Source organism: Pseudomonas sp. P97.38 (assembly GCF_001269745.1).
Classification (GTDB): Bacteria; Pseudomonadota; Gammaproteobacteria; order Pseudomonadales; family Pseudomonadaceae; genus Aquipseudomonas; species Aquipseudomonas chlororaphis_E.
In genome coordinates, this window is the sequence record NZ_LHVJ01000015.1 from 1 (window position 1) to 115,343 (window position 115,343).

Below are 115,343 nucleotides of genomic sequence, written 5' to 3' on the forward strand. Positions count from 1 at the left end.
TGGACGAACTGGACATGGTCATCAACTTCGACATGCCTCGCAGCGGCGACGAATACGTGCACCGCATCGGCCGTACCGGCCGCGCCGGCAATGACGGCCTGGCGATCTCGCTGATCTGCCACGGCGACTGGAACCTGATGTCGAGCATCGAACGCTACCTCAAGCAGAGCTTCGAGCGCCGGACCATCAAGGAAGTCAAGGGCACCTACAGCGGGCCGAAAAAGGTCAAGGCGTCGGGCAAGGCCGTTGGCGTGAAGAAGAAAAAGGTCGACGGCAAGGGCGACAAGAAGAAAGCCGCCGCCAAGTCCCCGACCAAGCGCAAGACCGCCAACCGCCCGAAAGCCGACGCGCCTTCGCTGGTCAGCAAGGACGGCATGGCCCCGCTCAAGCGTCGCAAGCCAGAGGCACCGGCGGCGGAGTGAGGGGGCTGTAGCGTTGCAAAAAAAAAACCGGACCTTGAGTCCGGTTTTTTTTTATGCCTGGCACAGGAACCGTGGCGAGGGAGCTTGCTCCCGCTGGGCTGCGCAGCGGCCCCCATCAGGCTGCCTGTTCACTTGACTCAAGGGGGTGATCACCCGTTGGGATGTTTCGCACGGGAGCATTCGCCTGCCGGCTCAGCGGGAGCAAGCTCCCTCGCCACAAAGACCTGTGGCACTCCGGTTGGGGCAATCAACCCGCCTTCTGCTGCGCTTCTTTCAACTCTTGCAAACGCTTGTCGATCAACTGGCACTTGTCCGGCAAATCCTTGCTGGCGGTCTCCAGGTCCATGGCCTGCAGTTCATCGTTGATTTCCTTGGCCTTGGCCGGGTTCTGCTGGGTGAGCCTGGTCACTTCCTGGGCCAGTTGCTCGCGTTTGGCGGTGGCTTCCTCGGGCGTGCAGGCCCAGGCGGGCAGGGCGCAGGCGAGGGTGGTGGCCAGGGTGAGTTTCAGGAAGGTTTTCATGGGGCGGGCCTCGTATTCCTTGTTGGGCGGGTAAAGGGTTGAGGCCAAGTGGTAGGAGAAAGTTCAGTAGCCGAAAGCTGGCACGGTTCATCCGTCGTGGTCCTCGGAGCTATCGCGCCTTTCTGCGGGATGTTTCGTACCTTCTTTCCGGAAGCCGTCTGATTTCAGATCAGCGGTGCAGCCAGTAGCCTCAAAGCAAGAATATTTAATTGACGCCAAAATGATGGCTAACTAATATCGCGCCGCTATTTTGATATCACTTTTGCTCGAGGGATCGAACATGTCCTCACCCGCCCATTGGGCGAGGTTGTGCCTGGCTCTGCTGTGCCTTTCTCCCCTGACCGACGCCCGTGCCGCCCCGACACCCGGTGAAACCGACCTGATCCGTGAGCGCCAGAATCGCCTGCTCGAAGAGCAGCAGCGTCGCCTGGAGGAGCTCAAGGACTTGCCGGGCCAGGAAGCGAAGCCGGCCCAGCCGACGGCGCCGGTCGATGCCCGTTGTTTCCCCATCAAGACCATCGAACTCAAGGGCGCAGACAGTCTCTCCGCCAGTGAGCGCGAGCGTCTGCTCAAACCTTACATCGGCCAGTGCCTGGGGGTGACCCAGCTCAACGAGTTGCTCAAGGTCATCACCGACCGCTACATCGAAAAAGGCCTGGTCACCAGTCGTGCCTACCTGCCGCAGCAGGATCTGTCGGGCGGGCACTTGAGCGTGCTGGTGGTGGAAGGGCGGCTCGAAGGCCTTGAAGGCGCCGAGAACAGCCAACTGTCGGATCGTGAGCTGGCGATGGCGTTTCCCGGCAAGGCCGGCGACCTGGTCAACCTTCGAGAGATCGAACAGATGGTGGACCAGCTCAATCGCCTGCCGTCGAACCAGGCAAAAATGGAGCTGACCCCCGGCCAGAACGTTGGCGGCAGTGAAGTGCGCGTCACCAATGACCCGCGAAAGCCCTGGCGTGCCGGCCTGTCGCGCAGCAACGACGGCCAGCGCAGCACCGGTGAGCAACAGTGGGGCACTCGCTTTGAATGGGACAGCCCGCTGGGCCTGGCTGATCAACTGATGTTGCGCGGTGGTCACGACGCGATGACCGACCACCAGCACACCTCCAACAACGCCATGCTCTATTACAACCTGCCGTTTGGCTGGTGGAACGTCAGCTACACCTACAGCCAGAGCGAGTACCGCTCGCAGATCGCGGCGAACGGTTTCAACTTCAAGCAGACCGGCGACAGCCAGAACCACCAGTTGCGCGTTGAGCGAGTGATCCACCGCGATGCTCTGAGCAAGACCTCCCTGAACACTGGCCTGGCTTACCTGCGCAGCAATAACTTCATCGAAGACAGCAAGCTGGCGGTCAGCAGCAATCGCCTGAGCGAAGCACAGTTCGGCATCAACCATGGCCGGCGGGTCGGCAGCGCCTTCATCAACCTGGACCTGGGCATGCAGCAAGGCATTGGCGCGTTCGATGCCCAGGACAACAACAGCCCGGGCCCCGGCCAGGCCGATGCCCGCTACCGCAAGTACACCGCCACCGCCAGTTACCTGCTGCCCTTCAAGCTGTGGAACGAGTCGTTCAGTTTCAGCAGCCTGATGACCGGTCAGCGCAGCGAGGATGTGCTGTTCAGCCCGCAGCGCATAAGCCTGGGCGGGCAGTCGTCGATTCGCGGCTACAAGGATCAGTCGCTGTCCGGCGACAGCGGTGGCTACTGGCGCAACGACCTGCGTTGGAGCCGTCCGATCTCCCAGGCCTGGCTGCGCCCGGTCTTCGCCGAATACGGCGCCAGCCTTGGCTACGACCAGGGCGTGATCCGCGGTGACCGCTACAACGGCGATCAGCACGGGCGCATGTCGAGCAACTCGGCGGAGCTGTTTGCCCGCGGCGAGCACCTGACCGCCAGCGTCACCTTCGCCCATTCCCTGGAACGGCCGGATCCCCTGACCGAGCGCGAAGCGCCGATCTACTTCCGCCTGGACGTACTTCTTTAATTTTTGCTGCAAAGAGACTTGAACATGGACGCTCGCCAATACGCCTTCCTGGCCCGCCAACCTTCTGCTGCCCTGCAAACCCGCGAACGGTTCTGCGGCATGCCCAAGCGCGGCCTGGCGTTCCTGTTGGCCAACGTCATGTTCTGGCAACCGATGTGGGCCCAGGCCGACGGGATTGCCGTCAGTGCGGCGGGCACCGGCCTGGACCGGGCCGGCAATGGCGTGCCCATCGTCAACATCGCCCGGCCCAACGGCAACGGCCTGTCGCACAACCAGTTCACGGACTACAACGTCGGCAGCAACGGCGTGATCCTCAACAACGCCACCGCCCGCACCCAGGCCACGCAACTGGGCGGGATCATCCTCGGCAACCCGAACCTGAGCGGCACCGCGGCCACGACCATCCTCAACGAAGTCAACGGCGGCAACCCCAGCCAACTGCGCGGCTACACCGAAGTGGCGGGGCAGTCGGCCCGCGTCATCGTCGCCAACCCCTACGGCATCACCTGTAACGGCTGTGGGTTCATCAACAGCCCGCAAGTGACCTTGAGCACCGGTAAACCGGTGGTGGAAAACGGTCGGCTGGACCGCTACCAAGTGGACCAGGGCAGCGTCACCGTCGAAGGCGCCGGTCTCAACGCCACCAACGTCGACCGCTTCGAAATCATCACCCGCAGCGCCAGGATCAACGCCGAGATCCAGGCAAAAAACCTGACGATTGTTGCCGGTCGCAACGACGTCAACGCCGACACCCTCAACGCCACCGCCCGCGCCGACGACGGCAGCGCCAAGCCGCAACTGGCCATCGACTCCTCGGCCCTGGGCGGGATGTACGCCGGAGCCATCAAGCTGGTGGGCACCGAGGCCGGCGTCGGTGTGAAGCTGGACGGCAAACTGATCGCCAGCGGCGGCGACATCCAGCTCGATGCCAACGGCCAGTTGAGCCTGGCCGAGACCTCCGCCACGGGCGCGGTCAACGTCAAGGCGGCCAGCGCCACCGTGCAAGGCGCGGTCTATGCCGGCACCGCACTGAATGTGCAGACCCAAGGCAACCTGAGCAACCAGCAAACCCTCGCGGCGCGAGACAGCATCACCCTGAACGCGGGCGGGCAGTTGACCAACAGCGGCATTATCGAGGCCGGGGTCAATGCGGATAACACGCGTAATGCGGCGGGGGATGTGAGCCTGACGGCGCAGAGTCTGAGTAACGAGGGTAAGAGCGTTGTTGCCAGTCGTAATCTCACAGCCAACGTGACGCAGACGCTGAGTAACCAAGGCGGAACGCTGAGCGGTGGGCAGACCACCACGGTCAACGCCGCGACCCTGGACAACCAAAACCAAGGTCGGGTGCTGAGCAACAACACCCTGAATATCACCGCTAACACACTGCTCAACACCCAGGGCACGGTCAGCAGCAACGGCAATCTGACGGCCAATGTCGGGCAGTTGAATAACAACAACGGCGAATTCACCGGCCTGAGCGGCGTCACGTTGCGCGTTGCTTCGCTGGACAACGTCGCGGGTCTGGTCGCGGCGGGGCAAGGGTTGGATATCAATGCCAGCGGCCAGGTGAACAACCGCAGTGGTCGGCTCACTTCAAGCAAGAGCGTCCAGCTCGGTGCTGCATCGCTGGATAACACGGCGGGCCGTTTGCTCAGTGACGGCGCGCTCACCGCCAGCCTTTCGGCGCAACTGCTGAATCAGGCGGGATTGCTGTCGTCGGCAGGCCTGCTGACGCTCAATGCGGCGAGCCTGGACAACCGCCAGAATGGCGTTGTCACCACTACCCAGGCCGCCGGCCTCAATGTAGGCAAGGTGGATAACCGCGGCGGTGAGCTGTCGAGTCAGGGCGCCCTGACGCTGACCGGCACCGAGCTGGATAATGGCAACAGCGGCAAACTGATTGCCTACGGCGACCTGCGCCTGACCCTGGAACGCCTGAGCAACCAGAGCCAGGGCGTGATCTCCAGCCGAAGCGCCTTGGCAGTCAACGCCGGGCAACTGGACAACCGCCAGGGTTCGCTTTACGCCCGGCAAGGGATGAACCTGGACCTGAGCGGGCAACTGCTCAATGCCCAAGGCGGCATCAAAGGCGATACCACCGCCAACGTCAAAGCCGCCGGGATCACTAACGATGCGGGCCAACTGACCAGCGTCGGTGCGTTGAACATCGACAGCGCCGCGACCTTGAGCAACCTGGGCGGTAGCGTGATCAGCGGCGACACGCTGCTGTTGAAGGCCGGCCAGGTGAACAACGCCACCGGTCGCATTGCCAGCGCCAAGGCCCTGAATGCCAGCGTCACCGGGCTGGCGCAACAGAATGGCCAACTGGTCAGCAACACCAGTCTCTCTCTTGACCTTAACCATGGGCAGTTGAGCAACCAGGGCGGGCTGATCAGTACTCCCGGCGCGCTGCTGCTGAACAACCTCGCCGCTGTGGATAACCGTGGCGGTGAGATCTCCAGCGACAAGGCCTTCAGCCTGGACGCCAGTGCGTTGGACAACAGTGCTGGCAAGGTCGTCAGCAAGCAGGGCCTCAACCTGACTATTGCCCAGGCGTTGAACAACGCCCAAGGACGGATCTCGGCCAATGGCCTTGCCGTGCGCGCAGCCAGCCTGGACAACAGCAGCGGCACCTTGAGCAGCGACGCCGACCTGAGCGTGAACCTCGACGCCGCGCTGACTAACCTGGCGGGGGAAGTGTCCAGTGCCGGGCTGACCCGACTCAACGCAATGACCCTGAACAACCGCAACGGCCAGGTGCTGGGCGATAACGCCCTGGAGATCACCCTGGGTGGTGCGCTGGACAACCGTGAGGGCGTGCTCGGTTCGGGCAAGCGGGTGGACATCCAGGCCGCCAGCCTGAACAACAGCGGCGGCGGGCAGATAATCAGCGACGACAGCCTGCGCGCCCGCATCAGCGGCCTGCTGGACAACCAGAGCCAGGGCGAAGTGATTGCCAAAGGCGCACTGGACCTGCAAACCGGCAGCCTCGACAACCGTAGCGGACGCCTCACCGGCAAGGATCTGCTGACCTTGCGCAGCGATTCGCTCGACAACCGTGGCGGCAACGTCCGTGCTGACAAAGCGCTGCAACTGACAGTCGCGCAACTGGACAATCGCAACAACGGCGTCATCACCGGCAAGGCCCAGGTCACCGTCGAAAGCACGCGGCTGGACAACAGCGGTGGCCTACTGAGCAGCGTCGGCCCGCTGAACTTGAAGGCCGATGAAGTACAGAACGGTCTTGGCCGAATCTCCAGCCAAACCGACCTCACCGCCGTGATCGATACCTTGCAACAGCAGGGCGGTGCGCTGGTCGCCCAAGGCAACCTGAGCCTGACCGGCAGCGTTCTGGATAACCGCAACGGTGGCTTGGTCGGCACTACAAAAGCGCTGGATCTGCAGGTGGGGCAGATCGATAACCGCGCGGGCGAACTGTCCGCGGGGCTGGGCGTCAAGGTCGGCGCTCAACGGCTGGACAACAGCGACGGCGGCAAACTGATTGCCGGCAACGCTCTTGAATTGAAAGTCGCGCAACTGATCAACCAGACCAAGGGCCTGATCCACGCCCAAGGCGGCCTCACGCTCACCGGCGGCACCCTGGACAACAGCGCAGGCTCCCTCAGCAGCCTTGAGGCGTTGGTGATCACCCTCGACAACGCACTGCTCAATAACAAAGGCCTGATCAGCAGCGAAGATGCACTGACCGTCAACGCCGGCAGCCTCGACAACACTGCCGGCAGCCTGGGCAGCGCCGGTGCGTTGTCGCTTGTCAGTACGGGCGGTTTGATCAACCAGGGCGGCTCCATCAGCACCGATGCCGCGCTGACGCTCAACAGCGCCAGCCTGGACAATAGCCAGAAAGGCCTGGTCTCGGGCAGCGCCGCCACTGAAGTGCGCACTGGCGCTTTCAATAACAGCCAGGGCGGGCGCCTGACCTCGGGCAATACCCTCACGCTCACCGCCACTCAGGTGAACAACGCCGCTGGCCGTATCGCCAGCAGCCAGGCCCTGAGTGCATCGGTCACTGGCCTGGATCAACAGCAAGGCGAGTTGTTCAGCAACACCCGCGTCAGCCTGGACATGAACCAAGGCCAACTGAACAACCAGGGCGGCCTGATCAACGCCCCGGGTCTGTTGCTGCTCAGCAACCTCAAGGACGTCAACAACCAGGGCGGTGAAATTTCCAGCCGGCTGGCGTTCACCCTGGCGGCGCGCAACCTCGATAACAGCGGCGGCAAATTGCTCAGCAACCAAGGCCTGATGCTTCGAACAGTGCAGGCGCTGAACAACGCCAAAGGGATTATCTCGGCCGCGTCCGTGGACAGCCACAGCGCCAGCCTGGATAACCGTGATGGCCTGATCAGCAGCCTCGATCAACTCGATTTGACTGTCGATACGTTGCTCGACAACCAGCGCGGTTCGCTGATCGCCGACGGCGCGCTGGTATTGAACGCTGATCGCCTGGACAACCGCACCGCCAGCATCGCCGGCAAAGCCGGGCTCGACGTCACCGTCACCGCCCTGGACAACCGTCAAGGCACGCTGGTCAGCACCACGGACCTGACCTTGAAGGCATCCAGCCTGGACAACCGTCAGGCCGGTTTGATCGGCGCAACAAAAGCGCTGGATCTCAAGGTTGACGATCTCGACAACCGTGGCGGCGAGCTGAGCGGCAACACGGGTGTCACCCTGGTGAGCAAAAACCTCGACAACAGCGACAGCGGCCAGTTATTCGCCGGGCAGACGCTGAAGCTCACCGTGGACAAACTGATCAACCGCAACAAGGGCCTGCTCAGTGCCAAGACACAGTTGAACCTCGATGGCGCTTCGCTGGACAACAGCGGCGGCTATCTGATCAGCCAGCAAAACCAGCGCATCGAGCTCAGTGGCGACCTGATCAACACTCAAGGTCAACTCAGCAGCGAAGGTACCCTGGACGTCAGCGCCGCCAACCTGAGCAACACCGGCGGCAGCCTGTCCAGTGCGGCCAATCTCACGGTTAAAAGCCTGGGCCGCCTCGACAACCAGGGCGGCGAACTGGTGACCGACGGCGCGTTGCTCCTCACCAGCACGGCGCTGGACAACCGTCAGCAGGGCAGCATCAGCGGCAAAGGTGCGGTGAACGTCACCACCGGCGCGTTCGACAACAGCCAGAACGGACGCCTCAACAGCGGCAGCACCCTGAGCCTCAACGCGGCCCAGGTCACCAACCAGGACGGCGGCCGTATCGGCAGCCAAGGCGCGCTGACGGCTTCGGTGTCCGGCCTGGATCAACAGGGTGGCCAGCTGTTCAGCAACACCTCGCTGAGCCTGGACCTGAACAACGGCCAGCTCAACAACCAGAACGGCCTGATCAACGCCCCCGGCACGCTGCTGCTGAAAAACCTGCTCGGCGTGAACAACCAAGGCGGCGAAATTTCCAGCGCCCAAGCCTTCACCCTGGCGGCGCAAAGCCTCAACAACGACGGCGGCCGGTTGCTCAGCAACCAGGGCCTGACCCTGCGCATCGCCCAGGCGCTGAACAACGTCAAGGGCCTGATCGGCGCGACAACCGTCGATGCCCACGCCCAAAGCCTGAACAACAATGGCGGCACACTCACCAGTCGCAGCAACCTCGTTCTGGCGATCGATCAACAACTGGATAACCAGGCCCAAGGCCTCATCAGCGCCGCGCAATTGCTCACGCTCAACAGCGGCAATCTGAACAACCAGGGCGGCAGCGTGTTGGCCAGCGGTGCCTTGCTCCTCAACGCCATGGCGCTTAACAACAGCGCCAACGGCCTGATCAATGCCCAGGGTGATCTCACGCTGACTGCCAACGCGCTGGACTCCAGCGACGGTGGCGAAGTGTCGGCCAAGGGCGATATGCACCTGACCCTCGCGGCGTTGACCCAAGACGGTGGGCGTCTGTTGGGCGAACAAGCCATGGCGCTGAACCTGGGCGGCCATGACCTGAACAACCGCAATGGCCTGATCACCGCTAAAGGTCCGCTGACCCTCAACGGCCTGCGCAACCTGAACAACCAGAGCGGCGAAATTTCCAGTAGCCAGAGCTTCACGCTCAGCGGCCAGACACTCGATAACAGCGGCGGCAAACTGATCAGCAGCCAGAGCCTGAGCCTCGACGGCGATAGCTTGGTCAACCAGAGCGGCTTGATCTCTGGATGGCAAGACTTGCAGGTCAATGGCAGCAGCCTGGACAACCGCAACAACGGCACGCTCTCCAGCCGCAACGGAGACGTCGGCGTCACCCTCAGCGCAGCGCTGCTCAACGGCGCTGCCGGTGCGCTGGTCAGCCAGAAAAAACTCACGGTCAGCGCCGCCAGCCTGGATAACCGGGGCGGGATTCTTTCCAGCGGTGCCGACCAGACCCTGACCGTCACGGGCGGTTTGCTGAACAACGCCCAAGGCGGCCTGATCGACAGCGGCGCAACCCTGGTCATGAACGCCACGACGCTGGGCAACGCCAGCGGCACCCTCAATGCACAGAACGCCCTGAGCTTCACCGGCACCAGCCTGGACAACAGCGGTGGCAACCTGATCGGCAACGCCGCCGTCACCCTGGACTTGCTCGGAGTCCTGACCAACACCAACGGCAAGCTCGCCAGCGTCGGCCCCCTGCGGGTCGAGCGCGCCACGCAAATCAACAACCAGGGCGGCCAGATCGCCAGTCAAGGCCTGTTGACCTTGCTCACCGGTGGCCTGGACAACCGCAATCGCGGCACCGTCGCGGCCAATGATCAATTGATCCTCAACGCGACCGGCGCGGTACAGAACGACGCCGACGGTCTGATCTACAGCCAGAACAGCGGCGTGCAGATCGACGCAGCCAGCCTCACGAACGGTAAGGGTGTCGTGCAAAGCCAGGGCGCGCTGAAGCTCACCGTGGCCGGCGACATCGACAACCAGAGCGGCCGTCTCCAAGCCAAGGCCGGTGACGTGATGGTCGTCGGGCGCAATCTGGACAACCGCGGCGGCGTGCTCGCCAGCCTGCAAGGCCTGCTCACCACCCAACTGAGCGGCGTGCTGAAAAACGGCTACGACCTGAACAACAACCGCCAGGGCGGCATCACCCAGGCCCAGCGCCTGAACCTGATCGCCCTCGGCGGCCTCGACAACTACGGCGGGCGCATCTCCGCGCAAACCGGCGACGCCACCGTCACCACCCGCAACTTCGACAACCGCAACGGCGGCCTCTACGCCAAAGGCAAGGTCAACGTCACCGGCAACGATTTCGATAACAGCGGCGACAACGACGGCCAGATCGCCGGCAGCCAGATCGACCTGAACCTCACCGGCGCGCTGAACAACCGCCTGGGCATCATCGAGAGCGACAGCACCCTGGCAATCAAAGCGGCGAGCCTCGATAACCAGACCGGGCAGTTGCGGGCATTGGGCGGGAGCGGTACGACCAACTTCCAGATTGGTGGGCTGTTCGATAACCGTAACGGCACGCTGGAAACCGCCAACAACGGCCTGATCCTCAACGCCGCCAACTTCCAGAACCTGGGCGGCAGCTTGTTGCATGTTGGCAGCGGCGACTTTGACATCTCCACCGCCAACCTCACCAACGCCGGCGGCAGCCTCGTCACCCGCGGCGGCTTGACGCTGACCGCAGACAGCTGGACCAACAGCAGCGTGATCCAGGCCGGGCGACTGACCGTCAATGTGAACAACCTGACGCAGACCGGGACGGGGCAGTTGCTGGCTTCTACCCGTTTGGTGGGGAGTGGGGGAAATTGGAGCAATGATGGGCTGATTGCCAGTGATGGTTCGATCAACCTTACCTTGGGGGGGAGCTATGTTGGCAACGGGCGGATCTCGAGTCTCGGTGGGATTGACCTGACCGCGGCCCAACTGAGTCTGGGCGCGGCCTCCAGCATCGCCGGTGGTGGTGACTCGACAGTGACCATCGGCGGACAACTGAGCAACGCCGGGCGTCTCACCTCCAGTGCCAACCTGACCGTCCAGGCCGGAAACCTCATCAACGCCGGGACCCTGGGTTCGGCCCGCAACCTCGTGTTGAAAACCCCTTCGCTGCTTAATGACCGTGGGTTGGTATTCAGCGGTGCGGATATGACGCTGGGGGTGAGTAACTTCACCAACCAGAGCGGTGATCTTTACGGGTTGGGGAATGTGTTGATAGGGGGTTATGGCGCCGCCGCGCGAGCCGCCAGCGTAAACAACGTCTCCGGTTCGATGGAGAGCGGCGGCACATTCACGATCAACGCCGATGGGTTCCAGAACCGTACCGAGGGTGCGGTGGCGTCTGGTGGGCGCAAGCTGATTTCGGGGTTTATCGCCAATATATGTAATGACTGCAAAGGGGACTACTACACCTTCACACTGGCGGCCCGTGAGGTCTTCGAAAGTGTTGACAACGACACCAGTGCCTCGTCATTGCTGACGGCCGGCAAGGATTTCGTGTTCCAAGGCAGCAGCTTTCTCAACAGTAAAAGTACGGTGAGCGCCGGCGGCAATATCAACATCGTGGCCGACAACGTGCAGAACATCGGTGCGCAGAACGGAACCATCGAGCGCACCCGCATGTATCAAGTCGCAGGTATGAGCGACGGCGGTACTGGACGGTTTTTCGCCAACGTCCTGACTCCTTACAACCAGCGCAATAACCCTGATTTCCCGTATGTCTATTACCTTGATCTGGACGGGAATATTCACAAGGCCATCCCCAAATCGACTCGCTACAGGGAAGGGGGGCGAGACGGTGAATCGTTTTCCGTGGTGAGTCTTACAGATGCCGATACAGGGGGCACGGTCAAAACACGTGGAGACTACAACCTCGTACTGCCCGGGCTGGCCTACGGTTTCGAGAACACCACGCAATCCCAGTACGATCCGAACAACCTGCTTCAGATGCCAAACCTGGATCAGTACAACCTTCTAAGTGACATCGAAATCGCCAAAGACAGTTCCGGCACCGCCAGTACAGTCGGCAGCCGTAACGCCGTCATCCAGGCCGGCGGTAACGTCTCGATCACCGCCACCAAAGACCTGCAGAACAGTGTCATCCATGAGGACTACACCGCCAGCGGCGGTACCAACAAAGTCGCGAATACCCAGGCAAGCGGAACCGGCACCACCATCGTCAGGATCAACAATCAGCTGCCACCTGATCGCGCCCAGCAGCAGGTGAACCCACTGAGCCTTCCTGGCTTCGCCTTGCCAACCGGTCAAAACGGTCTGTTCCGCCTGAGCGGCCAGGGTGGTTCGGCTCAACAGGCCACCCAGGCCAACCCCGGCTCGCAAAACTGGAGCATGGGCAGCGCCTCGATCAGCACCAGCCAGCGCCAACAAGACCTGCCGGATACTCAAGCCCGTGCTGTCCAGGTAGGTACGATCGCGGCGGTGGGTGCCAGTGATCGGCAACTGGCCCTGATCGCTCGTCAAGCCAACGACAGCGACGTGAGCGCCAGTACGCTCAACGTCAGTGCGCCTGCACAAGACAGCCACTCGCTGCCGATGCCAAGTCGCAACAGCAGCAGCGCCGGGACTCAAGTGGCCGCGGTGAATGTCACAGGCACCAACCTGCTCCCAACGGCCCAGGTCGTCCCCCAGGTGGGCAATGTGGTTGATACGCCAGCCGCCAGCCAGACGGTCGCGCGCGTTCAAGGTATACCAGAGACCTCCTTCAAGCCTAACCCGCAAAAGTACCTGATCGAGACCAACCCGGTACTCACCGACCTCAAGTCGTTCATGAGCTCGGACTACCTGCTGCAAAACCTTGGCTACGACCCGGACCAAAGCGCCAAACGCCTGGGCGACGGCCTCTACGAACAGCGCTTGATCCAACAAGCGGTCGTCGCCCGTACCGGCCAGCGCTTCATCGACGGCCAGACCAGCGACGAAGGCCTGTTCAAATACCTGATGAACAACGCCATCGCCAGCAAGCAGGAGCTCGGCCTGTCGGTGGGCGTGACGCTGACTTCAGAGCAAGTTGCTGCGCTGACCCACGACATCGTCTGGCTCGAAGAGCACGAAGTGAATGGCGAAAAAGTCCTGGTGCCGGTGTTGTACCTGGCGCAGACCGAAGGCCGCCTCGGGCCTACCGGTGCGCTGATCGCCGGTAATGACGTGACGCTGATCGCCGGCCAAAACCTCGACAACGTCGGCACCCTGCGCGCTTCCAATAATCTTTCGGCGACCGCTGGCAAAGACCTCGTCAACAGTGGCTTGATCGAGGCCGGTAATCGCCTGGACGTGTTGGCGGTCAACAACATCGCCAACCAGGCCGGTGGGATCCTCGCCGGGCGTGACGTCAGCATCAAGGCGGTGATGGGGGACGTCGTCAACGAGCGTACCGTTACCACCGCAAACGACAGTCGGCGACAGGACTTCATGGACAGCGCCGCCCGTATCGAGGCTGCCAATGACCTGGACATGGGTGCCGGACGCGATTTCAAGAGCGTCGGTAGCGTCATGGTCAGTGGTCGTGACACCACGATCGATGCCGGTCGGGACGCGATCATTGCCTCAGCCCAACAGGAAAGTGCCAGCAACAACGGCGTTCGCAAAAGCGCGGTGACGCAATTCGGCTCCAGCGCCCAAGCAGGTCGCGACCTGACCGTGAACGCTGGTCGGGATTTCACTGCCATCGCCAGCCAACTCGGGGCCGAGCGCAACGTCGCATTGACCGCCGGGGAGAATATGACCATCTCCTCCGCAACTGACGAAACCCACTCTTATTCCAAAACGAAAAAAGTCACCACCCAGGAAGATCACGTCAAACAGATTGGCAGCGCCATCAGCGCTGGCGGTGACGTGACGATGGGGGCCGGAAAAGACATGGCCATCATCTCCAGCCGCATCAGTGCCGGGGATGAGGCTTACCTGGTGGCGGGCGAAAACCTCGACGTCTTGGCGGCGCAGGACAGTGACTACTCGCTGTACGACAAAAAGAAAAAGGGCAGTTGGGGGAAAAAGCAGACCAAGCATGACGAGGTGACCAAGGTCACGAACGTGGGGAGTGAAATCACCACCGGAGGCGATTTGACGTTGGTCAGTGGGGATGACCAGCGGTATCAGGCTGCGAAGTTGAACAGTGGGGCTGACCTGACTGTGCAGAGTGGAGGGGCGATTACTTTTGAGGGCGTGAAGGATCTAGTCCAGGAGACGCATACCAAAAGCAATGGCGATGCGTTCTGGACCTCATCGAAAGGAAAGGGCAACACCGACGAAACCCTGCGCCAGACCCAGATGGTGGCCGCCGGCAGCATCATGATCAAGGCGGTCGATGGCCTTCATATCGATGTCACGCAGGTCAATAAGGAAACGGTTAGCCAATCCATCGATGCGATGGTCAAGGCTGATCCGAAACTGGCTTGGTTGAAAGAGGCCGAAGCGCGGGGGGATGTGGATTGGCGGCAAGTGAAGGAGATTCATGAGTCGTTCAAGTACAGCAACTCCGGGTTGGGGCCTGCTTCGCAGTTGATCATCGCGATCATGATGTCCGTAGTCATGGGCCCGGCAGGTCTGGGCGTAGTAAGTGCAGGCGCTGGTGGGGCTATCGCCACCAGTCTGGCGACTACGGCGGTGACCAGCACTATCAACAACAAGGGCAATTTGGGGGCAGCGCTCAAAGAGACGTTTAGCGCAGACAGCCTGAAGGGTGCCGCCATTGCCGGGATCACTGCCGGAGTCCTCAACTATGCGGACGAAAATTGGTTTGCTGCCGCATCGCAAGGTTCGAAATCCGCAAACCTGCTGACCAGCAATAACTTCACCGACGTTGCTATACGGACTGGAGGCCGTGCTGTGCTGTCCAGCGGCATTTCTACTGCCATTGGTGGAGGCAGTTTTGGTGACAACCTTGGTGCGGCTTTGGCGGGAGAGGCTGGTAGTGTGGCGATGGCCACGGGGTTTAACTGGGTTGGTGATACCGTTAAGTTTCCAGATGGCGGCCTTCAGAAAATTGTTGCACACGCGATCATGGGAGGGCTGCTGGCTGAACTGACGGGGAGTGATTTCAAGACAGGTGCGGTCGCTGCTGGCTTGAATGAAGCGCTGATTCCCGGCCTGACCACACTTGCGAATGGAAACGAAGAACTGCAGGTGGCGCTGTCGCAACTGACGGGGTTGTTAGCAGCGGCTGCGGTCGGAGGCGATCTGGATACAGCCTCTAAGATCGCCCAGAACGCGACTACCTATAACTATCTGTTTCATGCGGAATTGGTTGAAAAAGAACAAAAGCTGAATGCCTGCACGTCACCAGCCGAGTGCCAGTCCATCCGGGACTACTACAACAACCTTGACGCTGCCCGGAACAAGGAATTTGGTCAGTTCTGTCGACAAAACCCAACGGGCTGCGGGACGATCACGCAGCAGTTGGTGGCTGAAATTCCTGTAAATGATAAATTGCTTGAGGAGGTCAGGGTCTCTGGCGGCAAAAGTAGTTTTGCGCATTCGATACAACTTTGGTTGGCTACACAGAGTAACCAGCAGGCCATCAATACCAGCATTGTTGAGAAGTCCCGGTCTGAAAATGGGGAGGTCGTGGGGCTGCTGACCGACGTTGCTTTGGGTGCGCTGTATCCAGATCTGTTCGCATCGACTGCTGGAGGGAAGGGTGGTACAACTGGAGTTAAGAGTGGGGTTGTAGAGGGTGGCGCAAATTCAGGGATAAAAAATATATATGACTCCATAAGAAAGGCCCCCCAGTACCCGGAAGGATTTAAGGAGCGAAATGGCGGGACAACGAAAAATGTAGTAAATAATATGGAAGTGCTAGATGAATTGCGAAAAGTTGAGCCTGGGAAGTGGGCGAAGATCTACAAGGACGGCTTTGCTTCAGATGGGTCTAAAGTCTCAGTTCATTATTTTCAGAGCGAAAGTGGGAAGGTTTTCAATGTGAAAACCAAGCCCGGATGGAGCAATAACTAAAATGAAAAAAATGTCTTTAGTGTTGGAGGTTTTTGAGGCTGAGGAGTCTGCTAGGTTTCTGTCCGCACTGTCGATAGGTCTGTTGACTTCTGTGCAAAATGGTGTGATGTCGCTGGATGAGGCTGAAAGACTGCTTTTCTCGCCAAGAAGTTCGAAGGTTTTGAGGGAAAAGGGAATTTCCCCAAAAATCACTGAGCTGCTGATGGATTGTTGTGAGTTGGAGGACGTTCTTAGTTTAATACCTTCAAAATTTGATAATAACCTGCAGATGGTGTTGGATAAGTTTACGGATTTTTTGAGGGAGTCAAAAGTTAGAGAAACCGATTTGAATTTTTTGGAAATCAAATGATTGGAGTTGTAAAAAAAGAGGGAAAAAGGGGACGGAAAAAGGGGACAGGGACAGATTTATTTTTCATTCCTCTGCTACGCTGAAAGCTTCCAAGGATACAGGAAGCGAATATGCCAAGAATGGGACGTATTGTTTTACCAAATTATCCGCATCACGTGGTACAGCGCGGCCATAACCGGCAGGTAGTGTTTGCGGCGGCGGAGGATTATCAGCGCTATCTATCTGATCTGCGTGAGCTGAAGGATGCGTTCGGAGTAAAGGTCTACGCCTATTGCCTGATGACGAATCATGTCCATTTGTTGCTAGCTCCAGGGGAGTCGACCGTTGGGCTGGGGCAGTTAATGAAGGCACTGGCTGCCCGTGCGACGCGCTATCGAAATCGATTGGAAGGGCGTTCAGGCACCCTGTGGGAAAGCCGTTACAAATCCAGCGTGGTCCAGTCGGATTCATATTTGCTCGCTTGTAGTCGTTACATTGAGTTGAATCCTGTACGTGCTCGTATGGTCGCTGATGTCGCAGACTATGTATGGTCGAGCTATCGAAGCCGGGTAAGTGATGGGCCTGGTAGGTGCTGGTTAGATGCTGATCCCTGCTTCTTGGCTTTGGGTGATACCCCGCTGGAGCGGCAGCTTCGGTATGGGGAGTTTGTGCGCCAAGCCATTCCGTCTGATCAGCTTCGATTGATCCGCGATGCCTTGCAGCGAGGCCAACTGACGGGAACAAGCCGTTTCGTAGATGAGGTGGAGCGAATTGTTGGTGTGAGGGTAGAGCAGCGAGGGCAGGGGCGGCCGAGGGCTGAGTTGGGAAAATAAATCTGTCCCCTTTGTGGGCGAAAGGCAGTTCTCCAGAGACAGTCCCTTACTTCAGGGTTGAGGGGGGCGGATCGGGAACACAATCCAGCCAGTACCGCATCAGTGCAAATGATGATGGAACCATCACCATCAATCCTGGTTGCATGGGCCAGCTTTGTGTAAGCGTAGGTGATGCTGATCATGCCATTTACTATTTGACGAACAGACGGCCTGATGGTTCTGTAGTGGTCTTCGACGTTGATGCGGCTCTTCACAAAGAAATCATGGACCGGGAAATCCCTCAGCGACCCATCGATGGTGTTCCGAGGGATTCTGATGCGCCGAAGAGAGTAGACAGAAACCAGCCCGGTTACTCCCTCGAGTTACCAAAAATGTGGGAGTCGCTACTCGAAAAGAACTCGAGCAACGCCCGGGTTTATACACAGGATGAATTTTTTAAGGAGTTCAAGCAATGACCGTAAGTCAATCGGTACTTGATGATCTTTGGCGGGGGGAGAAAAGTATTTGCTTTTTTGTGCATGCTGGAAAGTGTTATTGGGTTGTAGATGAGAAGTATAATTTTTCTCTTGATGCAGAGAAAGACTATCGCGCCTACCTTGATAGTGGCGAAATAACCCAGGAGCAATATGAGCAGTCTTGCAAAAGTTTCAGAGGTGGCATTCTGAAAATGACGGCGGAAAATTTTCCGCAGTATTTGGGTGATTCAAGTGGAAAAATTTTGTCTCCAAGTGATTTAAATGATTTTATAGGTGCGGATTTCGAGGTTTTTGAAAAAGTTGAGTATTATTTTTTAACCGGTGAAGGTTTGACCCAGGATCTGTTTAAACGCGCCAACATGATTCACTCTAGGTTTCCTAGGTTTTACATAAATTTTGACAGAAAAATTTTTATGCATATGGATGACGCGCGTGTTCATGAAGGTCTAGCTTATCCAGACTGGATTGCTGAATGTTTTGATTTTAGCTTTTTGATTCCTGCTAGCGAGCGGTATTGGGTGGTGGCGGGAAATGACTATTGGAAGCTTCGGTTTGTATGAGTGATAAATAAAAGATGAAAGATTTATTTTTCATTCCTCTGTTACGCTGAGAGCTTGCAAGGAGCCAATATTCCCGGAAATGAAAAGGGGACGAAATAAAAAGAATAAAAAGGGGACAGATTTATTTTCCGAAAAGGGGACCGGTATTAGGCGTTTGTACACCAAACTATCCTGATTGATCCGCGATGCGTTGCAGCGAGGTCAATTGACGGGTACAAGCCGTTTCGTAGACGAGGTCGGGCGGATTGTGGGTGCGCGCGTAGAGCGGCGAAGACAGGGGCGGCCGAGGACTGAGTCGGGAAAATAAATCTGTCCCTGAGGGATCCCCACAAATCTACTCCAGTGCCTGCGCCTCTTGATGTACCTCTGCGCGCAGCGCGTGCTCAAGCCTCTCCAAGGTGCTTCGAGAATTTGAACCGCGTCCGCTGCGCGAGTATTCCAAGCCCAGCCGCCACAGCGATAGCACTCGTCGGCGTTTAAGGCTGTTGCTTTGAAAACGGTGCTCATGACCCGCTTCGCGGGCCTGCAACCCTGTTAAACACATGATGTAATTAGCCAGAGCCGAGATCAGCAAAAGCACTTCGATTCGGCGTGGACAGCGACTCCGATGGCGAGTGATGCCTACGCCAAAATACTCACTTTTTACATCCCTGAAGCCTTCTTCTATCTGCATGCGCTGTTTGTAAATGGCCACGATTTTCGATGGGTTCCATTGATCTTCCGGCAGGTTGCTGGCCAACAACCAGGGCTCTCGTTCACGATTGGCCGATTGCCTACTGAGTTTGTTTTTGGCAATTGAGCCGGTGACACGCTGGTGTTTGCGACCCTTTGCCGAATGCCTAACGCAATACAGATGAATGATGTGCGGAGCGCTCTGGGTCATCTCGATCCGTCCCAGTGACTTCGGTGAGGACGATGCCAGAGCGTAGAGGCTTTTAACGGGTACCCAAGTGTCTGCGTCGTTTCGGTAGAGATCCCGATTACGCACACGTCCCACGTAATACCAGCCTTGCGCTTCGACGGCTTTGATCCATGGCCGGCGAAAACCTGCATCAGCCACAAGGATCGGAACGCAGTCTTTGGGGAGCATTTCGGCCAGCGTTTGTAGCAGTCGTTTTTGATATTTCGGACAACCCTCGCGCTCATGAACACTCTCGTAGATCGGGAACGAGCGTCCTGCCAAAGGGATGGCAGCGCGCAACAAAAAGAACTCTCCAGCCGCATCAATAGGTGACCAGTCAACCAGGATCAACGGATGCTTCAGCGAGCCCAGCAATGCTCGCAGCATGACCCAGTAGAACAACGGGCGCTCGGTTTGCAGATGCCGATTACCCAGCAACCGATCCACTCGCTTGATGGTGTGTTTGGGATAGGCTTTGCTCGGCAAGAATCGACCAAGCCCCGTCAGAGTGAGCCGACGTCCTCGGAGTAAAGCGCTGACACAACACATCAACGTTTTCAGACGATGAGAATGAACATCGGGAAGTGCTTGGGCGAGCGCGCTGTGTAAGAATCGGATGGCCTGCATGGGTCGGGATCTTGTTTTGTGTGGTGCAACACAAGCTGCCGATTCATGCAGGTCTCTTCAATATTCCAACTTCTTGATTTTGCGTAAGAGAATTCGGGGATCCTTCAGAATCTGTCCCCTTTTTTTCTTTTTTTCTTTTTTTCTTTTTTTCTTAGACGGTGTGCTGTATAGAAAGCCCTCTAATTTAACGCATATACCCGTGGATTTCTAGATATGAAAAGTATTGCTTACTACTCTGCGCTGCCTGACTCAATGACTAGTGGCGAGCTTTGTTCTGAATTTCTAGAATTATTGGGCGGTCTTGAGTCTGAAGGTGTAAGTAGTGATGATTTTTTAAAGTCATTATTAGAGTTGAGTGATAGGCAATGGCATACCTATAGTCTTTTAGAAGCTAGCCTCAAAGAACGAATTGAGCGATGCTTGATGTCATTGTGGGATGGTTACGATCTAGTTATGACTGAAGATGTGATTGGTATTATGGTGAGATTAGGTCTTGAGGGGATAAGTAACTTTCTGGCCTCGCGCTCACCAAAAGAGGTATCGTCGGAAGTTTTCAACGAGATTTCACGTGCCCTCTCTGAACTAGGCAGTTCAGTTTCAGATCCATTCAGTGGTATGCGTTAAAGGGTACAAAAACAACTGGCGGGGCGGTAGACCGTGCTACTACTGGGATTGAGGGGGAAAAAGGGGAAAAGGAGGGGAAAAGGAGAGAAAAAGGGGACAGATTTATTTTCCGAAAATGGGGGGCGGTATGAGGCATCTGCACGCCAAATTATTTTGGCTGATCAGATTCGATTGATCCGCGATGCGTTGCAGCGAGGCCAATTGACGGGTACAAGCCGTTTCGTAGACGAGGTCGAGCGGATTGTGGGTGCGCGCGTAGAGCGGCGAGGACAGGGGCGGCCGAGAACTGAGTCAGGAAAATAAATTTTTCCCCTTTTTTACTCCAAATTATTTTGGCTGATCAGATTCGATTTATCCGCGATGCGTTGCAGCGAGGTCAATTGACGGGTACAAGCCGTTTCGTAGACGAGGTCGAGCGGATTGTGGGTGCGCGCGTAGAGCGGCGAGCACGGGGGCGACCGAGGACTGAGTCGGGAAAATAAATCTGTCCCTTTTTTGATTGAGGTCCAGCGATGACAATCACTATGTTCATGGAAATTGAGGCGGGTGCCACGCTGGAAGTTATTCGGCATGTTGTGCAGAACATTGCCAATACTGTAACAGTGGAGAAAAACTCGTTAGAAGGCCATTTTTCTGATTCGAACAGTTTCTTTTATTTTGAATTGGTCGAACCGCCCAGTGCCGTGTCAGCTGAGGGGTGGGTCGTGGATTGGCTTGTTGGTGTCATGGGGGCATTTCATTGCCCCCTGCATAAACTGGAGCAGAGTTGGCGCGAGATCAGGCATGTGATGGAGGAACTATCGTTAAAGTCCTCGGTGCGCTTCGTTCTTTCCTTTCAGTACGATAGCGTCTATGCGTTCAATGAAGGGGAAGGTGTGGTGTATAAAAAAAGTATGGTTGTTTGATGGGTGTGGCTTCAAGTGTGTTTGAGGTTGGATCAGGTGAAGGTAGTAGCATTGCGCAGCCTTGAAGCACTTCTCACAGTTGGAAGTACAAGCTGATCCCGATCAACCCCACGTTCACGCCCTAGAAAGGTAAGGTTTACTTGGCGGAGTTTCAGTTTGTGGGGCAGGGCTGCGAATTGCATGTCTATGACACCACACAACCTCAGCAACGCATTCCTGTCGCGAAATTTCCTAGCCTCTAATTCAGTTGGCACATGCAAAATGGGCGACCACAGGTCGCCCATTTTTTCATTGCCTCGACGCTTGATCGCGCAACCGTCGCCCAATCACATCCATTACATCACACCCATCGCGCAACGATACTGTCAGCAGTTTGCAGAAGTCGGAAAGCACGATGGTGTCGGAGCTGATATCCGAACGAAAGGCGATGTTCTCCAACACCTGAGTCACGGTCCGAATACGGTAGTCGGCGGTTTCGAAAAGGACGTCGAGTGGAGCTTCGGTGTCGATGAGCAGGGTGGCGGGGACGCAGTCGATGCCAGTGATGGGCATGTATCGATTCATTTTGAAGATCTCTGTTTGATTGGCTGAAAGCCATCACTCAGTCGTCGCCAAACAATTGGGTGGTGGCTGTGCGCAGGTTGGCGAACCGGTTACAGAGAAAACCGGCAGATCCGAAGATCTCCCGCGCACAGCCGCCGTGGAATATAGCGGCTTTGCGGGTGCGTCGGTACCTGCAATGAGCTGGTAGCTTTCGCATTCTCTGTAGTCGGGTCGCCAAACCCGAATCGCCTTTTGGGGCGATGGGGGACTATAGGCCGACCCATCCCGAGCCACAAGACGCCACTTTCCGAGCTTTGTGTAGGACCTTTGGCCCTGCATCAGTCGGCTTTTGGGGCTGCCGCGGGTCAGGCAAAGCAAGCGACTGCTACGCAGTCGAGCGGGAGCAAGCTCCCTCGCCACGGAGCGATGTCGGCCTAAGGATTGGTTTTTAGCCGTATGAGCAGCCATGTGGCTTGGCGTCTTCATACTTCATCACGGTAGCGGAGCAAGTTCCCGTTTCCTTCACTACGACCTGCTGTAATTCTGTCCGTCTGTTTCGCAGGAGGTTTCCACGTCTGTGCAGGTTCTTTCGTACTTTTTTTCGGGATGCGTCTGATTTCAGAAGAACGGTTTTGGCAGTAGTCTTCGGTGAAGAGGCGCCATGCGTCGAACCATTGGCTTGATCAAAGCGATGATTGGCATGGTCGTGTACATCGAGCTGCGGGGCGATGTAATCCTCATCATCTCCTTCCGAAAAGCCATAAGCAGGAGGCCATACGGTATGTCGAAAACATCGAAAACTGACTGGGAGCGCCTGGCCAAGTTGAATGACCCGAACATCGATACCAGCGATATTCCTGAGCTGGGTGAGGACTTCTTCCGCCGCGCGGAGCTGCGTGTTCCAACAAAACAAGCGGTGACCATTCGCCTCGACTCCGATGTGCTGGAGTGGTTCAAGGGGCAGGGCGCTGGTTACCAGACGCGCATCAATCAACTTCTGCGTCAGTACATGCAAGCGCAGCAAAACCACCGGCAATAAAGGATCCAGCAATGAAACGGGCGAATCAGGTCGTCCGTTTTCATTATTGTTCTTCCTGCGGCCGCAATCGTTTCCAATCACATTCAAGTGGTGGTGTTGATTCAGGCATCGCGGGCGCCTGCTACGCAGTCGAGCGGGAGCGAGCTCCCTCGCCACAGGGGTCGCGCTCGACTTGTGCGGGTTGGCGCATCAGTCGTGGCAGCAGCTGTGTGGCTTGGCCTCGTCGTACTTATCGTGATGCCGTACCCAGTCCATGATTTCGTCCTCATTACGACCCTTCGGCGTGAGGTCAAGGTAGTGGTAGGTCCCGACCAGCATGTCCAAACCTCGGGCATAGGTGGAGTAGGTGTGAAAGATCTCGCCGGCTTGGTTGCGATAGAAGACGCTCAGGCCTGGGAGTTCGCCTTCGGCGGTGTCGGTTTTTTCGTAGTTGTAGGTGGCTTTGCCGGAGGCAACTTGTTCGGCTTCGAAGCTGACGCCGAAGTCGCCGTTGAAGTCGCAGCCATTGGATGACACCCAATCGAACTGCCAGCCCATGCGGCGCTTGAACGGCTGGAATTCGGCAAAGGATGCGCGGGAGACGGCGACCACTGCCACGTCGTGATGGGCGAGGTGTTGGTTGGCGCCGTCGATGTGGTCGGACAGGAAGGAGCAACCGTGGCAACCTTCTTTCCAGCCGGGGCCGAACATGAAGTGGTAGACGACCAGTTGGCTGCGGTCGCCGAACAGGTCGGCCAGGCTGAGTTCGCCGTGGGGGCCCTGGAAGCGATAGGGTTTGTCGATCTTGACCCAGGGCAGGGCGCGGCGTTCGGCGCTGAGTTTGTCCCGTTCGCGGGTAAAGGCTTTTTCGTGGGCCAGGTGTTCGCGGCGGGCAGCGAGCCATTCTTCCCGCGAGACGACTGGATGATTCTCGACGTTCATGATGATTTCTCCTGTAGTCAGGGTCGTTCAGCAGGTGCTTGTGTCAGTGGTCGTTTGGCCGCGTGTGAATTCGACAGACCGTTGGTCGGCAGATGAAATGGCCCGTCGGGAAGCCCAGCTGAACGGCGGCGCAGCGTCTCGGTCACACCCTTAGTGTCTTTATTTGCGAAACAGGACACTGGGAAGGCATCTCACTCTTTGGAGGATGGACCAGGATGACGACTTATAACTGGGACTTGATCGAACGGTTGCTGCACGAAGTGCAGAACGGCGCCGGCCACAGCTTTACCCCTCGGCCTTATGCGGAGCAGCACGCGGCGGCCAAGGCGGCGCAGGGCGAGGAGATCGAGAATCTCGATCATCTGAAAGCGGTTGCCGGGGAGTATGAAAAGCTGCTGCTGGAGCGTGGCTTCATTGAACCGCGGCCGGAGGAAGAAGGCGGTAATGGCGAGAACTTCGTGCTCACGCCCCGCGGTTCGCGCTTGCTGAGCCTGATTGACAGCAGCATTCCGGGCAATGATCACCCACGCCAGGTGCTGGATGAGCAGGACGATGCGCTGGATGAGTTCACGTTCGATGACTTGGCTTCGAAGGCGCAGATTGCTTGATGGGTGTGCGCCTTGTTTGTGGGAGCAGGCTTGCCCGCGAATGCGCCGTGTCAGCCAACATGATCGTTAGCTGGTAGATCGCATTCGCGGGCAAGCCCGCTCCCACATTGGATTTTTTTGTGGTTTCAAGAGCGTGCCGATTTCAGGCATTTCAGGTCGCTGAAGTCCTTCTTCACCCCGTCGATTTTCTTCAGCAAACGCTCGCGCTGGGGCGGGGTGCTGTCGGCCAGCAGGTCGATCAACAGGCTGCGGGCCTGGGCTTCGGTCTTGCTGAAGGCTTCGCGATAGGCCGGGGTCCAGAGGCTTTCGCGGTTGACCAGCAGTTGCTCGATGCGCTGCGGGAAATCGGGGCTGTGGCGTTGGGCCACGGCTTGGCTGAACTGGTTCTGCCAGTGGGCGCGGTTGGCGATCCACTGTTGGTTCTGGTCGCCGAGGGCAGTGGACCATGCCATCACACGTTGACGCTGAGCCTCGTTGATTGGGCCGAGCCAGTCGTTCAGGCGTTTCTCCATGCGTTTGCTGCGCGCCTGGATTTGCTCCTGCAATGACGGCTTGAGGTATTCCTCCTGGCGCTTGCGCTGGTCCTTGACGAAGGCGGCGTCCATGTCCGCCACTTGTTCGTCGCTAAGCCCCTGGAGCAACTGGATGGCCGACGGGGTGATTTCCCGGGCGGTTTCGGCGATGGCGGCCTTGGCTTCCTGAGTGCGCTGTTGCAGGGCGGCATCGGTCACCTGGTTGGTTTGCACCATGGTCTTGAGGCGGTCCAGCCAGTCGAGGTAGCCCGGTAGCTGCGTGGTGCAGTGCCAACTCAGGTGTTGCTTGAGGCGTTCGTTGAACCAGTCTTTTTGCTCGCCGTTGATTTCCAGGTAGTCATTGAGGGTCCACGGGATGATCAGGTCGAGGTTGCGGTAGGCCAGGCCTACCCGACTGCAGGCGGTGAGCGTCAATAGCACGGCGATGAACAGGGCGGTGCGTGTTAACCAGCGCGACATGAGCGAGTCCTTGCGAGGGCGTAGGTGCTTTGTTGGAGCATTGCAGACGCGCGGCAGTTCAGCCGATTAAAAGCGTAACGCCTAGGGTGTGTACGAAATAGTTTGAAACGCAGGTTAGGCAAGGCAAAAACCGGCTTGGAACGACCGGGGTCGCGCTCGACTTGACTGGTTGTCAATGAGCATTCCGAGCCGGTTTTTAACGCCGCATAACCAAGTTTCAAGCTATTTCTTACATAGCCTAGTAAAAAGGGTGGGCCATCTTGAGGGTCAGCAGGCTGTCGCACTGGCTGTTGTGCCCGGAATAGGCCGAGCAGCTGCTGCCGCTGAGGCTCGAGTCGCTGTAGATCAGGTCCAGGTCGAGGCCTTTCCAGGGGCGGGAAATTTTCAGCGACCAGTCACTGAAGCTGCTGACATAACCGTTGTCCACCGACACGGGCGTGTTGAGCTGGTGGGTGGTGTACTTGGCGCTGATGCCGATGCCGAAGGGCACGTTGCCGCCAAGGTCGGCAAACAGCGTGCTGTTCAGCTTATCCGGATCGTTGCTCAAGGCAGCACCGAAGCGGCTGCCGAGCACGGTCAGGCCGCCGAAGAATTCCTGGCTGTCGAGGGTATCGGCGGTGGGATAGCTGTAATGGATCAGGCCGACTTCATAGCCAAGCGTCTGGTCGAAGGGGTGTTTAAAGCCCATGTAGGAATCGACTTCAAGGTCCGACGTCAGACCGGCGCTCGGGGACCATTGGCCGGCGTACCAGCCGCTGTCGTGGCTCAGGTCCAGGCCGCCATGGAACGAGCCGGTGCTCGATTGGGTCACCAGGCCCTGGGCCATGCTGCGGGTCGGCGTGGTGCCAAGCTTGAGGTCGAAGTCGCCAAGCTCGCGCTGGAAGACCTGCCCATAGGCCAGGGAACATGTCATCAGGCTGGTCGTCAGCACAGCAACAGGAAAGCGCATGCTTCACTCCGGAATTAGCGAGGAGCAGGAACGGAAACTAAGCTGAAACGCTTGAGCTAGAGAGGTGCAAGGATACCGGCGAATACTCGGCAGCGATGGCCGTTCGTCGATTCGTGGGAAATGCAGGAGGCAGGGAAGGGATTTTCCAGTCCAAGCGCTTCGAAGCTCAAAGCGCTTTGGGACAAGGTGAGGCGCAGGTTACTTCTTGCCCAGGCTGATCTGCTTGGACGGGCCGAACGTCTGGCCGCTGACACCTTTGGCAATTTGCTGGATCTCGCCGCCGGACTTGAGGAACGCCGCGATCTGGTCGTTGATCGACTCGCTGGTTTCAACGGCTGGAGCTGGCTTTGCTTTGCTGTTGGATGCTTTTACGCGCATGACGGCCATTAACCTATAGATCATTAATTGGGCCAGGCATCGTACAGGAAATACTTGACAATAGCTTGGGAAATATCCCCCGCGAGGCCTACTGCCCAAGTGCAAATGGCACCCGGATAATCCAGCCATTGTTGCCCTAACCCTCTGTTTTTAAATAACAACGGTTCGGAAATATAACGCCGCGGGCTGGCGTTCGGCTCCGTCACTGGTCTGACGAATGGCCACTGTTCGCGCGAAAAGCCAGGAAAATCAACGGTTGCGCGGGGCTTCCCGGCAAAGCGCGTGACGGCCACGAACCGCGCCGCAAAACCGGGTAGAATGCCGCCCACGCAATGAGGGTATTGGAAATGGCTTTAATCGGGCGCTACAACAGTCTGCAAGTGGTTAAACACACTAACTTCGGTTTATATCTGGACGGCGGGCCGGACGGCGAAATTCTGCTGCCCAACCGTTATATCCCCAAGGGTATTCCCAGCGAAGATGAAGACTGGCTCAATGTTTTTATTTATTTGGACAGCGATGACAAACTGATCGCGACCACGGAAAAGCCCAAAGTCCAGGTCGGTGAGTTCGCCAGCCTGAAAGTGGTTGAAGTCAACAGCATTGGCGTGTTCCTCGACTGGGGCCTGCCCAAGGACTTGCTGCTGCCGTACTCCGAGGAAAAGCGCCAGTTGAGCGCTGGCGATTACTGCGTGGTGCACGTCTACCTCGACAAGCACACCCGCCGCATTACCGCCACCGCTCGCCTGGACCGTTACCTGGACAAGACACCGGCCAACTACACGCCGGGCCAGGAAGTGGATTTGCTGGTGGCCGAGGCCACCGACATGGGGTTCAAGGCGATCATCAACAACAAGCACTGGGGCTTGATCCACAAGAACGAAATCTTCAAGTTCATGCGTGCCGGCAAGCAGGAAAAAGGCTTCATCAAGGAAGTCCGTCCGGACGGCAAGATCAGCTTGAGCCTGCAGCCGGTGGGCCAGGAAGCCGCCACCAGCCTGAACGCCAAGATCCTCGCCAAGCTGCGCGAGAACAACGGCACCCTGGCGGTCAGCGACAAGAGCGATCCGGCGCTGATCAGCAGCCTGTTTGGCGTGAGCAAGGGCAACTTCAAGAAAGCCATTGGCGCGCTGTACAAGAATGGGCAGATTGTCATTCATGCTGATCGCATTGAATTGAGCTGAGCACCCATCGCGCTTGCTGCCCTGTGGCACAAAGCATGTGCCTCTGGGCAGCAATCTGTATCTCCTGTGGCGAGGGAGCTTGCTCCCGCTGGGTCGCGAAGCGGCCCCTCGACCATGCCCCTCGGTGTGTCAGTTTTGATTGAGCACACGTGTTTTAGGCCTGCTTCGCAGCCCAGCGGGAGCAAGCTGCCTCGCCACGAGATCTTCGCTGTATACAAAAAACTGCACCTTCAGCATGCACCCACGCCCTGTTCGTGGGCGTAGGCGCCTGCCTGGGCGGTTGCATCCTTCGCTGTACACCGCGTTTTGTCGCATATCTTCTCTCTATGGCACGCATTCTGCGTAGTGCTTCGTATACAAACCATGCCGGCTCCCGTGCGCAGTATGGTGAGCAGGTTGATGCGGGGGCACGGCGGTACTCAAAAGGAGCCCCGCAATGTCCAAGCAATTGCCCAACGGCTACAGCCCACGCCTCTACAACGAGGACCTGGGCCCGCTGCCGCAGAAATGGAATTGGTACAACATCTTCGCGTTCTGGATGAGCGACGTGCACAGCGTGGGTGGCTACGTCTTTGCCGCCAGCCTGTTCGCCTTGGGCCTGGCCAGTTGGCAGGTGTTGATTGCCTTGCTGGGCGGGATTTGCATCGTGCAGTTGATCGCCAACCTGGTCGCCAGGCCGAGCCAGCAGGCGGCGGTGCCGTACCCGGTGATCTGTCGGCTGGCGTTCGGGGTCTTCGGGGCGAACATTCCGGCGGTCATCCGTGGTTTGATTGCCGTGGCCTGGTATGGCATCCAGACCTACCTGGCTTCCAGCGCGTTGATCATCGTGGTGCTGCGGTTCTTTCCTTCAATGCAAGCCTACGCCGAGCCGCAGTTTGCCGGCCTGTCCTACCTGGGCTGGTTCGGTTTCCTCGGCCTTTGGTGCGTCCAGGCGTTGGTGTTCTGGACGGGGATGGACTCGATCCGCCGGTTCATCGACTGGGCCGGGCCAGTGGTCTATGCGGTGATGTTCCTGTTGGCCGGCTGGATCGTGTGGAAGGCCGGTTGGAGCAACATCAGCTTCACGCTGGCGGAAAAGTCCTTGTCGGGCTGGCAGGCGGTCGGCCAGGTGATCGTGGCGACGGCGCTGGTGGTGTCGTACTTTTCCGGTCCGACCCTCAATTTTGGCGATTTCAGCCGTTATTGCCGGAGCATGTCTGACGTGCGCCGAGGCAATTTCTGGGGGCTGCCGGTGAATTTCCTGGCGTTCTCCCTGGTCACGGTAGTGATTGTTTCCGGGACCCTGCCCGTGTTCGGCGAAATGCTCCACGACCCGATCGCCACCGTGGCGCGCATCGACAACGACGTGGCTGTGCTGCTGGGGGCCTTTGCCTTCGTCACCGCGACCATCGGCATCAACATCGTCGCCAACTTCGTGTCCCCCGCGTTTGACTTCGCCAACGTCGCGCCGAGCAAGATCAGTTGGCGCGCGGGCGGCATGATTGCCGCCGTGGCCTCGATTTTCATCACGCCGTGGAACCTGTTCAACAACCCGGAGGTGATCCATTATACCCTGGACGTGCTGGCGGCGTTCATTGGCCCGTTGTTCGGGATCCTGCTGGCGGACTACTACCTGATCAAGAAACAGCACATCGATGTGGATGCGCTGTTCAATGACGGGCCAAGCGGGCGTTATTACTACAGCGGCGGCATCAACTGGACGGCGGTCAAGGCCATGATTGCGGCGACGCTGGTGGGGGTGGCGATTACCTTTACGCCGGTGCTTCAACCGATGGCCAACTTTGCCTGGTTCACCGGTTGCCTGCTTGGGGGCGCGCTGTACTTCGCCCTGGCGCGGCGCGAGTCGATTCTGCAGCGCGGTCCCTCGCTCAACCCGGCCGGCCAGGCCTGATCAACGCAGGACGGTGCGAGGGCAGGGGCTCGCCGCAGCCTGGCTGACGGGTCGCAGCAACAGCCCGCCGGCCAGCACCAGGCCACTGCCGGCGATGATCAGCGCCGGCTGCAACCCACCACTGAAATGGCTGCTCAGTGCCGCGAGCAGTGGGCCGCTGAGCTGGCCCACGGCAAAGCAGGCGGTCAGCAACCCGGCGTTGCGCTGGGTGGCGTGGGGAGCCAGCTCCCGCGAGCGCAGCATCACCAGTTGCATACAGGCCAGGAACGGCGCGCCGCACAGGAGGACCCCCAGTGCCAGCCCCAAGCCGCTGCCCAGCAGGCAGGCGAACACCCCGGCGGCCTGCAGCCAGAGCGTGCCGATCAACCAGCGACCGGTGGTGTTCGGGTCCGGGCGACGCAGGCTGACCAGCAGCACGCCCAGCGCGGCGGCCAGGCCAAAGCTGGGCCAGAACAGGTCGGCCTGCCATTGCCCGTGGAATTGGGCCGAGGCCATTTGCGACAGGAACGTGGCCGGGATGATGTAGCCCACGCCGTAGAGGGCGTACACCACACCAAGGCGGGCAATGCCACGGCTGGGTGAATGGCGGGGCGGCGCTGCGACGGCGGCGGTTGCGGCGGGCTGCGGCAGGATCGGCAGGATCCCGAGCAACATCGCCAACGCCACGCCGGCGTAGACCAGCCACAGGGTGGCGGAGGCCTGGCCCAGCAGGTTCGAGCCCAGGGCGAGCAAGCCGGTCAGCGCAATTCCCAGGCCTGGGCCGGCAAACACCAGGGCGCCGAGACGAGGGCGTCCGGCGGCCGCGGCCAAGGGCTGGCTCAAGGTCGTGATCATCACCAGCACCCAGGCACTCGCCACGCCCGTGCCGAAACGCAGCGCCAGGTGCGGCCAGAAGCCCCAGGCCCAGAACGACGCCAGCGTCAGCAGCACGCACAGCCACAGGCCGCCGAGCAACCGGCGCCTCACCTGTTCCGCACGACGGGCGAACATCGCATCCAGCGCGCCGAGGAAGTAACCCAGGTAGTTGGCGGCGGCAATCAGACCGGCGGCGGTCAAGTCGACCTGGCCCTCGCCGATGAGATGAGGTAACTGGGGCGTCAGGGCAAAGCGACCAATGCCCATGGCCATCATCAAGGCGATGAAGCTGCCGATCAGGCGAGTGAGAGGTGACATGTCGTTCTCCAGCGTCGAGGCGAATGACCGTCAGGCTAGAACCGATTGACTTTCATTAAAAATGAATAATAGTGAGTAACTTGTTCTTTTTTGGAGAATGTCGTGGAGTTCAGCCAATTGCGGATTTTCCAGGCCGTGGCCGAGGAAGGATCCATCACCCGGGCAGCCGAACGCTTGCACCGGGTGCCGTCGAACCTCTCGACCCGGCTCAAGCAGCTGGAAGAACAGCTGGGGGTGGATCTTTTCTTGCGCGAGCGTCAGCGCTTGCAGTTGTCACCGGCGGGAAAAGTCCTGCTGGACTATGCGAGCAAGCTTTTTGCCCTGCACGACGAAGCCCACGCGGCGGTGCAGGGCGGGCAACCGGCCGGGGATTTTGTGTTGGGTACGATGTACAGCACCGCGGCGATTCACTTGCCGGACCTTCTGGCCGCTTATCACCGCACTTACCCGGCGGTGAACCTGCAGGTGCAGTCCGGGCCCAGTGGCGAACTGCTCGAAGGCTTGCTCACCGGGCGCCTCGACGCCGCGCTGGTGGATGGCCCGCTGGAACTGGCGGGGCTGGACGGCGTGCCGTTGTGCGACGAGCGGCTGGTGGTGATCACCGAGGCCGATCACCCGCCGGTGCGCAGTGCGCTGGATGTCCAGGGGCGCTCGGTGTTCACGTTTCGCCGGGGCTGTTCGTACCGCATGCGCCTGGAAGCCTGGTTCGCCCATGACCACGCGACCATGGGCCGGGCGATGGAGATCGAGTCTTACCAGGGGATGCTGGCGTGCGTAATCGCTGGCTCCGGGGTGGCGTTGTTGTCCGAGTCGATGCTAGCCAGCATGCCGGGCCGCGAGCGGGTGACGGTGCACCCGTTGGCCGAGCCGTTTGCCAGCGCCACGACCTGGCTGATGTGGCGCAAGGGCATGGTGGGCGCCAACCTGAATGCCTGGATTGAATTGCAACAACAGGCTTGGCCGCGCGTGCCTGCGGTGACGGCTCGATCGGCTTGAACTCCGGGCGTGGGATTTGGATCAATTCAGTAACAGATCATTGCAAACTGAGACGAGCATTGCGTAACACATCGGACTATTATCAGAGCGAAGGGGCCATAGCATTCTGCCGCTCGTATTACCCTGAGGGGGCTCCACGATGAAAGAGAAAATCCAGAACTGGCTTCACGACCTGGGTGTTGCGCTTGGCTTGATCGAACCGCCGATGCAGCCGGTCCCGATCCGTACCGATGACGAGCAACGCCGCCGCCAGCCGCGCCGCCGCTGATTAGCTGTCAGGTCGGTTTTTGTGGGAGCGAGCCTGCTCGCGAAGGCGTTGTATCAGCAGCATAAGTTGTGGCTGATACGCCGCCATCGCGAGCAGGCTCGCTCCCACAGTCGTTTACCGCCTATCAGACCATCTTCGCCACCACATTCGCTCGTGGCGACAACAGGCTTCCCACCACAAAACTCACCAGCGCCACGCTCAGGCTGTAGTAGATCGGCGTGTTGGCGTCCAGGCCGTCCTTGACCATGAAGAACAACGCTGTCAGGAAGCCCAGCGACATGCTGCTGATCGCGCCGGCGGTGGTGGCGCGTTTCCAGTAGATGGCGCCAATCAACGGGATCAGCATGCCGCCCACCAACAGGTTGTAGGCCAGGGTCAGGGCGCTGATGACGTCACTGACCACCAGGGCGATAACCAACACCAATGCCCCCATCAGCAGGGTGGCGATGCGGTTCTCGTGAACATCGCCGCTGCCGCCTTCACGGCCCTGGCGCAAACGTGGCAACAGGTCCTGCACCACCGTGGTGGACGCCGCGAGCAGGCCGGCTGCGGCGGTGGACATCAAGGCCGCCAGGGCAGCGGCGACCACCAGCCCGCGAATTCCATTGGGCAGGCTGGTTTGGACCACGCTGGCAAAGGCGTTGTTGACGTTGGCAAGGTCCGGCAGCAACACCTTGGCGGCCATGCCGATCAATGCCCCGGCCAGGCCGTAGAGCACGCAATACAGGCCGGCGGCGGTGCCGGCCACTTTCGCCACGCCTTCGCTGCGAGCGGTGAACACCCGCTGCCAGATGTCCTGGCCGATGAAAATCCCGAAGAAGTAGATCAGGAAGTAGGTAAGGATGGTGTCCCAGCCAATGGCGGTGAAATCGAAGTAACTGGCCGGCAGTTTCGCCACCAGCGCATCCCAACCGCCGGCGTCGACGATGGACATCGGCATCAGCAGGAACACCAGGCCGATGGTCATGATCAGAAACTGCACGATGTCGGTGAGGGTCAGCGACCACATGCCGCCGATGGTGGAGTACAGCACCACCACGCCACCGCCCACCAGGATCGAGACCCAGAAGGGCAGGCCGAACAGCACTTGCATCACCGTGCCGATGGCGATGGTCGAGGTGGCGCCGATCATCAACGCATACACCAGCATGATCAGCGCACTGGCGTGACGCGCGGCCGGGTTGTAGCGGCGCTCCAGCACCTGGGTCACGGTGTAGATCTTGAGTTTGAGCAGCGGCTTGGCCAGAAACAGGCTCAGGCCGACGATGCCCAGGCCGATGGCGCCGCACAGCCAGAAGCCGGAAATCCCATGGACATAGCCCAGGCGCACGGTGCCGATGGTGGACGCGCCGCCCAGGACCGTCGCGGCCATGGTGCCCAGGTAGAAGCCCGGGCCAAGGTTGCGTCCGGCGACCAGGTAGTCGTCGCGGGTCTTGGCGCGACGCATGCCATACCAGCCCAGGGCGATCATGCCCGTGGCGTAGAGAAGAACGACGATTAAGTCCAAAGCCATGGTGGCGAGTCTCCGATTGTCTTTTTTGTGTGAGGCGAGGCGAGGCTGCTATCCATGACACCCCAGCCTCTATGCGAACGCGCTTTCGTGGCGAGGGAGCTTGCTCCCGCTCGACTGCGCAGCAGTCGTCATCAAGGGGCCGCTGCGCGACCCAGCGGGAGCAAGCTCCCTCGCCACAGGGATTTCGTTGTCTCGGATCAGGCGGTTTGCCTGAGGGCTGATGGATCGATGGGCACCGAAGCGTCTTTGCTACGCGGATCCTGCGGCCCATACACCGCCGCCGGCTCGGCGAACAGCCCAAGCAACACCAGGTACACCACCGACGCCAGGCCCAGGGTCACCGGCAGGCTGATGTCGATGCCACCGGCCAGTTCACCCAACGGGCCGACGAACTGCCCCGGCAGGTTGACGAAGCACAGCCCGACCAGTGCGCTGGGGATCCACGCCCCCAGGCCGCGCCAGTTCCAGCCATGGTTGAACCAGTAGCGTCCGCCGGTTTCGCCCCGGGTGAACACTTGCAGGTCGTCCGGGCAGTAGAAACCGCGCCGCACCAGCAGGCCGATGATCATGATCACCATCCACGGGGTGGTGCAGGTGATGATCAGCACGGCGAAGGTCGACACGCTCTGCACCAGGTTCGCGGCGAAGCGCCCGATGAAGATGAAGGCAATCGACAGCACGCCGATCAGCAACGTCGCCTTGACCCGCGACAACAGCCGTGGGAACACGCTGGACATGTCCAGCCCGGTGCCATACAGCGACGTGGTGCCGGTGGACATGCCGCCAATCACCGCAATCAGGCACACCGGCAGGAAGAACCAGCTCGGCGACACCGCCAGCAGCCCGCCCACGTAGTTGTTCGCCGCGATGTAGTCCGGGGCCTTGATCGCCACGATGGTGGCGGTGGCGAGGCCGAACAGGAACGGGATCAGGGTGGCCAGTTGTGCGGCGATCACCGCCAGCATGATGCGTCGCTTGGAGGTGTGGCGCGGGATGTAGCGCGACCAGTCACCGAGGAACGCGCCGAAGGAAATCGGGTTGCTCATGGCCACCAGCGCCGCGCCGATGAACGCCGCCCAGAAGCCCGGTTGACCAAACCCGACAGTGCCGGCGAACTGGCTGTCGAAGCTCGGCGCGAACGCCACGATGCCCAGCAGGAACAGCAGGCTGGCGGCCCATACGGCCACGCGGTTGACCCACAGCATGAAGCGAAAGCCGTAGATGCACACCGTCAACACCAGCAGGGCGAACAGGCCGTAGGCCAGGCCCAGGCTCAGGTCGGTTTCCGGGACGCCGACCAGCCGCTTGGCGCCGCCGATCAATGCGTCCCCGGAGCTCCACACCGACAACGAGAAGAACGCGATGGCGGTCAGCAGCGACAGGAACGAACCGACGATCCGCCCATGCACGCCGAAGTGCGCACCGGAGGACACCGCGTTGTTGGTGCCATTGAGTGGGCCGAACAGGCCCATGGGGGCGAGGATGATCGAACCCACCAACACCCCCAGGGCGATCGCCCAGGCGCCGGCCTGGAACGACAGGCCGAACAGCACCGGGAAACTGCCCAGCACGGCGGTGGCGAAGGTGTTGGCGCCGCCGAAGATCAGGCGAAACAGATCGCCCGGGCCGGCGGTGCGTTCGTGGTCCGGGATCTGTTCGACCCCGTTGGTTTCGATTTGCGTAAGGCTGTTTTCATTATTGTTATGCATGATCTGCTCCGATCATCGAGACGCGTTCATCGAAGGTGGACGTCGTCTGTTTGGCTAAGGGGGTGGCAGCCCTTCCGGCATGGCGGACAAATGTTCATGGCAGGCCAGCCAAAGGCCCTGTTGTTCTTGTGTGCGTCCTTCCTGCTTGCGGAACAGGATGGTTTCGCGCTCCTGGCTAAAGTGTCGCTCCCCTTGCAAGCGCAGCTCGGTGGCCACGTCATGGATGAAAACCGCCACGTCACCTTGCAGGCTGACGAAGGCGTTGCTCGAGGTGCACGCCAGCACCTCGAAGCCATCCTCGGACCGCCAGCGATCCCACAACGCCTGGTAGGCATCGCGTGACAGCAACGGCTGTTCGAGGGTGTGGAACACGAAGCTCGCATCGGCGGTGAACGCGCCGAAGTAAGCCTCGCGGTCGTTGCGGGCGAAGGCCGCCACCAGTTCGGCGGCGGCCAGCAGGACTTGCTCGCGTTCGTTCATGGCGCGCCCCTCAGCGATGAGCCACGCCAGGCAGTACGCAGAGCATCTCGTACAGCAGGTTGGCGCCCAGCAGCGAGGTATTGCCGGTGGTGTCGTACGGCGGCGAGACTTCTACCAGATCGCAACCGACCAGGTCGAGGCCCTGGCAGCCGCGCACGATTTCGATCGCCTGGATGGTGGTCAGGCCGCCGATTTCCGGAGTGCCGGTACCTGGGGCCCAGGCCGGGTCGATGCCGTCGATGTCAAAGCTCAGATACACCGGGCCGCCCCCGACCTTCTCCCGGACTTCAGCCATCAGCGGCGCTAGGGAACGGTGCCAGCACTCTTCGGCCTGGACCACGCGAAAGCCCTGGCGGCGGCTCCAGTTGAAGTCATCGGCGGTATAGCCCTGGGCGCGCAGGCCGATCTGCACCACGCGATCGCAATCGAGCAGGCCCTCTTCCACGGCCCGGCGGAACGTGGTGCCGTGGGCGATCTTCTCGCCGAACATGTGGTCGTTCACGTCGGCGTGGGCGTCGATGTGCACCAGGCCGACCTTGCCGTGTTTCTTGTGGATGGCCCGCAGGATCGGCAGGGTGATGGTGTGGTCGCCGCCCAGGGTCAGGGGGATGACGTCGTGTTCGAGGATGGTGTGATACGACTCTTCGATGATCCGTACCGCGTCCAGCAGGTTGAAGGTATTGATCGCCACGTCGCCGATGTCGGCGACCGACAGCGAGTCGAAGGGCGCAGCGCCGGTGGCCATGTTGTAGGGGCGGATCATCACCGATTCGGCGCGGATCTCGCGGGGCCCGAAACGGGTGCCGGCGCGCAGGGAGGTGCCGATGTCCAGCGGCACGCCGACGAAGGCAGCGTCCAGGCCGGCGGCGGTGGGCACGTGGGGAAGGCGCATCATGGTGGCGATGCCGCCGAAGCGCGGCATTTCGTTGCCGCCCAGTGGCTGGTGAAGAATCTTGTCCACGGGTAGGGCCTCATCGTTGTTTTATTTATCAGGGGCCGATTCTGCGAAAAGCCGTGGCGCTGAAAAATCGCTGGGGGCAAATACTTAGTTCAGATTTTTCTAAACTAATGTGGGGTGGGGCGATAGACTCCGCGGCTGTGCGGTTTTCTCTGTCTACCCGCCCGGGTGAGTACCCCTGTGGCGAGGGAGCTTGCTCCCGCTGGGCTGCCCCGCAGCCCCAAGACAGCCGCCCTGTTTTTCCTGACACACCGAGGCGCCAGGGCTCAGGGCCGCTGCGCAGCCCAACGGGAGCAAGCTCCCTCGCCACGGTGCGGGCAGGGTTTCATGTTTTGCAATCTGGAGTTTCCAATGGCCAACGCACTACCCGACCTGAAACTGCTGCGTATTTTCGTCAGCGTTGTCCGGCACCAGGGGTTTGCCAACGCCCAGCATGAACTCAACCTTTCGACATCGGCCATCAGCACTTACATGAGCCAGCTCGAGTCGGCCCTGGGCCTGGTGCTGTGTCATCGCGGGCGGGGTGGGTTCAGCCTGACCAGCAAGGGCGAGTTGTTCCACCAGGAAACCCTGCGCCTGCTGGGTGAGCTCGAAGGGTTCGAACAGTATGCGGCGGCCCTCAAGGGGGAGCTGCGCGGCACGCTGAACCTGGGCGTGATCGACTCCACCGTCAGCGACAAGGCCTTGCCATTCGCCGAGGCCATCGGTGCCTACAGCCAGGAGCATCCGGCGGTGCACCTGCACCTGTCCGTCCTGAGCCCTTATGAACTGCAGCTCGGTGTGCAGGACAACCGCCTGGACCTGGCCATCGGCGCGTTTTCCACGCGCATGAGCGGGCTGGTCTACATGCCGCTGTACCGCGAGCAGCATTGGTTGTATTGCAGCAATCGTCACCCGTTGTTTCACGAGCGACGCATCCCCGAACCAGTCATCACCCAGCAGCGTATGGTCGGACGCGGGTATTGGAGCCAGGCCGAACTGGCCCGCCATGGTTTCAAGCACAGCGCGGCGACGGTGGAGAGCATGGAGGCGCAGTTGATCCTGGTGTTGTCCGGCGCCTATGTCGGTTACTTGCCCGAGCATTACGCCCAGGCCTGGGTCGACAAGGGCGATTTGCGGGTGCTGCTGCCGGCCACCTTTGGCTACCAGGCGCCGTTTTCGATGATCGTGCGCCGTGGCCGCAGCCGCGAACCTTTGATCCAGACCTTCCGCGACCTGCTCAAGGCGCAGCTCAACCAGGCCTGAGGTGCCGCCATGTCCCGAATCCATTGCCCGCGTTGCCACCGGCCACAAAGCCACTGCCTGTGCCCGCTGATTCCCAGCCTCGACAGCCGTACCCGGGTGTTGCTGCTGCAGCATCCCAGCGAAGTCAATCACGCCTTGAACACCGCCCGGCTGGCGGCCCTGGGGCTGAACAATGCCGAGCTGATCGTCGGCGAAGTGTTCGAGCAATTGCCGCAGTTGCTTCACCGGCCGGGGTATCAGGCACGCTTGCTGTTTCCCGGCGAGGCCGCGCAGCCATTGCAGGCTTATGCAGCGTCCGACGATCCACTGCTGTTGGTGGTGCCGGACGGCACCTGGCGCAAGGCGCGCAAGTTGCTGCACCTCAATCCATTGCTGGCGGCGCTGCCGAGGGTGACGCTGGTTGACGGCGGGGTGTCCCGTTACCGCTTGCGCAAGGCACCGGAGCCGGGCGCCTTGTCGACGGTGGAGGCGATAGTCCAGGCGTTGCAGGTGCTGGAGGCACCGACGAGTTTCGAGCCGTTGCTGAAGCCTTTCGAGGCGTTGATCGAAGGGCAGATTGCGGCGATGGGGGAGCAGACGTTTCGGCGCAACCATGCTGAAAAATAGTGCGTGTTCCTGCCGCCCCCTTCGCGGGCAAGCCCGCTCCCACACCGGATTGATGGTGCGCCTCAGAGCCTCTGTGGGAGCGGGCTTGCCCGCGAAGGGGCCCGAATGGCCACAGATAATCCCAGCCAGAGACTACCGCTCGCGCATCGCCTCGGTCCGCGCCTTCAGCACCGGTTTGAGCAAGTAGTCCAGCACGCTTTTCTCCCCGGTGATGATGTCCACGGTCGCCACCATCCCCGGGATGATCAGCAGCGGCTTCACGTCGCCTCCCAAGTGGTTTTTGTCGGTGCGGACCTGGATCAGGTAGAAGCTGTTGCCCTTGTCGTCGGTGATGGTGTCGGCGCCGATCAGTTCGAGGCGGGCGCTCAGCCCCCCGTAGATGGTGTAGTCGTAGGCGCTGAACTTGACCATGGCTTTCTGGCCCGGATGCAGGAACGCCACGTCCTGGGGACGGACCTTGGCTTCGATCAGCAGGTTGTCTTCCAGGGGCACGATTTCCACCATGTCGCTGCCCGGCTGCACTACGCCGCCGATGGTGTTGACCTTCAACTGCTTGATCACCCCGTGCACCGGCGACACCACGGTGGTGCGGGACACGCGGTCGTCGATGGCGATGCTCGAGGCGGTGATTTTCGACAGCTCGGTGCGTTTTTCGTTGAGGTCCTTGGCGGCGTCTGAACGGAAGGTCTGTTCCGATTCATCGATCTTGCTCTTGATCTCATTGATCGCCGATTCGGCCCGGGGAATGGCCAGGGTGGTGGCGTTGAGCGAGCCGCGGATTTCCACCGCGTTGCGTTTGAGCCGCAGGATCTCCACCGGCGACACGGCTCCGGTCTTCACCAAGGGCGCGGACATGTTCATTTCTTCTTGCAGCAAGGCCAGGGCAGAGCTGAACTGGCTTTGCTTGGAGCGAAACTCCGCCAGTTCCTGGGTCTTCTGCCGCAGTTGTTCGGTCAGGGTCCGCTGCTCGCTGGCCAGGCGCCGTTGCCGTTGTTCGTACAGCGCGCGTTCGTCCTCGGCCACTTGCGGGGCCTTGCTGGCCACCTCGGCCGACAGCGTGAAGGGGCGCCCCTCGGCCTCGGCAGAGAGCCGTTCGACCTGGGCGGTCAGGGCATAGCGGTCGGCTTCGCTCTCGCCCTTGTTCGACAGGAACCGCGTGTCATCCAGGCGCAGCAGGGTGTCGCCCTTGTTCACCATCTGGCCTTCGCGCACGAAAATTTCGGTGACGATGCCGCCTTCCAGGTTCTGGATCACCTGCACTTTGCTCGACGGAATCGCCTTGCCTTCGCCGGTGGTGACTTCCTGCAAGACCGCCAGCTTCGCCCAGACCAGCCCGGTGATGATCAACCCGGCGGCCAGCCACACGGTGACCCGCGATCGCCGAGGCGAATCCTGCAACGCCGCGCTGGCGGTTTCCGCCATGAACTCGCTTTCGGCGCTTTTGTTGAAACTGCCGAAGTAGCTTCGGGCAGTTGGATCGGGTGTTTGGGCAGACATGGGGATACCCGTTGGTTAAGTGAAATAAAGCCAAGTGAGGCTTTTGTGGCGAGGGAGCTTGCTCCCGCTGGGCTGCGAAGCGGCCCCCAAAAAAGTCAACTCGATCTGCCTGACGTTCCGCGGTGTCAGGGTCCGGGGCCGCTACGCAGCCCAGCGGGAGCAAGCTCCCTCGCCACGGCATCGACTAGACGGCGCCAGACCCCACCCGTCCCTTGCGCAGCGCTTCGATCACCGCGTCCTTCGGCCCGTCTGCCACGATCCGGCCGTTGTCCAGCACCACCAGGCGGTCCACCAGGCTCAGCATCGAGGTGCGGTGGGTGACCAGCAGTACGGTCTTGCCCTGCACGCGGGTATGAAGTTTTTGCCGCAAGAGGTCCTCGCTACTGTTGTCCATGGCACTGGTGGGTTCGTCCAGCAGCAGGATCGGCGGGTCGAGCAACAGGGCCCGGGCCATCAGCACGGCCTGGCGTTGCCCACCGGAGAGCAGTTGGCCACGCTCACCCACCGGGCGGTCGAAGCCTTGGGGATGCTGGCGGGCCAGTTCGGTGACGCCGGTCAGTTCCGCCACTTCCAGCATGCGCGCGTCGCTGACATAGCGGGCGCCCAGGGTGAGGTTGTCGCGCAAGCTGCCGGCCAGCAAAGGCAAGTCGTGGGCCACGTAGCCGACCTGTTGGCGCAGGTCGGCGACGTCCAGTTGCCGCAGGTCCAGGCCGTCGAGCAGCAGTTGGCCTTCCTGCGGCGCATAGAAACCCATCACCAGGCGCGCCAGGGTGCTTTTGCCCGAACCGCTGCGCCCGATGATCCCGACCCGTTCGCCGGGCTTGAGGCTGAAGCTGATGTCGGCCAAGGCCGGAGCGCTCTGGCCGTTGTAGTGGAACGTCACGCCGCTGATGTCCAGCGCACCCTGCAATTGGGTGCGCTCCAGCGGCCGCTGCCTGGCATCGCGCTCCTGGGGCAGGGCCATCAGGGCATCGGTGCTGCGCATGGTGAGCTGGGCTTGCTGGTAGCGGGTGATCAGCCCGGCGATCTGGCCCAGGGGTGCCAGCACCCGACTGCCGAGCATGTAGGTGGCCACCAGCGCGCCGACGCTGAGGTTGCCGGCGATGATGCTGTAGACCCCGGCCACGATGGTCGCCATGCCGGCCAGTTGTTGCAGGAACAGCGTGCCGTTGGTCGCCAGCGCCGAGAGGTTGCGCGCGTGGCTGTCCAGGCGGGTGAGGGCGCCGTGGGTGCTTTCCCATTGATGCTGACGCTCGCTTTCGGCGCTGCAGGCCTTGAGGGTTTCCAGGCCGCCCAGGGTTTCGATCAGCAAGGCCTGGCGTTGGGCGCCCAGGGCCAGGCTTTTTTGCACGGTGTCGCGCAGGCGCACCTGGATGATCATGGCGAAAACAATGGTGATCGGGAACGCGATGACCGGAATCACCACCAGCCAGCCGCCCAGCAAGCCGATCACCACCAGCATCAGCACGGCGAAGGGCAGGTCGATGAGGCTGGTGAGAGTCACGGCGGTGAGAAATTCCCGCAGGCCCTGGAAGTCATGGATGCTCTGGGCGAACCCGCCGATGGTCACCGGCTTGGCTTTCATGGCCATGCCGGTGATGCGTTCGAACAGGGTCGCGGAGAGGATCACGTCGGTTTTCTTGCCGGCGGTGTCCAACAGATGGGCGCGCACCACCCGCAGCACCAGCTCGAACCCGGTGCCGATCAACAACCCCACGGCCAGCACCCACAAGGTCGAAGTGGCCTGGTTGGGCACCACGCGGTCGTAGGTCTGCATGACGAACAGCGGCACCATCAACCCCAGCAGGTTGATCAGCAAGCTCGCCAGGATCGCGTCGCTGTACAGCCAGCGCGACAGTTTCAAGGTGTCGCGAAACCACGCTTCGACCCGCGGCACCAGGGGCGCGCGCAAGTCTTCGAGTTCATGCCGTGGCCGGGCGAACAAGGCCTGGCCACTGTAGTCGAGGGTCAGTTCCTCGCGGCTGACCCATTGTTCGCCGCCGTCGGCTTCGCTGGGCAGGATCAATGCCCGGCCGTCCTCGCCCCAACGCCGCAGTACCGCACAGCGCCCTCCCGTCAGGATCAGCATCACCGGCAGGTTGAGCGGCGAGATGTCGGCCAGCTCGCGGCGCAGCACCCTGGCCTGCAAGCTGGCCCGGGCTGCTGCGCGGGGCAGCAGCTCCAGGCCCAGGCGTTGGTGCGCCATAGGAAGCCCGGCGCTGAGGCTGGCGCGACTGGCGGTCGCGCCATGGAGTTTGCAGAGGATCAACAGTCCGTCCAGCAAGGGATCATCAAAGTTCAGGCGCGGGTCGGCGCCGGGGGTTGCGGGTTCCATGCTGGTCATGTCGGTCGCTCCCAGGCGCTACTTGAGTTCTGGCAACCGCGCTTCGTTCTTGACCTCGGTCTGCGCAATTGCGTCGGCCGGCAGCACCACCCGCTGTTTGTTCAGCAGCAGGCCCATGTTCGCCAGCACCCGGTACATCGAGTATTCCTCGGTGTAGCGCACTTCGGTGTAGCGCCGGTTGGCGTTGTACAGCTCGTTTTCGCTGTCGAGCAGGTCCAGCAGGGTGCGCTGGCCGAGGCCGAACTGGTCCTGGTAGGCCGCGCGCACACGGGTGGTGGTCTCGGCGTATTCGCGGGCGGTAGGGGTCTGCTTGCGGGCGTTGGTCATGGCGTTCCAGGCCAGGCGCGTGTCTTCGTTGAGCTGGCGCAGGGCGTTGTTGCGAATGTCCATGGCCTGGTTGATCTGGTGGGCGTTGGACGCGAGCCGGGCCTTGTCGCTGCCGCCGCGAAACAGGTTGTAGTTCATCACCACGCCCACGCGCCAGTTGTTGTCGTGGCCTTCCTCGCCGCCGAGGTTGTTATTGGCGCCCACCGCGGCCTCGGCATCGAAGCGTGGATAGAACGGCGACTTCGCCACTTCGTACTGGCTTTCGGCAGACTGGATGTCGGCCTGGGCCGATTTCAGGTACGGGTTGTTGTCGATCATGCTCTGCTGGGCCTGGCGCAGGTCGGCGGGCATTTCACCCTTGGTCGAGGGCGGGGTTTCCAGCTCGTCGGGCATGCGCCCGACCACGCTGTAGAAGTTCGCCTCGGCATCGGCCAGGTCCACTTCGGCGGTGTCGAAGTTGTTTTCCGCCAGGGCGCGGCGGGCCCGGGACTGGTCGGCGTCGGCGGTGCTGCCCACCCCGCGTTCGGTGCGCAGGCCGATCTGGTCGTTGACCCGCAAGTGCGCTTGCAGGTTGTTCTTGGCCAGGGTCACCAGTTCGCGACGCTTGAGCACTTCCAGATAGACCTCGATGGTGCGCAGGGCCAGGTCCTGGGCGGTGCCCTGGGCGTAATAGGCGCGGGAGTTGACCACGCCCTTGGTGCGTTCCACTTCATTGGCGACGTTGAACCCGTCGAAGATCATCTGCCGCAGGCGCAGCTCCGATTGGGTGTAGTTCAGGATATTGGTGTGGTGGTTGCCCAATGCCCGGGTGTTGGTGTTGTCGCTGTAGCCACGGCCGTAGCCGGCGTTCAAATCCACCGACGGGTAGAAGCCCCCCTTGGCGACCTTGACGTCTTCATTGGCCGACAGACGGCTGTCTACCCGCTGTGCCAGTTCCGGGTGGGTCGCGATAGTGCTCTGGATCGCTTCGGTCAATGACATGGCCTGCGCCTGAGAAGAGCAGGCCATGGCCAGCAAAACCGCGCTGCAGAGGGGGGATAGAACGCGCATGGGGTGCATCTCCTGAGGTCTGTAAGTGCTTCGTTGTCGCCAGAAAATTGACGTATTTAAGATCAAAACCGTTTCAACCTTGTAACAACACAGCTAAGAACATCCTGCGAGAAACCTAAGAAGAATTTCTCATAAGGATTATTTCGAAAAAAACTTATGTGCTCTTCGAAAACCAGCACATTGTTCAAAGCGCAAGCCTTTGAATCTGCGGGTTATGACGACTTTTAGGCGTCAATAAAAGTTTCAGGCGATTTTCTAGACGACGTGAAGAAGTGTCGAAAGTGGGGATGGCGGGGCGAGATTAAACGACGGTTTTTTGTCATTCTGTCGAAAAGCCAGCACCTTTCGACCCTGTAAAAGCTGGCAGATTTTCCAGCTTTTCGATCGCCATCCCGAGGACGGATTCTTCACCCAGACACGTGCCGATTGCAGTCGGCAACGGAGGACAGCACATGGCAGCGCTCATCGGTACCGTCAGCAAAGTGGTAGGGCAGGTTTTCGCAGAAGCGGCCGGAGGGCTGCGGCGGCCCTTGGTGGAAGGCGATCGGCTCTATGCCGGCGAACACCTGGTCACCGGTGCCGAGGGCGCAGTGGCGGTGCACCTGCAGAACGGCCAGGAACTGACCTTGGGCCGCGAGAGCAACCTGACCCTGACGGCGCAACTGCTCGCGCACCAGGCGCAGGCGCCGCATGTGGATACGCCGGAAGCGACGGCACCCAGCGACGCGCAACTGACCGATGTGCAAAAACTGCAACAAGCCATCGCGGCCGGCGCCGACCCGACCCAGACGGGCGAAGCCACGGCAGCAGGCCCTGGGGCGGGCAACGCCGCGGGCGGCCTGGGTGGCGGCCACAACTATGTGCTGCTGGAGGAGGTGGGCGGGCAGGTTGATCCGCAGATCGGCTTCCCCACCGCCGGATTCAACGGGATTCCCGAGTTTCCGCAATTGCGCCTGGCCGCTGAGCCAGACAATAACGGCAACGACGCCGGCGTGCCGCCGGCGACACCTCCCGACAACCCGGTGACCCTCGACGGGGTCGATGTGCAAGGCGGCGAGCTGACCACTAAAGAAGCCAACCTGGCCGATGGCACCGCCAGCAATCCGGGGGCGCTGGTGCAGAGCGGCACCTTCACGGTGACCGCCCCTGACGGGCTGAGCAGCTTGAGCATCGGTGGCATCAGCGTGATGACCGGTGGCGTGCCTGTGGGCTTTCCCCAGGCCATCACCTCGACGTTGGGCAATACGCTGACCATCACGGGCTATGACCCGGCCACCGGAGTGGTCAGCTACACCTACACCCTCACGGGCAATGAAACTCACCCGACCGGCGGCGGTGCCAACAGCATTACCGAACAGTTCCCGGTGGTGGCGGTCGACACCGACGGCGACACCGCCACCGGCACCCTCGACGTGAACATCACCGACGACGTGCCGCAGGCGATCGACGACAACAACGCCAATAGCGCCTCGGAAACCCTGGTCACGCTCACGGGCAACGTGCTGCCCAACGACCTCCAGGGCGCCGACCGCATTCCCACCGGCCCCGACAGCGGCCCGATCGTGGGTGGGACGTTCACCGGCACCTACGGCACCCTGGTGCTCAACCCCAACGGCACGTACACCTACACCCTCAACACCAGCGACCCGCAATTTGTCGCGCTGCATGGGGGAGGCAGCGGTACCGAGACGTTCACCTACACCCTGACCGATGCCGACGGCGACACCAGCACCGCGAACCTGGTTCTGCAAGTCCACAACAATGACGACCCGGTAATCATCACCGGCCTCGACACCGATGGCGGCGAGCTGACGGTGCAGGAGAAAAACCTCAGCGACGGCAGCAGCCCCGACGCCCCGGCACTGACCCAGAACGGCACCTTCACCGTCACCGCGCTGGACGGCGTGCAAACCCTGAGCGTCGGCGGTATCAACGTGGTGAGCGGTGGTGTGGCCGCCGGTTTCCCTCAGTCAATCACCACCGCGCTGGGCAACACCCTGACCATCACGGGCTTCAACGCCACCACGGGGGTAGTGAGCTATAGCTACACGCTGCTGGATAACGAAGCTCATCCAAACGCCAACGGTGCCAACAGCCTGAGCGAGCAGTTTTCGGTCGTGGTCACCGATGACAACGGCACCACCGCCAACGGCAACCTGGACGTGAACATCGTCGACGACGTGCCCAAGGCCGTGGATGACAGCAACGCCGCCACCGCGTCGGAAACCCACCTGACCCTGACCGGCAGCGTGCTGACCAATGACACCCAAGGTGCGGATCAGGTCGCGTCCGGCCCCGTAACGCCCGGTACGTTCACCGGGACTTACGGCACCCTGGTGCTCAACGCCGACGGTTCCTACACCTACACGCTCAATACGACGGATGCAGACTTCAAAGGCCTGCACGGCGGGGGCAATGGCAGTGAGACCTTCACCTACACCCTGACCGATGCCGACGGCGACACCAGCACCGCGAACCTGGTTCTGCAAGTCCACAACAATGACGACCCGGTGATCATCACCGGCCTCGACACCGATGGCGGCGAGCTGACGGTGCAGGAGAAAAACCTCAGCGACGGCAGCAGCCCCGACGCCCCGGCACTGACCCAGAACGGCACCTTCACCGTCACCGCGCTGGACGGCGTGCAAACCCTGAGCGTGGGCGGTATCAACGTGGTGAGCGGTGGCGTGGCCGCCGGTTTCCCCCAGTCGATCACCACCGCGCTGGGCAACACCCTGACGATCACGGGCTTCAATGCCACCACGGGTGTCATGAGCTATAGCTACACGTTGCTGGATAACGAAGCCCATCCAAACGCCAACGGTGCCAACAGCCTGAGCGAACAGTTCGCGGTCGTGGTCACTGACGACAACGGCACCACCGCTAATGGCAACCTGGACGTGAATATCGTCGACGACTTACCAACCGCTCACGCCGACTCGGCCTCGGTGGTGGAGGGCGGCACGGTCAATGGCAACGTGCTGGACAACGACGTGGGCGGTGCCGATGGGCCGGCTGCCAGTGGCGCGGTGATCGGTGTACGGGCTGGCAACGACACTTCGTCCCCAGTGATCGGCGGCCTCAACGCCCAGATCAACGGCACCTACGGCTACCTGACCCTGGACGCCAACGGCAACGCCGTCTACCACAGCAACCCCAATAGCGTCGGCGCACCGGGCGCCACCGACGTGTTCACCTACACTGTGCGCGATGCCGATGGCGACCAGAGCACCACGACCATCACCATCGACGTGCACAACAGCTGCCTCGTCGCCACGTCGGACCAGGACATCACCGTCTACGAAAAAGCCCTGGACCTGAATCAGGACGGCCAGGACCTAGCGCCTGGCACCGTCACTGGCAGCAACCCGAATTCCACCGGCGAAACAGCCAGCGGCAGCCTGATCGGTTCGGTGTCCGGAGCCGTGGGTGCCGTGACGTTCGCCCTGGTGGGTAATGCCACCGGAGCCTACGGTCAGTTGTTGCTGCACGCCGACGGGACCTACACCTACACCCTGACCGCGCCCGCCACGACCACGCCCCACGCCAACGACGGCCCGAACGTCTTGAGCGAAAGCTTCACCTACCAGGCTACGGATTCGCTGGGCAATACCGTCACCAGCACCATCGTGATCAACATTGTCGACGACGTGCCCAACGCCCATGCCGACTTCGCTTCGGTGGTGGAGGGCGGGACGGTGAGCGGCAACGTGCTGGACAACGACGTGGGCGGTGCCGATGGGCCGGCTGCCAGTAGCGCGGTGATCGGCGTAAGGGCTGGCAGCGACACTTCGTCCCCAGTGATCGGCGGCCTCAACACCCAGATCAACGGCACCTACGGCTACCTGACCCTGGACGCCAACGGCAACGCCGTTTACCACAGCAACCCCAATAGCGTCGGCGCACCGGGCGCCACCGACGTGTTCACCTACACCGTACGCGATGCCGATGGTGACCAGAGCACCACGACCATCACCATCGACGTGCACAACAGCTGCCTCGTCGCCACCTCGGACCAGGACATCACCGTCTACGAAAAAGCCCTGGACCTGAACCAGGACGGCCAGGACCTGGCCCCCGGCACCGTCATCGGCAGCAACCCGAATGCCACCAGTGAAACAGCCAGCGGCAGCCTGGTCGGTTCGGTGTCCGGTGCCACGGGTGCGGTGACCTTCACGCTGGTGGGCAACGCCACGGGGGCGTATGGGCAATTGCTGCTCCATCCGGACGGCTCGTACACCTACACCCTGACTTCGCCCGCCACGACCACGCCCCACGCCAATGACGGCCCGAACGTATTGAACGAAAGCTTCACGTACAAGGCCACCGATGCCCTGGGCAACAGCGTCACCGGCAGTCTGGTGGTGAGCATCGTCGACGATGTGCCCAAGGCGGTCGCGTCCGAGCGATCGGTCACGGCGGTGGAGATCGATTCGAACCTGCTGATCGTGCTCGATGTGTCTGGCAGCATGAAAGACGATTCCGGCGTGCCGGGGCTTTCGCGCATGGATCTGGCCAAGCAGGCGATCAGCGCCTTGCTCGACAAATACGACGACATGGGCGACGTCAAAGTCCAGCTTGTGACCTTCAGCGGCAGTGCCACCGACCAGAGTAGCGTGTGGGTGGACGTGGCAACGGCCAAGACGCTGATCGCCGCGCTGAACGCGCACGGTGACACCAATTACGATGCGGCCGTGGCAATGGCCAAGACGGCGTTCGCAACCCCTGGGCAACTGACCGGCGCACAGAACATTGGTTATTTCTTCTCCGATGGCAAGCCGACCCTGGGCGAAATCGGCTCGGCGGACGAGGTCGCGTGGAAAGCCTTTCTCGATGCCAACAACATCAAGAATTACGCCGTCGGCCTGGGCAGCGGCGCCAGAAACGTCAACCTCGACCCGCTGGCCTATGATGGCAGCACCCACACCGACACCAACGCGGTGGTGGTCACTGACTTGAACCAGCTCAATTCGGTGCTTTCCGGCACGGTGCAGGGCGTGCCGGTGACCGGTAGCCTGTTCGGCGAGGGCGGCTCGTTCGGCGCCGACGGCGGGTTTATCAAGAGCCTGGTGGTGGACGGCACGACCTACAGCTACAACCCGGACGCCAACGGTGGCCAAGGTGCGCTGACCACCAGCGGCGGGGCCAACCACGGATCCTTCAATACCGTGACCAACACCGTCAGCATTGCCACCGCCCATAGCGGCATGCTCGTGGTGAATCTCGACACCGGTGCGTTCAGCTATGCCTCCCAGACCACCACCAGCACCGTGATCACCGAGAACATCGGCTATACCCTCAGCGATAACGACGGTGACCTGGTCAGCTCCAACCTGGTCATCAAGGTCCAACCCAACAGCCCACCGGTGGCGGTCGATGACAACATCATCACCAACGTGCTCTCGGGCAACATCGTGATCCCGGGCGAACTGCTGCTGGGCAACGATAGCGATGCCAATGGCGATCCGCTGAGCGCTTCGCCCACCAGCTTCAACACCGGCTGGGTGGCCCGTGGCGCGGACTTTACCGGCAGTACTGGCACGGCGAGCTTCACCGGCAACAATGTGCAGTCGATCAACCTGAGCCGCAGCGCGTTCGTCGCCAATGCCGCGACCATGACCGCGGTGCTGGTGGTCAGCGGCGCATTGGGGGCGGTGTCCAACAACAACGCCAACGATGAAGACCGGCTCAACATCAGCCTCAAGCAAGGTGAAACCCTTACCCTGGATCACAACCTGGCGGCCGGTCACGTCAGCCTGGAATACGCTCTCAACGGCGGGCCATTCATCGCCATTGCCGATGGTGGCTCGTTCACGGCCGCCGCCGATGGCAATTACCAGATCCACGTCACCAACATCACCAACCCCGGCAATGGCAATGTCAATGCGGCGGAAAACTATCAACTGACCCTGACCGTCAACTACGCCGGCGCCCATGACATCACGCCGGATTACCACGGCACCTACACCGCCAGTGACAACCATGGCGGCAGCGACGGTGCGGCGGTGGGCATCAGCTACCAGGCCGGGCACACCTTGACGGGCACCAGCGGTGATGACGTGCTGTTGGCCGGCGATGGCGACAACGTCCTCAACGCCGGCGACGGTAACGACATCCTCAGCGCGGGCTCGGGCAACAACGCCCTGCACGGTGGGGCGGGCAATGACTTGCTTTACAGTGGCGCGGGCAACGACCTGCTCGACGGCGGCACGGGCAACGACACTGTCAGCTACGCGCACGCCACGGCTGCGGTGACGGTGAACCTGGGCCTGTTGGGCGCGCAAAACACCCTCGGTGCAGGCACCGATACCTTGAACGGCATCGAAAACCTCGTCGGCTCGAACTTCAACGACACCCTCACCGGTGACGCCGGCAACAACCGCATCGATGGCGGGTTGGGCAATGACGTGCTCAATGGCGGGGGTGGCGACGACTTGCTGATCGGCGGCCTGGGCAACAACACCCTGACCGGTGGCAGTGGCGCCGACACCTTCCAGTGGCGGGCGGGCAACAGCGGCCACGACGTGATCACCGACTTCACCCCCGGCGTCGACAAACTCGACCTGTCGCAACTGTTGCAGGGCGAAAACGGCAGCGCGGCGTCCCTGGACGATTACCTGCACTTCACCGTCAGCGGCAGCGGTGCGTCGGTCACCACCAGCATCGACGTCAGCGCCCTGGCCGGCGCCGCGCCGAGCCAGACCATCGACCTGGCGGGCGTCAACCTCGCCAGCCACTACGGTGTCACGCCGGGGGCAGGTGGGATGATCGCCGGAGGCGCGGACACGGCGACGATCATCAACGGGATGCTGAACGACCATTCCTTGAAGGTGGACACGGTGTGAGTTGAGCGGTAGCGCGGCGTCTGGTCTGGGGCGGCTTCGTCCCTTGGCGGTCCAGTCCCTCAGTGGCTGATCGTTCCCATGCGGTACGTGGGAACGATCAGCCTCGTGCTTTTATATCGTGCCGACAATGATGATGAACGTCGCCCTCTTGCCGTTGGAGGTCGCGGTGACCGTCACGAAACCGTATTGGTCGCCGGCGATCAGCTTCGGCGACACGGCGTCACCCTGGCTGTTGGTCGTCGCGGTCGGTGTCTGGTCGTCCCCGACGAAGCGGGTTCCGGTTTCCCTGTCGTCGATGATCGTGTAGGTGACCCAGGCGCCCTCTACCGGATTGCGGTCCTGATTCAAGGTGCGCGCCGTGAGGGGCATGGGGAACTCAGTCCCCTCGGGCGCGATCTGGCCTTGCCCCGTGACCACGGACAGATGCTCCACGTTCTTCGTCGGGTCGCCCTCTTGCGACACCACTCGCAAGTGGAACGTGGCTGTCCGGCCGCTGGACAGGGCGGTGACCTGCAACGTCCCCGTCCTGGCGTCGGTCACCAGCGCTGGCGACGTCGCATCACCCTCGGCGTTCGTCTGCACGATCGGTGTCTGGTCAGCCCCTTCGAACCGGGTCCCGGTTCCGCCATCATCCGTGACTGCGAAGGTGACCTGTGCGCCCTCGACCGCTGCGTCCAAGGGGTCTCTTGCCCGAGCGGTCAATGGCTCCGCAAACCGGCTGTCGATGGGGGCGGCCTGGAGATTCCCCGCCTGCGCTCGTAGCGACTGAACCTCCCCCGGCCCACGGGACATCACGGTCAGGGCGAGGTGGCTTGCGCCGCGGATCTGCCTGGTATCGGATAACAGCCGCACCCGGCCATCGGTGATCTGCCCATCGGGGACGCCGTTATCCACACGCAGCGTCGCCGTTTGTGCCGTGGCCCAGTTGGCTGCGCCTGACAGGGTGCATGATGCGGCTTTACCGTCCTCGGCGATCCATTGGGTGGCGCCGCTCTGGCAGGACAGGTCAACGAACGCGGTATGGGTGGGGGCGTTGTAATACAGCTGTTCGCCGGGTTTGCCTGCCACCGGGGCTTCTCCGTCCACCTGGGTCACGCGTACCGCAATCGGTACGCCAGCCGCTCCCGGCTTGGCCACCGGCACGGTCGGCTGTTCCACCGGGACGCTGCCTTCGGGTAACGCTCCATCGAAATACCCCGCGATGCTGGGCCAGATGCTGCTGATCTGCGCGCCAGCGTTGTACCCCGAACTGAAACCGAAGTTCAGGGCGATCACCGCATTGGTTCGCGCATCGATCACTGGCGATCCGGACGACCCTGAGTCGGTGTCGCAGTTGTATTTTGCGAAATCCGTCTGGCCGTTGTTGCGCACTTCGGTCACCCAGCAAGGGTGCCCGTCGTCGTGAAGGCGCGAAATCCGTTTCGGCCCCGCCAAGGGATGCCCTGCAATGTAGACCGGGTCGCCAACCTCCGAGATGCGAGTCTCCAGGCCCAGGTAGCCGAAGGCATCCAATACGCCGCTGTCAACGGCCGCCTGATCCAGGGCCAGCAGCGCAAAGTCGGCCGATCCATCGGAGGCCAGGAGCCGCTCGACCGGCACCCGGACAGCAGGCCGCACGGCATCCGAGTCGCAGCTCGTTTCCTCGTAATCGAACTCCACCACCATCCGCGTCATGTCCGGGTTTTCACCGACGACATGCAGGTTGGTGAGCACCAGGTTTCCAGGCCCTACCCGCCACGCGGTGCCATAGCTGCGCCCGGTATAAATCCTGCCGACCGCCCGTGAACGCTGGTACTTTGCCGGGTCCGACGCCTGTACGCACCGGGCCTTTTCGAGCTGGCTCTCGCCGATGATCTGGCCAGGAGCGATCGGGGTGGCAGGCGCAGGCTGCATGGCAGCGACCGCCAACCCGGCGGCCAGTACCAGCCCGGTAAAGGCCAGCGGCGTCAGCGTGTTTTTCAATGGGGTCGGCATGGCGGATGCTCCGGTCGCGAAAGGACGATGGAGCGATTAATGAGGTGGAATCGGTTCGCTGGCTACTGTCGGATCTGACAGGTTGCGCGAGTGGCTGACGGATGGTTGGGGCTTACGGTTTGCGCAGGGTTTTCTGCCTGAGGATGTAGACCGTTACCAGCACCGCGCTGGTGAGCATGAAGCCACGGGCCCATGGCAGGGGCACCAGGTAGCAGGAAAAGAGAATGCTCGCCCACATCAGGCCGATGGCGTAGACCTTGCCCTTGAGTGGGATGCCGTTTCCGCTGAGGTAGTCGCGGATCCAGGGGCCGAGGCGGGGATGTTCTACCAGCCATTGGTAGAAGCGCGGCGAACTGCGCGCGAAGCAGGCAGCCGCCAATAGCAGGAAGGGCGTCGTGGGGAGGACGGGAACGAAGATGCCGATGACCCCCAGCACTACGCTCAGCCAGCCGATGGCCAGTAGAGCGTAACGCAGGATCAGCGGGCGGTTGCCGACTGGCGAGGGCACCCGGTCACTCAGTGGTGACGAGGCTTGAGGATCGCCGGTTTTTCGTCCGGTGCGTTGCACAGCAGGTACAGCGCGGTGAGCGCCTCCGGGATCTGCACGATCATGTCGTCCATCAGGTTGGCGTCGGCAGCGATGTCGGAAAACTCCGGCTGCTCGTCGAACAGCCCGGAACCGACCATGATCGGCAGCAGCATCTCGCTGACTTCCTCTTCGGCGGTTTCGAACCAGGCGGCTTCGCGCAGGAACACGCCTTCCATGAAGCCGATGCACCAGCCACGCAGTTCCGAATCGTCCGGGTCATCGCCCAGGTCCAGTTCGCACGGCAGCTCGAACTCCTCGTCGGAAGCCAGCTGACGGGCGATGTGGGCCTTGAGGCCAACCAGCGTGGCTTCGATTTCGGCACGTTGGGCTTCGTCGCTGTAGTGCGGCTCTTCGGCGAACAGGGCATCGATCCATTCGCGATCCGGCACCGGTTCGGAGCAGATCGACAGGGCGGTCAGATAGCCATGAGCGGCCACGTAATCCAGCGCCTCTTCGTGCAGCTCATCGGCGTCGAGGAAGACTTGCAGGCGGGTCAGTTGCTCAGCGAAGGACATTACAGGCTACCTTGGGGAATAAACAATGCGGGAATTCTAGGCCTTCTTGCGCCCACAGGCCAGCCGCGTGGCGTATTTGCCTTGTCGGTGAGGGCTGAACTGCGCGCATGCTCCGGTACATCTAGCCCGTGGCGAGGGAGCTTGCTCCCGCTGGGGCGCGCAGCGGCCCTGTTTTTTGGGGCGGCTTCGCCACCCAGCGGGAGCAAGCTCCCTCGCCACGGGCTAGATGTGCCTCGTCCAGCGCTCGCTTCAACCACCTCTTGTCAGCAGCGCCCTTTGCACCGAAGGCCTCGGGTATACTGCCGCGTTTTGTGATGCCCTGCGGCGTCCCGCCGGTTCGAAACGCACACTTACGATTTGCCCAGGCAGCGTGGGCGATTCTGAACCAGCCTTGCAGGGATGTTTCGGTGATTTTCGGAGTTCCTATGCTCGAACAGGCTCAACGCGTCCTCAAGGACATCTTCGGCTACGACAGTTTCCGTGGCCGCCAGGGTGCCATCATTGAGCGCGTGGCCAGCGGTGGCGATGCCCTGGTGCTCATGCCCACCGGCGGCGGCAAGTCCCTGTGCTTCCAGGTGCCGGCGCTGCTGCGCAACGGCCTGGCCGTGGTGGTGTCACCGCTGATCGCCTTGATGGATGACCAGGTCGCGACCCTCGAGGAGCTGGGCGTGGCTGCCGCATCGCTGAACTCCACCCTGAGCGCCGAGCAGCAGCGGGACCTGGCGGCGCGGATCAAGCGCGGCGAAGTGAAGATGCTGTACCTGGCGCCGGAGCGCCTGGTGCAGCCGCGCATGCTGGCGTTCCTGCAGAGCCTGGAAATCGCCCTGTTCGCCATCGACGAAGCCCACTGCGTGTCGCAGTGGGGCCACGATTTTCGTCGTGAATACCTGCAACTGGGGCAACTGGCGGAACTCTTCCCCGACGTTCCGCGCATCGCCCTGACGGCCACCGCCGACAAGCGTACCCGCGAAGAGATCGTCGAGCGCCTGCACCTGCAGAACGCCGAGCGATTCCTCTCCAGTTTCGACCGCCCGAATATTTTCTACCGCATTGTGCCCAAGGAGCAGCCGCGCAAGCAGTTGCTGGCGTTTCTCGCCGAGCGGCGCAGCGACGCCGGCATCGTCTACTGCCTGTCGCGCAAGAAGGTCGATGAAGTGTCGGCGTTCCTGTGCGAACAGGGGTTCCCGGCGTTGCCCTACCATGCCGGCCTGCCCAACGACCTGCGGGCCTACCACCAGAAGCGCTTTCTCAACGAAGAAGGCCTGATCATGGTGGCCACCGTGGCGTTCGGCATGGGCATCGACAAGCCGAACGTGCGCTTCGTCGCGCACCTGGACCTGCCCAAATCCCTCGAGGCGTATTACCAGGAAACCGGACGTGCCGGCCGCGACGGCCTGCCGGCCGATGCCTGGATGGCCTACGGCCTGCAAGACGTGGTGATGCTCAAGCAGATGCTGCAGAACTCCGAAGGCGACGAGCGGCACAAGCGCCTGGAACAGCACAAGCTCGACGCGATGCTCTCGCTCTGCGAGGAAACCCGTTGCCGGCGCCAGACCCTGCTGGCCTATTTCGACGAAGACATGCCCCAACCGTGCGGACACTGCGACAACTGTGTCGACGGCGTGCAGACCTGGGATGCCACCGAGCCGGCCCGCCAGGCGTTGTCGGCCATTTTTCGCACCGGTCAGCGTTATGGCGTGGGGCACCTGGTGGATGTGCTGTTGGGCAAGGACAACGAGAAGATCCGCAGCTTCGGTCACCAGCACCTGTCGGTCTACGGCGTGGGCAAGGCTCGCAGTGAAAGTGAATGGCGGTCGTTGTTCCGTCAGCTCGTGGCCCGCGGCCTGGCCGACATCGACTTGGAAGGCTACGGCGGCCTGCGCCTGACCGAGCGCTGCCGCCCCTTGCTCAAGGGCGAGGTCACGCTGGAGTTGCGCCGCGACCTCAAGCCAGCCACCGCGGTCAAGAGCAGCAAGAGCCAGGCCAGCCAACTGGTGCGCGGCGAAGAGCGCGACCAGTGGGAAGCCTTGCGCGCCTTGCGCCGCAAACTGGCCGAGGAACATGGCGTGCCGCCGTACGTCATCTTCCCCGATTCGACGCTCTTGGAAATGCTCCGCAGCCAACCCGCGACCCTGGCCGACATGGCTCGGGTCAGCGGCGTGGGGGCGCGCAAGCTGGAACGTTATGGCGAGGCCTTCCTCCAGGTGCTGGGCGGCGAGGCCGAGGCGCCGGCGGCGGTGCTCGACGTCCGTCACGAACTGATCACCCTGGCACGAGCCGGCATGACGCCGCTGCAGATCGCCGGGCAGTTGCAGTGCTCGGAAAAGAACGTCTACACGTTGCTGGCCGAGGCCATCGGCCAGCAGCAGTTGTCCCTGGAGCAGGCGCTGGACCTGCCCGAGGACTTGATGGGCGAGGTGCAGGACGCGTTTCTGGATGGCGAGGGCGAATTGCCGTCGGTGTCGGAAGTTGCCGCACTGTTTGTAGGGCGAGTACCGGAAGGTGTGCTGTATTGCGTCAGGGCCGCCTTGCAGTCGGAATTTGAAGTCTGATCAGCGTGTTAAGCGCCTTTAACGATTCACTACAGGGCAACCCTTGCTTGAATCCGACGCTCATGCTTAGCTGACTAATAATTAGCATTTCCCTATTTCAGATCTGATGAGTTTTTTATGCCGTTAACCGATCAACACCGATTTGGCATGCAGCTGGCGCAGATGTCCCGGGGCTGGCGCGCCGAGCTGGATCGTCGCCTGGCGGGGCTGGGTTTGTCCCAGGCACGTTGGCTGGTGCTGTTGCACCTGGCGCGTTTCGAACAGGCGCCGACCCAGCGTGAGTTGGCCCAGAGCGTTGCCGTCGAAGGCCCGACCCTGGCTCGCTTGCTCGACAGCCTGGAAACCCAAGGGCTGGTGCAGCGCCAGGCCGTGGCCGAAGATCGGCGTGCGAAAAAGATCGTGCTGTGCCCGCCGGCCCGGCCACTGATCGAACAGATCGAAACCATTGCCACGCAGTTGCGCCGGGAGTTGTTCGAAGGCATCGACGAAGCGGACATGCGCGTGTGCATGCGGGTCCACGGCAGGATCCTGGCCAACCTGGAAAAATCCTGAGGCATATCGGCGGTATCCCGACTTTTGAGATTCGGCCGTTAGCGAACTATAACCAGTACTGAGCAATCGTATTGGATGCGTTCGAATCGAAAGGGATACCCATGCTTGAAAGTCTGCAGTCCACGTTGCGCAGTGGAGTCAACGTGTTGGTCGTCGTGGGGGCATTGGGGTATCCGGCCCTGGCATCTGCGCTGGGGCTGGGAGAGATCACGCTTCATTCTGCCTTGAACCAGCCGTTGCGCGCCGATATTGCCCTGGTCGATGTCGCCGGGCTCGCCGAGGGCGACCTGTCGGCCAGCCTGGCAAGCCCGGACGATTTCAATCGCGCTGGCGTGGAACGGGTGTTTTTCCTCAACAACCTGCGCTTTACGCCGGTATTGCGAGGTGAGCGCAGTTACATCCGGGTGACCTCCAGCAAACCGGTGGAAGAACCGTTCCTCAACTTCCTGGTACAAGTCAGCCAACCCAATGGGCGCCTGTTGCGCGAGTTCACCGTGCTGCTGGACCCGCCCGGCACACCGGGGATCGTGCCGGCCAATGACGAACCCGGTGCAGCCGCGCAGTCGTCGACACCGAACCAAGCCGCGCCGGCCATCAAGCCGCCCCCTGCGACACAAGGCAAGCGCTACACCGTCATGCCGGGGGACAACCCCTGGATCATCGCCAAGCGCTTGCATGATGCCGGTAGCAACGGCTCGGTCAACGAGCTGATGGAAGGCATCCAGGCACTGAACCCCGGCAGCGACCGGCTCGCCATCGGTCAACGTTTGTTGCTGCCCGATTCGGCCGTGTTGCCGACCTCGGTGGGGCCTGCCGCTGGCGCTGCCACTGCGGCGGCCGCTGCCGATGAACAATTGGCCGCCAGTGTGCTGCAAAACCAACAGCAACAGAAAACCATCGAGGCGTTGCAGGCCCGGCTCCAGGCGCAGGACGAAGAAATCAACGGCCAGCGCAAACAGATCAGCGAATTGCAGGCGCGTTTGGCCGAGTCCGCCCCCGCGCCTGCCGTGGCCGCCCAGGCGTCGTCGCCACCTTCGACAGCGGCCCCGGTGGCGGACGTCCAGTCGGCAGCGCCAGCGGCCACCGAGCCGGAGCCGGACGGCATCGACTGGTTGTGGGTGGGCGGGCTGGTCGGTCTGCTGGGCTTGCTCGGATTGCTGTTGTTCATTCGTCGTCGCCAGCAGGAACAGGTCAATTCGACGCCGATCCCCGAGCGTCCTGCGCCGATATTGGAAGACGCGGCCGAACCCTATGCCGTGCCCCTCGACAAGACGCAACCCGAGGCCGCCAGCACCTTCAATCACGGCGATACGCCCCAGGGGGATGTGCTCGAAGGTGTCGGGATCTACCTGACCTACGGTCGCTTCACCGAGGCGGCGGGGTTGTTGCGCGCGGCCTTGCTGGCGGAGCCGGAGCGCACCGACCTGGGCCTCAAGTTGCTGGAGGTGCTGGGGAGACAGGGCGATGTCATCGGTTTCCAGGCCCAGGAACAACATTTGCTGGCCCAGGGTGTCGACGCCGAGGTGCTGGAGGGTATCCGCGGGCGCTACCCCAAGGTGGCGACCCTCGCCACAGCGGCTGCGGTTCCCGCCGTGTTTCAGGCATCGACCGCCGAGCTCGCACCGCAACCGCCTGCTGCTGCGCCGGCCCCGCCACCCGCCCACGTGCCGGGCGACGAATTCGAACTGGACCTCGACGCGCTGTCCCTGGAAACCAGTTGGGACTTGGCCGATGTTCCGTCACCTGCCGTAGAAAAGCCGGCACCGGCGGCCTCTGACGAGTTGTCGCTCTCGGGATTCGGTGAACCGGAACTGCAATGGGAGGCACCCCTGGAAACCGAGTCGTTGGACGATGATTTCCTTGACAGCTTTGCCGATGAAGAGCAGGCGCTGGAGCTGGAAGCATTGCCCTTCGAGCCGGGCACCGTTGAAGTCGATTCCCTTGAATCCTTTACCCTGGAGCCCGAGGTGACGGAAACCTCGGAGAAGTTGGAGCAGGCGCAGAACTGCATCGATGATGGCGACCTCAAGACCGCCATCTCACTGCTGGAAGAACTGCTCGAAGAGGGGGACGAGCCCCTCAAGCAGACCGCCCGGGTGTTGTTGGCCGGGATTCGCTAGGCATTGACGGGGTATCGGCTTGCCGGGCTCTTCGCGAGCAGGCGCCAATACCCCAGCTCCCTCAGAACGTCTGGCCCAGGTTCAGGTACACCGCTTGCTCGTCATCGTCATTGAGGCCATAGCTGAAATTCAGTGGCCCCAGCGGTGTGTCGAAGCCCAGGAAAAGGCTGGCGGCATTGATGTAGCCGCTGTCGAACGCATTGTCGTTGTTCCAGGCCCGGCCGCGCTCCAGCGAGCCGCCGATGTACAGCGGGAAGTCCAGCGGCAGGTACGCCCGCGGCGTGAGGCGGCGATAATACACGGCGCGCATCAGGCTCATGTTCTGCCCCGAGATACTGTCTTCGCGAAAGCCCGACAGTTGCCGTGCTCCCCCCAGGACGAAGCTTGAAGTCACGATTTCGGCGGTGTCGAGTGTCCGCCCGTAGCGCCCGCCCAGGATGAAAGTGTTCGGGCCGCTGCTCAGGGCCTTGTCCAGCTTGAACTCCCATTGGCGGTAGCGCTGGTCGGACCCCAATCCCGGTTCGTACTGGCGCCAGGCCAGGCCAATGTCCTCGCCTTCATGGGGGAAATACACATTGTCGAAGGAATCGAACGAGTATTTCAGTTCGTAGAAGCCCTCATTGAAATTTTCGCTGGGCTGGTCGTGGTCGCCGATGCGCACGTCCGCCTTGCCCCAGGCCTGGCCGACACCGAGGCGGACCTCGCCGCTGTTGCCGATCTGTCGGCCCAGGTTCAGGCCGAAGCCGTAGCGCTCGACGCGATACTGGGCGATCGGATCGTTGTCCAGGATAGCCTCGACGTTGCGCGACTCGAATTGCCCATAGGGTGCGATGAAATAGCGCGAGCCGACGTCCAGCGGTTGGTAGAACTCGCTGTACAGCTCCTGCCTGTCGCCGATCTGCGCGCGGGTCAGCCATTCGGCGCCCAGGCGATTGATCCCGTTGACCCGGTAGCTGGCGCCGAGGTTGAACGCGCTGTCGCCGCGCATGTCGTCCGACAGGCTCAGCCCCAGCCGCAGGTAATCGGTGCCGGTTCGTTTGCCCCGGGCGCTGATCACCAGCGTATGGTCCTGGCCCTTGCGCACCACGCGGTATTGCACCTGCTCGAAGTAATCCAGGCCGTACAGCGTGCCCATGTCGGTCTGCAAGCGCCCCAGGTCCAGCGGCTCGCCGATCTGCTGGCGGACGTAGTAGCGAATCACGTCGTCGCCGACTTTCGAGTCGTTTTCAACCCGGATCGCGGTGATGACCGGCGTGCGTTCACTTGGCGTGCGCGCCGCCATGAGTTGCGGGTCGGGCGGTTCGGCGGGGCGCAGGTGCACCAGGCGGGCCTGGAGGATTTGCGTGGCGCGGTAGCCGGCATCGATCATTTCCCGGGCGCGTCCGAAATCGGTGGAGCCGAAGCTCGCCAGGGCCGGCTGGATCAACACGTCGTCTTGTTTCAGCGTGGCCAGTTGCTCTTCGGAGTTGCGCCGGGTCATCAGGGTGGTCGACTGGTTCAACACGTCGACCACCGTGACCAGTTGCTTGCGGTTGCGCAGGGGCGTGCCGATGTCGACCACGATGGCCACGTCCACGCCCATTTCCCGGGCCACGTCCAATGGAATGTTGTCGGCCATGCCGCCGTCCACCAGCAATCGGCCGTCCAGTTCGACCGGGGCGAACACCGCCGGGATCGACATGCTGGCGCGAATGACCTTGGGCAAGTGGCCTTTGCTGAACACCACCTTTTCGCCGCTGGCGATATCGGTCGCCACTGCGCGGAACGGGATCGGCAGTTTGTTGAAGTCGCGGGTGTCGCTGGCGTGGGCCAACAAGCTTTCCAGCAGCAGGTCCAGGTTCTGCCCCTGGATCACGCCCAGCGGCAGGCCGAGGCTGCCATCGTCGCGAAAGCTCAGTTTCTGTTTCACCAGGAAGTCCCGGTCATCCTGCTTGCGCCTGAAGGGCACATCCTTGCGGGGCGGGGCATCGGACAGCGCCTGTTGCCAGTCGATGCCCAGGGCCAGCTTCTCCAGTTCGTCGATCTTGTAGCCCGAGGCGTACAGCCCGCCGATCACCGCGCCCATGCTGGTGCCGGCGATGGCGTCGATCTTGATGCCTTGTTCTTCCAGGGCCTTGAGAACGCCGATATGGGCCAGCCCCCGGGCCGCGCCGCCGGACAGCACCAGGCCGATTTTCGGTCGCACGGTTTGTGCGGCGGGTGCGTCGGCATGGCCGAACAGGGGCAGCAACAACAGGAGCAGGCAGGGCAGCAAGCGGCGCATCGTCAATCTCGGGCGAACGGTAAAGGCGGGTATTATAACGACGCCCTCGACCCCAGGAGTTCACCCGCAATGACCGCGCACAAACCGGAAATCGTCATCACCTATTGCACCCAGTGCCAATGGCTGCTGCGCGCCGCCTGGCTGGCCCAGGAGTTGCTCAGCACCTTTGCCGACGACCTGGGCAAGGTGTCGCTGGTGCCGGGCACCGGTGGGGTCTTCCACATCAGCTGCGACGGCACCTCGATCTGGGAACGCAAGGCCGACGGTGGTTTTCCCGAGGCCAAGGTGCTCAAGCAACGGGTTCGCGACCAGATCGATCCGGCGCGCGACCTGGGCCATAACGACCGGGGTCAGTGAGACGCGGCCTCGGTGCCGACACTCGGTTTCTTCGAACCGGCCACCTGGCTCGACACGACGATTGCAACGATGATCAGCGCGCCGCCGATCAACATGCGCAGCGTCGGGTTTTCATTGAACAGTAACCAGGCGATGGTGATGCCGTAGACCGGCTCCATGGCAAAGACCACGGCCGCCGTGCGGGCCTTGATCACCGCAAGGCTGGCGACGAACAGGCTGTGGGCCAGGCCGGTGCAGAACACGCCCAGCAGCGCGATCCATAGCCAGTCGAGTGGGCGCACGCTCTGCAGTTGCGGCGCGGCCATGGGCAGCAGGCACAGGCCGACCACCACGTTCTGGCACAGGGCGGCCTGCACCGGCGGCACATGTGCCGAGCCGGCGCGGTTGGTCAACGACAACAGCGAGAACAGCAGCCCCGAGGCCACGGCCCACAGCAGGCCGGTAGTGGCGCCGCTGGCCAGGTCGAAGTCTGGCGTGACCAGCACCAGGCCGATGCTCACCAGCACCACCAGCAGGATTTCATTGGCGCGAATCCGCTCGCGGAAGATCAGCCCTTCGAGCAACACCGTAAAGGCCGGGAAGCTGGCGAACCCCAACGTCGCAATCGCCACGCCGGCGACCTTGACCGCGATGAAGAAGCTCACCCAATGCCCGGTCAACAACAACCCGCCCAACAGCAGGCGACGGCCATCGGTTGCCCGCAGTTTTTGCCAACGGGTAGGGCTGGCGAACCGGGCGAACACCGCCAGGGCCAGTACGGCGAAGACGGCGCGACCGAACACGATGACCGCCGGCGAAGCGGCGGCGAGCTTGCCGAACACGCCGGTCAGGCCAAACATGAGGGCGCCGATGTGCAGGGCGCCGAGGGCGGTACGGGGAGTCATTGCGGTCCTTGGGCTGGTGGATTGGAACGGGTGGATAAGGGCATGGACTCACTGATCGCTATCAGCCAACACAATTCCCTGTGGGAGCGAGCTGGCTTGCGATAGCGACGGATCAATCAATGCAACCTTGACTGGCAGGCCGCCATCGCGAGCCAGCTCGCTCCCACAAGGGTATTTAAGCGTCAAGCACGCCCCGGTGTCTGTCGCGATCCTGGCGATTTTTAGCGCCAGGCTAGCGTTGGCGTCGCAGCTTGCCCGGCGAGGCGCCGAATTCGCGCAGGATGGCGGCGGCGAAGGCGCTCTGGGAGCTGTAGCCGACGCGATGGGCGATCTCGCCGATGGGCAGGTCGCTGTCGCGCAGCAACGCCACGGCCTTGTGCAAGCGGCGGCTGCGGATGTAGTCCATCGGGGTCTGGCCGCACTCGGCGATGAAGCGGGCGTGCAAGCGCGCGCTGGAGAGTCCGGCGACCTTGGCCAGATCGGCCACTTGCAGCGCATAGGCGGCGTACTGGTCGATGTGGGCGTCGAGGGCGGCAAAGGGCAGGCGCCGGCCACCGGACGGCTGTGGGCCAATGCCATTGAGGCTGGCCAGGAGCAGCACCGCACCTTGCTGGGCGATCACCGGGTCGTCCACCGGGCTGCCCGCCAGCCAACTGACCAACTGGTTTTGCCCCGCGTCCAGCGGCAGGCGTGCGCAGCGGTCCAGCAACCGCCGGCTGGCGTCGGCATGGTCGCCCAGGGATTGCCCGACCCACTCATCGCTCGGCACATCCAGCACCAGGCAGCGGCTGCCGCGGGGGCTGTCACAAGCATGGTGGGCACCGGCCGGCACCACCACGAAACTCTGCTGCACCACCTGGCTGCCGCAGCCCTCGACCTCGAAATCCAGCGCGCCCGACAAGCCGAACACCAACTGGGCGTGGTCATGGCTGTGGACGATCACGTCCTGGCTGTAGTGGCGTAGCGTGAGGATCGGTCTCATCGCGGTCTCCCGGGGGCAGGCCGCCAGTCTACACCCGACGCGCCGTACCTCGCGTTGTCATGTAACCGACTTGTGCCTGTCATGGGCCATTAACCGCCCGGGTGCACAGTGGCACAAACGATCAGAGGGTTGCCCATGACCAGCGCCGAGCTCGCCAGACCCAGCCGCAAACAGCGTGTTCGCACCCTGTGGATCTCCGATGTGCACCTGGGCACCCGGGATTGCCAGGCCGAGCACCTGTCGCAGTTTCTCAAGGGCTATCACGCCGACAGGATCTACCTGGTCGGCGACATCATCGATGGCTGGAAGCTGCGCGGAGGCATGTACTGGCCCCAGGCCCACACCAACGTCATTCGCCGCTTGCTGACCATGAGCAAGCGCGGCACCGAAGTGATCTACGTCACCGGTAACCATGATGAGTTCCTGCGCCGCTACTCGAAACTGATCCTGGGCAATATCCAACTGGTGGACGAAGCCGTGCATGTCACCGCCGACGGTCGGCACCTGCTGGTGATCCATGGCGACCAGTTCGACGTCATCACCCGTTACCACCGTTGGCTGGCGTTCCTCGGCGACTCGGCCTACGAGCTCACCCTTACGCTCAACCGCTGGCTGAACCACTGGCGGGCCCGTTATGGCTATGGGTACTGGTCGCTGTCGGCCTACCTCAAGCACAAGGTCAAGACCGCCGTGAGTTTCATCAGCGACTTCGAAGAGGCCATCGCCCACGAATGCGTCAAGCGCGAGCTGCATGGCGTGGTGTGCGGGCACATCCACCATGCCGAGATTCGCCAGGTGGGTGGCGTGGAGTACCTCAATTGCGGCGACTGGGTCGAGTCATGCACGGCGCTGATCGAGCATTGGGACGGCTCGATCGAGCTGTATCGGCTGGCGGATGCCCAGGCGCGGGAGGCGCAGTTGAAGGCCCTCAAAGTGGCTGAGCCGGCCTGAGTCGTCTGCTGTCGTGTCAGGCGGGTGCGTCAGCCATCGCCGCCTTGTAGATCGACTGCTTCGGCGCGGCGAATACCCTTTCCAGCATGGGTTCGAAGAAGCTCAACGGCAGCGTGTCGTAGTCGGCGTCGAACGCCGCCGCGTCGTAGCGGGCGCAGAATTCGAGGGTGGCCTGGTACTGCGGGTGTTCGCGAAACTGCTCGCGCAGGTGCCGATCCATGCCCAGGTGATGGAAGAAGTAGTAGCCCTGGAAGAGCCCGTGCTTCTCCACCATCCACAGGTTTTCGGCGCTGACGAAGGGCTTGAGGATCGCCGCGGCAATGTCCGGGTGGTTGTACGAGCCCAGCGTGTCGCCGATGTCGTGGAGCAGGGCGCAGACCACGTATTCCTCGTCTCGCCCGTCGCGGTAGGCGCGGGTGGCGGTCTGCAAGGAGTGGGTCAGGCGATCCACCGGGAAGCCACCGAAATCACCATCCAGCAGTTTCAAGTGGGCCAGGATCCTTCCCGGCAACTGCCGCGCGTAGGCGCTGAAGTCGGCCGCGATGATCGCCCAGTCTTCCCGGGTGCCGTCCTGCATGTGGGTAAAGCGTGCGTGGGTGCTCATCGACAATCCCCTGGCTGGTACCTGGTTAGAACGCCACCTTGCCCAGCATCATGTCCCGGTACATGACGAAGTCACCGAGCAGGCTGTAGAGCGGGTGCTGGAAGGTGGCCGGACGGTTTTTTTCGAAGAAGAAGTGCCCGACCCAGGCAAAGCCGTAACCGGCGACAGGCAGGGCGAGCAGCCACCAGGCGCTGCCGACGACCCACGCCACGGCAACCAGCAGGATGACCAGGGAGGTGCCGATGAAGTGCAGTCGTCGGCAGGTGCTGTTGCTGTGCTCGCCGAGGTAGTAGGGGTAGAACTCGGCGAAGCTGTTGAATGATCTGACCTTTCCCAAGACGGCAGGCTCTTTGAGAGTTATTGTCCTTTCAAGTCTAGAGCGCTCACCTGCATCGGCCAGTGACAATGAGGGCCAGTCTAGTATCCTTCGCAAATCCGGCCGCAGCACGCGGCTCCTCGTGCAAGTGATCCGCCATGAGCGAACGAACGACTTCTTCAAGCTGGGCGATGGGGATTGTCAAGGCGCTGGAAATGGACGGCCTCGATTGTCGGGCGCTGTTCAAGCAACTGGGGTTGGATTTCGAAGCCCTGGACGATCCGGACGCGCGCTTTCCCCAGGACTCGATGACGCGGCTCTGGCAGCAGGCCGTGCAACTCTCGGGCAACCCGGCCATTGGCCTGAACATGGGCAAGGTGGTGCGCCCGGCTTCCTTCCACGTGGCGGGCTACGCCCTGATGTCCAGTCGCACGCTGGTGGAAGGTTTCCAGCGGCTGGTGCGTTACCAGCGGATCATCGCCGAAAGCGCCGAGTTGAGTTTTCGTCAGTTCGAAGAGGGCTACGGGCTGATCCTGACCGTGCACGGCGATCATCTGCCCCCCACCCGCCAGAGCGCCGAAGCATCCCTGGCCTGCGCGTTGGCCCTGTGCAACTGGTTGACCGGGCGCACCCTGCGCCCGGTGAAGGTGCTGTTGCAGGGGGAGGAGCCGGCGGATCTGACGCCTTATCGCCAGGCGTTTCCCGCGCCGCTGGTGTTCGGTGCGCCCTACGACGCGCTGATCCTGGAGCGCAGCGACCTGGAAGCGCCGCTGCCCACGGCCAACGAGGCCATGGCGAGGTTGCACGACCGGTTTGCCGGCGAGTACCTGGCGCGGTTTTCGGAAAGCCGCGTGACCCACAAGGCGCGGCAGGTGCTGTGCCGACTGTTGCCCCAGGGCGAGCCCAAGCGCGACGTGGTGGCGCAGACGCTGCACCTGTCCCAGCGCACCTTGCAACGCCGCCTGCAGGAGGAGGGCACCAGTTTCCAGAGCCTGCTCGACGACACCCGTCGCGAGTTGGCCGAACAGTACCTGGCGCAACCGGCCATGACCTTGCTGGAAATCGCCTACTTGCTGGGCTTTGCCGACCCGAGCAATTTTTTCCGGGCCTTTCGCCGTTGGTTCGACACCACGCCCGGCGAGTACCGGGCACGGCTGGCGAGCGCGACGAAACCGGTCAGTGACGCCAGAACGCCGGGATACACAGCACGAACACCGTGATGATCTCCAGCCGTCCCAGCAGCATGCCGCCGGACAGGATCCACTTGGCGGCATCGGGCAGCGGTGCGAAGTTGCCGGCCGGGCCGATGGTTTCCCCCAGCCCCGGGCCGACGCCGGACACGGTGCTGGCCGCGCCGGTCAGGGCGGTCATCCATTCCACTCCCAGCAGCGACAGCAGCAGGGCGATCACACAGATGGTGATGGCGAAGAAGAACGAGAAGGTCAGGATCGAACGGACGATTTCCTCGTCGAGGCGGTGGCCGTTGTACTTCTGCTTGATCACCGCCCGAGGGTGGATCAGTTGATTGAGGTTGGCTCGCAGCAGGATGTAGGCGACCTGGAAGCGGAAGATCTTGATCCCGCCGGCCGTCGAGCCCGAGCAGCCGCCGACGAAGCCCAGGTAGAAGAACAGCATCAGTGAGAAATTGCCCCACAGGCTGTAGTCCCCCAGGGCGAAGCCGGTGGTGGTGACGATCGACGTCACGTTCAGTGCCACGTGCCGCAGGGCGTCCAGCCAATGCAGGTCGGTGGTGGCCCAGTACCAGGTGCCGAGCACCAGCCAGGTGACCAGCAGCACGCCGATCAGGCCCTGGACCTGCTGGTCCTTGATCAACGCCCGGCGATTGCCGCGCAGGGTCGAGACGTACAGGGCGAACGGCAGGCTGCCGAGGATCATGATGACGATGGCCACCCAGTGCACGGCCGGTTGCGTCCATTTGGCCAGGGACAGGTCCGAGGTGGAGAAACCGCCGGTGGAAATCGCCGACATCGAATGGTTGATCGCGTCGAACAGGCTCATCCCGGCCCACCACAGGGCCAGTGTGCCGAGAATGGTAATGCCCACGTAGGACGCCACGATCAGCCGCGCCACCATGTGCGAGCGGGGCATGACCTTTTCCGAGCGGTCCGATGACTCGGTCTGGAACAGCCGCATGCCACCGATGCGCAGCAACGGCAGGATCGCCACCGCCATGCCGATGAAGCCGATCCCGCCGAGCCAGTGCAGCAGCGAGCGCCACATCAGGATGCCCGGGGACATGGTGTCCAGGCCGCTCAGGACCGTGGCGCCGGTGGCGGTGATCCCCGACATGCTCTCGAAGAATGAATCGGTGTAGCTGATGTGCTGGGTCAGCAGGAACGGTAGCGCAGCGAAGATGCACACCACCAGCCAACTGCTGACGGTCAGCAGGTACATGTCGCGGGGGCGCAGGTGAATGTGCTCCGGGCGCCCGGGAAGGACCAGGGCCAGGCCGGCGACGAAGGTGATCATGCTCGACCAGAGGAATGACGGCAGGTCACCGGTGCGGTCGAACACCAGCAACGTGGCCATGGGCACGACCATGAAGATCGCCAGGGTGATCAGGAAGATGCCGATGATGAAACCTATGATCCGCAGGGTCGGCAACGCCATGAAGTCCGCTCGGGCTGAAAGGGGGAAGGGCGCCATTCTACCGACGGCAAGCGGCATGTAAACCGCACCCGGCGCGACGGGCGTGTGCATCGCCGTTCTAATTTGCGCTAACGAACTCGCCGTACAGCCACTAGAATAGCCGGACATTTTTTCAGGGAGGTGGCCGATGCAGGCTCTCGACGCTTTGCTCAACCGTGTTTCCGTCCCGCGCCTGGTGGACCCGGCCCCTACGCCGGAACAGCGCGAGGTCATGTTCGCCGCTGCGATGCGGGCACCGGACCACGGCCAGTTGCGGCCTTGGCGTTTTCTGACGGTGGAGGGGGCGGCGCGCCAGCGCATGGGCGAACTGCTGGCCGAAGCGGCGCGCTTCAACGACCCGCTGGTGGCCGAAGCCGTTGTGGAAAAAGCCCTCAATGGCCCGTTGCGCGCGCCGTTGGTCGTGGTGGTGATCGCCCGCCTGCAGGATCATTTCAAGGTCCCGAAGGCCGAGCAGATGCTGGCGGCTGGCTGTGCGGCCCATGCCATCCTGCTGGCGGCTTATGCCCAGGGCGTCGGTGGCGTCTGGCGTACGGGCGAGCTGGCGTATTCCCCGCACGTGGCCAAGGGGTTTGGCCTTGAGGACGGCGAAGAGGTGATCGGCTTCCTTTACCTGGGCACCCCGCAGAAAGAGGCGCGCGTTGCCCCGAAGGAAGACACCGCCGCATTTGTTCGTGAGTGGACAGGCGCCTAGCGCCGAAAGGCTCCCGCACAGCTTCAGGCCAACTCGACCTGTGGCGAGGGAGCTTGCTCCCGTTGGGCTGCGCAGCAGACCTTCTTTTGCGGGTGCTGCGCCCCCGAGCGGGAGCAAGCTCCCTCGCCACAGGTTGGTGCTATTTACAAACGTCGGCAATCGCCTCGGCCAACTGGTCCAGGCGTGTCGCGTCGATGCCCGCCACGTTGGCCCGGCCCGTGCCGACCATGTACACGCTGTGCCGCTCGCGCAGATGCCGGACCTGCTCCGGCGTCAGGCCGGTGTAGGAAAACATTCCGCGTTGCACGCCAATGTGGGCGAAGCGCTCCCGCAGGCCGTGGGGTTCGAGGGCGTCCAGCAGGCCGCTGCGTAGCTGGGCGATGCGCAGGCGCATGGCCTGGACTTCGTCGGCCCACAGGCCTTTGAGTTGTGCATCGCCAAGGATCGTCGCGACCACGGCGGCGCCATGATCCGGCGGCGTCGACCACAGGTTGCGGGCGATGTTGGCCAGTTGGCTGCGGATATCCAGCAACTTCCCGCTCTCCCCGGCGCAGACGATCAGCGCCCCGGTGCGATCGCAGTACAGGCCGAAGTTCTTCGAGCAGGAACTGGTGATCAGCACTTCCGGCAGCGCCTGGGCAAACAGCCGCACCGCCCACGCATCCTGTTCCAGCCCGTCGCCAAAGCCCTGGTAGGCGAAGTCGATCAACGGCAACAGTTCACGCTGGCGCACCACGTCCAGTACCTGGCGCCATTGATCATGGGTCAGGTCGAAACCGGTGGGGTTGTGGCAGCACGCGTGCAGCAGCACCACATCGCCTTTGGGCGCCTGGTTCAAGGTCGCCAGCATCGACTCGACATCCAGGCGATTGTCGGCGCCCACGTAGGGGTAGTGACTGGCCTTGACGCCAGCGGCGGCGAAGATGGTTTCGTGGATTGGCCAAGTCGGGTTGCTCAGCCAGACTCCCCGTCCGGGCAGGCACTGGGCGATGAAGTCGGCACTCAGGCGCAGGGCCCCGGTGCCCCCTGGGGTCTGGGTGGCGCCGGCGCGTTTTTCGGCGATTTGCACCGAGTCCGCCCCCAGCACCAGTTCACTGATCAACTGGCCGAACGCCGCGTCGCCGTGACCGCCAATGTAGGTCTTGGTGGTCTGGCGATCCACCAGGCGCTGTTCGGCCTGCTTCACCGATTCGAGGATCGGCGTCAGGCCCTGGGCATCCTTGTAGACCCCCACGCCCAGGTCGAACTTGCTCGGGTTGGTGTCCGCGCCGTAGGCCTCCATCAGGCCGAGGATCGGGTCGCCGGGCACCCGGCCGATGGCGTCGAAATGCATTACTTGCGACCCTCGGCGGTCTTGGCCACTTCATCGGTGCGCGCGGCCATGATGAAGTCATTGCGGTGCAGGCCCTTGATGGAGTGGCTCCACCAGGTCACGGTGACTTTGCCCCATTCGGTCAGCAAGCCCGGGTGATGGCCCTCGGCTTCGGAGATCTCGCCGACGGCGTTGGTGAAGGCCAGGGCGTGCTTGAAATTCTTGAACAGGAAGACCTTTTCCAGCTGCATCACGCTGTCGCGCACTTCGATGTTCCAGTCCGGGATCTGCTTGATCAGTACCGGCAGTTCTTCGTCGCTGACTTGCGGGGCATCGGCGCGGCAGGCTTCGCAATGGGCTTGGTTCAGAGTGTTCATGGTGTGTTCCTGGATCGAAAGAGTAGAACGTCGATGCGCCCACGCTAAAGCAAAGCCGTGCGGCGCAACAGACTCAATTGGGCTCAAAAAAAGCCATTCAGGCCGCTTTTGGCGGAAATTTCGGCGTGTGCAGGCCCAGTTCCCGGCCGCGCTTGACCAGGCTCATGATGTCTTCATGGGCCAGGTCGAACAGGCGCTTGAGTTCGGGAAGGACGAAGTACACCGGTTGCAGGATGTCGATGCGATACGGCGTGCGCATGGCTTCCAGCGGATCGAACGCCTGGTGCTCGGGCTCGTCGGACAGGCAGTACACCGTCTCCCTGGGGGACGACAGGATGCCACCGCCGTAGATGCGTCGGCCCTGAGGCGTGTCCACCAGGCCGAACTCGATGGTCATCCAGTACAGGCGCGCCAGGTAGACGCGTTCTTCCTTGGAGGCCTGCAGACCGAGCTTGCCGTAGGTGTGGGTGAATTCGGCGAACCAGGGGTTGGTCAGCAGGGGACAGTGGCCGAAGATCTCGTGGAAAATGTCCGGCTCTTGCAGGTAGTCCAGTTCTTCACGGGTACGAATAAAGGTCGCCACCGGAAACTGCTTGCTGGCCAGCAATTCAAAAAAGGTCTGGAAGGGGATCAGCGCCGGCACCCGGGCGACTTGCCAGCCTGTGGTTTCGCCCAGCACTTTATTGATTTCACCCAGTTGCGGGATGCGATCGTGGGGCAGGCCGAGCTTTTCGATGCCGTCGAGGTATTCCTGGCACGCGCGGCCCTCGATGACTTTCAACTGGCGGGTGATCAGCGTGTTCCACACCGCATGTTCTTCGGCGGGGTAGTCGATAAAACCTTGCGCATCGGGCTCGCGGGCCACGTACTGCGTCTGCTTCATGCTGTTCTCCTGCTGATTTCCCTCAGGGGGAAAGGCGTGTTTTGTTGTTATGTCCAGCGATGCAGTAGAGATAACGCGAAGCAGACGAATGTGCAGCAGGGCCATGGCGACGTGGGTGGATGGAATGGCGCTGTTTCGTAAATTTTTCGTTACAGATGGGCCGGTGCGTCCATGCCGATTGGATTTTCAGCTGGGAAATGCCCTGCAGCTGTCACATAATCTTGACGGTTATTTGCACTCAGTCTCAGAAAAATCCTACTCACAACGAGCTCCCGGGCCTCCTTATGCGCATCAAAGTCCATTGCCAGAACCGCATCGGCATCCTGCGGGACATCCTCAACCTGTTGGTGGAGTACGGCATCAACGTCGCCCGCGGGGAGGTTGGTGGCGAACATGGCAATGCGATCTACCTGCACTGTCCCAACCTGATCAACATTCAATTCCAGGCGTTGCGTCCGAAGTTCGAGGGCATCGCCGGGGTGTTTGGCGTCAAGCGTGTAGGGCTGATGCCCAGCGAGCGTCGGCACATGGAGCTCAACGCCTTGCTGGGCGCCCTGGAGTTTCCGGTGCTGTCCATCGACATGGGCGGTTCCATCGTTGCCGCGAACCGGGCGGCGGCGCAGTTGCTCGGCGTGCGGGTGGATGAGGTGCCGGGGATCCCGCTGTCGCGTTATGCCGAGGATTTCGACCTGCCGGAGCTGGTGCGCGCCAACCAGTCGCGGATCAACGGCCTGCGGGTCAAGGTCAAGGGCGATGTGTTCCTGGCCGATATCGCGCCTTTGCAATCGGAGCACGACGACAGCGAGGCCATGGCCGGCGCGGTCCTGACGTTGCACCGCGCCGACCGGGTCGGCGAGCGCATCTACAACGTGCGCAAGCAGGAGTTGCGTGGCTTCGACAGCATCTTCCAGAGCTCCAAGGTGATGGCGGCAGTGGTCCGTGAAGCCCGGCGCATGGCGCCGCTGGATGCGCCGCTGTTGATCGAAGGCGAGACCGGCACCGGCAAGGAATTGCTGGCGCGGGCCTGCCACCTGGCGAGCCCGCGCGGGCAATCGCCGCTGATGGCGCTCAACTGTGCCGGCCTGCCGGAGTCCATGGCCGAGACCGAACTGTTCGGCTACGGCCCTGGCGCCTTCGAAGGTGCCCGCGCCGAAGGCAAGCTCGGCCTGCTGGAACTGACGGCGGGGGGCACGCTGTTTCTCGACGGGGTCGGGGAGATGAGCCCGCGCCTGCAAGTGAAGCTGCTGCGCTTTTTGCAGGACGGTTGCTTTCGTCGGGTGGGCAGCGATGAGGAGGTGTACCTGGATGTGCGCGTGATCTGCGCCACCCAGGTGGACCTGTCCGAACTCTGTGCCCGCGGCGAATTCCGCCAGGACCTCTACCACCGCTTGAACGTTCTGTCGTTGCACATTCCGCCACTGCGCGAATGCCTGGATGGGCTGACGCCGTTGGTGGAGCACTTTCTCGACCAGGCCAGCCGCCAGATCGGCTGCCCGTTGCCAAAGCTGGCCCCAGCGGCGATGGAGCGCCTGAGCCACTACCATTGGCCGGGCAATGTCCGGCAACTGGAAAACGTGTTGTTCCAGGCGGTGTCCCTGTGCGATGGCGGGAAAGTGCGGGCCGAGCACATTCGCCTGCCGGACTACGGTGTGCGCCAGCCCCTTGGCGATTTCTCCCTTGAGGGCGGGCTCGACGAGATCGTCGGGCGCTTCGAGAAGGCGGTGCTGGAGCGCCTCTACTCCGAGCACCCCAGCAGCCGGCAATTGGGCAAGCGGTTGGGGGTGTCCCACACCACCATTGCCAACAAGTTGCGGGCGTACGAGGTGGGCAAGGCTGAGTCCTGACCGTAGCGGCGCCTGAAATAGTTGGTATGGGATTTGCTCGACCGAGGTCGGTGCGCCGCTTATTCACATTCTGTGGCGACTTTTTGACAGGGCTCAGCCCCTGGTTCCCGCTGCGTACGTGAGATTCAGAATGCATAAGAAAATTGCAGTGGTGCAGTCGAACTACATTCCCTGGAAGGGCTACTTCGATCTGATCCGCAGCGTCGATGCGTTCATCCTGTACGACGACGTCCAGTACACCCGCAGTGACTGGCGCAACCGTAACAAGATCAAGACCGCCCAGGGCGAGTATTGGCTGAGTATCCCGGTCAAGAAAAAGGGCCGCCTCGGCCAGTTGATCAATGAAGTCGAGATCAGCACTCCGGGCTGGGCCGCCGCGCACTGGAAAACCATCGAGCAGAGCTACCGACGCGCGCCGTATTTTGCGCAGATGCAAGCGCCGATTCGGGCGCTCTACGAGCAGGCGGCCGACCTGACCCACCTGACCCGGATCAACCATCTGTTCATCGCCGGCCTGTGCCCCCTGTTGGGCATCCACACACCGCTTTACCGTTCCGAGGACCTGGGTGGGGTCGAGGGCAAGAACGAGCGTCTGATCCACCTGTGCCAGGCCCTCGGCGCCGAGCATTACCTTTCCGGGCCGGCAGCCAGCCATTACCTCGACGAAGCCGCGTTCGCCGCCCAGGGCATCACGGTGTCGTACATGAGCTACGCCGGCTACCCCGAGTACCCGCAGGTGTACGGCGACTTCCAGCACGCGGTCAGTGTCATCGACCTGTTGTTCAATACCGGCGCGGATGCATCGGCTTTCATGACGCGAGGGGCTGCCTGAGCGGGCCTTGCAGTCACACCCTGTTTGATTTGATTGTGGAGATGCACCCGATGTCGAACCCCGCGCAGTTGGACGCTCATTCGCTTGAACAGGCGTTGGCGCGTTTGCGGCTGATGTATGCCAAACCCGAGCATCCCTATTATTTCGCCGCGCCTGCCTACCGTGAATCGTCGTCGGGCGTGGTCTCGCTGCATTACCTCTGCCACATGCTCAATCTCAGTGGCCGTGAGGCTTACATCTGTGGCAGCGACGTGGTCAATCCAGACCTCAAGACCCCGGTGATCACGTCCGCGATCAAACAGCGCCACAAGGCCGCCGGCAAGGTGCCGATCGCGGTGTACCCCGAGGTGTTCCCCGGCAATCCGCTGAACTGTTCGGTCGTGGCGCGTTTTCTGCTGAATTTCGAGGGCTTCCTTACCGGAAACAGCATGGACGCGGCGCCCACCGACTTGTTTTTCTATTACGCAGCCCGGCTCGCCGAGCACCGGGGCGACCCTGACGGCGACCTGCTGTGCCTGCCGACCATCGACATCGAAATGTTCTCCAGCGTGGGCACCGATGCTGTGCGCGAGGGTAGCTATCTCTACCAGAACCGCCACCCGCTGGAAAAGATCGACTACGCGCAACTGCCCGCCGACATTCGTCTGCTGAGCATGGCCAATCCGCTGTCCCTGCCTGAGTTGGCCAAGGTGTTGCGCAAGGCCGAGGTGATGTATTCCTACGAGTGGTCGATGACCTGCGTGATGGCGGTGCTGTGCGGCTGCCCGGTGATTTTCATTCCCGGGCACGGCGTCGACCAACCGCTGCTCGACACCAGTTTCTTCGGCAGTGTGGGCTTTGCCATGCTCGACCAGCCGGACCCGTTGGCGCATGCCCGGGCCAGCCTCGGCGACGCTTTGCCGCGTTACGTTGAGCGCACCGCGTCTTTCTGGCAGCAACTGGATGTGTTCATTGCCCGGACCCAGGCGACCGCCGCCCGGGAAGCCGTCGGCAACCGCCTGGGGGCGCTCGACTGGTTGCGCCAGCGCTACCCGACGGCCCAGCAGTTGCGCCTGGTCAACGAGCGCTTGGCGATCCCAACGGCCCCCAGCTTCACGGTCCTGGTCCGCGATGACGGCAACCCGCTTGCATTGGCGCACACCCTCGACAGCCTGGATCGACAGTTGTACCAGCGCATCCATGTGTGCGTGATGGGCAGCGTCGATCCGGCGCGCGCCAACGTCCAGTGGCTGGCCTGTGATCCGAGGCAGCCGGTGACTGCGATCAATGGCTTGCTCGCCGGTATCCAGAGCGACTGGGTGATGATGGTCGAGGCGGGGGAGGAGTTCGTGGCCGCAGGCTTGCAGGTGACGGCGCTGAACCTGCTCGACGCCCCCGACAATTGCCTGGCGGTGTACGCCGATGAGGCGCTGCGCTTGGCTGGCGTGGTCAATGTCGCGCTGCGCCCCGACCTGAACCTGGACTTGCTGTTGGCCAATCCGGCCAGTTTTTCCCGTCACTGGATGTACCGTCGCGAAGCGCTGGTGCAGCTGTGCGGTTTCGACGAGGCCTGCGGCGGAGCCTTCGAGCTGGCCTATCAGTTGCGCCTGATCAGCGAGCAAGGTGGGCAGAGCGTGGGGCATGTCAGCGAGCCCCTGCTGATCGCCAACGAGCCGAGGCCGTCGGACTGCGCCGATGAGCGTGCGGTCATCGACGCGCATCTGCAGGCGCGTGGCTACGTTCAAGGGCAGGCGATCGCCCTGGACATGCAGCCCGGCGGCTACCGCATCGACTACGGCCATGAGCGCCAGGCCTCGGTCAGCATTGTGATCTACCTCGAAGGGCAACTGGTCAATTTCCAGCGTTGCCTGGAAAGCCTGCTGATCCAGACCAGCGCCGTGGACTTCGAAGTCTTGCTGGTCGAGCCGGGCGGCGACGACCCTGCCTTGCTGGAGTGGCTGGCGCTGGTCGAGGAAATGGGCGAAGGCCGATTCCAGGTGTTGCGTTTCATGCCGGGACAATCCCGTGCGGCCATGTGCAATGCGGCAGCGCAGGAAGCGCGTGGCGAGTACCTGTTGTGGCTCGATGCCCATGCCGCCGTGCTGGAGCCCGGCTGGTTGCACGCGTTGCTCAACCAGGCCCAGCGCCCGGAAGTCGGCGCCGTGGGCGGCAAGTCCCAGGACAACCAGGGGCGCATTCGCCAGGCGGGCCTGGTGCTGGGGTTGGGAGGAACGGTCGGTCGGGCTTTCGAGGGCGTGTCATCCCAGGTGGCGGGCTACATGGGACGGCTGGGGCTTGAGCAGAGCTGCTGCGCGGTGGACGGTGAGTGCCTGATGCTGCGTCGGGCGTTGTTCCTCGAAGCGGGCGGCTTCGACACCGATCCGTTGTTGGCGCCCTGGGCCTCTATCGACCTGTGCCTGAAGTTGTACCAGGCGGGGTACCTGAACGTCTGGACGCCTTTCGCACGCCTGTTGGTCGACCCGCTGCCGGCGCCTCGTGCGAGCCGCGAGCAGGAGGACGCATTGTTCGCCCGCTGGATGCCGCAGTTGGCCCGCGACCCTGGCTACAACGCCAATTTCTCGCTGCGTGCCGGCGAGGGCTTTACCCTGGAAAACAACGACCTGAGCTGGTATCCGCTGCAAGGCAGCGTGCCGAGGCTGCTGGTTTGCATCACTGACCCGCAGGCGACGGGGCACTCGCGGCTGATCCAGCCGTTGCGGGCCATGCTGGAAGCCGGGGAGGTCGAGGGTACGGCGGTTTCAACGGCGTTGTCGGCGGTGGAGATCGAGCGCCTGGCGCCGGCCACCGTAGTGTTGCAGCGGCCTCTGGATGACGCGGGGCTGTTGGCCCTGAGCCGCCTGAGGGCGTTTTCCAAAGCGTTCACGGTCTATGACCTGGACGGTTACTTGCCGCACATGGAATTGAAAGGCGATTACTCTGCCGATGAGCTGTTGGAGCGCCTGCGGTTCGGGCTGCTACAGGCCGATCGGGTATTGGTCTCTTCGCCGGCGCTGGCCGAACTGTTGCAGGGCCAGCACGATGATATTCGCGTGGTGGAAACCCTGCTGCCGGCCGCCTGGGGGCGCCTGCAGAGCAAGCGTGCCGTAGGCGTCAGGCCGCGCCTGGGCTGGCTGGGTGGCAAGAACGCCGAGCTGTTGGCCGATGTGCTGCCAGCGTTGGCCGGTGAAGTGGACTGGGTGGTGCTGGGCGACTGTCCGGCGGCCATGCGGCCTTTCGTGGCAGAACTGCACCCGGGTGTCGGGCAGCAGCAGTTGGCGGGCGCCCTGGCCGCATTGAACCTTGATCTTGCCTTGGTACCGATGGCCGAAACCCTGGGCAATGCCTGCTCGGCCGACCTGCGCGTCCTGCAGCATGCCGCTTGCGGGCATCCGGTCATTTGCAGCCGGGTGCCGGGGTTTGTCGGTGGTGAGGTATTGCCGCTGTCGCGCGTGAGCAACGAGGCGCAAGACTGGATCCGCACGATTCGCCTGCACCTGGAGGATCGTGAGGCCTCGGCGACCCTGGGAGACGCCTTGCAGTCGGCCGTGCGTGCCCAGTGGCTGCTCGAAGGTGAGCGCCTGGACGCCTGGCGACAGGCCTGGCTGGCTGATTGAACCGTACCGATGACTATTTGGCCGCCCAGCGGAGTGCAGTGACATGAGCAACGACCTTGATACCTTCATCGCCGCCTACAGCGACAGCTTTGGCTATGCGTATGACAACAACATCATTCTCAATTGGTATCCCCAACGCATCATGGCGCTGTGCACCCAGGCGCAAAGCCTGCTGGAGCTCGGCGTGGGCCATGGTTTCAGTACCCATCGCTTCTCGAAGTTCTTCAGCAAACACACGGTCATCGATGGCTCCGCCTCGGTGATCGCCCAGTTCAAGGCCCAGTACCCGGACAGCCCGGCCGAGGTTGTCGAAAGTTATTTCGAGACCTTCGACACCGACCAGCGTTTCGATCTTATCGTGATGGGCTTCGTGCTTGAGCACGTCGATGATCCGCAGGTCGTGCTGCAACGGTTCAAGCGTTTCCTGGCGCCGGGGGGGCGTTGCTTCGTGCTGGTGCCCAATGGCGAGTCCCTGCATCGGCGCTTCGGCCATGCTGCCGGGTTGCTTGGCGACATGATGGCGCTGGGTCGCGGCGATCTGGAACTGGGTCATGTGCGCAGCTATTCGCTACAGTCCCTGACGGCCGAGCTGCAAGCCGCAGGGCTTGAGGTGGTGCGCAAGGAAGGCGTGTTCCTCAAGCCTTTCACCACCGGTCAACTGAAGGAATTGAACCTGGGGGCGGACATCGTCCAGGCCATGTGCACCGTGGGGATCGATTACCCGGAGCTCAGTTGCGCGCTCATGCTCGAAGCGACAGTCGCTGCGTCATGAGAAGCCTGGTCATCGGAAGTACCTCGGTCATCGGCCAGGCGGTTGCCCGCGGCTTGTCGCGCCATGGCCAGGTCAGGTTGGCGGGGCGCCGGGATGCCGACGTCGCCTTCGACTTGAGTGCCCAAGCGCCCGTCGCCTGCGATGAGCGCTTTGACGTTGTCGTGTTGGCCGCTGCCGATTTCGGCGGGCGCCAGCCGGATGAGCTGGTTCGCGCCGAGCTGGTCAACAGCGTGGGTACGCTGGCGGCCTGTCGCCTGGCGGAACAATGCGGGGCCCGCCATTTCATCTTGCTGTCGTCGCGTTCGGCCTGCGACCAGGTGACGGATCCCTACTTTGGCATCTACTCGCTGTCCAAGCGCCATGCCGAGGAAGTGGCGAGCCTGTATTGCCAAGAGCGCGGCATGGCGTTGAGCATCCTGCGTATCAGCCAGGTCTACGGCAGCGATGAGCAGTGCCGGTCTCATCAACCGCTGTTGTATGCCATGGCCGACAAGGCGCAGGCGGGGCAGGCCGTCGAGCTGTATGGCCGCAACGACGCCAAGCGCAACTACCTGCACCTGAACGACCTTGCCGAGCTCTGCGCACGGGTAGCGACCCAGGGCGTTACAGGGCTGTTCAACTGCGGCCATCCGCAATCCCCGCGTCTTTCCGAGATCGCCCAGGCCGCGTTCGAAGCATTTGGCAAGCCGCTGGACGTCCGCTTCCTGGCGGAAAAAAACGACATCCCCGACCTGCCGCCCTTCGACGATTTGCAGGCGCTCCACGAGCAAACGGGTTTCACCCCGCGAATCGACATTCGCCAGGGATTCGAGTTGATGCGAGCGCACCGGGAGACCCTGGCATGAAGACCGTCATGGTGACTGGCGTAGGGGCCATCATGGGCTATGGCCTGCTCAAGTCCTTGCGTGCGGCGGATGCCTCTGTCCGGCTGATCGGCACCGATATCTACGACGACGCTGTCGGGCGCGCCTGGAGCGATGCATTCGAGCAAGCCCCGCTGACCGCTGACCCGGGATATGGCCAATGGCTGGGCGACACCCTGGCCCGGCACAAGGTTGACCTGCTGATTCCGGGGATCGAACAGGACCTCCATTGGCTGTCGGACAACCGCGCGTTGTTGGCCACGCTTGACTGCCAAGTGGTGCTCAACAATTCGCACCTGATCGACCTTTCCCGGGATAAATGGGCCATGGACCAGGCGCTGGTGGCGCTGGGGGATGCCTGCCGTATTCCCAGCCTGCTGTCCGGGGACTTTCATTCGCTCACGGCCGCGCTGGGCCTGCCGTTCCTGCTCAAGCCGCGCAGGAGCTACGCTTCCAAGGGGCTGGTCTGGGTTCGCGAGGAGCGCGACTTCACGCCTCACGCGCCGTTGCTGGGTGAGTACCTCATGGCTCAACCGATCATTGGCAGCGCGGCCGACGAGTTCACCGTGGCGGCGTTTGGCGACGGTCGCGGCGACCCCGGGCCGATCATCGCTTTCCAGCGCCGCCTGGCCTCGGATGGCTCCACCGCCAAGGCTTGGGTGTATCAGGACGATTCACTGGAACAGGTGGTGGTCAGGTTATGCCGTGCCTTCAAGCCTGAGGGGCCGACCAACTTGCAGTTCCGGCGTGGCGGCGACGGTTCCTGGAGCCTGCTGGAGATCAATCCGCGGATTTCCTCGACCAGTTCGATACGCCGCGCATTCGGCTACAACGAGGCGGCCATGTGCCTGGACTATTACCTGCACGGCAAGAAGCTGGCCCGGCCTACGCTGCGCAGTGGTTTCGCTGTTCGTTATATAGAGGACTTCATTGTCTATGATCGGGATCATTTCTGACGTACATGGCAATTACAGCGCCCTTCGGACAGTGCTGGCCAAGCTCGACGAACTGGGTGTTACGCAGATCATCTGCCTGGGCGACACCGCCGGTTACTACAGCCAGGTCAACGAATGCTGCGACGCCCTGCGCGAGCGGGACGTCTTCTCGGTGATGGGCAACCACGACTGGTACCTGGCCAAGCATGAGCGATGCCCTCGCTCCAACAGCGCCAATGCCTGCCTGGACTACCAGCAAGGCGTCGTCACGGCGCAGAACCTGGCCTGGCTGGGCTCGCTTGCGCAGCGCTCGAACCAACAGGGGGTGAGCATCGTCCACGGTGGCTGGAACGATCCGCTGGATGAGTACGTGCGACCTTCGCAAGCGTATTTTTCGCCCTTGCCTGGCCGCTACTTCGCCTCGGGCCATACTCATGTCCAGTACCTGTGGAGCGGCGAAGGCAAGGTCTACTGCAACCCTGGTTCAGTGGGCCAGCCCCGTGATGGTGACGCTCGGGCCGGTTTCGCCACCTGGGACGGTGAGGCGTTCGAGCTGCACCGGGTTGAATACGACATCGGTGAAACCCAGCAGGCGATGAAGCGGGCCGGATTCACCCCGTACTTCTATGAAAATCTTGATACAGGCAGCCAGATAGGTGGGCGGATCAGTGCGGTTTGAGGTTTTGTCCTGCGCGCCACCCATGACCATGCCCATCCAGGGAAGTTTGCAATGAGCAAAGAAACGATCTTCTTCAACCGCCCTTACATGACCGGCAAGGAACTGGATTACATCGCCCAGGCCAAGTTCGGCAACATGCTCGCCGGCGATGGCCCCTTCACCAAGCGGTGTCATCGCTGGCTGGAGGCGCAAACGGGCAGCAACAAGGCCCTGCTGACCCATTCATGCACCGCGGCCCTGGAAATGACGGCGTTGCTGCTGGATATCCAGCCTGGCGACGAAGTCATCCTGCCGTCGTATACGTTCGTCTCCACCGCCAATGCCTTCGTGTTGCGCGGCGCGGTGCCGGTTTTCGTCGATGTGCGGCCCGACACCCTGAACCTGGACGAGCGCCTGATCGAGGCGGCGATCACGCCACGGACCAAGGCCATCGTACCTGTGCACTACGCAGGCGTGGCCTGCGAGATGGACGAGATCCTGGCCATTGCCCGCAAGCATGGGCTGGCCGTGGTGGAAGACGCCGCGCAAGGTGTGATGTCGACCTACAAGGGGCGGGCGCTGGGCAGTATCGGTGACCTGGGGGCCTTCAGCTTTCACGAAACCAAGAATGTGATTTCGGGGGAGGGCGGGGCCTTGCTGGTCAATGATCCCGCGTTGGCGTTGCGGGCCGAGATCATCCGGGAAAAAGGCACCGATCGCAGCCGGTTCTTCCGGGGTGAAGTAGACAAGTACACGTGGCAGGAGGTGGGTTCCTCGTTCCTGCCGGGGGAAATGACCGCCGCGTTCCTCTGGGCCCAGTTGGAAGAAGCGCAAGCCATCACCAATCGCCGCCTGGCCCTCTGGGACAATTACCATGCGGCGCTGGCGACGCTTGAGCGGCAAGGGGCGCTGCGGCGTCCGATAGTGCCTGAAAACTGCCAACACAACGCGCACATGTACTACGTGATCCTCGCCCCTGACGTGGAGCGCCAGGCCGTCCTCGAAGAGCTCAAGCGGCATGCCATCTACGCGGTGTTCCATTACGTGCCGCTGCATTCGTCGCCCGGTGGCCTGCGTTATGGACGCGTGCAGGGTTCGATGGAGGTGACTGACGGCTATTCCGAGCGCCTGTTGCGTTTGCCCATGTGGCTCGGCTTGACCCATGAGCACCAGGAGCAGGTGGTGGGTGTGCTGGGCGATGCCTTGGCAAAGGCCTGACCTCCTCCAGCCGATGAGGCGCCTGGCATCAGGCCAGGTGCCAGGCCTTGCCACCTAGCGGCATGACACCGCCGGTTTTTCGACTTCGACACCCTCAACCTATCCCCTGTAAATCCCCCAGGCCCTTTGTTTACCGGGCCTTGGCCCGTCAGAAAAAAGTTGGTCTGCAAATTGCTTAAGGCTGTGCAACACAGCAGTGGACGGCAAACGTCCGGCATGCAGAGGAACGACAGTGGACAAGTACCTTTATGTGGCAATGACCGGCGCCAGCCAGAACGCACTGGCGCAACGGGCCCATGCCAACAACCTGGCGAACATTTCCACCAATGGTTTTCAGAAAGACCTGGAGCAGGCGCGCTCGATGCCGGTGTTCGGCGACAGCTTTCCGGCGCGGGCGTTTGCCATGTCCGAGCGACCTGCCACGGACTTCACACCGGGCGCGTTGGTGGAAACCGGCCGCGACCTCGACGTGGCGGTCAGCGGTCCGGGCTGGATGGCGGTACAGAATCCCGACGGCGGTGAAAGCTATGTGCGCACCGGCAGCCTCAATGTCGACGCCCTGGGCGTGCTGCGGGCCGGCAACGGCATGCCGGTGATGGGCAACGGCGGTCCTATCGCCGTGCCGCCGGAGCAGAAGATCGAAATCGGCCAGGACGGCACCATCAGTATCCGCGCCATGGGCGAAGGCCCGCGGGTAATGGCCGAGGTGGACCGCATCAAGCTGGTCAACCCGGACCTCAAGAACATGACCAAGGGCCTGGACGGTTCGATCCGGACCAAGGACGGCCAGCCGGCACCCATCGATGCCAACGTGCAGTTGGTCTCGGGGTTCCAGGAAGCGAGCAACGTCAATGCCGTGGACGAGATGACCTCGGTCCTGGCCCTGGCCAAGCAGTTCGAGCTTCACGTGAAGATGATGAACACCGCCAAAGAAGGCGATGAGGCTATGGCTCGGGTCTTGCAGATCTAACTATTAATGACAGCGTCGCGCCGATAATCAGGCGTACGAGGAGAATCGAATGCTTCCGGCTTTGTGGGTTGCCAAAACAGGTCTGTCCGCCCAGGACACCAACCTGACCACCATTTCCAACAACCTGGCGAACGTCTCGACCACGGGTTTCAAGCGTGATCGTGCCGAGTTCCAGGACCTGCTGTACCAGGTCAAGCGTCAACCAGGTGCCCAGTCGACCCAGGACAGCGAGCTGCCGTCGGGCCTGCAAGTGGGTACCGGTGTGCGCATCGTCGGCACCCAGAAGAACTTCAATGCCGGTAGCCTGCAAACCACCGAGCAGCCGCTGGACATGGCCATCGACGGTCGCGGTTTCTTCCAGATCCTGCAGCCGGACGGCACCACGTCCTACACCCGTGACGGTACCTTCCACCTTGATTCCAATGGCCAGATCGTCAACGCCAGCGGTTTCGCCCTGGAACCGGCCATCATCATCCCGAACGATGCCCAGACCTTCACCGTGGGCCGCGACGGTACCGTGTCCATCACCGTGGCAGGCAACCCGGCCGCCCAGGTGATCGGCAACCTGCAGACCGCCGACTTCATCAACCCGGCCGGCTTGCAGGCCGTGGGCAACAACCTGTTCCTGGAGACCGCCGCCAGTGGCGCGCCGCAAGTCGGCACCCCGGGCCTGAACGGTTTCGGCACCACGCTGCAGAACACCCTGGAAACCTCCAACGTGAGCACGGTCGAGGAGATGGTCAACATGATCACCACCCAGCGCGCCTACGAAATGAACTCCAAGGTGATCTCCACCGCCGACCAGATGCTCTCGTTCGTCACGCAGAATCTGTAATCGTCCCAACATCTGTACTTACGTAGACAGGGCGGCCCGTAGGTCGCCTGCAACACCGAGAGGTAGGGTCATGAAACGCTTTGTATCTGTACTGGCATTGAGTGGGATCACCGCGCTTGCGGGTTGTGTCGCGCCAACGCCCCGGCCTAATGACCCGTACTACGCGCCGGTGTTGCCGCGTACACCGTTGCCGGCTGCGGCCAACAATGGCTCGATCTACCAGGCCGGCTTCGAGCAGAACCTGTACAGCGACCGCAAGGCATTCCGGGTCGGTGACATCATCACCATCACCCTGAACGAGCGGACCCAGGCCAGCAAGAACGCCAACTCGCAACTGGACAAGACCAGCAAGACCAGCGTCGGCCTGACTTCCCTGTTCGGTTCCAGCCTGACCACCAACAACCCGATCGGCGGCAATGACCTGAGCCTTAACGCCGGTTATGGCTCCGACCGGGCCACCAAGGGCGACAGCAAGTCCGGCCAGAGCAACAGCCTGACCGGTTCGATCACCGTGACCGTCGCCGATGTCTTGCCCAACGGCATCATCGTCGTGCGGGGCGAGAAGTGGCTGACCCTCAACACCGGTGACGAACTGGTGCGCATCGCCGGCATGGTTCGTGCCGACGATATCGCCACCGACAACACCGTTTCGTCCACCCGCGTGGCTGATGCGCGCATTACCTATTCGGGCACCGGTGCCTTCGCCGATGCCAGTCAGCCCGGTTGGTTCGATCGTTTCTTCCTCAGCCCGAAGTTCCCTTTCTAGGTGGCCCCGTTGAATCTTAAACAGCTGTTGCTCGGTGCGCTGATGATGTCGGCAGCCTTCGCCGCTCAAGCCGAGCGCCTGAAGGACATCGCCAGCATTTCCGGCGTGCGCTCCAACCAGTTGATCGGCTACGGCCTGGTCGTGGGCCTCAATGGCACCGGTGACCAGACCACCCAGACCCCGTTCACGCTGCAGACCTTCAACAACATGTTGTCGCAGTTCGGCATCAAGGTGCCGGCCGGTTCCGGCAACGTGCAGTTGAAGAACGTCGCGGCGGTGTCGGTCAGTGCCGACCTGCCGGCTTTCGCCAAGCCCGGCCAGCAGGTGGATATCACCGTTTCGTCCATCGGTAACTCCAAGAGCCTGCGCGGCGGTACCTTGCTGCTGACGCCGCTCAAGGGTATCGACGGCAACGTCTACGCCATCGCCCAGGGCAACCTGGTGGTGGGCGGCTTCGATGCCGAGGGCCGCGACGGTTCGAAGATCACTGTCAATGTTCCGTCGGCCGGTCGCATCCCGGGTGGTGCGTCGGTGGAACGTGCGGTGCCGAGTGGTTTCAACCAGGGCAACAGCCTGACGCTGAACCTCAACCGTTCCGACTTCACCACCGCCAAGCGCATCGTCGACAAGATCAACGACATGCTCGGCCCAGGCGTGGCCCAGGCCATCGACGGCGGCTCGATCCGGGTCACTGCGCCGCTGGATCCGAGCCAGCGGGTCGACTACCTGTCGATCCTGGAAAACCTCGAAGTCGATCCGGGCCAGGCCGTGGCGAAAGTCATCATCAATTCGCGCACCGGTACCATCGTGATCGGCCAGAACGTCAAGGTTTCACCGGCCGCCGTGACTCACGGCAGCCTGACCGTGACCATCACCGAAGACCCGATCGTCAGCCAGCCGGGTCCGTTGTCCAACGGCCAGACCGCCGTCGTGCCGCGGTCGCGGGTCAATGCCGAGCAGGAAGCCAAGCCGATGTTCAAGTTCGGCCCGGGCACCACCCTGGATGAAATCGTCCGGGCGGTTAACCAGGTCGGCGCGGCACCGGGCGACTTGATGGCGATCCTCGAAGCCTTGAAGCAGGCCGGCGCGTTGCAAGCCGACCTGATCGTGATCTGAGGGTCGAGCCATGGATATGCGCAAGGGCGCTTTGACCAGCGGCGACTCGGCGTCCTACTCGGACCTGAACCGCTTGAACCAACTCAAGGTTGGCGACAAGAACAGCGATGGCAACCTGCGCAAGGTGGCGCAGGAATTCGAGTCGCTGTTCCTCGGCGAAATGCTCAAGTCCATGCGTTCGGCCACCGAGGCCCTGGGCAAGGACAATCCGATGAATACGCCTGAAGCCAAGCAGTACCAGGAAATGTACGACCAGCAGTTGGCCGTTTCCATGTCCCGCGAAGGCGGCGGTATCGGCCTGGCCGACGTGCTGTTGCGCCAGATGTCCAAGAACAAGCCGCTGGCCCCGGGCGAAGCGGCCACGCTGTCGGCGGCCAAGCAGCAAGAGGCGCTGGACAAGGCGACCAAGGCGGCCGTGCCGACCCCGGTTGCCGCCGGCACCCTGCCCACGGACGGCCCGTTGTCGCGCACCAGCGGCCAGCGTCCACTGTGGGCCTCGCGGGCCGTCAGTGCACCGCAGGGCGCCGAGGGTGGTCATCGCAACGACATGGAACTGCTCAACCAGCGTCGCCTGGCCCTGCCGCCGAAGCTGGCCGACCGCCTGCTCGCGGGCCTGGTGCCTTCGGCCTCGGTCAATGCCGAGGCCCCGGCGCAGAACCTGCTGCCCGATCGTGCGGTCGCCGCCGTCAAGCCGGCGACCGGCGAGCTGGGCAACGGCGACTGGCTGGCCGCGCTCAAGGCGGCCGACGCGAAACCGGACATGCAGGTCTACGGCCGTGCCGTCGCGCAGCCGCCATTGGCGCCGGCTCGCAAGGCTTTCCGCGATGCCGACGAATTCGTCAACGCCATGTTGCCGATGGCCAAGGAAGCTGCGGACCGCATCGGTGTCGACCCACGCTACCTGGTGGCCCAGGCGGCCCTGGAAACCGGTTGGGGCAAATCCGTCATGCGCCAGCCCGATGGCAGCAGCAGCCACAACCTGTTCGGCATCAAGGCGAGCCAGAACTGGAAAGGCGATTCGGCGCGGGCGATCACCAGCGAGTTTCGCAATGGCGAGATGGTCAAGGAGACGGCCGAGTTCCGTTCCTATGCATCCTATCGCGACAGCTTCCACGACCTGGTCAATCTGCTGCAGAGCAATAGCCGCTATCAAGATGTGCTGAAGTCGGCCGATAACCCCGAACAGTTTGTACGCGAGTTGCAGAAGGCCGGTTATGCCACCGACCCGAACTACGCCCGCAAGATTTCGCATATAGCCCGGCAGATGACGAGTTACCAGAACTACGCATCGGCAGGCGCCACCACGACGTTATAAGGTCTGAACCATGAGTTTGCTCAATATAGGGATGTCAGGTCTGTCCACAAGCCAGACCGCGTTGGTGACCACGGGTAACAACATTGCCAACGTCGATACCGCCGGGTATTCGCGTCAGCAGACCGTGCAGACGACCAAGGCGTCGAACCAGTACGGCAACGTGTTCATCGGCTCTGGCACCACCCTGGCCGACGTGCGTCGGGTGTATAACGCCTACCTCGAAGCACAGCTCAAGACCACCACCTCGCTCAACAGCGATGCGGCGGCCTATCAGGGGCAGATCACGCCGCTCGATTCCCTGTTGTCCGACAGCGGCACAGGCCTGAACGGCGCTCTGACCAAGTTCTTCGCCTCGGTGCAGAACGTCAATGCCAAGCCGGGCGACGACGCGTCCCGCCAGTTGCTGCTCAGCGATGCCCAGGCCCTGAGCAACCGCTTCAACTCGGTGGCCAGCCAGTTGACCGCGCAGAACGACAACATCAACGGCAACCTGTCGAACATGGTCGACCAGATCAACAGCCTGGCCACCACCATTTCCCAGTTGAACAAGAAAATCGCCGAAGTCTCCAATTCGGGCGGTGCACCCAATGACCTGTTGGACTCGCGCGGCGAAGCCATTCGCCAGCTGTCGACCTTCACCGGCACCCAGGTCGTGGAGAACGGCAACAGCCTGGATATCTACCTGGGTTCCGGCCAGCCGCTGGTGATGGGCAACATCACCAACACCCTGCAAGCGGTGCCGGACAAGAACGATCCGGGGCGCATCGGCATCCAGCTCAACAGTGGCTCCAGTTCCATGGACCTGACCCAGGTGCTGACCGGCGGTGAGATCGGTGGCCTGATGCGCTACCGCAGCACCGTGCTCGACCCGGCCATGAACGAGCTGGGCCGTGTGGCGCTGGTCGTCGCCGACCAGATGAACAGCATCCAGGCCTCGGGTATCGACAAGAACGGTGCCTTCGGTTCCAACCTGTTCAGCAGCATCAACAGTGCCGCGCAGATGAGCCAGCGCAGCGTCGCCGCCCTGAACAACAGCGCCGGCGCCGGCAACTTCAACGTGTCCATCGAGGACACCGGCAAGCTGACCACCAACGACTACAAGATCACCTTTACCAGCGGCAGCGACTACACCGTCCAGCGCCTGCCCGATGGCACCTCGATGGGCGCGTTCAACACCGCGACCACGCCGCCACCGGTGGTCGATGGCTTCTCGCTGACCTTCGCCAACGGCACCGCGGCCGCCGGCGACTCGTTCAAGATCACCCCGACCCGCAATGCGGCGGGCAGCATCAAGACCGAGATGACCGATTCCAAGCGGCTGGCGATTGCCGCGCCGTTGGGCGCCGCCATCGCGGCGGGCGGCAGTGGCACGCTGACCATTCCAGCCAGTGGCCAGCCGGCGATGACCACCAAACTGGACATCTACGACGAAGCCACCACCAGCATCATCCAGAACGGTATCCAGAACTCGATGCCGGTCAAGGTGGTGTTCGGCGCGACCTCCGCCGATGGCACGAGCCAGGGTTACCAGTTGCTCGATGCCCAGGGCGGCACGATCAGCAGCGGCACGATCAAGCCTGGCCAGAGCAACACCCTGAGCCTGAGCGTTCCGCTCAAGGACGCCAGCGGCAACCCGATCATGGACTCGTCCGTCCCGCCGGTGCAGCGCACCGTCTCGTTCGACATGTCCATCGCCGGTGCGCCTTCCCAGGGGGCGGGCATCAACATCAGCCTCAGCCAGGCCGGCAGCCTGGACAACCGTAACGGCACCGTCCTGGCCGGTTTGCAGACCGCCAAGACCGTGGACACCAACTCCGGCAGCAAGGGCATTTCCCTGAACGATGCCTACGGCAAGCTGGTGGAAGGGGTCGGTGCCAAGGCCGCCCAGGGCAAGCTGGACAGCGCCGCCACCGGCGCCATCCTGAACAACGCCAAGAGCGCCCGCGACTCGCTCTCGGGCGTGGACCTGGACGAAGAGACCGGCAACCTGGTCAAGTTCCAGCAGTACTACACCGCGTCTTCGCAGATCATCAAGGCTGCGCAACAAATCTTCAGCACATTGATCAACAGTCTTTAAGGAGCCGTAGCCCATGCGCATTTCTACCTCTCAGTTTTACGAAAGCACGGCTGCGAACTACCAGAAGAACTTCGCCAATGTGGTCAAGACCAGCGAAGAGGCCAGCAGCCTGGTACGGGTGAACACGGCCGCCGATGATCCGGTGGGCGCTTCGCGTCTGCTGCAACTGGGCAACCAGGCGTCGATGCTTTCGCAATACGAAGCGAACGTCACCACGATCAAGGCGACCCTGGGCACCACCGAAGCGGTCATGACCAGCATCGGCAACGTGCTGCAACGTGCCAAGGAATTGGCCGTCAGCGCCGGCAACGCCGCCTACACCGACTCCGACCGCAAGGCGGTGGCCTCGGAATTGGGGTCGATCGAAGAGCAACTGCTGAGCCTGATGAACACCAAGGACGAGAACGGCAAGTACATCTTTGCCGGCTCCAAGGGCGACGTCGTACCGTTCACCCGCAACGACGACGGCACCTACAGCTACAACGGCGACCAGGTCACCCTGGACCTGCCGATCGGCGACACCATGTCCATGGCCACCAACAGCACCGGCTGGGAAGCCTTCCAGCAAGCCGTCAACACCAGCCGCAGCCAGGTCACCATGACTGCGCCAGCGGTGGATGACGGTCGCGTGGTGTTGACCAACGGCCAGGTCTCGTCCGCCGTGACCTACAACAGCCAGTTCCGCAGCGGCGAACCCTACACCGTGGAGTTCGCCAGCGGCACCCAGTTGAAAATCACCGATTCGAGCGGCAACGACGTGACGGCTGAAGCCAGCAAAGGCGGCGTCATCAACCCCAACACCCAGGCCGGGCAGACCGTGAGCTTTCGTGGTGTCGACCTGACCTTGAACGTCAACCTTCATACGGGCGACGCGGCAGGCACGGTGCTGCCTGGCCATACCTTCACCCTGGCGGCCAAGCCCGACAGCTTCACGCCGGCCCGCAGCCCGGGCAACACCACGACGACCCAGATCACCGGCAGCACCATCACCGACCCGGTGGCCTACCACGCCAGTTTCCCGTCGGGGTCGGCCGTGATGAAGTTCACCAGTGCCACGGATTTCGACCTGTACGCCGCGCCACTGACCGCCGACAGCAAGCCGGTATCCAGCGGCACCCTGGCAGGCAACGTCGCGACCGCCTCCGGCGTGAGCTTCACGCTCAACGGTGCCCCGGCCGCCAACGATCAGTTCAGCATCGCGGTCAACACCCACGAGACGCAAAACATCCTGGACACCGTGAACCAGTTGCGCTCGGCATTGGAAACGCCCGTCGATGGCAACAACATCGCCGGCCAGAAACTGAACGCGGCGCTGGCTTCGGCCATGGGTAACCTGGCCAGCGGCACTGACCAGTTGACCAGCGCGTTGAGTTCGGTCGGTGGTCGTGGCCAGTCCCTCGACACCCAGAGCGACACCAACCAGAGCTTTGTCCTGGCCAACTCCCAGACCCAGTCGGCGATTCGTGATTCCGACCCGGCCGAGGTGATGACTCGCCTGACCTTGCAGCAGACTATGCTGCAGGCATCGCAGTTGGCGTTCAGCAAGATCGCTCAATTGGGTCTGTTCAACAAAATCTGATCCGGGGCAGGGACCGTGACGCCAACGCGGTCCCTGACTCGCTCCTTATACGATTCAGGACGTCCTGCTCTCGCCTGAGTTGACGCCCGCCGGTTGAGAGCCATGCGTGTGAAATCAGCTCCTCTTGTCAGTATTGCCATCCCCGCGTTCAACCCACGCTTTTTCACTCTCGCTTTGCAAAGTGCGCTCGACCAGACCTACGAGAACCTGGAGATTGTCATCTGCGACGACTGTCGCACCGATGAAATCGAGCAGATTGTCCAGACCCTTGGCGCGGGTTCCAACGTCTCAGTGCGCTACCTGCTTAATCCGCAGCGCCTGGGATTCCAGCAGAACCTGTTGCGCTGCCTTGAAGAATCCCGGGGCGAATTCATCAAGTTCCTGTGCGATGACGACCAGTTGTTGCCGCTCTGCGTCAGCCAGCAGGCGGCGATGCTGCAGGAGCATGCGCAAGTGTCGTTGGTGGTGAGCAAGCATCACCTGATCGATGCCGACAATTACGCCTTGCCGATCCGCTTGGAAAACACCGGCATCACCCAGTTCGATGCGCTGTTCAACGGCACTGACATGCTGGCGTATTTCGAAAAAACCACCCGCAATATTCTCGGCGGCTTCAGTGGCGCATTGATGCGCCGCACCGATGCCGAGGCCTTGCTACCCGCGTTGGCGCGGGCCGGTGAAGGCTTCGAGGCTGTCCTCGACTTTGCCTTGTTCATCTGCCTGTTGCGCCGGGGCAACCTGGTCCAGCTTTATGCCGAGGGCAGCGGCCAGCGGTTGCATCCGGATCGCCTGGGGCGTCAGCCCAAGATGCTCGATGCGGCCACGGTGGAACTGAGCTGGCTCAAGGAAATGCTCGCCCAGCGCAGTGGCGAGCCGGCGCCCGCCAGTGGCTGGGTGCGTTACCAGACGTTGGGACAGCCCAAGGAGCCGGGGGCGCCGGAGTGGGAGGAGGTCAACGTCTACTCGATCATTGCGACCCGGCAGGGCGTTATCGGTTCGCAAGTCGGTACGGACATCGAAAGCTACGCAGACCTCTACGTGCAGTGGCTGGAGTGCCGGCGTTTCAGCCCATTGCGCAAGCAAGTCCTGTCTCGACAGATCGCCCGCTGGGCCTATCGTCCGAGGATCGTCCCCGTCATCATCGACGCGCAGGACGATGCCTATGCGCTGGGGATTACCCTGCAGAGTATTGCTGCCCAGGCCTATGCCTGCGAATCGGTGCTGGTGTTGTCCAATGGTCGCCAGTCACTGGACAACCATGTCCTGCGCCTTGGGCTGCAAGCAGATTGGGCGCAGCAGCTCAATGGCTTGCTGCCCCAGCTGGACGGTGCCGACTGGTTCTACCTGCTGCAGGCCGGCGATCGCCTGACCGAATCGGCGCTGTTGATAATGGCCGACCGGATTGTCGGTTCGCCGGGTGCGGTCTGTCTCTACAGCGATGAAGGCGCGCTGGTGGATGAAAAATCGGCCGAGCCGATCTTCAAGCCCGACTTCAACGTCGACCTCATGCGCGGCTATCCCTATGTCGGTCGGACACTGGCGTTCGAGCGCGAGCGATTCCTGGCCTCGGGTGGGTTCGATCCGAGCCTGGGCGAGTTGGCCCCCCATGACCTGGTCTGGCGACTGGTGGAAACGGACGGGCCGCAAGTCATTGGGCATATTCCCGAGGTCCAGGTCGAGTCGATGTTCTCGTTCGCCCAATGGCTCTCGCTGCCCGAGGTCATCGAGCAGAACGCCCGGCTGGTCGGCGCTCACCTGCAGCGCATCGGCGTACCGCACCGGTTGCATCCGGGGCCGCTCCTGGCGTTGATCCCGCGCATCGAATATCTGTTCGACGAGCGGCCGCTGGTGTCGATCGTCATCAGCGTCAAGGATGACCTGGGCGCGCTGGAGCGCTGCGTCAACAGCCTGATCAGCACGACCACGTATCCGCACTACGAAATCATCATCGTCGATAACGCCAGCGAGAACGCCGAGCTGCAGCATTGGTTGCGGGCAATGGCCGAATTGGGCAGCGACACCCTGCGAATATTCACCCACCCGGGAAGCGACAACGAAGCCGTTATCCGCAACTTCGCCGTGCAGCAGGCCCGCGGTGAATACCTGTTGTTGCTCAACCCCAATTGCATCGTGCTGGAAGCCGCCTGGCTGGACGAGCTGCTCAATCATGGGCAGCGTCCCGAGGTTGGCATCGTCGGGCCCCGCACACTCAACCAGCAAGGGCGGGTCATCGACTCCGGCATGATCATGGGGCTCGGTGGCCTGGCGGGCAGGGCCTTTGTCAACGAGTCGGTCACGTCAGGCGGCTATATGCAACGCTTGCAGACCGTGCAGAACTGGAGCGCTGTCGGTGATCACTGCCTGTTGGTGCGCAAGCAGGTGCTGGAGGAGACCGGTGGGTTCGATGAGTCGATCACGACGCAGCGCATCAACGCCCTGGAACTGTGCCAGCAGGTCGGGAAAAACGGTTACCTGATCGTCACCACCCCTTACAGCGACGTGGTGCTGGCGTCTGGCGTGGAAGCCAGTCGCGATGCCTCCTGGAAGCAGCGGTTGGAGCTCGAACAGGAGGCGTTCTATCAGCGCTGGTTGCCCAGGATCGCCAATGATCCTGCCTACAACCGTAACCTGACCCTGACCGGGAAAAGCTTCAGCCTCGAACCCGGCCCCCGCACCGGCTGGAATCCGTTGATTACCCGCAACGTGCCTTCGATCCTGGGGATGGCGGTCAATACCTCGGCGGTGGGGCACTACCGGGTCAGCCAGCCGTTGTTCGAACTGGAAGCGGCAGGGCGGATCGTGGGACGTGTTGCCTACGATACGCCCTCGATCATCGATATCGAGCGTCAGTCACCCGATGTGATCGTGCTTCAAGGTCGCTATAACGTGGGTAAGTTCAAGGACATCGCTCAGGTCAAGAATTACTCCAAGGCCATGCGCATCTACGAATTGGATGACTACATCGCCAACGTCCCGGAAAAAAACGAACACCGTCGCAATATGCCTGACAACCTCGAAGACTTGCTGCGCCGGGGAATCGCCCAGTGTGATCGGGTGGTGGTTTCCACCCATCCGCTGGCGGACGTCTTGTCCAGCATGCACCACGATATTCGCGTGGTGCCGAACATGTTGGCGGCCGGCCTGTGGCACCAGCTCAGAAGCCTGCGTGCCACCTCCAGCAAGCCGCGTATCGGTTGGGGCGGCGGCACCAGCCATCGTGGCGACCTGGAGCTCATTGCAGATGTCGTGCGTGAACTGGCTGACGAAGTCGAATGGGTTTTCTTCGGCATGTGCCCGGATCTGCTCAAGCCCTATATCCATGAGTTTCATCCTGGCGTGAGCCTGGCGGCGTATCCGGCGAAGCTTGCCAGCCTGAACCTTGACCTGGCCCTGGCGCCGCTTGAGTTTCATGTTTTCAATGACTGCAAGAGCAACCTTCGCCTGCTGGAGTACGGTGCGTGCGGCTATCCGGTCATTTGCTCGGATACCGAAGCTTACCGGGGGCATTTGCCTTGTACGCGGATTCTCACCAACAGCAGCGAAGAATGGCTGGAGGCGATCCGCATGCACCTGGCAGACCCGATTGCCAGTTACCGGATGGGCGACGAATTACGTGAAGTGGTGCTGCGCGACTTTATCTTGCGCGGCGATAACCTGCAGTACTGGGCCAACGGCTGGCTGCCGGATTGATGGGTTTCAACCTTGAAACTCCCGGTGTCGCTGATGCGGTCACCCACTCGTTAAGGAATGAATATGCAAAGCAATGTCCCAACAGGATCGTCTGCGCCGTTGAATGAACGGTTGACCCTGGTGCTGCTCGCTCACGACCAGTCGACTGCCCTGCGGCGGGCGTTGCACCACTACCGCAACGGTTCATTCGCCGTGCTGGTCATCGACTCGTCCAGCCAATCCGGCGGCGACATCACGGCAGCGTTCCCAGGCGTGCAATACCTGCACGCACCCACGGCCATTGGTTTCGGCGACAAGGTTCGCCAGGCTGTCGAGCGCGTCGCCACGCCTTACCTGGCAGTTGCCGATGCCGAGGACTTCCTGCTGCCCCAGGCGCTCGAGCAGGCGTTGCAGTTCCTTGAAGCACACCCCGACTACAGTGCCTGCCAGGGCTACAGCCTGGCGTTCGAGGCCCACGCTGATCGTGTCGACTACTACCTGCTCGATCGCAAGAGCAGTGACGACTACCACGGTGCATCGGCCGAAGCGCGACTGGCCGCGTTTGCCGAAGATTGCCCGTCGCTGGCCAATGCCCTCGTGCGCACTGAAACCCTGCGGCGCAGCTACGCGTCGCTGCCCACCGGTTTTGAGTCACGATTGCAGGAAGCCGGCCATTCCTATGGTGTGGTGAGCGAAGCCTCGGTGCGCTTGCTGGACATTCCGTACGGTGTGCATGAACGCGGTCGCGTGGCGCCGCCGCGAAGCCCGTCCGCAGTGCCGGGTTCCCAGGACTTGCGCGCGACCGCCGAACAGGAACGCCTGGCCACGACGTTGGCTGGCGCATTGGGTGCGGGAGCCTCGACGCGCGAGCACGCCAAGACCATCGTGAAGAAACTGGCCGAGCGCGCGGTGCCGCAGTCCGGCAAGCTGTTGGAGTCTTGCTGGGATTCGCGGCGTGGCGAACCGGTTCGCCGGTTCGAACCGACGCAATACGTTGAGATGCCTTTCTATAACCGGGCGTTCTTTGACGAGCTCACCGACCTGGAATTCCTGCTTCATGCGGCGCCAAGCGGGCAGGTGCAGTTGAGGGAGCTGGAAGCGGTCATGCTCAAGCAGAAGGAGCTGTCTCGCCCCCAGCGCAATGCCAGCGCCGAGCCGCTTGATGAACAACTGGCGAGGGCTTTCCTGAGCTATGCGTTCAACCAGGACCTGATCGAGCAACTGCTCGAACTCATGCAGGCCAAGGGTGACAAGCGCTACGTGCAAATGCTCCAGGCCTGGGACCAACGGCTCAAGGCGGCGGCGTTTGAAAATACCGCGAGGCTGTTCGACACCACGCGCTCCGGCCAATTGCTGGCTTGGCTCGAAGCGCGCGAACCGAGCGCCAGTGACGCCCGGAAAGTCTCCAAGTACCTGGCCGCTCGCAACGGTGGTCCGTCGTTCGGCATTTTGATCCTGGACCTGGAAGCCGACATCTTCAAAATGCAGGCAACGTTCGACAGCGTCATCAATGGCTATTGCCGGGCGTTCAAGATTGTTGTGTTTACCACCGGCGATCTGCCGGCCGAGACCACGTCAAAGAATGTCCTGCATTTCGTCAAGGTCAACGAAAGCAACTACGTCGACAAGATCAACCAGGTGGTCAGCCAAAGCGATTGCGATTGGATGGTCATGGCCGAGGCCGGTGATGAACTGACGCCGGGCGGCCTGTTCCGCGCGGGTTTGGAATTGCTGGGCGCTCCACAGTGCCAGGCTGTGGCAATGGATGAGTTCCAACGTCAGCCCGACGGGACGCTGGCCGATGTGTTCCGGCCAGGGTTCAACCTCGACTTGCTGCTGAACGCCCCGGCCTTGATGGCTCGTCATTGGCTGGTACGTCGCGACACGTTGGTGAGGCTCGGCGGCTATTCCCGCGAGTTCAAGCAAGCGATGGAATTCGACCTGCTGTTGCGTTTGATCGAGCAGGACGGCCTGGAAGGGCTTGCCCACCTGGATGAGCCTTTGCTGACCTGCCAGGCGCCGGCGGTGGAAGACAACGCCGATGAACGCAAGACATTGCTGCGTCACCTGGCGGTGCGTGGTTATCAAGCCGATGTGAGCGCGTCGGTGCCGGGGACACACAAGATCGACTACCGCTTTGCCGAGCGTCCGATGGTGTCGATCATCGTCCATGGCATCACCGACCTGACGCCGCTGCAGCGCTGCCTGCTCAGCGTGCTGCAACGCACCCGGTATCAGCGCTACGAGGTGTTGGTCCCACTCGTGGCGACCGAGCACGCGACGCTGCGCACCTGGCTCGGTGGCCAGGGGCATCAGGCCAGTCGAGTGCGGTTGCTGGAGATCGAACCCGGCGTTGCGACAGGGTCGTTGATCAACGCTGTCAGCCAGGAGGCCAAGGGTGACTATCTGGTGACCCTGGCGGCCGACAGCGAGGTGCTCAACGTCAACTGGATCGAGTCGTTGCTCAACCAGGCCTTGCGTCCGGAAGTCGGTGTGGTCGGCGCCAGGCTGATCGAGCGCGATGGGCGTATCAGCCAGGCTGGCTTGATCCTGGGCTTGAATGACGAGGTGGGCTCGCCTTTCATCGGCGAGTCGAAGACCGCCAAGGGCTACATGAACAGGTTGGTGGTCGAGCAGAACTGTTCGGCGGTGTCGTTCGCCTGCCTGATGATTTCCCGGCAGTTGTTCAACGCGGCCGACGGCATCGACAGCGGACTGTTCGACGAGGCCCTGGGGGATGTCGACCTGTGCCTCAGGGTGGGCCAGGCGGGTTACCTGACGGTCTGGACGCCCCATGTGCAGGTGATTCAGTCCGGCGTGCTGGCCAGTACGCCCGAGGCGCTTGCGGCGCTGCGTGGCAAGTGGTCCGGGGCGTTCGCTCAGGATCGCTTCTACAACGCCAACCTGTCGCTGCAAGGTGCGGGTTTCGCCCTGGGACCGGTGCGCAACGTACCGTGGACCGACCTGCTGGACGAGCCTGCCGCCTGACCTCGCTGCTCAGTGCCGGCAGGGCGAACCTGCCGGCACGCTTGCCGAACTATCCCACCTATCACCCGATGCCTGCCCGCAGTCTCTGACGGACGCGGGCAATGACACGGCTTCGTTTGTCATGAAAAAATGCCTCTGCGGGACAAAACGGCGTGACGCATAGGTCATAAAGTGCATCTTCACTGTATTGTATTCCGCGGAGTGGAGGCCCGTTCGTTTGCCTGGCAATGGCCTGCGCCCTTGGAAATCAACCATTTTGAAGCGCCCCTGAGCTTTTGGGGGTGGAACCTAGTCGCAGTTTATGATCGGGAAGCCATGATGATTGGCATAAAAAGCATAGCGAGTTACGTGCCGACCGCTGGCGTGGATAACTACGCTCAGGGTGCCAAATTCGAGAAGGATGAGGAGTTCATCCTTGGCAAGATCGGTTCGGCGTTCCTGCCGCGCAAAGATGCCGACCAGGAAACCTCGGACCTGTGTGTCGAAGCCGTGAACGCCTTGTTCGCCAACAACCCGCAGCTGTCGCGCGAGTCCATCGACGCGCTGATCGTGGTCACCCAGAACGGTGACGAAGAAGGGCTGCCCCATACCGCGGCCATCGTGCAGGACAAGCTGGGACTGCCGACCCACGTGGCGGCATTCGATATCTCGCTAGGCTGCTCGGGCTATGTCTACGGTATCTACGCTCTCAAAGGCTTCATGGAGGCCGCTGGGCTGAAGAATGGCCTGTTGGTGACGGCTGACCCTTATTCGAAGATCGTCGACCCTGAAGACCGCAATACCACCATGCTGTTCGGCGATGCCGCCACGGCCACCTGGATGGCCGAAGGGGCCAACTGGCAGCTGGGCAAGTCCAAGTTCGGCACCGACGGCTCCGGCGCGCCGCACTTGAAGGTCAGCGACGGGGTGTTTTTCATGAACGGCCGCCAGGTGTTCAATTTTGCCTTGTTGAAGGTGCCGGCCCATTTGCATGAGCTGCTCGATGAATCCTCGCTGCAAGCCAGCGACATCGATGCCTTCTGCATCCACCAGGGCAGCGCGGCGATCGTCGATGCCGTGGCGCGCCGTTTCGAGGGTGAGCCCGAGAAGTTCATCAAGGACATGGTCGAGACCGGCAACACCGTGTCGTCGAGCATTCCGCTGCTGCTGGAAAAGCACGTGCTGGATGCCGACTGGAAGCGCGTGGCGATCAGCGGTTTCGGCGTGGGCCTGTCGTGGGGATCGGCGATTCTCTATCGCGACTGATTCACAGCGGAACATAAATATGGGAGCGGGCTTGCCCGCGAAGGCGTCGGTACTTCAGCACAGATACAAGCTGATCCAGCGCCTTCGCGAGCAAGCCCGCTCCCATTTTTTTGCCTGCGATTTCATGGATCAGGTTTTTGACGCCATTTTTCAGCGCTTCGCTCCACGCTAAGCCCTTGTTTATCAAGGGGTGGCAGTCTGCTAGCAAATTTTTTGAAAAAAGCCCTCAAGCAAGTTCCCAACCCGACGATAACTATTACGAAGGTTCTCTAGGCCACACCCCGGCGGTTGCCAAAGGGCCGGAAGCCGCAGTACCCAACCAACGAGGAATTCGTCATGGCTTTAACAGTAAACACCAACACTACTTCGCTGAACGTTCAGAAGAACTTGAACCGTGCTTCCGACGCTCTCTCCACTTCGATGACTCGTCTGTCTTCCGGCCTGAAAATCAACAGCGCCAAAGACGACGCCGCCGGCCTGCAGATCGCTACCCGTATGACCTCGCAAATCCGCGGTCAGACCATGGCAATCAAAAACGCCAACGACGGTATCTCCATGGCGCAGACTGCTGAAGGCGCGATGCAAGAGCAAACCAACATTCTGCAGCGTATGCGTGAACTGGCCATCCAGTCCCGTAACGATAGCAACAGCGCAGATGACCGTATCGCTCTGAACAAAGAGTTCTCGCAGATGAGCGACGAACTGACCCGTATCGCCAACAGCACCAACCTGAACGGCAAGAACCTGCTCGACGGTACTGCTAGCACCATGACCTTCCAGGTTGGTTCGAACACCGGTTCCGACAACCAGATCTCCCTGACCCTGAGCGCCAGCTTCGACGCCGCGGCCCTGGGTGTTGACTCGGCCATCACCATCGTTGGTTCCGACAGCGCTACTGCTGAAACCAACTTCTCGGCCGCAATGGACGCAATCACCAGCGCGATCGACACCATCAACAGTGCTCGTGCCGACCTCGGTGCTGCTCAGAACCGTTTCGCCAGCACCATCTCCAACCTGCAGAACATCAACGAAAACGCCAGTGCTGCACTGGGTCGCGTACAAGATACCGACTTCGCTGCTGAAACTGCACAACTGACCAAGCAGCAGACTCTGCAGCAAGCGTCGACTTCGGTTCTGGCCCAGGCCAACCAACTGCCATCCGCTGTACTGAAGCTGCTTCAGTAATAGCTGGATGAGTTTTAGCGGGGGAGTGCGCATGCGTGCTCTCTCGCTTTTTCCGTTCAAGAGGTGATGGACATGGATATGAGCGTGAAGCTGAACTTGTCTTATCCAGCGGCGAAGCCGACGCCTACAGTGGCCGACAAGCCAGTGGAGAAGCCTCAAGCCGATGTTGTTTCCGTGGCACCGGTCAAGGAAACTCCCAAGGACGCTGCTGCCGAGCAAGACAAACTCAAGAAGGCCGTTCAGGAAATCGAGAAGTTCGTCCAGTCGGTCAAGCGTAATCTGGAGTTCTCTATTGATGAGCCTTCAGGCAAAGTAGTGGTCAAAGTCATCGCCAGCGGTTCCGGTGAAGTGATTCGCCAGATCCCGAACGAAGAAGTTCTGAAACTGGCGAACAGTTTGAATGATGCAAACAGCTTGTTGTTCAGCGCTGAAGCCTGACAATCGGCACGAATTTCGTTGCTATGTACTTTTGGGCGTTGTAGGGGTCAAAAGGCCGGCGACACACTGAAGGGAGTTCCTCATGGCAAGTCCAATTCTACCTGGCCTGGGGCTGGGTTCTGGCCTTAATACGACTGAGATCGTCAAGGCGCTGGTCGATTCCGACAAGGCTGCCAAGCAAGGTCAGATCACCCGAGCCACCACCACGACTAGCAACAGTATCTCGGGGGTCGGAACCCTGAAGTCGTTGCTGGCAGCCTTCAACACCGCCATGAAGGACTTGGGCAACACCAAGAACCCGCAATTCGCGGGTTTCGCCGCAACCTCTTCCGTCCCCGGTGTCCTCACGGCTACCGCCAGCAACACGGCCGTGAACGGCACTTACGCCATCAAGGTCACCAACCTCGCCACGGCGTCCAAGGTCACCTCGGCGGCTTTCGCCGGCGGTACGACCAGTGCGATCCCTTCCGGCACGCTGACCATCGCGCAGAAGGGGGTCAACTACAACCTCAACGTGCCGGATGGTTCGACCCTGCAATCGGTGCGTGACGCGATCAACGCCGACTCGTCCATGAAGGCCGCCGGTTTGAGCGCCAACATCGTGACCGACTCCTTCGGTTCGCGGCTGGTGCTGGGTTCCACCACCACTGGCGCAGGTTCCGACATTTCGGTCAGCGGTATCGCCGGGCTGGAGATCGACGGGAGCAACGTCGTGGGTGCCAACGGTGCTGCGCTGACGGCCACTTCGGCGGGCGCTATCGGTGCCTTGGCCCAAGATGCCGTGTTTTCCGTCGACGGCATGAAGCTGACCAGCGCAAGCAATACCGTGAGCACGGCGATTTCCGGACTGACCCTGAATCTGGTCGGAGTGCCAGGAGACGGAACGTCAACCGTTACCGTTGCGCCGAACAATGATGGCCTGAAAGCCTCGATCCAGAAATTTGTCGACGCCTACAACGCGGTCGCCAACAGCGTCACTGCGCTGACCAAGCCGTCCCTGGACGATGATGGTAATCCGACGATACCGGCCAAGCTCACCGGTGACTCTTTGCCTCGCTCGCTCCTGGCGACGATCCGCGAACCGTTGTCCCAGACGGGCGCTGGCGACAAGCTCACAGTGCTGGCCCAGCTGGGTATTACCACCGACCAGAAGACGGGCGCGTTGAACTTCGATACCACCAAGTTCAACACGGCCATGAATGACAAGAAGCTCAGCGGTGAAGTCCAGACGATGTTCACCGGTACCAACGGTTTGCTGGAGCGCATGGGCAAGGCGATCGAACCCTTCACCCAGACCGGCGGCATTCTCGACCAGCGGACCTCTGCGCTGACCAAGACCCAGACCCGGCTCAAGAGCGATCAGGCGGCCCTGGATCGTCGGGTCGAGACCTTGACGGCCTCGTTGACCAAGAAGTACAACGACATGGACACCCTGGTCGGCAAGCTGAAGGCCACGGCCAGTAACATCACTTCGATGTTTGAGGCTCTGACGGCGCAACAGCGAAACAGCTGATTTCGACCGATGCAAAAAAGCCCGGCAACGTTTTGACAGCGTTCCGGGCTTTCGGCTTTTCGGTCTAAAGTTTTTTGACGCAGCGTCGATACGCTGTTTATACGAACCGAAGATTTTTGATGAGGTAGAACATGAATCCGATGTTGGCCCTTCGCCAATACCAGAAGATTGGCGCCCAGGCGCAAACCTCCGAGGCAAGTCCCCATCGTCTGGTGCAGATGCTCATGGAAGGTGGGCTGGACCGTATTGCCCAGGCCAAGGGCGCGATGGAGCGCAAGGACATCGCCAGCAAAGGCATCCTGATCAGCAAGGCCATCGGCATCATCGGCGGCCTGCGCGAAGGGCTGGACCTGGAAAACCAGGCCGAGTCGGTGACGGAGCTGGACAACCTGTATGCCTACATGATCAAGCGTCTGACCGACGCCAACATCCAGACCGACCCGAAGATCCTCGACGAAGTCGCCGATCTGCTGCGCACGGTCAAAGAAGGCTGGGATGGCATCGCCGCGCCTGGTCCGCAATTCTAAGGAGCACTCTCATGAGTCTTGTCTTGCAACGAATAGAACAAACCCGTGATGCGTTGGTCGATGCCCTGGCACAGCGCAACTGGGAGGCAATCGGTCAGTTGGACTTGACGTGCCGTTCGTGCATGGAAGACGTCCTGAGTGAATCCGGGGTGGACGAGGCGACGTTGCGTAACAATCTTGAGGAGTTGCTGGGGGTCTACAAGCAGTTGCTCGAGGCGGCGACAGGGGAGCGACAGGCAATCGTCGACGAGATGTCGCAAGTCCATCAAGCACAGAACGCTGCAAAGGTTTACCATCTGTTCGGTTAATGCTCAGTTAATCCAACGCCGCTGCGCCATAAATTTGACTGTGCACGGTTTTTTGACTTAACTAGTATCTGTTTACAGATTTGAGGCGTCTACAGGCATGACAAGTCTGCAAGCGTCTAGCTTGCCCCCTAATTTCGGGCATTGGGTTGACTAGGGAAGTTGCTATTGCATGTGGCGTGAAACCAAAATTCTCCTGATCGATGACGATAGCGTTCGCCGCCGTGACCTGGCGGTGATCCTGAATTTTCTTGGCGAAGAAAATCTGCCCTGCGGCAGCCATGACTGGCAGCAGGCCGTCGGCTCCTTGTCGTCCAGCCGTGAAGTCATTTGTGTCCTTATCGGGACCGTAAATGCTCCCGCAACGCTATTGGGCTTGTTAAAGACACTCTCAACCTGGGATGAGTTCCTTCCGGTTTTGTTGATGGGCGAAAATTCTTCCCTTGACTTGCCAGAAGACCAGCGTCGCCGTGTGCTTTCCACGCTCGAAATGCCGCCCAGCTACAGCAAGTTGCTGGATTCGCTGCACCGTGCGCAGGTCTATCGCGAGATGTACGACCAGGCCCGCGAGCGTGGCCGGCACCGCGAACCCAATCTTTTCCGCAGCCTCGTCGGCACCAGCCGGGCCATCCAGCACGTCCGCCAGATGATGCAGCAGGTCGCCGATACCGATGCCAGCGTGCTGATCCTGGGCGAGTCGGGCACCGGCAAGGAAGTGGTCGCGCGCAACCTGCATTACCATTCCAAGCGCCGCGAAGCGCCGTTCGTGCCGGTCAATTGCGGAGCGATTCCGGCCGAATTGCTGGAAAGCGAACTGTTCGGCCATGAGAAGGGCGCCTTCACCGGTGCCATCACCAGCCGCGCCGGGCGTTTCGAGCTGGCCAATGGCGGCACACTGTTTCTCGATGAAATCGGCGACATGCCCCTGCCGATGCAGGTCAAGCTGCTGCGGGTCTTGCAGGAGCGTACATTCGAGCGCGTGGGCAGCAACAAGACCCAAAGCGTCGATGTACGAATCATTGCCGCGACCCACAAGAATCTCGAGAGCATGATCGAGATCGGCAGTTTCCGCGAAGACCTCTATTATCGCCTCAACGTATTCCCGATCGAAATGGCGCCGCTGCGTGAGCGGGTCGAAGACATTCCGCTGCTGATGAATGAATTGATTTCGCGCATGGAGCACGAGAAGCGCGGTTCGATCCGCTTCAACTCGGCAGCGATCATGTCCTTGTGCCGGCATGGCTGGCCGGGCAACGTCCGCGAGCTGGCCAATTTGGTGGAGCGCATGGCGATCATGCACCCGTACGGGGTGATCGGTGTGAACGAACTGCCGAAGAAATTCCGCTATGTCGACGATGAAGACGAGCAGATGGTCGACAGCCTGCGCAGTGATCTGGAAGAGCGGGTGGCGATCAACGGCCACACGCCGGACTTCACCGCCAATGCCCTGCTGCCACCCGAAGGCCTGGACCTCAAGGACTACCTTGGCGGCCTGGAGCAAGGGCTGATCCAGCAAGCCCTGGACGACGCCAACGGGATTGTCGCCCGTGCTGCGGAACGCCTGCGTATTCGCCGGACCACCCTGGTGGAAAAAATGCGCAAATACGGCATGAGCCGACGCGAGGGTGATGAACAGGCGGATGATTGACGCCTGTTTTCCACGCGCGTGATTGTTGAAGGTGGGGGCGTTTGCCCTTGCTGGTTCGCCTGACAGGCTCTAAACAGGGCCGCTGCGCGTCCTGGCGGGAGCAAGCGCCCTCGCTACACATGCACTTTTTCTTTGCTCTTTGTCTCGGCACGGGTATTGCTACACCCCTCGCAACGTTCCGTTTAACTGACGGTCAGCCAAGCGAGAGAGCCCGATGAGCCAAGCCGCCCAAGCCCAGATGTCTCCTGTCCCCGATCCGGGACACCTGCCGAGCGCCGAACAGGCGAGCCGGCTTGGACTCGAGCAGGCCTTTTCGCTGTTCAACCAGATGTCCAACCAACTGACTGATTCCTACAGCCTGCTGGAAGCCCGGGTGACCGAGCTCAAGGGGGAGCTGGCCGTGGTCAGTGCCCAGCGCATGCAGGAGTTGGCGGAAAAAGAACGTCTGGCGAATCGCTTGCAGAATCTTCTCGACTTGCTGCCGGGGGGCGTCATCGTCATCGATGCCCACGGTCGCGTGCGCGAAGCCAACCCGGCCGCCTGTGAGTTGCTCGGCCTGCCGTTGGAAGGTGAGCTGTGGCGCCACGTCATCGCCCGCTGCTTCGCGCCTCGCGAGGATGACGGCCACGAAGTGTCCCTCAAGGACGGCCGACGGTTGTCCATCTCGACCCGTTCGCTGGACGCCGAGCCTGGGCAGTTGGTGTTGCTTAACGACTTGACCGAAACCCGTGATCTGCAAGACCAACTGGCCCGCCATGAGCGCCTGTCTTCCCTGGGGCGGATGGTGGCGTCTTTGGCGCATCAGATTCGCACGCCGCTGTCGGCCGCGCTGCTTTACGCCAGTCATCTGACGGAACAGCCCCTGCCGATGGAAACCCAGCAACGGTTCGCCGGGCGCTTGAAGGAACGCCTGCATGAGCTGGAGCACCAGGTGCGTGACATGCTGGTGTTCGCCCGCGGCGAACTGCCGTTGACCGACCGCGTGACTCCCAAGGCGCTGCTTCAATCATTGCAGGCTGCCGCGTTGACCCATGTGCAGGGGCTGTCGATCCGCTGGCAGTGCGACAGCCACGCCGGGGACGTATTGTGCAACCGCGACACGCTGGTGGGCGCGGTGTTGAACCTCATTGAAAATGCGATCCAGGCCAGTGGCGGCGATGTCCGGCTGAAAGTGCACCTCTATACCCGCGACAACACCTTGCGCCTGTGTGTCAGCGACAGCGGCAGTGGCATCGAGCCGGCCGTGCTGGCGCGGTTGGGCGAACCATTCTTCACCACCAAGACCACCGGGACAGGCCTTGGCCTGACCGTGGTCAAGGCTGTGGCCCGTGCTCACCAGGGAGAATTGCAGTTGCGCTCGCGGTTGGGGCGCGGCACTTGCGCGACGGTGCTCCTGCCACTGTTTTCTAGCGCGCCAGGAATGGAGTGAAAGCCATGGCGACCAAAGTACTGCTGGTTGAAGACGACCGAGCCCTGCGCGAAGCGCTGGCCGATACGCTGATGCTGGCCGGGCATGATCATGTTTCCGTCGGGTCGGCGGAAGAGGCGTTGCTGGCCGTGGGACGGGAGGCGTTCAGTCTGGTGGTCAGCGACGTCAATATGCCGGGCATGGACGGCCATCAGTTGTTGGGCCTGTTACGTGTCCGCCAGCCGCAACTGCCGGTGCTGCTGATGACGGCCCACGGTGCTGTCGAGCGCGCGGTGGATGCCATGCGCCAGGGGGCCGCCGATTATCTGGTCAAGCCATTCGAGCCCAAGGCGCTGCTGGACCTGGTGGCTCGCCATGCGCTGGGCAGTCTCGGGCCCGAAGGCGAGGGGCCGGTGGCCATCGAGCCGGCCAGTGCCCAGTTGCTGGAGCTGGCCGCGCGGGTGGCGCGCAGTGATTCGACCGTGTTAATTTCCGGGGAGTCCGGTACCGGCAAGGAGGTGCTGGCGCGCTATATCCACCAGCAATCGCACCGCGCCAACGAGCCGTTCATCGCCATCAACTGCGCGGCGATTCCCGACAACATGCTTGAAGCTACGCTGTTCGGTCATGAAAAGGGTTCGTTCACCGGCGCCATCGCTGCCCAGGCGGGCAAGTTCGAGCAGGCCGACGGCGGCACGATCCTGCTCGATGAAATTTCCGAGATGCCCATGGGGCTGCAAGCCAAGTTATTGCGGGTGTTGCAGGAGCGGGAAGTGGAGCGGGTGGGGGCACGCAAGCCCATCAGCCTGGATATCCGCGTGGTGGCGACCACCAACCGCGACCTGGCCGGCGAAGTGGCGGCGGGGCGTTTTCGTGAGGACCTGTATTACCGTCTGTCGGTCTTTCCGCTGGCCTGGCGCCCGCTGCGCGAGCGCACCGCCGATATCCTGCCGCTGGCCGAGCGTTTGTTGGCCAGGCACGTCAATAAAATGAAGCACGCGGCCGCCAGGTTTTCCCCGCAGGCCCAGGCTTGCCTGATCGCCTATCCATGGCCGGGCAATGTCCGGGAATTGGATAACGCCATTCAGCGGGCGTTGATCCTGCAACAGGGCGGTGTGATCCAGCCGGAAGATTTCTGCCTGGCCGGCCCGGTGGCCTGCGCGCCATTGCCGGCCTTGTCAGTGGTTTCCACCGTGGCTTCGGCGCCTGCGGTCGAAGTGGAAGGCGAGTCGGCCGGCGCCCTGGGAGATGACCTGCGTCGGCGTGAATTCCAGATGATCATCGACACTCTTCGGGCCGAGCGCGGCCGCCGCAAGGAAGCCGCCGAGCGCCTGGGCATCAGCCCTCGCACGCTGCGCTACAAGTTGGCGCAAATGCGCGACGCCGGCATGGACGTAGAGGCCTACCTGTTCGCCAGTTGAGGCGTGTAAACCAGTCATTCACTTGTGGGAGCGAGCCTGCTCGCGAAAGCGCTAGGTCAAACAATACAGATGTTGTCTGGCCCACTCCTTTCGCGAGCTGGCTCGCTCCCACTCATTTGTTTATTGCGGTCATCGAGCTGGCACCCTTGTTGCTACTACCTGGGTACCCGCTGAGTAAGTGTCAAAAAAATGCGGGCCGCCAAAGAGAGTAGACCATGAGCCAAGGTATTGAATTTAATCGATTGATGTTGGACATGCGGGCCATGCAAATGGACGCCATGGCCCAGCCCAAGTCGGTCGCGGTCCCCCAGGTGGGTGGCAGCAGCTTTTCCGACATGCTCGGTCAAGCCGTCAATAAAGTGAACGATACCCAGCAGGCGTCGAACCAATTAGCCAGTGCTTTTGAAATGGGCAAAAGTGGTGTCGACCTCACAGACGTGATGATCTCTTCGCAGAAAGCCAGTGTCTCGTTCCAGGCGTTGACCCAGGTTCGCAACAAACTGGTTCAAGCCTATCAAGACATCATGCAGATGCCGGTTTAAGGAAACTATTGAGTCATGGCAGAAGCAGCCGTAGATAACGTTCCAGCCAAGGCCTCCGCACCAGACGGCAAACCGCCGCTGTTCGGCTTGTCCTTCCTGGAAAATCTCTCCGAGATGACCATGTTGCGTCAGGTTGGCCTGTTGGTCGGCCTGGCTGCCAGCGTGGCGATTGGTTTTGCCGTGGTGTTGTGGTCCCAGCAGCCGGACTACCGTCCCCTCTATGGCAGTCTGGAGGGCATGGATGCCAAGCAAGTCATGGAGACGCTGTCTTCCGCCGACATTCCTTATACCGTCGAACCCAATTCCGGTGCCTTGCTGGTCAAGGCCGACGACGTTGCCCGTGCGCGCCTCAAGCTTGCCGCGGCGGGCGTGACGCCAAAAGACGGCAACATCGGTTTCGAGATCCTCGACAAGGATCAAGGCCTGGGCACCAGCCAGTTCATGGAAGCGACCCGTTATCGTCGCGGCCTGGAAGGTGAGCTGGCACGGACCATTTCCAGCCTGAACAACGTCAAGGCCGCCCGTGTGCACCTGGCGATCCCGAAAAGCTCGGTGTTCGTGCGCGATGAGCGCAAGCCGAGTGCGTCGGTATTGGTTGAGCTGTACGCCGGTCGCTCCCTCGAGCCTGGCCAGGTCCTGGCCATCGTCAACCTGGTGTCCACCAGCGTCCCTGAACTGAGCAAATCGCAGATCACCGTAGTCGACCAGAAAGGCAACCTGCTGTCCGACCAGGCGGAGAACTCCGAACTGACCATGGCCGGCAAGCAATTCGACTACAGCCGCCGCATGGAAGGCATGTTGACCCAGCGGGTGCACAACATTCTGCAACCGATCCTGGGTAACGACCGCTACAAGGCCGAAGTGTCGGCCGACGTGGACTTCAGTGCAGTCGAGTCGACTTCCGAGCAGTTCAACCCGGACCAACCGGCGTTGCGCAGCGAGCAGTCGGTGAATGAACAACGTACCGCCAGCAATGGCCCGCAAGGCGTGCCGGGTGCCCTGAGCAACCAGCCGCCATCGCCAGCCAGCGCGCCGCAAACCACGGGAGGTGCCGCAGGTGCCGCCGGCATGGTGCAGCCAGGCCAGCCACTGGTGGACGCCAACGGCCAGCAGATCATGGACCCGGCCACTGGCCAACCGATGCTGGCGCCGTACCCGGCCGACAAGCGGCAGCAGTCGACCAAGAACTTCGAGCTTGACCGTTCCATCAGTCACACCAAACAACAGCAGGGCCGTTTGAACCGCCTGTCGGTTGCCGTGGTGGTGGACGACCAGGTCAAGGTCAATCCGGCCAACGGCGAAACCAGCCGTGCTCCTTGGAGCGCCGACGAATTGGCGCGTTTCACCCGCTTGGTGCAGGACGCCGTCGGCTTCGACGCCAGCCGCGGCGACAGCGTCAGCGTGATCAACGTGCCGTTCTCTTCGGAGCGCGGGGAAGTGATCGCCGATATTCCGTTTTATTCGCAACCCTGGTTCTGGGATGTGGTCAAGCAGATATTGGGCGTGCTGTTCATCCTGATCCTGGTGTTCGGCGTGCTGCGTCCGGTGCTCAACAACATTACCGGCGGCGGCAAGAGCAAACAGTTGGCAGGCCTGGGTGACGTAGAACTGGGCGGCATGGGCGGCCTGGATGGCGAATTGGCTAACGATCGCGTCAGCCTTGGCGGGCCGCAGAGCATTCTGCTGCCAAGCCCGAGCGAAGGCTATGACGCACAGTTGAACGCCATCAAGAGTCTGGTGGCAGAAGATCCGGGTCGTGTGGCCCAGGTCGTGAAAGAGTGGATTAACGCAGATGAGTGATAATCGAGCCGCTGTTGCCAAATTGTCCCGGGTCGACAAAGCCGCGATCCTGCTGCTGTCCCTGGGTTCGACCGACGCTGCCCAGGTGCTGCGCCACATGGGGCCCAAGGAGGTCCAGCGTGTGGGCGTGGCCATGGCGCAGATGGGCAATGTGCATCGCGAGCAGGTTGAACAGGTGATGAGCGAGTTCGTCGACATCGTCGGCGACCAGACCAGCCTGGGCGTCGGCTCCGACGACTACGTACGCAAGATGCTGACCCAGGCCCTCGGCGAGGACAAGGCCAACGGCCTGATCGACCGTATCCTGCTGGGTGGCAACACCAGTGGCCTGGACAGCCTCAAGTGGATGGAGCCGCGCGCCGTTGCCGACGTGATCCGCTACGAGCATCCGCAGATCCAGGCCATCGTGGTGGCTTACCTCGACCCGGACCAAGCCGGTGAAGTACTGGGCAACTTCGACCACAAGGTACGCCTGGACATCATCCTGCGGGTGTCTTCGCTCAACACCGTGCAGCCGGCGGCCCTGAAGGAATTGAACCAGATTCTGGAGAAGCAGTTCTCGGGCAACTCCAACGCCTCGCGCACCACCCTGGGTGGTATCAAGCGTGCGGCGGACATCATGAACTTCCTCGACAGCTCGATCGAAGGCCAGCTGATGGACTCGATCCGCGAGTTCGACGAAGACCTGTCCGGCCAGATCGAAGACCTCATGTTCGTGTTCAACAACCTGGCCGACGTCGACGATCGGGGCATTCAGGCACTGTTGCGCGAAGTGTCTTCCGATGTGCTGGTCCTGGCCCTCAAGGGGTCGGACGAAGGCGTCAAGGAAAAGATTTTCAAGAACATGTCCAAACGGGCGGCGGAACTGTTGCGCGACGACCTCGAGGCCAAGGGCCCGGTGCGCGTCAGCGACGTGGAAACTGCGCAGAAGGAAATCCTTACCATCGCCCGCCGCATGGCCGAAGCCGGAGAGATCGTGCTCGGTGGCAAGGGCGGCGAAGAGATGATCTAAGGTCGTTATGTCTGCCAAGAGCGATGAGTCACCCAGCGACCTGATCCGCGCCCGGGACGTCGGGGGTTTCGATGTCTGGTCGCTGCCCAGCTTCGATCCCCATGTGCCCGAGCCTGAACCGGAGCCGGTGGAGGAACTGCCGGAAATCGAGGAAGTGCCGCTGGAGGAAGTCCAGCCGCTGACCCTTGAGGAAGTCGAGAGCATTCGCCAGGAAGCCTATAACGAAGGCTTTGCCGTCGGCGAAAAGGAAGGCTTCCACAGCACCACCCTCAAGGTTCGCCAGGAAGCCGACGTGGCGCTGACGGCCAAGCTCCGGGCGCTGGAATCGCTGATGGTCAACCTGTTCGAGCCGATCGCCGAGCAGGACACCCAGATCGAAAAATCCCTGGTGGACCTGGTGCAGCATATTTCCCGGCAGGTGATTCAGCGCGAACTGGCCATCGATTCGAGCCAGATCGAGCACGTCATGCGTGAAGCCCTCAAGCTGTTGCCGTTGGGCGTGGGCAATGTGCGGCTGTACATCAATCCCCAGGATTTCGAACTGGTCAAAGCCCTGCGCGAGCGCCATGAAGAAACCTGGCGCATCGTCGAGGACGCGTCGTTGCTGCCGGGCGGTTGCCGGGTGGAAACCGAACACAGCCGCATCGACGCGACGGTCGAGACGCGCATCAACCAGGTCATGGCCAAGCTGCTCGACCAATTGCACGAGCAAGCCTTGCACCCGGCCCCCAGCGATTTGAGCCTGGAGTTGCCGGACGAACCCAAGGGCGCCGCCGGTATCGACCTCGAAGCCGTCGAACCGGTTGCAGCGACGGCGGACGACCGCGATGCGCCTTGAGCGAACCAGCTTTGGCAAGCGCCTGGGCAGTTACGCCGAGGCGACCGAACTGGCCGGCCAACCGATCCTCGAAGGGCGCCTGTTGCGCATGGTCGGCCTGACCCTCGAAGCCGAAGGTCTGCGCGCGGCCATGGGCAGTCGCTGCATGGTAATCAACGACGACAGTTATCACCCGGTGCAGGTTGAAGCCGAAGTCATGGGCTTTGCCGGCAGCAAGGTTTTCCTGATGCCGGTGGGCAGCGTGGCCGGGATCGCTCCGGGCGCACGTGTCGTGCCGTTGGCCGATACCGGTCGCCTGCCCATGGGCATGAGCATGCTCGGGCGCGTGCTGGACGGTGCCGGGCGGGCTCTTGACGGCAAGGGCGGCATGAAGGCTGAAGACTGGGTGCCGATGGACGGCCCGACGATCAACCCGCTCAAGCGCGACCCCATCAGCGTTCCGCTGGACGTGGGCATCCGCTGCATCAACGGTTTATTGACGGTAGGGCGCGGGCAGCGCCTGGGCCTGTTCGCCGGTACCGGCGTGGGCAAGAGCGTGCTGCTGGGCATGATGACCCGTTTCACCGAAGCCGACATCATCGTGGTCGGGCTGATCGGCGAGCGGGGTCGCGAGGTGAAGGAGTTCATCGAGCATATCCTCGGCGAGGAAGGCCTCAAGCGCTCGGTGGTTGTGGCATCGCCCGCGGACGATGCGCCGTTGATGCGCCTGCGGGCGGCCATGTATTGCACGCGTATCGCCGAGTATTTTCGCGACAAGGGCAAGAACGTCCTGTTGCTGATGGATTCGCTGACCCGTTTCGCCCAGGCCCAGCGGGAGATCGCCCTGGCCATCGGCGAGCCGCCGGCCACCAAGGGCTATCCACCCTCGGTATTCGCCAAGCTGCCGAAACTGGTGGAGCGCGCCGGTAATGCGGAGAAGGGCGGTGGTTCGATCACCGCCTTCTACACCGTGTTGTCCGAAGGCGACGACCAGCAGGACCCCATCGCCGACTCGGCGCGGGGTGTGCTCGACGGTCACATCGTGCTGTCCCGGCGCCTGGCCGAGGAAGGGCATTACCCGGCCATCGACATCGAGGCGTCCATCAGCCGGGTCATGCCGTCGGTCATCAGCACCGAACACCTCAAGCGCGCCCAGCAGTTCAAGCAGTATTGGTCGCGCTACCAGCAGAGCCGGGACCTGATCAGCGTGGGCGCCTACGTGCCCGGCGGTGATCGCGAGACCGACATCGCCATCAATCTTTACCCGGCAATGTCCGTCTACCTGCGCCAGAGCCTGAATGACAACATTGGCCTGGGTGCCAGCGAAGCGCATCTGGAAAGTATCTTCACGCCGATCGCCGGCGGGTAACCGATCATGGCCACGAGTCGTGCGGCGCGCCTGGCGCCAGTGGTCGAAATGGCGGAGAAGGCCGAGAAAACCGCCGTCCAGCGATTGGCCTATTTCCAGGGCCAGGTGGCGGTTGCGGAAAGCAAGTTGGCTGACCTGGAAAACTTTCGCCTCGAATACCAGGAACAGTGGATTACCCGTGGCAGCCACGGTGTCTCCGGGCAATGGCTGCTGGGCTACCAGGGGTTTCTTGCACAATTGGGCACCGCGATCGACCAGCAACGGCAAAGCCTGGTCTGGCACCAGAACAATCTGGAAAAGGCCCGCCAGAGTTGGCAAGAGGCGTTTGCCCGGGTCGAAGGCCTGCGCAAGCTGGTGCAACGCTATATCGATGAAGCACGGCAGTTGGAAGACAAGCGCGAGCAAAAACTGCTGGATGAACTGTCCCAGCGCCTGCCGCGACAGAGTCCGTACTGATCATGGAGTTTTTTAGAGTGAATGCTGTGAAACCTTGCTCAGGCTTCGACCAAGTGCTAAACCTTGTACACGTATGTCCATGACAGGGAAGCCAGCTATGCAAGCTCAAGCGATACAAGTCTTTACCGAATTATCGAGCAATGGAAAAAAGCTGACGATTTCGGTCAAGGGGCGGTTCGATTTCAAGCTCCATCAAGAGTTTCGGCAGTCTTACGAGAAGTACGAAACACTCAATGCACAGCTTGATAGCTACGTCGTGGACTTGAAAGACACCACTTACCTCGACAGCTCCGCGCTGGGCATGCTGCTGTTGCTGCGCGACTACGCGGGCGGCGAGGACGCCGACGTGAGTGTCATCAATTGCGGCGCGGATGTGCGCAAGATCCTCGCGATCTCCAATTTCGAGAAGCTGTTCGATATCAACAGCCCGAAAGAAGACAAGTCGGCGGAGGGGCGGCAGCAGGCAGGGCAATCCTCGGGCAAAGCCTGATACAGCCATGTTGTCCGCCGCCGAATCACTGACAGTCCTGATTGCCGAGGACAGTGCCGCTGACCGTCTGCTGTTATCGACCATCGTCCGCCGCCAAGGGCATCAGGTGCTCACTGCCGCCGATGGCGCCGAAGCGGTCGAGGTCTTTCTGGAGCAGCGCCCGCACCTGGTGCTGATGGATGCGATGATGCCCGTCATGGATGGTTTCGAGGCCGCGCAGAAAATCAAGCAGTTGGCCGGGGATCAGTTGGTCCCGATCATTTTTCTCACCTCGTTGACCGAAAGCGAAGGCCTGGCGCGTTGCCTGGAAGCCGGCGGCGACGACTTTCTCGCCAAGCCCTACAACCAGGTGATCCTGGCCGCCAAGATCAAGGCCATGGACCGTCTGCGGCGGTTGCAGGCCACGGTGGTGGAGCAGCGCGACCAGATTGCCCGACACCATGACTACCTGCTCAACGAGCAGCGCGTCGCCAAGGCGGTGTTTGACAAGATCGCCCACTCCGGCTGCCTGAGCGCGCCGAACATCCGTTACCTGCAATCGCCCTATGCCCTGTTCAACGGCGACCTGTTGCTGGCCGCGTTCAACCCCGCCGGCGACATGCATATCCTGCTCGGGGACTTCACCGGGCACGGGTTGCCGGCGGCGGTCGGTGCGATGCCGCTGGCCGAAGTGTTCTATGGGATGACGGCCAAGGGCTACGGCCTGGCGCAGATCCTGCGGGAGATGAACGCCAAGCTCAAACGCATCTTGCCGGTGGACATGTTCTGTTGCGCGACCCTGCTGTGCCTGAGCTTTCAACGGCGCACGGTGGAGGTCTGGAACGGCGGCATGCCCGATGGCTACCTGCATTACAGCCTGAGCGGGGCGCGCACGCCGTTGCCGGCGCGGCACCTGCCGTTGGGTGTGCTCTCTCCGCAACTGTTCGACGACCGCACCGAAGTGCACCCCATGTCCCTGGGGGACCGGGTGTTCCTGCTGTCCGACGGGGTGATCGACACCGCCAACGATGATGAGCAATTGTTCGGCGTGGAGCGTCTGCAGCAGGTGTTCGCGGCCAACCGCGAGCCAGACCTGCTGTTCGAGGACATCCAGCAGGCCCTGCAGGACTTTCGCGGCGAGGCCCGGGACGATTTCAGCATGGTCGAGGTCAGCCTGGTTGCCGCGACGCAACTCAACCCGCCGCCACCGGTCTATTCCGATAGCGGTCAATCGAGCCCGCTGGACTGGTCGGTGAGCTTCGAGTTCCGGGCGCAGACGCTCAAGCGCTTCAACCCGATGCCGTATCTGCTGCAGTTACTGCTTGAGGTCCACGGGCTTCGGGGGCAGAGTGGCGCCCTCTACAGCGTTCTGTCGGAGCTCTACTCCAACGCCCTGGACCACGGGGTGCTGGGGCTCGACTCGGACCTCAAGCGCGACGCGTCGGGATTTGCGCGTTATTACAACGATCGCAATACGCGCCTTGAGGAGCTGAGCGCCGGTTACGTGCGGGTTCACCTGCACCTCACGCCAAACGGCGACGGTGGCCGCCTGGTCATTGAAGTCGAGGACAGCGGCGAAGGTTTCGATGTTGCCCGGGTGTTGGCACGACCCGTGGACTGTGATCGATTGTCCGGGCGCGGCGTAAGCCTGGTGCGTCAGTTGAGCCATCAGGCTCGTTGGTCAGACGATGGTCGTAGTGTACGCGTGGAGTTTTTCTGGGAGGCTCTGGCATAATCGGGTCATTCTTGATCAGGGAGCGAACAAGTGAGTGAGATTCATCTGGATCGCGACGTGCTCAGCACGTTGAAGGAAGTCATGGAAGAGGGCTATCTGGAGCTGCTGGATACCTTCCTCAACGACTCCGAGGCGCGTTTGCGCGTGCTGCATGAAGCCCGGGACGCTGAAAAACTGAGCGCCACCGCCCACAGCTTCAAAGGCAGCAGCAGTAACATGGGTGCCATTC

At 61.8% G+C, this 115,343-nt stretch carries 85 protein-coding genes and 4 pseudogenes (1 of these 89 running past the window's edge); 62 read left to right on the top strand and 27 right to left on the bottom strand.

All coding sequences use genetic code 11. The annotated features are described in order from the left end of the window. Positions 1-422: helicase-related protein (locus AD664_RS10310; protein ID WP_256207094.1), on the top strand; the 422-nt coding region annotated here is incomplete at its 5' end. Positions 423-669: 247 nt separating this feature from the next. Here AD664_RS10310 and AD664_RS10315 read toward each other — a convergent pair. Next, positions 670-942, bottom strand: a complete 273-nt coding sequence (locus AD664_RS10315; protein ID WP_053146336.1) for a hypothetical protein — start codon at positions 940-942, stop codon at positions 670-672. Positions 943-1,222: 280 nt separating this feature from the next. Here AD664_RS10315 and AD664_RS10320 point away from each other — a divergent pair, with 280 nt between their 5' ends. The 6 genes and pseudogenes from AD664_RS10320 to AD664_RS27850 form a co-directional block, all read left to right on the top strand. After that, on the top strand, positions 1,223-2,929 hold the full coding sequence (locus AD664_RS10320; protein ID WP_053146339.1) for a ShlB/FhaC/HecB family hemolysin secretion/activation protein: 1,707 nt from the start codon (positions 1,223-1,225) through the stop codon (positions 2,927-2,929). A 24-nt stretch (positions 2,930-2,953) separates the two neighbouring features. Beyond that, entirely contained in the window at positions 2,954-15,832 is a 12,879-nt protein-coding gene (locus AD664_RS10325; RefSeq protein WP_083454173.1) for a filamentous hemagglutinin N-terminal domain-containing protein, read from the top strand. A 1-nt stretch (position 15,833) separates the two neighbouring features. Then, entirely contained in the window at positions 15,834-16,181 is a 348-nt protein-coding gene (locus AD664_RS10330; protein WP_053146340.1) for a DUF3969 family protein, read from the top strand. Positions 16,182-16,291: 110 nt separating this feature from the next. Further along, positions 16,292-16,993, top strand: coding sequence for a transposase (locus AD664_RS10335; RefSeq protein ID WP_053146343.1), 702 nt, complete (start codon positions 16,292-16,294; stop codon positions 16,991-16,993). Positions 16,994-17,444: 451 nt separating this feature from the next. Then, positions 17,445-18,029 (top strand): hypothetical protein, encoded by a 585-nt coding sequence (locus AD664_RS10345; protein ID WP_042732417.1) that lies wholly within the window; start codon positions 17,445-17,447, stop codon positions 18,027-18,029. A gap of 175 nt (positions 18,030-18,204) precedes the next feature. Then, positions 18,205-18,336 (top strand): annotated as a pseudogene (locus AD664_RS27850) (transposase); the annotation flags it as partial. 27 nt (positions 18,337-18,363) lie between these two features. Here AD664_RS27850 and AD664_RS10350 read toward each other — a convergent pair. Beyond that, complete coding sequence (locus tag AD664_RS10350) at positions 18,364-19,557, bottom strand: IS4 family transposase (protein ID WP_053146347.1); 1,194 nt, start codon at positions 19,555-19,557, stop codon at positions 18,364-18,366. A 213-nt stretch (positions 19,558-19,770) separates the two neighbouring features. Here AD664_RS10350 and AD664_RS27505 point away from each other — a divergent pair, with 213 nt between their 5' ends. The 4 genes and pseudogenes from AD664_RS27505 (at position 19,771) to AD664_RS10355 (ending at position 21,086) form a co-directional block, all read left to right on the top strand. Further along, a complete protein-coding gene (locus AD664_RS27505; protein ID WP_152622967.1) occupies positions 19,771-20,181 on the top strand; it encodes a hypothetical protein in 411 nt (136 codons plus the stop codon). Between the two features lie 156 nt (positions 20,182-20,337). Continuing rightward, positions 20,338-20,484 (top strand): annotated as a pseudogene (locus tag AD664_RS27855) (transposase); the annotation flags it as partial. Between the two features lie 41 nt (positions 20,485-20,525). Next, a pseudogene (locus tag AD664_RS28175) lies at positions 20,526-20,663 on the top strand (transposase); the annotation flags it as partial. A 30-nt stretch (positions 20,664-20,693) separates the two neighbouring features. Then, entirely contained in the window at positions 20,694-21,086 is a 393-nt protein-coding gene (locus AD664_RS10355) for a hypothetical protein (protein ID WP_053146350.1), read from the top strand. A 288-nt stretch (positions 21,087-21,374) separates the two neighbouring features. On the opposite strand, the gene AD664_RS10360 is transcribed toward AD664_RS10355, so the two are convergent. Beyond that, the gene (locus tag AD664_RS10360) at positions 21,375-21,650 is read right to left on the bottom strand and encodes a hypothetical protein (protein ID WP_053146352.1); all 276 of its coding nucleotides are present in this window, start codon (positions 21,648-21,650) and stop codon (positions 21,375-21,377) included. A gap of 760 nt (positions 21,651-22,410) precedes the next feature. Here AD664_RS10360 and AD664_RS10365 point away from each other — a divergent pair. Beyond that, the gene (locus AD664_RS10365) at positions 22,411-22,668 is read left to right on the top strand and encodes a BrnA antitoxin family protein (protein ID WP_053147047.1); all 258 of its coding nucleotides are present in this window, start codon (positions 22,411-22,413) and stop codon (positions 22,666-22,668) included. A gap of 189 nt (positions 22,669-22,857) precedes the next feature. On the opposite strand, the gene AD664_RS10370 is transcribed toward AD664_RS10365, so the two are convergent. Beyond that, a complete protein-coding gene (locus AD664_RS10370) occupies positions 22,858-23,589 on the bottom strand; it encodes a thioredoxin family protein (protein WP_053146355.1) in 732 nt (243 codons plus the stop codon). Between the two features lie 215 nt (positions 23,590-23,804). On the opposite strand from AD664_RS10370, the gene AD664_RS10375 reads away from it, so the two are divergent. Continuing rightward, entirely contained in the window at positions 23,805-24,197 is a 393-nt protein-coding gene (locus AD664_RS10375) for a transcriptional regulator (protein WP_042732336.1), read from the top strand. A gap of 125 nt (positions 24,198-24,322) precedes the next feature. Here the strand turns inward: AD664_RS10375 and AD664_RS10380 are convergent, their stop codons facing one another. The 3 genes from AD664_RS10380 to AD664_RS10390 all read right to left on the bottom strand — a co-directional run bounded on the left by AD664_RS10380 (position 24,323) and on the right by AD664_RS10390 (position 26,525). Continuing rightward, positions 24,323-25,189, bottom strand: a complete 867-nt coding sequence (locus AD664_RS10380) for a DUF6279 family lipoprotein (RefSeq protein WP_053146358.1) — start codon at positions 25,187-25,189, stop codon at positions 24,323-24,325. 238 nt (positions 25,190-25,427) lie between these two features. Next, positions 25,428-26,138, bottom strand: a complete 711-nt coding sequence (locus AD664_RS10385) for a TorF family putative porin (protein WP_053146361.1) — start codon at positions 26,136-26,138, stop codon at positions 25,428-25,430. A gap of 198 nt (positions 26,139-26,336) precedes the next feature. After that, entirely contained in the window at positions 26,337-26,525 is a 189-nt protein-coding gene (locus tag AD664_RS10390; RefSeq protein ID WP_018607615.1) for a hypothetical protein, read from the bottom strand. 338 nt (positions 26,526-26,863) lie between these two features. On the opposite strand from AD664_RS10390, the gene AD664_RS10395 reads away from it, so the two are divergent. After that, complete coding sequence (locus AD664_RS10395) at positions 26,864-27,700, top strand: S1 RNA-binding domain-containing protein (RefSeq protein ID WP_053146364.1); 837 nt, start codon at positions 26,864-26,866, stop codon at positions 27,698-27,700. A gap of 436 nt (positions 27,701-28,136) precedes the next feature. Beyond that, entirely contained in the window at positions 28,137-29,591 is a 1,455-nt protein-coding gene (locus tag AD664_RS10400) for an NCS1 family nucleobase:cation symporter-1 (protein WP_047737713.1), read from the top strand. Here the strand turns inward: AD664_RS10400 and AD664_RS10405 are convergent, their stop codons facing one another. Beyond that, the gene (locus AD664_RS10405) at positions 29,592-30,764 is read right to left on the bottom strand and encodes a YbfB/YjiJ family MFS transporter (RefSeq protein WP_053146367.1); all 1,173 of its coding nucleotides are present in this window, start codon (positions 30,762-30,764) and stop codon (positions 29,592-29,594) included. Between the two features lie 102 nt (positions 30,765-30,866). Between AD664_RS10405 and AD664_RS10410 the strand changes: the two genes are divergently transcribed. Then, a complete protein-coding gene (locus AD664_RS10410; protein WP_047737706.1) occupies positions 30,867-31,760 on the top strand; it encodes a LysR family transcriptional regulator in 894 nt (297 codons plus the stop codon). A 139-nt stretch (positions 31,761-31,899) separates the two neighbouring features. Then, a complete protein-coding gene (locus AD664_RS27860; RefSeq protein WP_003198971.1) occupies positions 31,900-32,028 on the top strand; it encodes a PA1414 family protein in 129 nt (42 codons plus the stop codon). A 124-nt stretch (positions 32,029-32,152) separates the two neighbouring features. Here the strand turns inward: AD664_RS27860 and AD664_RS10415 are convergent, their stop codons facing one another. The 4 genes from AD664_RS10415 to speB form a co-directional block, all read right to left on the bottom strand. Further along, entirely contained in the window at positions 32,153-33,541 is a 1,389-nt protein-coding gene (locus AD664_RS10415) for a sodium:solute symporter (RefSeq protein WP_053146370.1), read from the bottom strand. A gap of 197 nt (positions 33,542-33,738) precedes the next feature. After that, entirely contained in the window at positions 33,739-35,253 is a 1,515-nt protein-coding gene (locus tag AD664_RS10420) for a cytosine permease (protein ID WP_172679719.1), read from the bottom strand. Positions 35,254-35,304: 51 nt separating this feature from the next. Then, entirely contained in the window at positions 35,305-35,730 is a 426-nt protein-coding gene (locus tag AD664_RS10425) for a nuclear transport factor 2 family protein (RefSeq protein ID WP_042732846.1), read from the bottom strand. Between the two features lie 10 nt (positions 35,731-35,740). Then, positions 35,741-36,691, bottom strand: a complete 951-nt coding sequence (gene speB, locus AD664_RS10430) for an agmatinase (RefSeq protein ID WP_053146376.1) — start codon at positions 36,689-36,691, stop codon at positions 35,741-35,743. Positions 36,692-37,039: 348 nt separating this feature from the next. Here speB and AD664_RS10435 point away from each other — a divergent pair, with 348 nt between their 5' ends. Together AD664_RS10435 and AD664_RS10440 are read left to right on the top strand one after the other, a co-directional pair. Beyond that, entirely contained in the window at positions 37,040-37,933 is an 894-nt protein-coding gene (locus AD664_RS10435) for a LysR family transcriptional regulator (protein ID WP_047737698.1), read from the top strand. Between the two features lie 9 nt (positions 37,934-37,942). Next, positions 37,943-38,539, top strand: coding sequence for a tRNA-uridine aminocarboxypropyltransferase (locus AD664_RS10440; RefSeq protein WP_053146379.1), 597 nt, complete (start codon positions 37,943-37,945; stop codon positions 38,537-38,539). A gap of 132 nt (positions 38,540-38,671) precedes the next feature. Here the strand turns inward: AD664_RS10440 and AD664_RS10445 are convergent, their stop codons facing one another. The 3 genes from AD664_RS10445 to AD664_RS10455 form a co-directional block, all read right to left on the bottom strand. After that, entirely contained in the window at positions 38,672-40,036 is a 1,365-nt protein-coding gene (locus AD664_RS10445; RefSeq protein ID WP_053146381.1) for an HlyD family type I secretion periplasmic adaptor subunit, read from the bottom strand. 184 nt (positions 40,037-40,220) lie between these two features. Further along, a complete protein-coding gene (locus AD664_RS10450) occupies positions 40,221-42,380 on the bottom strand; it encodes a type I secretion system permease/ATPase (protein WP_053146384.1) in 2,160 nt (719 codons plus the stop codon). 18 nt (positions 42,381-42,398) lie between these two features. Beyond that, positions 42,399-43,757 (bottom strand): TolC family outer membrane protein, encoded by a 1,359-nt coding sequence (locus AD664_RS10455; RefSeq protein WP_053146386.1) that lies wholly within the window; start codon positions 43,755-43,757, stop codon positions 42,399-42,401. A 452-nt stretch (positions 43,758-44,209) separates the two neighbouring features. Here AD664_RS10455 and AD664_RS10460 point away from each other — a divergent pair, with 452 nt between their 5' ends. Next, positions 44,210-50,602, top strand: coding sequence for a retention module-containing protein (locus AD664_RS10460; protein WP_053146389.1), 6,393 nt, complete (start codon positions 44,210-44,212; stop codon positions 50,600-50,602). 111 nt (positions 50,603-50,713) lie between these two features. Here AD664_RS10460 and AD664_RS10465 read toward each other — a convergent pair whose 3' ends face one another. From AD664_RS10465 to AD664_RS10475, 3 genes are all read right to left on the bottom strand, one after another. Beyond that, positions 50,714-52,576 carry a trypsin-like peptidase domain-containing protein gene (locus AD664_RS10465; RefSeq protein WP_053146392.1) on the bottom strand — a complete coding sequence of 621 codons (1,863 nt, stop codon included), beginning with the start codon at positions 52,574-52,576 and terminating at the stop codon, positions 50,714-50,716. A gap of 112 nt (positions 52,577-52,688) precedes the next feature. Beyond that, entirely contained in the window at positions 52,689-53,084 is a 396-nt protein-coding gene (locus AD664_RS10470; protein ID WP_014337115.1) for a YbaN family protein, read from the bottom strand. A gap of 8 nt (positions 53,085-53,092) precedes the next feature. After that, the gene (locus AD664_RS10475; protein WP_030141133.1) at positions 53,093-53,680 is read right to left on the bottom strand and encodes a YecA family protein; all 588 of its coding nucleotides are present in this window, start codon (positions 53,678-53,680) and stop codon (positions 53,093-53,095) included. Positions 53,681-54,105: 425 nt separating this feature from the next. On the opposite strand from AD664_RS10475, the gene recQ reads away from it, so the two are divergent. From recQ to AD664_RS10490, 3 genes are all read left to right on the top strand, one after another. After that, on the top strand, positions 54,106-56,232 hold the full coding sequence (gene recQ / locus AD664_RS10480; protein ID WP_053146394.1) for a DNA helicase RecQ: 2,127 nt from the start codon (positions 54,106-54,108) through the stop codon (positions 56,230-56,232). Between the two features lie 117 nt (positions 56,233-56,349). After that, positions 56,350-56,784, top strand: a complete 435-nt coding sequence (locus AD664_RS10485) for a MarR family transcriptional regulator (RefSeq protein WP_042730118.1) — start codon at positions 56,350-56,352, stop codon at positions 56,782-56,784. A 101-nt stretch (positions 56,785-56,885) separates the two neighbouring features. Further along, positions 56,886-58,904 carry a FimV/HubP family polar landmark protein gene (locus AD664_RS10490; protein ID WP_053146397.1) on the top strand — a complete coding sequence of 673 codons (2,019 nt, stop codon included), beginning with the start codon at positions 56,886-56,888 and terminating at the stop codon, positions 58,902-58,904. Between the two features lie 61 nt (positions 58,905-58,965). On the opposite strand, the gene AD664_RS10495 is transcribed toward AD664_RS10490, so the two are convergent. After that, entirely contained in the window at positions 58,966-61,167 is a 2,202-nt protein-coding gene (locus AD664_RS10495; protein WP_053146401.1) for a patatin-like phospholipase family protein, read from the bottom strand. 69 nt (positions 61,168-61,236) lie between these two features. Between AD664_RS10495 and AD664_RS10500 the strand changes: the two genes are divergently transcribed. Then, positions 61,237-61,524 carry a SelT/SelW/SelH family protein gene (locus AD664_RS10500; RefSeq protein ID WP_053146404.1) on the top strand — a complete coding sequence of 96 codons (288 nt, stop codon included), beginning with the start codon at positions 61,237-61,239 and terminating at the stop codon, positions 61,522-61,524. Here the strand turns inward: AD664_RS10500 and AD664_RS10505 are convergent. Both AD664_RS10505 and AD664_RS10510 read right to left on the bottom strand, forming a co-directional pair. Continuing rightward, complete coding sequence (locus AD664_RS10505) at positions 61,518-62,408, bottom strand: DMT family transporter (RefSeq protein WP_053146408.1); 891 nt, start codon at positions 62,406-62,408, stop codon at positions 61,518-61,520. The two genes, AD664_RS10500 and AD664_RS10505, sit on opposite strands and share 7 nt — an antisense overlap. A gap of 232 nt (positions 62,409-62,640) precedes the next feature. Then, positions 62,641-63,390, bottom strand: a complete 750-nt coding sequence (locus AD664_RS10510; RefSeq protein WP_053146411.1) for an AraC family transcriptional regulator — start codon at positions 63,388-63,390, stop codon at positions 62,641-62,643. Between the two features lie 135 nt (positions 63,391-63,525). Here AD664_RS10510 and AD664_RS10515 point away from each other — a divergent pair, with 135 nt between their 5' ends. After that, positions 63,526-64,341, top strand: coding sequence for a UDP-2,3-diacylglucosamine diphosphatase (locus tag AD664_RS10515; RefSeq protein WP_053146414.1), 816 nt, complete (start codon positions 63,526-63,528; stop codon positions 64,339-64,341). A gap of 16 nt (positions 64,342-64,357) precedes the next feature. Here AD664_RS10515 and AD664_RS10520 read toward each other — a convergent pair whose 3' ends face one another. Both AD664_RS10520 and AD664_RS10525 read right to left on the bottom strand, forming a co-directional pair. After that, positions 64,358-64,945, bottom strand: coding sequence for an HD domain-containing protein (locus tag AD664_RS10520; protein WP_053146417.1), 588 nt, complete (start codon positions 64,943-64,945; stop codon positions 64,358-64,360). A gap of 25 nt (positions 64,946-64,970) precedes the next feature. Next, positions 64,971-65,282: a DUF962 domain-containing protein gene (locus AD664_RS10525; protein ID WP_042730110.1), complete on the bottom strand. Its 312-nt coding sequence runs from the start codon at positions 65,280-65,282 to the stop codon at positions 64,971-64,973. A 137-nt stretch (positions 65,283-65,419) separates the two neighbouring features. Here AD664_RS10525 and AD664_RS10530 point away from each other — a divergent pair, with 137 nt between their 5' ends. After that, positions 65,420-66,481, top strand: a complete 1,062-nt coding sequence (locus AD664_RS10530) for an AraC family transcriptional regulator (protein ID WP_083454174.1) — start codon at positions 65,420-65,422, stop codon at positions 66,479-66,481. Here AD664_RS10530 and AD664_RS10535 read toward each other — a convergent pair. Next, positions 66,438-67,892 (bottom strand): TrkH family potassium uptake protein, encoded by a 1,455-nt coding sequence (locus AD664_RS10535; protein WP_042730108.1) that lies wholly within the window; start codon positions 67,890-67,892, stop codon positions 66,438-66,440. The two genes, AD664_RS10530 and AD664_RS10535, sit on opposite strands and share 44 nt — an antisense overlap. 166 nt (positions 67,893-68,058) lie before the next feature. Here AD664_RS10535 and AD664_RS10540 point away from each other — a divergent pair, with 166 nt between their 5' ends. Beyond that, entirely contained in the window at positions 68,059-68,622 is a 564-nt protein-coding gene (locus AD664_RS10540) for an NAD(P)H nitroreductase (RefSeq protein WP_053146423.1), read from the top strand. A gap of 139 nt (positions 68,623-68,761) precedes the next feature. On the opposite strand, the gene AD664_RS10545 is transcribed toward AD664_RS10540, so the two are convergent. The 3 genes from AD664_RS10545 to phhA all read right to left on the bottom strand — a co-directional run bounded on the left by AD664_RS10545 (position 68,762) and on the right by phhA (position 71,194). After that, positions 68,762-69,955: an amino acid aminotransferase gene (locus AD664_RS10545; RefSeq protein WP_053146426.1), complete on the bottom strand. Its 1,194-nt coding sequence runs from the start codon at positions 69,953-69,955 to the stop codon at positions 68,762-68,764. Next, positions 69,955-70,311, bottom strand: a complete 357-nt coding sequence (locus AD664_RS10550) for a 4a-hydroxytetrahydrobiopterin dehydratase (protein ID WP_047737665.1) — start codon at positions 70,309-70,311, stop codon at positions 69,955-69,957. The genes AD664_RS10545 and AD664_RS10550 overlap by 1 nt, the downstream gene beginning before the upstream one ends. 97 nt (positions 70,312-70,408) lie before the next feature. After that, positions 70,409-71,194: a phenylalanine 4-monooxygenase gene (phhA, locus tag AD664_RS10555; protein WP_042731953.1), complete on the bottom strand. Its 786-nt coding sequence runs from the start codon at positions 71,192-71,194 to the stop codon at positions 70,409-70,411. 284 nt (positions 71,195-71,478) lie between these two features. On the opposite strand from phhA, the gene AD664_RS10560 reads away from it, so the two are divergent. From AD664_RS10560 to AD664_RS10730, 35 genes and pseudogenes are all read left to right on the top strand, one after another. Beyond that, positions 71,479-73,038 (top strand): sigma-54-dependent phenylalanine hydroxylase transcriptional regulator PhhR, encoded by a 1,560-nt coding sequence (locus AD664_RS10560; protein WP_042731952.1) that lies wholly within the window; start codon positions 71,479-71,481, stop codon positions 73,036-73,038. Between the two features lie 130 nt (positions 73,039-73,168). Beyond that, positions 73,169-73,870, top strand: a complete 702-nt coding sequence (locus AD664_RS10565; protein WP_042731951.1) for a WbqC family protein — start codon at positions 73,169-73,171, stop codon at positions 73,868-73,870. Positions 73,871-73,920: 50 nt separating this feature from the next. Beyond that, positions 73,921-77,463 (top strand): glycosyltransferase, encoded by a 3,543-nt coding sequence (locus AD664_RS10570; RefSeq protein WP_053146429.1) that lies wholly within the window; start codon positions 73,921-73,923, stop codon positions 77,461-77,463. Between the two features lie 43 nt (positions 77,464-77,506). Continuing rightward, the gene (locus AD664_RS10575; protein WP_053146433.1) at positions 77,507-78,235 is read left to right on the top strand and encodes a bifunctional 2-polyprenyl-6-hydroxyphenol methylase/3-demethylubiquinol 3-O-methyltransferase UbiG; all 729 of its coding nucleotides are present in this window, start codon (positions 77,507-77,509) and stop codon (positions 78,233-78,235) included. Next, positions 78,232-79,080: an NAD(P)-dependent oxidoreductase gene (locus tag AD664_RS10580; protein ID WP_053146436.1), complete on the top strand. Its 849-nt coding sequence runs from the start codon at positions 78,232-78,234 to the stop codon at positions 79,078-79,080. Before AD664_RS10575 ends, AD664_RS10580 begins: the two co-directional genes overlap by 4 nt. Then, on the top strand, positions 79,077-80,054 hold the full coding sequence (locus AD664_RS10585) for an ATP-grasp domain-containing protein (RefSeq protein ID WP_053146439.1): 978 nt from the start codon (positions 79,077-79,079) through the stop codon (positions 80,052-80,054). Before AD664_RS10580 ends, AD664_RS10585 begins: the two co-directional genes overlap by 4 nt. Beyond that, positions 80,035-80,712, top strand: a complete 678-nt coding sequence (locus AD664_RS10590; RefSeq protein ID WP_053146442.1) for a metallophosphoesterase — start codon at positions 80,035-80,037, stop codon at positions 80,710-80,712. The genes AD664_RS10585 and AD664_RS10590 overlap by 20 nt, the downstream gene beginning before the upstream one ends. A gap of 51 nt (positions 80,713-80,763) precedes the next feature. Next, entirely contained in the window at positions 80,764-81,909 is a 1,146-nt protein-coding gene (gene rffA / locus AD664_RS10595; protein WP_053146445.1) for a dTDP-4-amino-4,6-dideoxygalactose transaminase, read from the top strand. Between the two features lie 232 nt (positions 81,910-82,141). Continuing rightward, positions 82,142-82,879 (top strand): flagellar basal body rod protein FlgF, encoded by a 738-nt coding sequence (locus AD664_RS10600; protein ID WP_003199043.1) that lies wholly within the window; start codon positions 82,142-82,144, stop codon positions 82,877-82,879. Positions 82,880-82,928: 49 nt separating this feature from the next. Then, positions 82,929-83,714, top strand: coding sequence for a flagellar basal-body rod protein FlgG (flgG, locus tag AD664_RS10605; RefSeq protein ID WP_053146447.1), 786 nt, complete (start codon positions 82,929-82,931; stop codon positions 83,712-83,714). 70 nt (positions 83,715-83,784) lie between these two features. Continuing rightward, on the top strand, positions 83,785-84,480 hold the full coding sequence (gene flgH / locus AD664_RS10610) for a flagellar basal body L-ring protein FlgH (RefSeq protein WP_003184077.1): 696 nt from the start codon (positions 83,785-83,787) through the stop codon (positions 84,478-84,480). Between the two features lie 42 nt (positions 84,481-84,522). After that, positions 84,523-85,596, top strand: coding sequence for a flagellar basal body P-ring protein FlgI (locus AD664_RS10615; protein WP_161796106.1), 1,074 nt, complete (start codon positions 84,523-84,525; stop codon positions 85,594-85,596). A gap of 10 nt (positions 85,597-85,606) precedes the next feature. After that, the gene (flgJ, locus tag AD664_RS10620) at positions 85,607-86,911 is read left to right on the top strand and encodes a flagellar assembly peptidoglycan hydrolase FlgJ (RefSeq protein ID WP_042729467.1); all 1,305 of its coding nucleotides are present in this window, start codon (positions 85,607-85,609) and stop codon (positions 86,909-86,911) included. Between the two features lie 10 nt (positions 86,912-86,921). Beyond that, positions 86,922-88,988 (top strand): flagellar hook-associated protein FlgK, encoded by a 2,067-nt coding sequence (flgK, locus tag AD664_RS10625; RefSeq protein ID WP_053146450.1) that lies wholly within the window; start codon positions 86,922-86,924, stop codon positions 88,986-88,988. A gap of 13 nt (positions 88,989-89,001) precedes the next feature. Then, positions 89,002-90,567, top strand: a complete 1,566-nt coding sequence (locus tag AD664_RS10630) for a flagellar hook-associated protein 3 (RefSeq protein WP_053146453.1) — start codon at positions 89,002-89,004, stop codon at positions 90,565-90,567. 108 nt (positions 90,568-90,675) lie between these two features. Further along, positions 90,676-94,257 (top strand): glycosyltransferase, encoded by a 3,582-nt coding sequence (locus AD664_RS10635; RefSeq protein WP_053147049.1) that lies wholly within the window; start codon positions 90,676-90,678, stop codon positions 94,255-94,257. Positions 94,258-94,320: 63 nt separating this feature from the next. After that, complete coding sequence (locus AD664_RS10640) at positions 94,321-97,224, top strand: TIGR00180 family glycosyltransferase (protein ID WP_053146457.1); 2,904 nt, start codon at positions 94,321-94,323, stop codon at positions 97,222-97,224. A gap of 318 nt (positions 97,225-97,542) precedes the next feature. After that, a complete protein-coding gene (locus AD664_RS10645) occupies positions 97,543-98,469 on the top strand; it encodes a ketoacyl-ACP synthase III (RefSeq protein ID WP_042729478.1) in 927 nt (308 codons plus the stop codon). 336 nt (positions 98,470-98,805) lie between these two features. Next, positions 98,806-99,654: a flagellin domain-containing protein gene (locus AD664_RS10650; RefSeq protein WP_042729463.1), complete on the top strand. Its 849-nt coding sequence runs from the start codon at positions 98,806-98,808 to the stop codon at positions 99,652-99,654. Between the two features lie 72 nt (positions 99,655-99,726). Beyond that, complete coding sequence (locus AD664_RS10655) at positions 99,727-100,092, top strand: flagellar protein FlaG (protein WP_047737641.1); 366 nt, start codon at positions 99,727-99,729, stop codon at positions 100,090-100,092. 82 nt (positions 100,093-100,174) lie between these two features. Then, the gene (gene fliD / locus AD664_RS10660) at positions 100,175-101,605 is read left to right on the top strand and encodes a flagellar filament capping protein FliD (protein ID WP_053146460.1); all 1,431 of its coding nucleotides are present in this window, start codon (positions 100,175-100,177) and stop codon (positions 101,603-101,605) included. Positions 101,606-101,736: 131 nt separating this feature from the next. Next, positions 101,737-102,132, top strand: a complete 396-nt coding sequence (fliS, locus tag AD664_RS10665; RefSeq protein WP_042732556.1) for a flagellar export chaperone FliS — start codon at positions 101,737-101,739, stop codon at positions 102,130-102,132. 11 nt (positions 102,133-102,143) lie between these two features. After that, on the top strand, positions 102,144-102,440 hold the full coding sequence (locus AD664_RS10670; RefSeq protein WP_042732557.1) for a hypothetical protein: 297 nt from the start codon (positions 102,144-102,146) through the stop codon (positions 102,438-102,440). A gap of 169 nt (positions 102,441-102,609) precedes the next feature. Next, the gene (locus tag AD664_RS10675) at positions 102,610-104,085 is read left to right on the top strand and encodes a sigma-54 dependent transcriptional regulator (RefSeq protein WP_042732558.1); all 1,476 of its coding nucleotides are present in this window, start codon (positions 102,610-102,612) and stop codon (positions 104,083-104,085) included. Between the two features lie 238 nt (positions 104,086-104,323). Then, on the top strand, positions 104,324-105,514 hold the full coding sequence (locus tag AD664_RS10680) for a PAS domain-containing sensor histidine kinase (RefSeq protein WP_172679720.1): 1,191 nt from the start codon (positions 104,324-104,326) through the stop codon (positions 105,512-105,514). A 5-nt stretch (positions 105,515-105,519) separates the two neighbouring features. Beyond that, on the top strand, positions 105,520-106,914 hold the full coding sequence (locus tag AD664_RS10685; protein ID WP_053146465.1) for a sigma-54 dependent transcriptional regulator: 1,395 nt from the start codon (positions 105,520-105,522) through the stop codon (positions 106,912-106,914). A 215-nt stretch (positions 106,915-107,129) separates the two neighbouring features. Then, positions 107,130-107,456 (top strand): flagellar hook-basal body complex protein FliE, encoded by a 327-nt coding sequence (gene fliE / locus AD664_RS10690; RefSeq protein WP_042731730.1) that lies wholly within the window; start codon positions 107,130-107,132, stop codon positions 107,454-107,456. Between the two features lie 15 nt (positions 107,457-107,471). Continuing rightward, the gene (gene fliF, locus AD664_RS10695; protein WP_053146467.1) at positions 107,472-109,256 is read left to right on the top strand and encodes a flagellar basal-body MS-ring/collar protein FliF; all 1,785 of its coding nucleotides are present in this window, start codon (positions 107,472-107,474) and stop codon (positions 109,254-109,256) included. After that, positions 109,249-110,268, top strand: a complete 1,020-nt coding sequence (gene fliG / locus AD664_RS10700; protein WP_024778656.1) for a flagellar motor switch protein FliG — start codon at positions 109,249-109,251, stop codon at positions 110,266-110,268. The genes fliF and fliG overlap by 8 nt, the downstream gene beginning before the upstream one ends. Before the next feature lie 7 nt (positions 110,269-110,275). Next, on the top strand, positions 110,276-111,106 hold the full coding sequence (fliH, locus tag AD664_RS10705; protein WP_053146469.1) for a flagellar assembly protein FliH: 831 nt from the start codon (positions 110,276-110,278) through the stop codon (positions 111,104-111,106). Further along, positions 111,096-112,454 carry a flagellar protein export ATPase FliI gene (fliI, locus tag AD664_RS10710; RefSeq protein WP_042731733.1) on the top strand — a complete coding sequence of 453 codons (1,359 nt, stop codon included), beginning with the start codon at positions 111,096-111,098 and terminating at the stop codon, positions 112,452-112,454. The genes fliH and fliI overlap by 11 nt, the downstream gene beginning before the upstream one ends. Before the next feature lie 6 nt (positions 112,455-112,460). Continuing rightward, positions 112,461-112,910 (top strand): flagellar export protein FliJ, encoded by a 450-nt coding sequence (gene fliJ / locus AD664_RS10715; protein WP_053146471.1) that lies wholly within the window; start codon positions 112,461-112,463, stop codon positions 112,908-112,910. A gap of 112 nt (positions 112,911-113,022) precedes the next feature. After that, positions 113,023-113,334: pseudogene (locus tag AD664_RS10720) on the top strand (STAS domain-containing protein); the annotation flags it as partial. A gap of 73 nt (positions 113,335-113,407) precedes the next feature. Beyond that, complete coding sequence (locus AD664_RS10725; protein WP_053146473.1) at positions 113,408-115,114, top strand: fused response regulator/phosphatase; 1,707 nt, start codon at positions 113,408-113,410, stop codon at positions 115,112-115,114. A 30-nt stretch (positions 115,115-115,144) separates the two neighbouring features. Then, a protein-coding gene (locus AD664_RS10730) for an Hpt domain-containing protein (RefSeq protein WP_042731736.1) crosses the window boundary here: on the top strand, positions 115,145-115,343 show its 5' portion. 146 nt of this gene lie beyond the right edge of the window; only the first 199 of its 345 coding nucleotides appear in the window; its start codon is at positions 115,145-115,147; the stop codon falls past the right edge of the window.

Bases quoted from the DNA above. Each gene is read 5' to 3' on its own strand.
- fliJ (WP_053146471.1), top strand. From the start codon at position 112,461: ATGGCCACGAGTCGTGCGGCGCGCCTGGCGCCAGTGGTCGAAATGGCG.
- fliG (WP_024778656.1), top strand. From the start codon at position 109,249: ATGAGTGATAATCGAGCCGCTGTTGCCAAATTGTCCCGGGTCGACAAA.
- AD664_RS10395 (WP_053146364.1), top strand. From the start codon at position 26,864: ATGGCTTTAATCGGGCGCTACAACAGTCTGCAAGTGGTTAAACACACT.
- AD664_RS10330 (WP_053146340.1), top strand. From the start codon at position 15,834: ATGAAAAAAATGTCTTTAGTGTTGGAGGTTTTTGAGGCTGAGGAGTCT.
- flgJ (WP_042729467.1), top strand. From the start codon at position 85,607: ATGGATATGCGCAAGGGCGCTTTGACCAGCGGCGACTCGGCGTCCTAC.
- AD664_RS10335 (WP_053146343.1), top strand. From the start codon at position 16,292: ATGCCAAGAATGGGACGTATTGTTTTACCAAATTATCCGCATCACGTG.
- AD664_RS10355 (WP_053146350.1), top strand. From the start codon at position 20,694: ATGACAATCACTATGTTCATGGAAATTGAGGCGGGTGCCACGCTGGAA.
- AD664_RS10650 (WP_042729463.1), top strand. From the start codon at position 98,806: ATGGCTTTAACAGTAAACACCAACACTACTTCGCTGAACGTTCAGAAG.
- flgH (WP_003184077.1), top strand. From the start codon at position 83,785: ATGAAACGCTTTGTATCTGTACTGGCATTGAGTGGGATCACCGCGCTT.
- recQ (WP_053146394.1), top strand. From the start codon at position 54,106: ATGCTCGAACAGGCTCAACGCGTCCTCAAGGACATCTTCGGCTACGAC.
- fliS (WP_042732556.1), top strand. From the start codon at position 101,737: ATGAATCCGATGTTGGCCCTTCGCCAATACCAGAAGATTGGCGCCCAG.
- fliI (WP_042731733.1), top strand. From the start codon at position 111,096: ATGCGCCTTGAGCGAACCAGCTTTGGCAAGCGCCTGGGCAGTTACGCC.
- AD664_RS10440 (WP_053146379.1), top strand. From the start codon at position 37,943: ATGTCCCGAATCCATTGCCCGCGTTGCCACCGGCCACAAAGCCACTGC.
- AD664_RS10565 (WP_042731951.1), top strand. From the start codon at position 73,169: ATGCATAAGAAAATTGCAGTGGTGCAGTCGAACTACATTCCCTGGAAG.
- AD664_RS10345 (WP_042732417.1), top strand. From the start codon at position 17,445: ATGACCGTAAGTCAATCGGTACTTGATGATCTTTGGCGGGGGGAGAAA.
- AD664_RS10485 (WP_042730118.1), top strand. From the start codon at position 56,350: ATGCCGTTAACCGATCAACACCGATTTGGCATGCAGCTGGCGCAGATG.
- AD664_RS10590 (WP_053146442.1), top strand. From the start codon at position 80,035: ATGATCGGGATCATTTCTGACGTACATGGCAATTACAGCGCCCTTCGG.
- AD664_RS10520 (WP_053146417.1), bottom strand. From the start codon at position 64,945: ATGAGCACCCACGCACGCTTTACCCACATGCAGGACGGCACCCGGGAA.
- AD664_RS10370 (WP_053146355.1), bottom strand. From the start codon at position 23,589: ATGAACGTCGAGAATCATCCAGTCGTCTCGCGGGAAGAATGGCTCGCT.
- AD664_RS10360 (WP_053146352.1), bottom strand. From the start codon at position 21,650: ATGAATCGATACATGCCCATCACTGGCATCGACTGCGTCCCCGCCACC.
- AD664_RS10515 (WP_053146414.1), top strand. From the start codon at position 63,526: ATGACCAGCGCCGAGCTCGCCAGACCCAGCCGCAAACAGCGTGTTCGC.
- AD664_RS10425 (WP_042732846.1), bottom strand. From the start codon at position 35,730: ATGAACGAACGCGAGCAAGTCCTGCTGGCCGCCGCCGAACTGGTGGCG.
- AD664_RS10615 (WP_161796106.1), top strand. From the start codon at position 84,523: ATGATGTCGGCAGCCTTCGCCGCTCAAGCCGAGCGCCTGAAGGACATC.
- AD664_RS10375 (WP_042732336.1), top strand. From the start codon at position 23,805: ATGACGACTTATAACTGGGACTTGATCGAACGGTTGCTGCACGAAGTG.
- AD664_RS10680 (WP_172679720.1), top strand. From the start codon at position 104,324: ATGTCTCCTGTCCCCGATCCGGGACACCTGCCGAGCGCCGAACAGGCG.
- AD664_RS10450 (WP_053146384.1), bottom strand. From the start codon at position 42,380: ATGACCAGCATGGAACCCGCAACCCCCGGCGCCGACCCGCGCCTGAAC.
- AD664_RS10400 (WP_047737713.1), top strand. From the start codon at position 28,137: ATGTCCAAGCAATTGCCCAACGGCTACAGCCCACGCCTCTACAACGAG.
- AD664_RS27860 (WP_003198971.1), top strand. From the start codon at position 31,900: ATGAAAGAGAAAATCCAGAACTGGCTTCACGACCTGGGTGTTGCGCTT.
- AD664_RS10585 (WP_053146439.1), top strand. From the start codon at position 79,077: ATGAAGACCGTCATGGTGACTGGCGTAGGGGCCATCATGGGCTATGGC.
- AD664_RS10415 (WP_053146370.1), bottom strand. From the start codon at position 33,541: ATGGCTTTGGACTTAATCGTCGTTCTTCTCTACGCCACGGGCATGATC.
- fliE (WP_042731730.1), top strand. From the start codon at position 107,130: ATGAGCCAAGGTATTGAATTTAATCGATTGATGTTGGACATGCGGGCC.
- AD664_RS10455 (WP_053146386.1), bottom strand. From the start codon at position 43,757: ATGCGCGTTCTATCCCCCCTCTGCAGCGCGGTTTTGCTGGCCATGGCC.
- AD664_RS27505 (WP_152622967.1), top strand. From the start codon at position 19,771: ATGAAAAGTATTGCTTACTACTCTGCGCTGCCTGACTCAATGACTAGT.
- AD664_RS10365 (WP_053147047.1), top strand. From the start codon at position 22,411: ATGTCGAAAACATCGAAAACTGACTGGGAGCGCCTGGCCAAGTTGAAT.
- AD664_RS10545 (WP_053146426.1), bottom strand. From the start codon at position 69,955: ATGCATTTCGACGCCATCGGCCGGGTGCCCGGCGACCCGATCCTCGGC.
- AD664_RS10630 (WP_053146453.1), top strand. From the start codon at position 89,002: ATGCGCATTTCTACCTCTCAGTTTTACGAAAGCACGGCTGCGAACTAC.
- AD664_RS10460 (WP_053146389.1), top strand. From the start codon at position 44,210: ATGGCAGCGCTCATCGGTACCGTCAGCAAAGTGGTAGGGCAGGTTTTC.
- AD664_RS10495 (WP_053146401.1), bottom strand. From the start codon at position 61,167: ATGCGCCGCTTGCTGCCCTGCCTGCTCCTGTTGTTGCTGCCCCTGTTC.
- AD664_RS10500 (WP_053146404.1), top strand. From the start codon at position 61,237: ATGACCGCGCACAAACCGGAAATCGTCATCACCTATTGCACCCAGTGC.
- AD664_RS10405 (WP_053146367.1), bottom strand. From the start codon at position 30,764: ATGTCACCTCTCACTCGCCTGATCGGCAGCTTCATCGCCTTGATGATG.
- AD664_RS10570 (WP_053146429.1), top strand. From the start codon at position 73,921: ATGTCGAACCCCGCGCAGTTGGACGCTCATTCGCTTGAACAGGCGTTG.
- flgG (WP_053146447.1), top strand. From the start codon at position 82,929: ATGCTTCCGGCTTTGTGGGTTGCCAAAACAGGTCTGTCCGCCCAGGAC.
- AD664_RS10350 (WP_053146347.1), bottom strand. From the start codon at position 19,557: ATGCAGGCCATCCGATTCTTACACAGCGCGCTCGCCCAAGCACTTCCC.
- fliD (WP_053146460.1), top strand. From the start codon at position 100,175: ATGGCAAGTCCAATTCTACCTGGCCTGGGGCTGGGTTCTGGCCTTAAT.
- AD664_RS10550 (WP_047737665.1), bottom strand. From the start codon at position 70,311: ATGAACACTCTGAACCAAGCCCATTGCGAAGCCTGCCGCGCCGATGCC.
- AD664_RS10315 (WP_053146336.1), bottom strand. From the start codon at position 942: ATGAAAACCTTCCTGAAACTCACCCTGGCCACCACCCTCGCCTGCGCC.
- AD664_RS10465 (WP_053146392.1), bottom strand. From the start codon at position 52,576: ATGCCGACCCCATTGAAAAACACGCTGACGCCGCTGGCCTTTACCGGG.
- AD664_RS10580 (WP_053146436.1), top strand. From the start codon at position 78,232: ATGAGAAGCCTGGTCATCGGAAGTACCTCGGTCATCGGCCAGGCGGTT.
- flgK (WP_053146450.1), top strand. From the start codon at position 86,922: ATGAGTTTGCTCAATATAGGGATGTCAGGTCTGTCCACAAGCCAGACC.
- AD664_RS10475 (WP_030141133.1), bottom strand. From the start codon at position 53,680: ATGTCCTTCGCTGAGCAACTGACCCGCCTGCAAGTCTTCCTCGACGCC.
- AD664_RS10445 (WP_053146381.1), bottom strand. From the start codon at position 40,036: ATGTCTGCCCAAACACCCGATCCAACTGCCCGAAGCTACTTCGGCAGT.
- AD664_RS10380 (WP_053146358.1), bottom strand. From the start codon at position 25,189: ATGTCGCGCTGGTTAACACGCACCGCCCTGTTCATCGCCGTGCTATTG.
- rffA (WP_053146445.1), top strand. From the start codon at position 80,764: ATGAGCAAAGAAACGATCTTCTTCAACCGCCCTTACATGACCGGCAAG.
- AD664_RS10325 (WP_083454173.1), top strand. From the start codon at position 2,954: ATGGACGCTCGCCAATACGCCTTCCTGGCCCGCCAACCTTCTGCTGCC.
- AD664_RS10385 (WP_053146361.1), bottom strand. From the start codon at position 26,138: ATGCGCTTTCCTGTTGCTGTGCTGACGACCAGCCTGATGACATGTTCC.
- AD664_RS10560 (WP_042731952.1), top strand. From the start codon at position 71,479: ATGCGCATCAAAGTCCATTGCCAGAACCGCATCGGCATCCTGCGGGAC.
- AD664_RS10640 (WP_053146457.1), top strand. From the start codon at position 94,321: ATGCAAAGCAATGTCCCAACAGGATCGTCTGCGCCGTTGAATGAACGG.
- AD664_RS10575 (WP_053146433.1), top strand. From the start codon at position 77,507: ATGAGCAACGACCTTGATACCTTCATCGCCGCCTACAGCGACAGCTTT.
- AD664_RS10510 (WP_053146411.1), bottom strand. From the start codon at position 63,390: ATGAGACCGATCCTCACGCTACGCCACTACAGCCAGGACGTGATCGTC.
- AD664_RS10320 (WP_053146339.1), top strand. From the start codon at position 1,223: ATGTCCTCACCCGCCCATTGGGCGAGGTTGTGCCTGGCTCTGCTGTGC.
- AD664_RS10535 (WP_042730108.1), bottom strand. From the start codon at position 67,892: ATGGCGTTGCCGACCCTGCGGATCATAGGTTTCATCATCGGCATCTTC.
- AD664_RS10645 (WP_042729478.1), top strand. From the start codon at position 97,543: ATGATTGGCATAAAAAGCATAGCGAGTTACGTGCCGACCGCTGGCGTG.
- AD664_RS10505 (WP_053146408.1), bottom strand. From the start codon at position 62,408: ATGACTCCCCGTACCGCCCTCGGCGCCCTGCACATCGGCGCCCTCATG.
- AD664_RS10655 (WP_047737641.1), top strand. From the start codon at position 99,727: ATGGATATGAGCGTGAAGCTGAACTTGTCTTATCCAGCGGCGAAGCCG.
- AD664_RS10675 (WP_042732558.1), top strand. From the start codon at position 102,610: ATGTGGCGTGAAACCAAAATTCTCCTGATCGATGACGATAGCGTTCGC.
- AD664_RS10685 (WP_053146465.1), top strand. From the start codon at position 105,520: ATGGCGACCAAAGTACTGCTGGTTGAAGACGACCGAGCCCTGCGCGAA.
- phhA (WP_042731953.1), bottom strand. From the start codon at position 71,194: ATGAAGCAGACGCAGTACGTGGCCCGCGAGCCCGATGCGCAAGGTTTT.
- AD664_RS10725 (WP_053146473.1), top strand. From the start codon at position 113,408: ATGTTGTCCGCCGCCGAATCACTGACAGTCCTGATTGCCGAGGACAGT.
- AD664_RS10390 (WP_018607615.1), bottom strand. From the start codon at position 26,525: ATGGCCGTCATGCGCGTAAAAGCATCCAACAGCAAAGCAAAGCCAGCT.
- AD664_RS10540 (WP_053146423.1), top strand. From the start codon at position 68,059: ATGCAGGCTCTCGACGCTTTGCTCAACCGTGTTTCCGTCCCGCGCCTG.
- AD664_RS10670 (WP_042732557.1), top strand. From the start codon at position 102,144: ATGAGTCTTGTCTTGCAACGAATAGAACAAACCCGTGATGCGTTGGTC.
- fliH (WP_053146469.1), top strand. From the start codon at position 110,276: ATGTCTGCCAAGAGCGATGAGTCACCCAGCGACCTGATCCGCGCCCGG.
- fliF (WP_053146467.1), top strand. From the start codon at position 107,472: ATGGCAGAAGCAGCCGTAGATAACGTTCCAGCCAAGGCCTCCGCACCA.
- AD664_RS10530 (WP_083454174.1), top strand. From the start codon at position 65,420: ATGAGCGAACGAACGACTTCTTCAAGCTGGGCGATGGGGATTGTCAAG.
- AD664_RS10490 (WP_053146397.1), top strand. From the start codon at position 56,886: ATGCTTGAAAGTCTGCAGTCCACGTTGCGCAGTGGAGTCAACGTGTTG.
- AD664_RS10435 (WP_047737698.1), top strand. From the start codon at position 37,040: ATGGCCAACGCACTACCCGACCTGAAACTGCTGCGTATTTTCGTCAGC.